The 114247-nt window shown below is 70.0% G+C and carries 104 protein-coding genes, 4 tRNA genes and 1 pseudogene (1 of these 109 cut by a window edge); 59 read left to right on the top strand and 50 right to left on the bottom strand.

The genetic code is table 11. The features are described from left to right. The 9 genes from paaZ to MHO01S_RS05525 form a co-directional block, all read left to right on the top strand. Nucleotides 1-2011: the 3' portion of a phenylacetic acid degradation bifunctional protein PaaZ gene (gene paaZ, locus MHO01S_RS05565; RefSeq protein WP_061781956.1), read on the top strand. The gene continues 50 nt to the left of window position 1, outside the view; the window shows 2011 of its 2061 coding nt (coding positions 51-2061); its start codon lies off the left edge, out of view; the stop codon is at nt 2009-2011. Further along, nucleotides 2008-2475 carry a hydroxyphenylacetyl-CoA thioesterase PaaI gene (gene paaI, locus MHO01S_RS05560; RefSeq protein ID WP_231735171.1) on the top strand — a complete coding sequence of 156 codons (468 nt, stop codon included), beginning with the start codon at nt 2008-2010 and terminating at the stop codon, nt 2473-2475. Before paaZ ends, paaI begins: the two co-directional genes overlap by 4 nt. Nucleotides 2476-2503: 28 nt before the next feature. Beyond that, the gene (gene paaA, locus MHO01S_RS05555) at nt 2504-3466 is read left to right on the top strand and encodes a 1,2-phenylacetyl-CoA epoxidase subunit PaaA (RefSeq protein ID WP_060960607.1); all 963 of its coding nucleotides are present in this window, start codon (nt 2504-2506) and stop codon (nt 3464-3466) included. Beyond that, nucleotides 3466-3771, top strand: a complete 306-nt coding sequence (paaB, locus tag MHO01S_RS05550) for a 1,2-phenylacetyl-CoA epoxidase subunit PaaB (RefSeq protein WP_060960606.1) — start codon at nt 3466-3468, stop codon at nt 3769-3771. Before paaA ends, paaB begins: the two co-directional genes overlap by 1 nt. After that, nucleotides 3768-4601 carry a 1,2-phenylacetyl-CoA epoxidase subunit PaaC gene (paaC, locus tag MHO01S_RS05545; RefSeq protein ID WP_060960605.1) on the top strand — a complete coding sequence of 278 codons (834 nt, stop codon included), beginning with the start codon at nt 3768-3770 and terminating at the stop codon, nt 4599-4601. Before paaB ends, paaC begins: the two co-directional genes overlap by 4 nt. Continuing rightward, entirely contained in the window at nt 4598-5095 is a 498-nt protein-coding gene (gene paaD / locus MHO01S_RS05540) for a 1,2-phenylacetyl-CoA epoxidase subunit PaaD (RefSeq protein ID WP_371836317.1), read from the top strand. Before paaC ends, paaD begins: the two co-directional genes overlap by 4 nt. Next, entirely contained in the window at nt 5079-6236 is a 1158-nt protein-coding gene (gene paaE, locus MHO01S_RS05535; RefSeq protein WP_061781955.1) for a 1,2-phenylacetyl-CoA epoxidase subunit PaaE, read from the top strand. Before paaD ends, paaE begins: the two co-directional genes overlap by 17 nt. 9 nt (nt 6237-6245) lie before the next feature. After that, a complete protein-coding gene (locus tag MHO01S_RS05530) occupies nt 6246-7043 on the top strand; it encodes an enoyl-CoA hydratase/isomerase family protein (protein ID WP_371836316.1) in 798 nt (265 codons plus the stop codon). Between the two features lie 65 nt (nt 7044-7108). After that, a complete protein-coding gene (locus MHO01S_RS05525; protein WP_060960602.1) occupies nt 7109-7999 on the top strand; it encodes an aldo/keto reductase in 891 nt (296 codons plus the stop codon). Between the two features lie 131 nt (nt 8000-8130). Here the strand turns inward: MHO01S_RS05525 and MHO01S_RS05520 are convergent, their stop codons facing one another. Genes MHO01S_RS05520 through MHO01S_RS05485 form a run of 8 tightly spaced genes read right to left on the bottom strand, consistent with a single transcriptional unit; the run spans nt 8131 to nt 14762 of the window. Next, nucleotides 8131-9426 (bottom strand): flavin-containing monooxygenase, encoded by a 1296-nt coding sequence (locus MHO01S_RS05520; RefSeq protein WP_060960601.1) that lies wholly within the window; start codon nt 9424-9426, stop codon nt 8131-8133. Next, the gene (locus MHO01S_RS05515) at nt 9423-10256 is read right to left on the bottom strand and encodes an aspartate/glutamate racemase family protein (RefSeq protein WP_061781954.1); all 834 of its coding nucleotides are present in this window, start codon (nt 10254-10256) and stop codon (nt 9423-9425) included. The genes MHO01S_RS05520 and MHO01S_RS05515 overlap by 4 nt, the downstream gene beginning before the upstream one ends. Next, entirely contained in the window at nt 10253-10900 is a 648-nt protein-coding gene (locus MHO01S_RS05510) for an amino acid ABC transporter permease (protein WP_060960599.1), read from the bottom strand. The genes MHO01S_RS05515 and MHO01S_RS05510 overlap by 4 nt, the downstream gene beginning before the upstream one ends. Then, nucleotides 10897-11559: an amino acid ABC transporter permease gene (locus MHO01S_RS05505; RefSeq protein WP_060960598.1), complete on the bottom strand. Its 663-nt coding sequence runs from the start codon at nt 11557-11559 to the stop codon at nt 10897-10899. Before MHO01S_RS05505 ends, MHO01S_RS05510 begins: the two co-directional genes overlap by 4 nt. A gap of 1 nt (nt 11560) precedes the next feature. Next, entirely contained in the window at nt 11561-12346 is a 786-nt protein-coding gene (locus tag MHO01S_RS05500; RefSeq protein ID WP_269801237.1) for an amino acid ABC transporter ATP-binding protein, read from the bottom strand. A 56-nt stretch (nt 12347-12402) separates the two neighbouring features. After that, a complete protein-coding gene (locus MHO01S_RS05495) occupies nt 12403-13275 on the bottom strand; it encodes a substrate-binding periplasmic protein (protein ID WP_060960597.1) in 873 nt (290 codons plus the stop codon). 57 nt (nt 13276-13332) lie between these two features. Next, a complete protein-coding gene (locus tag MHO01S_RS05490) occupies nt 13333-14046 on the bottom strand; it encodes an SDR family NAD(P)-dependent oxidoreductase (protein ID WP_061781953.1) in 714 nt (237 codons plus the stop codon). Continuing rightward, nucleotides 14043-14762 carry an SDR family NAD(P)-dependent oxidoreductase gene (locus MHO01S_RS05485; RefSeq protein WP_061781952.1) on the bottom strand — a complete coding sequence of 240 codons (720 nt, stop codon included), beginning with the start codon at nt 14760-14762 and terminating at the stop codon, nt 14043-14045. The genes MHO01S_RS05490 and MHO01S_RS05485 overlap by 4 nt, the downstream gene beginning before the upstream one ends. Before the next feature lie 120 nt (nt 14763-14882). Between MHO01S_RS05485 and MHO01S_RS05480 the strand changes: the two genes are divergently transcribed. The 8 genes from MHO01S_RS05480 (at nt 14883) to MHO01S_RS05445 (ending at nt 23671) form a co-directional block, all read left to right on the top strand. After that, complete coding sequence (locus MHO01S_RS05480) at nt 14883-15812, top strand: LysR family transcriptional regulator (RefSeq protein WP_060960594.1); 930 nt, start codon at nt 14883-14885, stop codon at nt 15810-15812. A 183-nt stretch (nt 15813-15995) separates the two neighbouring features. Continuing rightward, nucleotides 15996-17567, top strand: a complete 1572-nt coding sequence (locus MHO01S_RS05475; RefSeq protein WP_060960593.1) for an amino acid permease — start codon at nt 15996-15998, stop codon at nt 17565-17567. A gap of 30 nt (nt 17568-17597) precedes the next feature. Next, a complete protein-coding gene (locus MHO01S_RS05470; protein ID WP_061781951.1) occupies nt 17598-18227 on the top strand; it encodes a hypothetical protein in 630 nt (209 codons plus the stop codon). Nucleotides 18228-18319: 92 nt separating this feature from the next. Continuing rightward, nucleotides 18320-18928 carry a copper resistance CopC family protein gene (locus MHO01S_RS05465; RefSeq protein WP_060960648.1) on the top strand — a complete coding sequence of 203 codons (609 nt, stop codon included), beginning with the start codon at nt 18320-18322 and terminating at the stop codon, nt 18926-18928. Next, a complete protein-coding gene (locus MHO01S_RS05460) occupies nt 18925-19509 on the top strand; it encodes a copper chaperone PCu(A)C (RefSeq protein WP_231735169.1) in 585 nt (194 codons plus the stop codon). Before MHO01S_RS05465 ends, MHO01S_RS05460 begins: the two co-directional genes overlap by 4 nt. Beyond that, nucleotides 19509-20738, top strand: a complete 1230-nt coding sequence (locus MHO01S_RS05455; RefSeq protein ID WP_060960591.1) for a Dyp-type peroxidase — start codon at nt 19509-19511, stop codon at nt 20736-20738. Before MHO01S_RS05460 ends, MHO01S_RS05455 begins: the two co-directional genes overlap by 1 nt. A 148-nt stretch (nt 20739-20886) precedes the next feature. After that, on the top strand, nt 20887-21534 hold the full coding sequence (locus MHO01S_RS05450) for a LuxR C-terminal-related transcriptional regulator (protein WP_060960590.1): 648 nt from the start codon (nt 20887-20889) through the stop codon (nt 21532-21534). Further along, nucleotides 21527-23671 carry a DUF8320 family protein gene (locus MHO01S_RS05445; protein WP_061781950.1) on the top strand — a complete coding sequence of 715 codons (2145 nt, stop codon included), beginning with the start codon at nt 21527-21529 and terminating at the stop codon, nt 23669-23671. The genes MHO01S_RS05450 and MHO01S_RS05445 overlap by 8 nt, the downstream gene beginning before the upstream one ends. Here MHO01S_RS05445 and MHO01S_RS05440 read toward each other — a convergent pair. Further along, nucleotides 23638-25185: a carbohydrate-binding protein gene (locus MHO01S_RS05440; RefSeq protein ID WP_060960588.1), complete on the bottom strand. Its 1548-nt coding sequence runs from the start codon at nt 25183-25185 to the stop codon at nt 23638-23640. The genes MHO01S_RS05445 and MHO01S_RS05440 overlap by 34 nt on opposite strands. Next, nucleotides 25182-27410 carry a glycosyltransferase family 2 protein gene (locus MHO01S_RS05435; RefSeq protein WP_060960587.1) on the bottom strand — a complete coding sequence of 743 codons (2229 nt, stop codon included), beginning with the start codon at nt 27408-27410 and terminating at the stop codon, nt 25182-25184. The genes MHO01S_RS05440 and MHO01S_RS05435 overlap by 4 nt, the downstream gene beginning before the upstream one ends. Before the next feature lie 165 nt (nt 27411-27575). Between MHO01S_RS05435 and MHO01S_RS16450 the strand changes: the two genes are divergently transcribed. After that, nucleotides 27576-27722, top strand: coding sequence for a hypothetical protein (locus tag MHO01S_RS16450; RefSeq protein ID WP_157553740.1), 147 nt, complete (start codon nt 27576-27578; stop codon nt 27720-27722). Nucleotides 27723-27793: 71 nt separating this feature from the next. Here MHO01S_RS16450 and MHO01S_RS05430 read toward each other — a convergent pair whose 3' ends face one another. Next, nucleotides 27794-30214: a glycoside hydrolase family 2 TIM barrel-domain containing protein gene (locus tag MHO01S_RS05430; RefSeq protein ID WP_060960586.1), complete on the bottom strand. Its 2421-nt coding sequence runs from the start codon at nt 30212-30214 to the stop codon at nt 27794-27796. Between the two features lie 46 nt (nt 30215-30260). Continuing rightward, nucleotides 30261-31601, bottom strand: coding sequence for an MFS transporter (locus MHO01S_RS05425; protein ID WP_060960585.1), 1341 nt, complete (start codon nt 31599-31601; stop codon nt 30261-30263). A gap of 124 nt (nt 31602-31725) precedes the next feature. Between MHO01S_RS05425 and MHO01S_RS05420 the strand changes: the two genes are divergently transcribed. Beyond that, nucleotides 31726-32466: a TetR/AcrR family transcriptional regulator C-terminal domain-containing protein gene (locus MHO01S_RS05420; RefSeq protein ID WP_060960584.1), complete on the top strand. Its 741-nt coding sequence runs from the start codon at nt 31726-31728 to the stop codon at nt 32464-32466. Nucleotides 32467-32638: 172 nt separating this feature from the next. Beyond that, nucleotides 32639-33475, top strand: coding sequence for a M23 family metallopeptidase (locus MHO01S_RS16260; RefSeq protein WP_082734246.1), 837 nt, complete (start codon nt 32639-32641; stop codon nt 33473-33475). A 429-nt stretch (nt 33476-33904) separates the two neighbouring features. Here the strand turns inward: MHO01S_RS16260 and MHO01S_RS05410 are convergent, their stop codons facing one another. Beyond that, nucleotides 33905-35137: a Dyp-type peroxidase gene (locus MHO01S_RS05410; protein ID WP_231735168.1), complete on the bottom strand. Its 1233-nt coding sequence runs from the start codon at nt 35135-35137 to the stop codon at nt 33905-33907. A gap of 39 nt (nt 35138-35176) precedes the next feature. On the opposite strand from MHO01S_RS05410, the gene MHO01S_RS05405 reads away from it, so the two are divergent. From MHO01S_RS05405 to MHO01S_RS05390, 5 genes are read left to right on the top strand one after another with little or no spacing between them, the layout of a single operon-like run. Then, nucleotides 35177-35518, top strand: coding sequence for a nuclear transport factor 2-like protein (locus MHO01S_RS05405; RefSeq protein ID WP_060960582.1), 342 nt, complete (start codon nt 35177-35179; stop codon nt 35516-35518). Nucleotides 35519-35526: 8 nt separating this feature from the next. Further along, the gene (locus MHO01S_RS05400; protein ID WP_060960581.1) at nt 35527-35910 is read left to right on the top strand and encodes a nuclear transport factor 2 family protein; all 384 of its coding nucleotides are present in this window, start codon (nt 35527-35529) and stop codon (nt 35908-35910) included. Nucleotides 35911-35923: 13 nt separating this feature from the next. Next, a complete protein-coding gene (locus tag MHO01S_RS05395) occupies nt 35924-36199 on the top strand; it encodes a hypothetical protein (protein ID WP_060960580.1) in 276 nt (91 codons plus the stop codon). A 53-nt stretch (nt 36200-36252) separates the two neighbouring features. After that, the gene (locus MHO01S_RS16255; RefSeq protein ID WP_082734252.1) at nt 36253-36555 is read left to right on the top strand and encodes a UBP-type zinc finger domain-containing protein; all 303 of its coding nucleotides are present in this window, start codon (nt 36253-36255) and stop codon (nt 36553-36555) included. Beyond that, nucleotides 36552-37778, top strand: a complete 1227-nt coding sequence (locus MHO01S_RS05390) for an NAD(P)/FAD-dependent oxidoreductase (RefSeq protein ID WP_060960579.1) — start codon at nt 36552-36554, stop codon at nt 37776-37778. The genes MHO01S_RS16255 and MHO01S_RS05390 overlap by 4 nt, the downstream gene beginning before the upstream one ends. A 2-nt stretch (nt 37779-37780) precedes the next feature. Here MHO01S_RS05390 and MHO01S_RS05385 read toward each other — a convergent pair whose 3' ends face one another. After that, nucleotides 37781-38920, bottom strand: coding sequence for a PucR family transcriptional regulator (locus MHO01S_RS05385; RefSeq protein ID WP_060960578.1), 1140 nt, complete (start codon nt 38918-38920; stop codon nt 37781-37783). 188 nt (nt 38921-39108) lie between these two features. On the opposite strand from MHO01S_RS05385, the gene MHO01S_RS05380 reads away from it, so the two are divergent. Beyond that, entirely contained in the window at nt 39109-39465 is a 357-nt protein-coding gene (locus tag MHO01S_RS05380) for a UBP-type zinc finger domain-containing protein (RefSeq protein ID WP_060960577.1), read from the top strand. Between the two features lie 43 nt (nt 39466-39508). On the opposite strand, the gene MHO01S_RS05375 is transcribed toward MHO01S_RS05380, so the two are convergent. The 4 genes from MHO01S_RS05375 to MHO01S_RS05360 all read right to left on the bottom strand — a co-directional run bounded on the left by MHO01S_RS05375 (nt 39509) and on the right by MHO01S_RS05360 (nt 44196). Then, complete coding sequence (locus tag MHO01S_RS05375) at nt 39509-39808, bottom strand: Dabb family protein (RefSeq protein ID WP_060960576.1); 300 nt, start codon at nt 39806-39808, stop codon at nt 39509-39511. Then, entirely contained in the window at nt 39805-40329 is a 525-nt protein-coding gene (locus tag MHO01S_RS05370) for a YbhB/YbcL family Raf kinase inhibitor-like protein (RefSeq protein WP_060960575.1), read from the bottom strand. The genes MHO01S_RS05375 and MHO01S_RS05370 overlap by 4 nt, the downstream gene beginning before the upstream one ends. A 93-nt stretch (nt 40330-40422) precedes the next feature. Further along, the gene (locus tag MHO01S_RS05365; protein ID WP_167626513.1) at nt 40423-41238 is read right to left on the bottom strand and encodes a helix-turn-helix domain-containing protein; all 816 of its coding nucleotides are present in this window, start codon (nt 41236-41238) and stop codon (nt 40423-40425) included. A gap of 111 nt (nt 41239-41349) precedes the next feature. Continuing rightward, a complete protein-coding gene (locus tag MHO01S_RS05360; protein WP_167626512.1) occupies nt 41350-44196 on the bottom strand; it encodes an AAA family ATPase in 2847 nt (948 codons plus the stop codon). Between the two features lie 150 nt (nt 44197-44346). Here MHO01S_RS05360 and MHO01S_RS05355 point away from each other — a divergent pair, with 150 nt between their 5' ends. The 7 genes from MHO01S_RS05355 (at nt 44347) to MHO01S_RS05325 (ending at nt 50616) form a co-directional block, all read left to right on the top strand. After that, a complete protein-coding gene (locus MHO01S_RS05355; protein ID WP_060960572.1) occupies nt 44347-44910 on the top strand; it encodes a hypothetical protein in 564 nt (187 codons plus the stop codon). Between the two features lie 14 nt (nt 44911-44924). Further along, the gene (locus tag MHO01S_RS05350) at nt 44925-45083 is read left to right on the top strand and encodes a hypothetical protein (protein ID WP_060960571.1); all 159 of its coding nucleotides are present in this window, start codon (nt 44925-44927) and stop codon (nt 45081-45083) included. A gap of 68 nt (nt 45084-45151) precedes the next feature. Then, complete coding sequence (locus MHO01S_RS05345; protein WP_060960570.1) at nt 45152-46144, top strand: NAD(P)H-quinone oxidoreductase; 993 nt, start codon at nt 45152-45154, stop codon at nt 46142-46144. Continuing rightward, complete coding sequence (locus tag MHO01S_RS05340) at nt 46141-47805, top strand: MFS transporter (RefSeq protein WP_082734243.1); 1665 nt, start codon at nt 46141-46143, stop codon at nt 47803-47805. The genes MHO01S_RS05345 and MHO01S_RS05340 overlap by 4 nt, the downstream gene beginning before the upstream one ends. Next, entirely contained in the window at nt 47802-48251 is a 450-nt protein-coding gene (locus MHO01S_RS05335; RefSeq protein ID WP_060960568.1) for a lipocalin-like domain-containing protein, read from the top strand. The genes MHO01S_RS05340 and MHO01S_RS05335 overlap by 4 nt, the downstream gene beginning before the upstream one ends. A gap of 98 nt (nt 48252-48349) precedes the next feature. Further along, nucleotides 48350-49528, top strand: a complete 1179-nt coding sequence (locus tag MHO01S_RS05330; protein WP_167626510.1) for an MFS transporter — start codon at nt 48350-48352, stop codon at nt 49526-49528. Between the two features lie 47 nt (nt 49529-49575). Further along, nucleotides 49576-50616: an FUSC family protein gene (locus tag MHO01S_RS05325; protein ID WP_060960566.1), complete on the top strand. Its 1041-nt coding sequence runs from the start codon at nt 49576-49578 to the stop codon at nt 50614-50616. 79 nt (nt 50617-50695) lie between these two features. On the opposite strand, the gene MHO01S_RS05320 is transcribed toward MHO01S_RS05325, so the two are convergent. Next, nucleotides 50696-51907, bottom strand: a complete 1212-nt coding sequence (locus MHO01S_RS05320; protein WP_060960565.1) for a cupin domain-containing protein — start codon at nt 51905-51907, stop codon at nt 50696-50698. Nucleotides 51908-52061: 154 nt separating this feature from the next. Between MHO01S_RS05320 and MHO01S_RS05315 the strand changes: the two genes are divergently transcribed. After that, nucleotides 52062-52784 (top strand): YoaK family protein, encoded by a 723-nt coding sequence (locus MHO01S_RS05315; RefSeq protein WP_060960564.1) that lies wholly within the window; start codon nt 52062-52064, stop codon nt 52782-52784. A 405-nt stretch (nt 52785-53189) separates the two neighbouring features. Further along, on the top strand, nt 53190-54026 hold the full coding sequence (locus MHO01S_RS05310) for an alpha/beta fold hydrolase (protein WP_060960563.1): 837 nt from the start codon (nt 53190-53192) through the stop codon (nt 54024-54026). 307 nt (nt 54027-54333) lie between these two features. On the opposite strand, the gene MHO01S_RS05305 is transcribed toward MHO01S_RS05310, so the two are convergent. Next, nucleotides 54334-54424 (bottom strand) — tRNA-Ser (locus MHO01S_RS05305). Nucleotides 54425-54643: 219 nt separating this feature from the next. Here MHO01S_RS05305 and MHO01S_RS05300 point away from each other — a divergent pair. After that, nucleotides 54644-56041, top strand: coding sequence for an MFS transporter (locus MHO01S_RS05300; RefSeq protein ID WP_060960562.1), 1398 nt, complete (start codon nt 54644-54646; stop codon nt 56039-56041). Here MHO01S_RS05300 and MHO01S_RS05295 read toward each other — a convergent pair. Beyond that, nucleotides 56011-56712: a DUF899 domain-containing protein gene (locus tag MHO01S_RS05295; protein WP_060960561.1), complete on the bottom strand. Its 702-nt coding sequence runs from the start codon at nt 56710-56712 to the stop codon at nt 56011-56013. The genes MHO01S_RS05300 and MHO01S_RS05295 overlap by 31 nt on opposite strands. A gap of 114 nt (nt 56713-56826) precedes the next feature. Between MHO01S_RS05295 and MHO01S_RS05290 the strand changes: the two genes are divergently transcribed. Next, a complete protein-coding gene (locus MHO01S_RS05290) occupies nt 56827-57780 on the top strand; it encodes an L-lactate dehydrogenase (RefSeq protein WP_060960560.1) in 954 nt (317 codons plus the stop codon). 65 nt (nt 57781-57845) lie between these two features. Beyond that, the gene (gene radA, locus MHO01S_RS05285; RefSeq protein WP_060960559.1) at nt 57846-59201 is read left to right on the top strand and encodes a DNA repair protein RadA; all 1356 of its coding nucleotides are present in this window, start codon (nt 57846-57848) and stop codon (nt 59199-59201) included. A gap of 398 nt (nt 59202-59599) precedes the next feature. On the opposite strand, the gene MHO01S_RS05280 is transcribed toward radA, so the two are convergent. The 3 genes from MHO01S_RS05280 to MHO01S_RS05270 form a co-directional block, all read right to left on the bottom strand. Beyond that, the gene (locus MHO01S_RS05280; RefSeq protein WP_060960558.1) at nt 59600-60007 is read right to left on the bottom strand and encodes a hypothetical protein; all 408 of its coding nucleotides are present in this window, start codon (nt 60005-60007) and stop codon (nt 59600-59602) included. Between the two features lie 271 nt (nt 60008-60278). Beyond that, nucleotides 60279-60962 (bottom strand): hypothetical protein, encoded by a 684-nt coding sequence (locus MHO01S_RS05275; RefSeq protein WP_218016046.1) that lies wholly within the window; start codon nt 60960-60962, stop codon nt 60279-60281. Between the two features lie 52 nt (nt 60963-61014). After that, nucleotides 61015-61548, bottom strand: a complete 534-nt coding sequence (locus tag MHO01S_RS05270; RefSeq protein ID WP_060960557.1) for an amino-acid N-acetyltransferase — start codon at nt 61546-61548, stop codon at nt 61015-61017. 48 nt (nt 61549-61596) lie between these two features. On the opposite strand from MHO01S_RS05270, the gene MHO01S_RS05265 reads away from it, so the two are divergent. From MHO01S_RS05265 to MHO01S_RS05255, 3 genes are read left to right on the top strand one after another with little or no spacing between them, the layout of a single operon-like run. Continuing rightward, nucleotides 61597-64128 (top strand): circularly permuted type 2 ATP-grasp protein, encoded by a 2532-nt coding sequence (locus MHO01S_RS05265; protein WP_060960556.1) that lies wholly within the window; start codon nt 61597-61599, stop codon nt 64126-64128. Then, on the top strand, nt 64125-65024 hold the full coding sequence (locus MHO01S_RS05260; protein WP_060960555.1) for a transglutaminase family protein: 900 nt from the start codon (nt 64125-64127) through the stop codon (nt 65022-65024). Before MHO01S_RS05265 ends, MHO01S_RS05260 begins: the two co-directional genes overlap by 4 nt. A gap of 8 nt (nt 65025-65032) precedes the next feature. After that, nucleotides 65033-65764, top strand: a complete 732-nt coding sequence (locus MHO01S_RS05255) for a gamma-glutamyl-gamma-aminobutyrate hydrolase family protein (RefSeq protein WP_061781962.1) — start codon at nt 65033-65035, stop codon at nt 65762-65764. A gap of 320 nt (nt 65765-66084) precedes the next feature. Here MHO01S_RS05255 and MHO01S_RS05250 read toward each other — a convergent pair whose 3' ends face one another. From MHO01S_RS05250 to MHO01S_RS05235, 4 genes are all read right to left on the bottom strand, one after another. Next, a complete protein-coding gene (locus tag MHO01S_RS05250; protein WP_060960554.1) occupies nt 66085-68610 on the bottom strand; it encodes an ATP-dependent Clp protease ATP-binding subunit in 2526 nt (841 codons plus the stop codon). Nucleotides 68611-68808: 198 nt separating this feature from the next. Further along, nucleotides 68809-69519: a hypothetical protein gene (locus tag MHO01S_RS05245; protein ID WP_061781948.1), complete on the bottom strand. Its 711-nt coding sequence runs from the start codon at nt 69517-69519 to the stop codon at nt 68809-68811. 74 nt (nt 69520-69593) lie between these two features. Then, nucleotides 69594-71054 (bottom strand): cardiolipin synthase, encoded by a 1461-nt coding sequence (gene cls / locus MHO01S_RS05240; RefSeq protein ID WP_060960552.1) that lies wholly within the window; start codon nt 71052-71054, stop codon nt 69594-69596. Between the two features lie 50 nt (nt 71055-71104). Next, complete coding sequence (locus MHO01S_RS05235; protein ID WP_060960551.1) at nt 71105-71344, bottom strand: hypothetical protein; 240 nt, start codon at nt 71342-71344, stop codon at nt 71105-71107. 117 nt (nt 71345-71461) lie between these two features. Between MHO01S_RS05235 and MHO01S_RS05230 the strand changes: the two genes are divergently transcribed. Next, nucleotides 71462-72631, top strand: coding sequence for a DUF4192 family protein (locus MHO01S_RS05230; protein ID WP_060960550.1), 1170 nt, complete (start codon nt 71462-71464; stop codon nt 72629-72631). 3 nt (nt 72632-72634) lie between these two features. Here MHO01S_RS05230 and MHO01S_RS05225 read toward each other — a convergent pair whose 3' ends face one another. The 3 genes from MHO01S_RS05225 to dhaK are packed head-to-tail and all read right to left on the bottom strand — an operon-like array spanning nt 72635 to nt 75040. Next, on the bottom strand, nt 72635-73387 hold the full coding sequence (locus MHO01S_RS05225; protein ID WP_060960549.1) for an HPr family phosphocarrier protein: 753 nt from the start codon (nt 73385-73387) through the stop codon (nt 72635-72637). Further along, nucleotides 73384-74046 carry a dihydroxyacetone kinase subunit DhaL gene (dhaL, locus tag MHO01S_RS05220; RefSeq protein WP_060960548.1) on the bottom strand — a complete coding sequence of 221 codons (663 nt, stop codon included), beginning with the start codon at nt 74044-74046 and terminating at the stop codon, nt 73384-73386. The genes MHO01S_RS05225 and dhaL overlap by 4 nt, the downstream gene beginning before the upstream one ends. Before the next feature lies 1 nt (nt 74047). Further along, the gene (dhaK, locus tag MHO01S_RS05215; protein WP_060960547.1) at nt 74048-75040 is read right to left on the bottom strand and encodes a dihydroxyacetone kinase subunit DhaK; all 993 of its coding nucleotides are present in this window, start codon (nt 75038-75040) and stop codon (nt 74048-74050) included. A gap of 209 nt (nt 75041-75249) precedes the next feature. Between dhaK and MHO01S_RS05210 the strand changes: the two genes are divergently transcribed. Beyond that, a complete protein-coding gene (locus MHO01S_RS05210) occupies nt 75250-76014 on the top strand; it encodes an IclR family transcriptional regulator (protein ID WP_060960546.1) in 765 nt (254 codons plus the stop codon). Nucleotides 76015-76178: 164 nt separating this feature from the next. Here MHO01S_RS05210 and lysS read toward each other — a convergent pair whose 3' ends face one another. The 12 genes from lysS to tilS all read right to left on the bottom strand — a co-directional run bounded on the left by lysS (nt 76179) and on the right by tilS (nt 87762). Next, nucleotides 76179-77729, bottom strand: a complete 1551-nt coding sequence (gene lysS, locus MHO01S_RS05205) for a lysine--tRNA ligase (protein WP_060960545.1) — start codon at nt 77727-77729, stop codon at nt 76179-76181. Nucleotides 77730-77821: 92 nt separating this feature from the next. After that, entirely contained in the window at nt 77822-78511 is a 690-nt protein-coding gene (locus MHO01S_RS05200) for a DUF2520 domain-containing protein (protein ID WP_061781947.1), read from the bottom strand. Beyond that, nucleotides 78508-80244 carry a PH domain-containing protein gene (locus MHO01S_RS05195; protein ID WP_255266066.1) on the bottom strand — a complete coding sequence of 579 codons (1737 nt, stop codon included), beginning with the start codon at nt 80242-80244 and terminating at the stop codon, nt 78508-78510. The genes MHO01S_RS05200 and MHO01S_RS05195 overlap by 4 nt, the downstream gene beginning before the upstream one ends. Beyond that, nucleotides 80241-80741 (bottom strand): PH domain-containing protein, encoded by a 501-nt coding sequence (locus MHO01S_RS05190; RefSeq protein ID WP_060960644.1) that lies wholly within the window; start codon nt 80739-80741, stop codon nt 80241-80243. The genes MHO01S_RS05195 and MHO01S_RS05190 overlap by 4 nt, the downstream gene beginning before the upstream one ends. 346 nt (nt 80742-81087) lie before the next feature. Then, nucleotides 81088-81582, bottom strand: a complete 495-nt coding sequence (locus tag MHO01S_RS05185) for a DUF3180 domain-containing protein (RefSeq protein ID WP_060960543.1) — start codon at nt 81580-81582, stop codon at nt 81088-81090. Continuing rightward, nucleotides 81579-82172: a 2-amino-4-hydroxy-6-hydroxymethyldihydropteridine diphosphokinase gene (gene folK / locus MHO01S_RS05180; RefSeq protein ID WP_060960542.1), complete on the bottom strand. Its 594-nt coding sequence runs from the start codon at nt 82170-82172 to the stop codon at nt 81579-81581. Before folK ends, MHO01S_RS05185 begins: the two co-directional genes overlap by 4 nt. Next, the gene (folB, locus tag MHO01S_RS05175) at nt 82169-82543 is read right to left on the bottom strand and encodes a dihydroneopterin aldolase (protein ID WP_060960541.1); all 375 of its coding nucleotides are present in this window, start codon (nt 82541-82543) and stop codon (nt 82169-82171) included. Before folB ends, folK begins: the two co-directional genes overlap by 4 nt. Next, on the bottom strand, nt 82540-83367 hold the full coding sequence (folP, locus tag MHO01S_RS05170; protein ID WP_060960540.1) for a dihydropteroate synthase: 828 nt from the start codon (nt 83365-83367) through the stop codon (nt 82540-82542). Before folP ends, folB begins: the two co-directional genes overlap by 4 nt. Next, nucleotides 83364-83954 carry a GTP cyclohydrolase I gene (gene folE / locus MHO01S_RS05165; protein WP_060960539.1) on the bottom strand — a complete coding sequence of 197 codons (591 nt, stop codon included), beginning with the start codon at nt 83952-83954 and terminating at the stop codon, nt 83364-83366. Before folE ends, folP begins: the two co-directional genes overlap by 4 nt. A 9-nt stretch (nt 83955-83963) precedes the next feature. Further along, the gene (gene ftsH / locus MHO01S_RS05160) at nt 83964-85973 is read right to left on the bottom strand and encodes an ATP-dependent zinc metalloprotease FtsH (protein ID WP_060960538.1); all 2010 of its coding nucleotides are present in this window, start codon (nt 85971-85973) and stop codon (nt 83964-83966) included. A gap of 210 nt (nt 85974-86183) precedes the next feature. Then, a complete protein-coding gene (gene hpt / locus MHO01S_RS05155) occupies nt 86184-86735 on the bottom strand; it encodes a hypoxanthine phosphoribosyltransferase (protein ID WP_060960537.1) in 552 nt (183 codons plus the stop codon). A gap of 31 nt (nt 86736-86766) precedes the next feature. After that, nucleotides 86767-87762 (bottom strand): tRNA lysidine(34) synthetase TilS, encoded by a 996-nt coding sequence (gene tilS / locus MHO01S_RS05150; protein ID WP_061781946.1) that lies wholly within the window; start codon nt 87760-87762, stop codon nt 86767-86769. A 195-nt stretch (nt 87763-87957) separates the two neighbouring features. Between tilS and MHO01S_RS05145 the strand changes: the two genes are divergently transcribed. Further along, nucleotides 87958-88491, top strand: coding sequence for an inorganic diphosphatase (locus MHO01S_RS05145; protein ID WP_060960536.1), 534 nt, complete (start codon nt 87958-87960; stop codon nt 88489-88491). A 69-nt stretch (nt 88492-88560) separates the two neighbouring features. Here the strand turns inward: MHO01S_RS05145 and MHO01S_RS05140 are convergent, their stop codons facing one another. Continuing rightward, nucleotides 88561-89967, bottom strand: coding sequence for a peptidoglycan DD-metalloendopeptidase family protein (locus MHO01S_RS05140; protein WP_061781945.1), 1407 nt, complete (start codon nt 89965-89967; stop codon nt 88561-88563). A 284-nt stretch (nt 89968-90251) separates the two neighbouring features. Here MHO01S_RS05140 and MHO01S_RS05135 point away from each other — a divergent pair. The 3 genes from MHO01S_RS05135 (at nt 90252) to MHO01S_RS05125 (ending at nt 90580) form a co-directional block, all read left to right on the top strand. Beyond that, nucleotides 90252-90324: transfer RNA gene (locus tag MHO01S_RS05135), tRNA-Glu, on the top strand. 27 nt (nt 90325-90351) lie between these two features. Further along, nucleotides 90352-90425 (top strand) — tRNA-Asp (locus MHO01S_RS05130). Nucleotides 90426-90507: 82 nt separating this feature from the next. Further along, nucleotides 90508-90580, top strand: a tRNA-Phe gene (locus MHO01S_RS05125). Between the two features lie 248 nt (nt 90581-90828). On the opposite strand, the gene MHO01S_RS16250 is transcribed toward MHO01S_RS05125, so the two are convergent. Further along, the gene (locus MHO01S_RS16250) at nt 90829-91758 is read right to left on the bottom strand and encodes a type II toxin-antitoxin system death-on-curing family toxin (RefSeq protein WP_082734240.1); all 930 of its coding nucleotides are present in this window, start codon (nt 91756-91758) and stop codon (nt 90829-90831) included. A gap of 331 nt (nt 91759-92089) precedes the next feature. Between MHO01S_RS16250 and MHO01S_RS05115 the strand changes: the two genes are divergently transcribed. The 3 genes from MHO01S_RS05115 (at nt 92090) to MHO01S_RS05110 (ending at nt 94742) form a co-directional block, all read left to right on the top strand. Then, nucleotides 92090-93217 carry a DUF262 domain-containing protein gene (locus MHO01S_RS05115; protein WP_167626508.1) on the top strand — a complete coding sequence of 376 codons (1128 nt, stop codon included), beginning with the start codon at nt 92090-92092 and terminating at the stop codon, nt 93215-93217. Next, entirely contained in the window at nt 93217-93720 is a 504-nt protein-coding gene (locus MHO01S_RS16445; protein WP_157553738.1) for a HEPN domain-containing protein, read from the top strand. The genes MHO01S_RS05115 and MHO01S_RS16445 overlap by 1 nt, the downstream gene beginning before the upstream one ends. Nucleotides 93721-94142: 422 nt before the next feature. Further along, nucleotides 94143-94742, top strand: a complete 600-nt coding sequence (locus MHO01S_RS05110) for a class I SAM-dependent methyltransferase (protein WP_060960533.1) — start codon at nt 94143-94145, stop codon at nt 94740-94742. A gap of 8 nt (nt 94743-94750) precedes the next feature. On the opposite strand, the gene MHO01S_RS05105 is transcribed toward MHO01S_RS05110, so the two are convergent. Next, nucleotides 94751-95245 (bottom strand): GNAT family N-acetyltransferase, encoded by a 495-nt coding sequence (locus MHO01S_RS05105; RefSeq protein ID WP_060960532.1) that lies wholly within the window; start codon nt 95243-95245, stop codon nt 94751-94753. Between the two features lie 164 nt (nt 95246-95409). Here MHO01S_RS05105 and MHO01S_RS05100 point away from each other — a divergent pair, with 164 nt between their 5' ends. Further along, nucleotides 95410-95619 (top strand): hypothetical protein, encoded by a 210-nt coding sequence (locus tag MHO01S_RS05100; protein ID WP_060960531.1) that lies wholly within the window; start codon nt 95410-95412, stop codon nt 95617-95619. Between the two features lie 28 nt (nt 95620-95647). Here the strand turns inward: MHO01S_RS05100 and MHO01S_RS17015 are convergent. Beyond that, nucleotides 95648-96483: pseudogene (locus MHO01S_RS17015) on the bottom strand (right-handed parallel beta-helix repeat-containing protein); the annotation flags it as partial. A gap of 44 nt (nt 96484-96527) precedes the next feature. Here MHO01S_RS17015 and MHO01S_RS05085 point away from each other — a divergent pair. The 8 genes from MHO01S_RS05085 to MHO01S_RS05050 all read left to right on the top strand — a co-directional run bounded on the left by MHO01S_RS05085 (nt 96528) and on the right by MHO01S_RS05050 (nt 109703). Then, entirely contained in the window at nt 96528-97955 is a 1428-nt protein-coding gene (locus tag MHO01S_RS05085) for a carboxylesterase/lipase family protein (protein ID WP_061781944.1), read from the top strand. Between the two features lie 374 nt (nt 97956-98329). Further along, nucleotides 98330-99856, top strand: a complete 1527-nt coding sequence (locus MHO01S_RS05080; RefSeq protein WP_060960527.1) for a sugar transferase — start codon at nt 98330-98332, stop codon at nt 99854-99856. Continuing rightward, complete coding sequence (locus tag MHO01S_RS05075; protein ID WP_060960526.1) at nt 99856-101007, top strand: DUF1972 domain-containing protein; 1152 nt, start codon at nt 99856-99858, stop codon at nt 101005-101007. The genes MHO01S_RS05080 and MHO01S_RS05075 overlap by 1 nt, the downstream gene beginning before the upstream one ends. Continuing rightward, a complete protein-coding gene (locus tag MHO01S_RS05070) occupies nt 101004-102128 on the top strand; it encodes a Gfo/Idh/MocA family protein (protein WP_060960525.1) in 1125 nt (374 codons plus the stop codon). The genes MHO01S_RS05075 and MHO01S_RS05070 overlap by 4 nt, the downstream gene beginning before the upstream one ends. Beyond that, complete coding sequence (locus MHO01S_RS05065) at nt 102125-103024, top strand: hypothetical protein (RefSeq protein ID WP_219879390.1); 900 nt, start codon at nt 102125-102127, stop codon at nt 103022-103024. Before MHO01S_RS05070 ends, MHO01S_RS05065 begins: the two co-directional genes overlap by 4 nt. Nucleotide 103025: 1 nt before the next feature. Continuing rightward, the gene (locus MHO01S_RS05060; protein WP_061781943.1) at nt 103026-104267 is read left to right on the top strand and encodes a glycosyltransferase; all 1242 of its coding nucleotides are present in this window, start codon (nt 103026-103028) and stop codon (nt 104265-104267) included. Further along, nucleotides 104264-104938: a hypothetical protein gene (locus MHO01S_RS05055; RefSeq protein ID WP_061781942.1), complete on the top strand. Its 675-nt coding sequence runs from the start codon at nt 104264-104266 to the stop codon at nt 104936-104938. The genes MHO01S_RS05060 and MHO01S_RS05055 overlap by 4 nt, the downstream gene beginning before the upstream one ends. Before the next feature lie 52 nt (nt 104939-104990). After that, nucleotides 104991-109703 carry a LamG domain-containing protein gene (locus MHO01S_RS05050; RefSeq protein WP_061781941.1) on the top strand — a complete coding sequence of 1571 codons (4713 nt, stop codon included), beginning with the start codon at nt 104991-104993 and terminating at the stop codon, nt 109701-109703. A 102-nt stretch (nt 109704-109805) separates the two neighbouring features. Here MHO01S_RS05050 and MHO01S_RS16440 read toward each other — a convergent pair whose 3' ends face one another. From MHO01S_RS16440 to MHO01S_RS05035, 3 genes are all read right to left on the bottom strand, one after another. After that, nucleotides 109806-112409 (bottom strand): right-handed parallel beta-helix repeat-containing protein, encoded by a 2604-nt coding sequence (locus MHO01S_RS16440; RefSeq protein WP_061781940.1) that lies wholly within the window; start codon nt 112407-112409, stop codon nt 109806-109808. Nucleotides 112410-112540: 131 nt separating this feature from the next. Further along, nucleotides 112541-113254 (bottom strand): CDP-alcohol phosphatidyltransferase family protein, encoded by a 714-nt coding sequence (locus MHO01S_RS05040; RefSeq protein WP_060961114.1) that lies wholly within the window; start codon nt 113252-113254, stop codon nt 112541-112543. Further along, nucleotides 113251-114247 (bottom strand): PKD domain-containing protein (locus tag MHO01S_RS05035; RefSeq protein WP_157553736.1); only part of this gene is annotated, 997 nt, incomplete at its 5' end. The genes MHO01S_RS05040 and MHO01S_RS05035, both read right to left, overlap by 4 nt.

Here is a 114247-nt window from a genome sequence, read left to right as displayed (position 1 = left end):
CGACGACAGCGAGACGGCGACGGTGCGCGATTCCTCGACCGGCGCCGAGGTGTGCCGCGTCGGCACGGTCGGCATCGACCTGGCCGGGGCCGTCGCCCACGCCCGCAGCGTCGGACAGCGCACGCTCGGCGCCCTGACCTTCCACCAGCGCGCCCTCCTGCTGAAGCAGTTCGCGATCGCGCTGACGGCGCGCAAGGACGAGCTGTACGCACTCTCGGCGCGCGCGGGCGCCACGGCGCGCGACGCGGCGGCCGACGTCGACGGCGGCATCGGCGTGCTGTTCACCTACGGCTCCAAGGGCCGCCGCGAGCTGCCGAATGCGCGGGTGGTGCTCGACGGGCCCGTCGAGACGCTGTCGGCGGACGGCTCGTTCCTCGGCCGGCACGTGCTCACGCGCCTGCCCGGGGTCGCCGTGCAGATCAACGCGTTCAACTTCCCCGTGTGGGGCGCCCTGGAGAAGTTCGCCCCCGCGTTCCTCGCCGGCATGCCGACGATCGTGAAGCCCGCGACGCCGACCGCCTACCTCGCGGAGGCGTGGGTGCGCATCCTCGTCGCGTCCGGGCTCGTCCCCGACGGCACGCTGCAGCTGGTGAGCGGGCCGGTCCCCGGGCTGTTCGACCTGCTCGAGCTGGGCGACACCGTGAGCTTCACGGGCAGCGCCTCGACGGCCTCGCGCCTGCACGCGCAGGTGCGGCCGGGCGTGCGGTTCACGAGCGAGACCGACTCGATCAACGCCTCCGTGCTGGGGCCGGATGCCGCGCCCGGCACCCCCGAGTTCGACGCGTTCGTCCGCCAGCTCCTGGTCGAGCTCACGACCAAGGCCGGCCAGAAGTGCACGGCGATCCGCCGCGCGATCGTGCCGGCCGGCCGGGAGGACGCGCTCATCGACGCGCTGGCCGCGCGGATCGCCGAGCGCGTCGTCGTCGGCGACCCCCGCGGTCCGGGCGTGACCATGGGACCGCTCGTCTCGCGCGACCAGCGCGACGAGGTGCTGCGCCAGGTCGCGGCGCTGCGCGAGGCCGGCGGGCGCCTGGTCCTCGGCGACGTCGACGAGCCCGCGGTCGTGCACGCCGACGGGACCGTCGCCCCCGCCGCGGAGGGGGCGTTCGTCGTACCGATCGTGCTCGCGTTCGACGCCGCGGATGCCGGGGCCGCGGTGCACGAGGTGGAGGCGTTCGGACCGGTCACGAGCGTGATCGGCTACCGCGACCTCGACGAGGCGGGCGCGCTCGTCGCCCGCGGCGGCGGCTCTCTCGTCACGAGCGTCGCGACGCATGATCCCGCGGTCGCGGCCGCGCTGCTGACGCGCATCGCCGACGTCAACGGGCGTGTGCTCTTCCTCGACCGCGACGACGCCCGCACGTCCACGGGTCACGGGGCCCCCGTGCCGCATCTGGTGCACGGCGGGCCGGGTCGCGCCGGCGGAGGCGAGGAGCTCGGCGGCATCCGCGCCCTGCACCACTACCTGCAGCGCACGGCGGTGCAGGGCTCGCCGCGGATGCTGACCGCCGTGACGGGCGTGTGGCACGCCGGCGCCGAGGTCGACGTCTCGGACGTCCACCCGTTCCGCAAACCCCTCTCGCGGCTGCGCATCGGCGACCGGATCGCCTCGCCCTCGCGCGAGGTGACCCTCGACGACATCGAGGCGTTCGCGCACCTGACCGGAGACACCTTCTACGCCCACATGGACGAGGAGGCGGCCGCGGCGAACCCGTTCTTCCCGGGCCGGGTCGCCCACGGCTACCTGCTGGTGTCGTGGGCGGCCGGCCTGTTCGTCGATCCCGACCCGGGCCCCGTGCTGGCCAACTACGGGCTGGACGACCTGCGCCTGCTCACGCCGGTCTCGCCCGGCGACCGCATCCGCGTGACCCTCACGGCGAAGCAGATCACGCCGCGCGAGACCGACGACTACGGCGAGGTGCGCTGGGATGCGGTCATCCACAACCAGCGCGATGAGGTCGTCGCCGCCTACGACGTGTTGACGCTCGTGGCGAAGGAGTGGGCGGCGTGAGCGGCGCCGAGGAGATGATGCGGCGCGACGCGGCCTCCGCGATGCTCGGGATGATGGTCGAGCGCTCCGCTCCCGGCGACGCCGTCGTGTCGATGAGCGTCCGCCCCGACATGCTCAACGGCCATGCGATCACGCACGGGGGGATCGTGTTCGCCCTCGCCGACACCGCCTTCGCCATCGCGTGCAACGAGGACGAGCGGGTGACCGTGGCCGGGGGTGCGGACATCACGTTCCTGCACCCCACGACGGTGGGGCAGACGCTGACGGCGCACGCGGTGCGGCGGGCACGGACGGGCCGCACGGGGCTCTACGACGTCCGGGTGGTCGATGAGACCGGCACCACCGTCGCCGAGATGCGCGGGCGTTCGGTGACGACGCGGCGCCACCCGGCCGGCGACCCCGCGGCCGGCGACCCCGCGGACGGGGGCGATCTTGACTTACTGAACGATCGGTCTGTAAAGTGACACCATCGTCCAGCCGAAGGAGTCGACGATGACGGCACCGACCGAGGATGAGCTCCACGGCGAGTTCGATGCGCTCATCGCGGCCGATCAGCGCATCGAACCACGCGATTGGATGCCGGAGGCCTACCGCAGGACCCTCATCCGGCAGATCTCCCAGCACGCGCACTCCGAGATCATCGGCATGCAGCCCGAAGGGGCCTGGATCACGCGGGCCCCGAGCCTGAAGCGCAAGGCGATCCTGATGGCGAAGGTGCAGGACGAGGCCGGGCACGGGCTCTACCTCTACTCGGCGGCTCAGACGCTCGGCATCACTCGCGACGAGATGACCCGGCAGCTCATCGACGGACGCGCGAAGTACTCCTCGATCTTCAACTACCCCGCGCCGTCGTGGGCCGACATGGGCGCGATCGGGTGGCTCGTCGACGGTGCCGCGATCTGCAACCAGGTGCCGCTGTGCCGCGCGTCGTACGGACCGTACGGCCGCGCGATGGTGCGCATCTGCAAGGAGGAGTCGTTCCATCAGCGCCAGGGGTTCGAGATCCTCCTGAGCCTCATGCAGGGCACGCCCGCGCAACGCGCGATGGCGCAGGAGAGCGTCGACCGCTGGTACTGGCCGGCGCTGATGATGTTCGGACCACCCGACGACGCCTCCCCAAACTCCGCGCAGTCGATGGCGTGGAAGATCAAGCGGTTCAGCAACGACGAGCTGCGCCAACGCTTCGTCGGGATGCTCGTCCCACAGGCCGCGGCGCTGGGGGTGACCCTTCCCGACCCCGCCCTGCGCTTCGACGAGGAGCAGGGGCGCTGGATCATGAGCGAGATCGACTGGACCGAGTTCCACGAGGTGCTCGCGGGGCGCGGCCCCCTCAACGCCGAGCGCATCCGCCACCGGCGCGACGCGCACGAGGAGGGTGCGTGGGTGCGCGAAGCGGCCGCGGCCTACGCGGCCAAGAAGGCGGCGCGGACCGCCGCGACGGGCAGGGCCGCCTGATGCCGACGCCGGGCGGCTCCCCCGACGAGACGTGGCCGCTGTGGGAGGTCTTCGTCCGCGCGAGCCGCGGCCTGAGCCACGTGCATGTCGGATCGCTGCACGCGCCCGACGCCGAGCTGGCGGTGCGCAACGCCCGCGACCTGTACACGCGACGGGGCGAGGGCGTGTCGATCTGGGTGGTCCCCTCGGATGCCGTCACCACGAGCGATCCGGGAGCGAAGGGCGCCTTCTTCGAGTCCCCGGCGGGCAAGAACTACCGCCATGCCGCCTACTACACGGCATCCGAGGGGGTGCCGCACCTGTGACCCCGACATCCGACGACGGCCCGCACGGCACGGTCGAGGTCGACCGCGCCGCACTCGACGAGGAGTTGCGGGGCACTCGCCGCCGCGCCGCGACGGCCGACGTCGCAGAGTACGCGCTGCGACTGGGCGACGACGCGCTCGTGCTGGCCCAGCAGCTCTCGCGCTGGATCGCGCACGCCCCGGAGCTGGAGGAAGACGTCGCGCTGGCCAACATCGCACTCGACCTCCTGGGCCACGCGCGCTCGCTGCTGCGCTTCGCCGGCTCGTACGACGGCAGGTCGGAGGACGACCTCGCCTACTTCCGGGGTGAGCCCGAGTTCCGCAGCGCGTGGCTGTTCGAGCAGGACAACGGCGACTTCGCCCGCACGATCGCCCGCCAGCTGATCGCCTCGGTCTACCTGTTCGAGCTCTACACCGACCTGCAGGCGTCCGAGGAGCCGGCGCTGGCCGAGATCGCGGCCAAGGCCGTCAAAGAGGTGGACTACCACCGCGATCACGCCGCGCAGTGGACGCTCCGCCTCGCCGGCGGAACCGACACGTCGCGCCGCCGCCTGCTCCGCGGACTCACCGACGTGTGGCCCTACGTCGACGAGCTGTTCCGCGACGACGCGCTCATCGACCGCCTCGGCGGCATCGCCGTACGTCCGTCATCTCTGCGGGAACGCTTCGACGACGTGGTCGCGGGCGTGCTCGCCGAGGAGGAGATGAGCGTCCCCGGGGTTCCCCCCGCCGCCGGGGGCGGGCGCGACGGACGGCACTTCCCCACGCTGGGGTTCGTGCTGGCCGAGATGCAGGTGCTCGCCCGACAGCATCCGGGGGCGACGTGGTGACCGCGGCGGCGGTCGAGACGGCGCGCGCCGCGGTCGCCGCCGTCTGCGACCCGGAGATGCCCGTGCTCACCATCGACGACCTCGGCGTGCTCCGGGACGTCCGCGTCGACGAACGCGGGGTCGTCGTGACGATCACGCCCACCTACTCGGGCTGTCCGGCGATGGACGCGATCCGCGACGACATCGTGCGGGCGCTCGCGCACGCGGGATTCGACCGGGTGAGCGTCGAGACCGTGCTGTCGCCCGCGTGGACGACCGACTGGATGAGCGATGCCGCGCGGCGCAAGCTCGTCGCCGCGGGCATCGCACCGCCCTCCGGACGGGCCTCCCTCGCGCGGTCGGGCGGCCCCGTCCGCGTGCGCCTCGCGGTGCGCTGCCCGCGCTGCGGCTCCCTCGACACGCAGGAGGTGTCGCGGTTCGGTGCGACCTCGTGCACGGCGCTGTTCTCCTGCCGCGCCTGCCGGGAACCCTTCGACCATGTCAAGGCGCTCTGAGGGGGATCCGACCGTGCGCACCGACACCGCCGCGCCCGCCCGCCGCCGCGCCCGCTTCCACCGTCTGCGGGTGGCGGACGTGCGCGCGCTGACGGCGGATGCCGTGGAGGTCACGTTCGCGGTGCCCGACGAGCTCGCCGACGCGTTCGACTACGCCCCCGGGCAGTACGTGGCGCTGCGCACCGTGATCGACGGCGTCGAGGTGCGGCGCTCGTACTCGATCTGCCGGCCGCCGGTGCGCGGCGCCATCGCCGTGGGCATCAAGCGCGATCCCGGTGGGCGCTTCTCGACGTGGGCGCACACGGCGCTGCGGCCGGGCGACGAGATCGACGTGATGAGCCCGCAGGGCACGTTCGTGTCGGCGCGGGCCGATGCCGCCGCCGGCCACGTGGTCGGCATCGCGGCGGGCTCGGGGATCACACCGATCATGTCCCTCGCGGCATCCGTGCTGAGCGCCTCGACGACGTCGCGGTTCACGCTCGTGTACACCAACCGCTCGTCGACGGACGTGATGTTCGTCGACGAGCTGGCCGACCTCAAGGACCGCTATCCCGCGCGCATCGCCGTGCACCACGTGCTCTCGCGCGAACAGCGCGCCGCCCCGGTGCTGTCCGGACGCATCGACGAGGAGCGGCTGCGGCTCATCCTCACCGCGCTCATCCGCCCCGAGACGGTCGACGAGTGGTTCCTCTGCGGCCCGTTCGCGCTCGTGCAGCTCTGCCGCGACGTGCTCGCCGATCTGGGCGTCGACGCGGATCGCGTGCACTTCGAGCTCTTCACGACCGGGGAGGCCCCGGCGCCCGCCACGGCACCCGGCACGGCGGGCGGGCGACCGCGCGCTGCGCGGCCCGACGAGCGGGTGCACCGCATCGACCTCACGCTGGACGGCACCTCGACGCGCGTCGACAGCCCGGTCGACGCGCACGAGAGCATCCTGACGGCCGCGCTGCGGGTGCGCCCCGACGTGCCCTTCGCGTGCGCGGGCGGGGTCTGCGGCACCTGCCGTGCACGCCTCGTCTCGGGTTCCGTGCAGATGAGCGAGAACTATGCGCTGGAGCCCGAGGAGATCGAGCGCGGCTACGTGCTCACCTGCCAGTCCCACCCGACGACCGCACGCGTCGTCGTCGACTACGACGTGTGAGGGGAAGCCGTGATCGAGTACGCGTTCGAGCGCATCGAGACGGATGCCGGAGACACCGCCGATCTGGCGACGATCACGCTCCGCAACGCGGCGGTCCGCAACGCCGTCGACGAGGAGGCGCTGCGCGCCCTCGACGCCGCGTACCGGAGGGCGGAGGCGGACGGCGCCCGCGCCGTGCTGCTGCAGGGCGAGGGCCGGGCCTTCTGCGCGGGCCGGGACATCTCCCGCGTCGATCCGCGCACCGACGACGTGCCGGGCTACCTCGACGGCCTGCTGGCGCCCCTGCTGCGACGGATCGCGGACTTCCCGGCGCCCACCTTCGCGGCGGCCCAGGGCGCCTGCCTCGGCGTGGGCCTCGGCCTGCTGATCGCCACGGACGTCGTGTACGTGGCCGACGACGCCAAGATCGGGTCGCCCTTCGGCGCGCTCGGTGCGGCGCTGGACTCGGGGGGCCACGCGTTCTTCCTCGAACGGCTGGGGGCGCACCGCACCCTCGACCTCGTCTACACCGGCCGCCTCCTCAGCGGCGCCGAGGCGGTCGCGGGCGGTCTCTTCTCGCGGTCGATGCCTCTGGACGAGCTGACCGCTCGCACCCGCGAGGCGGCGATCGCCGCGGCATCCGGCCCCACCGCCGCCTTCGTCGCGAGCAAGCGGCTCCTGTGGCGGCTGCGCACCGAGCGGCTCGGCTTCTGGGATGCGCTCGACGCCGAGAGCAGCGTGCAAACGACCCTGTCGACGACCGAGGACTACCGCGAGGGCTTCGCCGCGTTCCAGCAGCGGCGCGCACCCGTGTTCCGCGGACGGTGAGCCGGTGTCGGCGACGTGCGGCAGAGTGTGGAGCGCACGTCTTCGGACCCCACCGGGAGGACCCCATGCAGCAGCGCACGATCGGACCGTTCACCGTCTCCGCCATCGGGCTGGGCGCCATGCCCGTCTCCATGAACAACGACAACGTCCTGCCCGATCGGGGCGACGCCGTGGCGACGGTGCACGCGGCACTGGATGCCGGGGTCACCTTCATCGACACGGCCGACATCTACGCGCCGTCCTGGGATCAGATGGGCCACAACGAGCGCATCGTCCGCGATGCGCTCGCCTCGTGGGACGGCGACACGAGCGGCATCCTCGTCGGCACGAAGGGCGGCATCACGCGCACGGCCGAGAAGGACTTCGGCCGCGACGGCTCGCTCGCCTACCTGCGCTCGGCGGTGCAGCGCTCCCTGGACAACCTCGGGGTCGACGTCATCGACCTCTACCAGTACCACCGCCCCGACCGCTGGATGGTCTACGGCGAGATCATGCAGAACCTGAAGGCACTGCAGGACGAGGGACTCGTCCGCGCGATCGGCATCTCCAACGCGAGCGTCGAGGAGATCGCGATCGCCCGGGAGGTTCTCGGCGAGGGCAACCTGACCAGCGTGCAGAACGAGTTCTCGCCGCGGCATCCGGGCAGCTTCGACGAGCTGCGGTACTGCGACGCGCACGGCATCGCCTTCCTGCCGTGGAGCCCGCTCGGCGGCACCGGCGGGGGCGGGCGTTCGGTGGGCGAGCGGTTCGGCGTCTTCCGGGAGATCGGCGAGGCCCACGGCGTCAGTCCTCAGCAGGTGGTGCTCGCGTGGGAGCTGTCGCTGAGCCCCGTCGTGGTGCCGATTCCGGGGGCGCGACGCGCGGCATCCATCATCGACTCGGCGCGCGCAGCCGACCTCGTGCTCGATGCGGACGAGCTCGCACGCTGCTCCGCCGCGGTGGGACTCGAGCTCTGACACCGCGTTTCGACTCGCTGCGCTCGCTCAACGACCGGGGCGAGCGGCGCCGCCGCACCCCCGGTCGTTGAGCGAGCGGCGCAGCCCACCCGGTCGTTGAGCGAGCGGCGCAGCCGCGAGTCGAAACGCCCTCACCCGGCGGCGCTGAGCTCCTCCTGCCGCGACAAGGCGAACGCCTCGAGCAGCCGCTCGGTGTCGGCCAGCTGCGCGAGCCAGGTGACGCGCACGATGTCGATCCGGTCGTCGGGCTCCTGCAGCCGGGAGAGGTACTCCGCGATGGGCGCGAAGCCGCCGGGCGCGGTCTCGTGCAGCTGCAGCATCCGGAGGGCGATCTTCGTCTGCTCGCCGTAGATCGGCAGCTGCGGACCCCGCGGCGCCGTCAGCCCGATGAAGTACAGCTTCTCGAGCCCCGCGGGCACGATGCCCCCCGCGAACCGCAGCGGCACCGACGAGCGGCGCTCGATCAGCGCCTCGTCCAGGAACGGCAGCGAGACGTGGAAGCCCGTCGCCCAGAGGATGGTGTCGTACTCCCCCGCGGTGCCGTCGGCGAAGTGCACCGTCGTGCCCTCGATGCGGTCGATGCCGGGACGGATGTGCACCCGGCCGTGCTGCACCCAGTACAGCAGCAGGTCGTTGACGACCGCGCGCCCCTCGGCGAGGGTCGCGGCGGCGGGAGCCGGCATGCCCGGGTAGTCCTTCGCCTCGCCGATCGAGACCTTGGCGAGCATGCGGGCGATGAAGTCCTGCTCCTCGGGCGAGAACTGCCCCATCCACGGGATCTCCTGGCGGGGCACGCCGAAGTACGACTTCGGCTGGAAGAACATGCCCTCGCGCATCACGATGTCGACCTCGAAGCGGTGCTGCGCCGCGTCGACCGCGAGGTCGCAGCCCGAGTTGCCCGCGCCGACGACCAGCACCCGGCGCCCCGTGATGTCGGACGTGTTGCGGTACGAGCCGGAGTGCACCTGGGTGCCGGTGAAGTCACGACCGACCGCCGGGACCTTCTGATCCCACAGGTGGCCGTTGGCGACGAACACGCCGTCGTAGTCGCGGGACTCCCCGGTCGACAGGGTGACGGTCCAGCCGGCCGACCCGACCGGCCCCTCCGTCGCGCGCGGCACGACCGCGACGACCTCGACGCCGAAGACGACCTTCTCGAACAGACCGTGCTCCTGCGCGTACGCGGCGAGGTAGTCGCGCACCTGGTCGCGCCGCGGGAAGTGCGGGTACTCCGCCGGCATGGGGAAGCCCTCGAAGCCGGTCATGTCGCGCGAGGTGATGAGGTGCAGGGCGTCGTAGTCGGTGTTCCAGTGGCCGCCGACCCGGTCGGACTTCTCGAAGCAGTCGACCTGGTAGCCGGCACGGGTGAGCTGGACGACGGCGGACATGCCGGCCGCGCCGGCTCCGATCACGCAGTAGCGGGTCATGCGGGGGTTCCTTCCTGGGAGGTGGATGCCGCGGCGTCGGGGACCAGCCGCCGGGACGTGTGGAGCAGCGCCGCGCGTCGGGCGCCGGCCGCGGACGGGTAGCCGCGATCGGTGGGACGGATGCCGGCGTCGGCGAGGTGGCAGAGCTGCAGGACGTGTTCGAGCGCGAGCCGGTTCGGGTCGATCACCGGCACGTCGGCCGCGGTGCTGACGGCGCGGTAGCCGTGCGCGTCGAAGATCGCCCCGAGGTAGCCGCATCCGACGACGACCGCATCGGCGCCCTCGTCGACGGCGACCCGGGCGGACGCGTCGAAGCGCTCGATGAGGTCGGTCGGATCGTCGACGGCGCGCAGCACGTCGAGGTGCGTGGACTCGGGCCGGTAGGCCCGCACGGGCGGCGCGGCGAAGACTCCCGCACCTCCCAGCCCGCGGATCTCGTCCGCGAAGACCGGGACGAGGCTGTCGGCGACGGTGACGACCGCGGCGCGGCGGGCGAGCGAGCCCATCGCGCGCACGCTCGCCTCGGCCAGGCCGGTGACGGGGACCGTGACGGCGGCGCGGACGACCGCGGTCGGCGCACCCCAGCATCCGATGACGAACGCGTCCGCGTCGCCCGCCTCTTCCAGTGTGGCGGCGCGGGCGAGCAGGACGGCGTCGCTGAGCAGACGGTTGGCGGGGGTGCGGATGCCGCCGGCGTCGGCGCCCGCGTGGACGAGGCGCGTGCGCACCCGCCCCGCGGCGAGCCGTGCGATCCGTTCGCCGAGGAAGTCCCACAGCCCGCCCAGGGCCGGATCGCCCACGGTGGCCTCGAGCCAGACGACGGATCTCATGCGTACCCCCGGTTGAGCCGACGCTCGACCCAGACCGACAGCCAGGTCGCCGGGACGGCGATGGCCGCGTAGATCAGCCCGGTCAGCGCGTAGACCCACAGGTACTGGAACGTGATCGTGCTGACCTGGTACGCCTGGCTCATCAGCTCGTTGACCGAGATGGAGTACGCCAGCGAGGTGCCCTGGAACGACATGATCGCCAGACCCATGAGGGCCGGGATCGAGGCGCGCATCCCCTGCGGCAGCACGACGCGCACGAACGTGGTCGTCCGCGACAGTCCGAGGGCCGCCGACGCCTCGCGCTGACCGGTCGGCACCGACTGGATGCCGGAGCGGATCATTTCGGACGAGTACGCCGCGGCGGTGAAGGTGAGACCGATCACCGCGGCCCAGAAGTTCTCGAACAGCACGCCGAGGGCGGGAAGGCCGAAGTAGACGATGTAGAGCACGACGAGCGCGGGGATGCCGCGGCCGACCTCCACGAGCACGAGGCACGGCCAGCGCACCCAGCCGCGCTGAGCGGACACCCCGAGGGCGAACAGCAGCCCGATGAGGTAGCCGAGCACGACGGAGAGGGCGGTCAGCTGCAGGCTGACGACGAGCCCCTGTCCGAGCCGGGGCAGGTAGACGGCGAGGTCGATCATGCGACGGCCTCCTTGCGCAGGCGGGTGTCGAGCCGGCGTGCGGTGACCGCGATCGGGATCGACACGACGAGGTACACGGCGGCGGCGAGGAAGAAGGGGACGATGCCGGCGACGGCCGGGTTCTGCCGGGCGAACATCGTGGCCTGGAAGACCATGTCGGCGACGCCGATCGTCGAGGCGATGGACGAGTCCTTGAGCAGCGACAGCAGGAAGGTCGCCATCGACGGCAGGGCGGTGCGGAACGCCTGGGGCGCCAGCACGCGGACGAAGGTCGTGACGCGTCCGAGTCCGAGGGCGGCGGCCGCCTCACCCTGGCCGCGGGCCACGGTGGCGAACGCGCCGCGGTAGATCTCGGCGAGGTAGGCGCTGGAGATGAGGCCGAGCCCCGTGACCGCCGCGGACAGCGAGTCGAAGCGGATCGTGCCCACCTGCACGCCGAAGTAGATGAGGAACAGCCACACGATCGGGGGCACGCCGCGCACGATGTCCACGACCAGTCGCAGCGCGAGTCGCAGCGGCAGGATGCGCGAGCGCAGGCCGAGCATGAGGGGGATGCCGAGCACGACCCCCACCGCGTAGGCGAGCGCCGTCACCAGCAGGGTCATGGGGAGGCCGGCGAGGACGAGGAGCATCGCCGCCGAGATGTCGACGCCACCCATGTCAGCGCTCCAGCACGGCGCTGAGGAAGCGCCGTGTGCGCTCTTCGCGGGGGTCGGCCATCACCTCGTGCGGCACGCCCTCCTCGATGATGCGTCCGTCGGCCATGACCACCAGGTGGTCGCCGACGTCGCGGGCGAACTGCATCTCGTGGGTGACGACGATCATCGTCATGCCCGACTCGGCGAGCTCGCGCATGACGGCCAGCACCTCGACGCCGACCTCGGGGTCCAGCGCGCTGGTCGGCTCGTCGAACAGCATCGCGCGCGGGTTCAGCGCCAGCGCGCGCACGATCGCGATGCGCTGCTGCTGACCGCCGGAGCACCGACCCGGATGCTGGTGCGCCTTGTCCTTGAGGCCGACGCGGTCCAGCAGCGTGAGCGCGCGCTGCTCCGCTTCCTCGCGGGAGCGGCCGAGGATGCGCTCCTGCGGGAAGGCGACGTTGCGCAGCACGCTCATGTGGGGGAACAGGTTGAAGGACTGGAACACCATGCCCACCTGGCGCCGCAGGGCGAGCAGGTCGCGGTCGGGGACGCGGCGGCCCGCGGTGATCGTCTGCGAGCCGACGGTGATGGTGCCGGCATCCGGGGTCTCGAGGAGGTTGACGCACCGCAGCAGGGTGCTCTTGCCGGAGCCCGACGGCCCGATCAGGGCGGTGACGCTGCCCGGGCTGACCGACATGGAGATGTCGTCGAGCACGAGGTGGTCGCCGAAGCTCTTCGACAGGTTCTCGATCGTCACTCCGGCGATCGCGAGCTCGTTGGCCTGCGTGATGAGGGGTCGGGACACGGCGGTTCCTAACGTTCGAGGTGGTGGGGGCGCCGGGCGCCCCCACCACGGCCGGCTCAGCGGATGGAGGTCGCCGCTTTGTCGGCGGGGACGATGAGGGAGTCGGGCAGGTCGTAGCTCGCGTTGAGCTCGGCGAGCGTGCCGTCGGCGCGGAAGCCGTCGATCAGCTCGCTGAACGCGTCGGCGAGCGCCGTGTTGTTCTTGTCGATGGGGAACGCGATCATCGGCTGCTCGGTGGTGATGGCCACGCGGTCGTCCTCCTGGGCCGGCTTCACGACGAAGCCCGTGTCCTTGTAGGCGACGGTCGCGACGGCGTACCCGTCGAGGGCCGCCTGGATCCGACCGTTGAGGAGATCCTGCTTCATCTCGGCGGTGCCCGGGTAGGTCTTGAACTTGTCGCCGAGGATGCCGGACATGTCGGCCTCCCACGAGAAGCCCGCGCCGGAGCCGACCGCGCCGACGCTCTCCAGGCCCGTGACGGTGTCGATGCCGTCCTTGGAGATGATGCCCATGGAGTCGTAGAAGGTGGGGCTGGTGAAGCCGACCTTCTCGGCGCGGGCCGCCGTGACGTACCAGCCGCCCGTGATCATGTCGGTCTTCTTCTGCTCGCTGATCATCGGGATGCCGTTGGCGTAGGTGATCGGCACGAACGCCAGGGCGAGGCACTCGGCCTCGGCGAGCTTGCGCACGACGTCGATCTCGAGGCCGGACGCGTCGGAGCCCTTGGTCTGCGTGTAGGGCAGGTTCTCCGGCACGCCCACTGTGAGGGTGCCCGGCGTGAAGGTCGTCAGCCCTTCGTGCGCGGGGGTGCAGTCGGAGGCGACGGTGGACGCGGGGGCGGCGGAGCCGGCGCAGCCGGTGAGCAGCACGGCGACGGAGGCGATGGACACGAGCGCGGTGGCGGCGCGGGCGCGGGTGGTGCGGGACATGGCTTCCTGCTTTCTGGGTAGTGCTCGAGTGGGTTTTCGGGTGTGGATTCGGGTGGGTCAGACGGCCGTCAGGCCGCCGTCGATCGTCAGGACGGATCCGGTGACGAAAGAAGAGGAGTCGGAGATGAGGTAGCGCACGAGCGGGGAGATCTCGTCGGGGCGCGCGCGTCGGCCGAGGGGGGCGCCGGAGGAGCTGCCCCCGGCGGGCTCGTCGTCGTTCATCGGGGTGTCGACGCCGCCCGGGCAGATCGCGTTGACGCGCACCAGCGGCGCGTACTCCACCGCGGCGACGCGCGTCAACGCGAGCACGGCGGCCTTCGACGCCGAGTAGGCGGCGTAGCCCGCGGTCCCCACCAGCGCCGCCGTCGACGACACGTTCACGATGGACCCGCCGGTGTGCATGAGCGGGGCGAGGGCGCGGATGCCGAGGAACGCGCCGAGCGCGTTGACCCGGTCGTGCAAGAGCCAGGTGGCCGCGTCGGTGTCGGCGATCGCCCCGTGCCGGAGGATGCCCGCGTTGTTGACGAGGCCGACCAGCGGGTCTTCGGTCTCGGCGAGCTGCGCGGCGAGCACGGCCCACCCTCCCTCATCGGCGACGTCGAGGGAGAAGTAGCGCGCGTCGGCGCCGCGGTCGCGCAGGGTCTGGGCGACGGCGCGACCGGCGTCGTCCATCCGGTCGGCCAGCACCAGCGCGTGGCCGGCCTCGGCCAGGGCGGCGGCGTGTGCCGCTCCCTGACCGCGCGCCGCGCCGGTGATGACCACGGTGCTCATCGCATCACGTCCGCACCCGACAGGACGATGGTCTCGCCGTCGAGGAACGCGCCGTACTCGGGCTGGGAGACGAGCCACACCCACGCCGCGATCTCCTCGGGCGTCGCGACGCGGCCGAGGGGGATCGACGCGGCGGCCGCCTCCATCCGGCCGGTCGCCGCGTTGCCGGGCGTCGCGACCCAGCCGGGTGCGATGCCGTTGACGCGGATGCCGTCGGGGGCGAGCTCGAGGGCGAGCGCCTTGGTCAGCATGACGACCGCCGCCTTCGAGGCGCCGTACAGGAGCTGACCGGGTGACACCGTGAACGCGTCGACCGACGCGAAGTTCACGACGGACGCGCCGCGCGACAGGCGGGGGCGTGCGGCGGCGATCACGTTCAGCACACCCAGGACGTTGATGTCGAAGATGCGCCGGTAGGTGGCCTCGTCGTAGCTCGCGAGCGTCGTCGGCGGGTAGACGCCGGCGATGTTGGCGACCACGTCGATACCGCGGCCGGGGGCGAGTACGGCGTCGACGGCGGCGGCCACGGCCTCCCGCGACCGGACGTCGGCGACGATCCGCAGCACGTCGCCGTCGACGGCGGCGGATTCCGCCGGCCAGGCGACATCCAGCGCGACCACCGTGTACCCGCGCTCGCGGAAGAGCTCGACGGTGCTCTGTCCCATTCCGCTGGCGGCCCCGGTGATGAGTGCAACCGGGGGTGTGGGGGTCTGCATGCGGGGATCTCCTCGGATAGTCGGGCCGTGTAAAACCCAGTGGACCACTGGCCGCCCACCAAGGACAATCCTCAAACCGTTATAGTCGCCATAGGACAAACCTCTACAAAGCGAGCGCCCATGGCCACCCCGACCGTACGACAGCTGCAGTATTTCCTCACCGCGGCGCGGCTCGGCACGTTCTCCGCGGCGGCCGCCGAACACCACATCGCGCAGCCGAGCCTGTCGGAGCAGATCTCGGTCCTCGAGGCCAACCTGGGGCTGCGGCTGTTCACCCGCACGACGCGGCGGCTCCTGCTCACCGACGTGGGCAAGCAGTTGGTCCCCCTCGCCGAGAAGACGCTCGCCGACGTCGACGAGATCGCCGACTTCGGGCGCCGAGTGGGCTCGCTCGAGGAGGGCACGGTGCTGTTCGGCACCTTCAACAGCGCCCACCTGTACCTCCTGACCGACCTGATCCGCGAGTTCCATTCGCGGCATCCGGCCGTGAAGGTCAAGGTCACCGGCTTGAACTCGTCCGAGGTCGCCGAGTCGGTGCGCAACGGCGACCTGGAGGCCGGGATCGTCCAGCTGCCGATCGACGACCGACAGCTGCGTCTGATCCCCGGCATCTTCGTGGACCACGTCGTCTACGTCTCGCGCAACCCCGAGCACACCCGTGCCCCGATCGACATCCGGACGCTCTCGACCCGGCCGCTGATCCTGTCCGAGGCGCGGTGGTCGCTCGACGATCCGCTGCGCGTGTCGCTTCTGGAGCGCGCGCAGGCCGCGGGCGTACGGCTCGACCCGATCATCGAGGTCGAGTTCCAGACGCACGCGCTGGAGCTCGCGGCGCAGGGCGTCGGCGACTCGCTCGTGTCGTACCACGTCGGCCGCTCGGTGATCGCCGAGCGTGGGCTCTACATGACGCCGCTGTCACCCGCCGTCGAGGAGCACTACGCGTTCGTGACCCGCCGCGCCGGCTCCATCTCGCCCGCGACGGCCGCGTTCATGGCGCTCGCCCGCCAGATCCTCGCCGGCCTGCAGGCGCCTCCGCCGACGGCCGGCTGACCCGGGCGTACGTCGTTTCGACTCGCTGCGCTCGCTCAACGCCCGGCCCGCCCCCCGGTCGTTGAGCGAGCGGCGCAGCCGCGAGGCGAAACGCCCCACCCACCCCCGACCATCGGCTGGTTTTTCACGACACGCGTGGCCACGCGTCACGGCACCGAAACGCACGGCATCCATGATTGCGGGATGACGCACAACGAGCCGACGTCCGGGCTGGACCCGGAGGACGCCCGCGAGAACGCGCGCGAGCTGACGGGCGATCGCACCGAAGCGGTGCAGGACTTCTCCAGCGAGGATGCGGGCTACCACAAGACCCTGCGCCCGCGACAGATCCAGATGATCGCGATCGGCGGCGCCATCGGCACCGGTCTGTTCATGGGCGCCGGCGGCCGTCTCGCCTCGAGCGGACCGTCGCTGATCCTGGTCTACGCGGTCTGCGGCTTCTTCGCGTTCCTCATCCTGCGCGCGCTCGGGGAGCTCGTGCTGCACCGCCCGTCGTCGGGGTCGTTCGTGTCCTACGCCCGCGAGTTCTACGGCGAGAAGCTCGCGTTCGGCGCCGGGTGGATGTACTTCCTCAACTGGGCGATGACCTCGATCGTCGACGTGACCGCGGCCGCCCTCTACGTCAAGTTCTGGGCGCAGTACTGGGAGCCGCTGCAGCAGATCCCGCAGTGGCTGATCGCCCTCGTGGCCCTGGTCGTCGTGCTGTCGCTGAACCTGGTGAGCGTCAAGCTCTTCGGCGAGATGGAGTTCTGGTTCGCCCTCATCAAGGTCGCGGCCCTCGTGATCTTCCTCATCGTCGGCACCTGCTTCCTGATCTTCGGCGGCGCGACGGATGTCGGGCCCACCGGCTTCAGCGTCATCTCGGACAACGGCGGTCTCTTCCCGATGGGTGTCGTCGCCCCCCTGCTGGCCATCTCGGGCGTGGTCTTCGCCTACGCGGCCATCGAACTCGTCGGCACGGCCGCCGGCGAGACGGAGAACCCCGAGAAGGTCATGCCGAAGGCGATCAACACGGTCGTCATCCGCATCGCCGTCTTCTACGTCGGATCAATCCTGCTGCTGTCGCTGCTGCTGCCGTTCGGCACTTACGAGGCCGGGCAGTCGCCGTTCGTCACCTTCTTCTCGCACATCGGCTCGCCGCAGACCGGCGCGATCGCCGGCTCGGTCATGAACTTCGTCGTCCTCACGGCGGCGCTGTCGAGCCTCAACGCGGGCCTGTACTCGACGGGCCGCATCCTGCGCTCGATGTCGGTCAACGGGTCGGCGCCGGCGTTCACCGCGGCGATGAGCCGCAACGGCGTGCCGTACGGCGGCATCCTGCTGACGGCCGTCATCACGCTCGCGGGCGTCGGCATCAACGCGCTCTGGCCGTCGCAGGCGTTCGAGATCGTGCTGGAGGTGTCGGCCCTCGGCATCATCGGCGGGTGGGCGACGATCATCCTCTGCCAGCTCAAGCTCGTGAAGTGGGCGAAGGAGGGCAGGCTCCAGCGGCCGTCGTTCCGCCTGTTCGGGGCGCCGTACACGTCGTACCTGACGCTGGCGTTCCTCTTCTTCGTGCTCGTGACGATGGGCTTCTCGGAGACGGGACGGTGGGTGCTCGCCTCGCTGATCGTGCTCATCCCGGCGCTGATCATCGGCTGGTTCGCCGCCCGCGGCAAGATCCAGGCGGCCGTCGCCGCGCGCGAGGGCTACACCGGCACCCATCCGGTCATCGCCGAGCGGCAGGCGACCGAAGCGGCCAAGCGGCGCCGCTGAGGTCGCGGCACGACCTGGCAGACTGGGTGCATGCGACGCTCCCGGACTCCGCGCGTCGCGCGGGGTGCCGTCGTCGCCTCCGTCGCGACGTTCACGGCGCTCGTGTCGCACGTCGTCGCCGGCGGGTCGGTTCCCGGACCGTTCGGGATCGTCGCCCCGTGGATGCTGGCGCTCATGGTGTCGACGCTCCTCGCCGGCCGGACGCTCTCCGCGGTGCGACTCGGGCTGAGCGTCGTGGCGAGCCAGCTGCTGTTCCACACCCTGTTCGTGATGGGCGCCCCCGTCTCGGGCGCCGCCTCGGCGATCTCGCACCACGATCACGGTGCGATGGCGATGTCCGCGGATGCCGTCACCACCACGTCTGCGAGCGCACTCGTGTCGGCGCTGTGCGCCGACCCGCTGATGTGGGCGCTGCACGCGGTGGCCGCGCTCGTCACGACCGCTGCGCTGTACCGCGGCGAGCGCACCGTCCGCGCCCTGCTGCAGCTGGCCCGTGACATCCGCGCCTGGGCCCGCCGCGCGGTCGCGCGGGCCCGTACCGTCATCGCCCGTCCCGTTCCCGCCGCCCGTGCGGCCGACGCGGTCGCCTGGAGGGTGCGCCCCGCCGCGCACGTCGTCGACGGTCGCCGCCGCGGACCCCCGCTCGCCCCCGCGCTCTGATCCCTGTCCCCGCCCGCGACGCGATGTCCGGGCGCGGATCCGCTGTGCGCTCGCACCTGCGTCGTGAGCGCGCGATCGATCGGTGGTCGTCCATGTCGTCTTCCCGTCTCCGCACCCGTCTTCGCACGCTGCTGCTCGCCGTGGCCCTCGCCGGCACGTCGGTGCTCGTCACCGCCCTGCCCGCGGCGGCCCACGATGAGCTGCTCGGCAGCACCCCGGCATCCGGCGAGGCACTCACCGACGCCCCGGCGGAGGTGACACTCACCTTCTCAGCCGAGGTGCTGACGATCGGCGCCGCCGTGATCGTCGCAGACGGAGCGGACCGCGACTGGGTCGCCGACGCCCCCGTCGTGCGCGACGGCACGGTGACGGTGAGCCTCGACCCGCAGCTGCCGACCGGCGGTTACGAGATCCGCTGGCGTGTCGTCTCGCAGGACGGGCATCCGATCAGCGGGATCATCCCGTTCACGGTCGGCGGCGCCGAGCCGTTGACGCGGACGCCGGCGGCCACGGCCCCGTCGACATCGACGGATGCCGGAACGGCCGCGGACGCACAGGACACCACCACACAGGATCAGGGCGCACGAGAGGACCAGGGGATCATCCGGATCCTGCTGGTCGGCGCGGGCGGGGCGATCATGGCCGTCGCCGCCTACGCCGCTTTCCACTTCCTCCGCCGAAAGAAAGGCACCTCCTCGTGAGCATCCACACCACCACCCGCACCCGCCTGAGCGTCGCCGCCCGCGCCGGCGCTCTCCTGAGCGTCGGCCTCCTGGCCTTCGCGGGCTGCGCCAGCACGAGCTCCTCCGCCGGATCGACGCCGTCCGCCTCCGCGACGACCGCCGACGCCGGCGCCGCCGTGACGATCTCCGACGCCTGGGTCAAGGCTGCCGACTCCGGCATGTCCGCCGCCTTCGGCACCCTCCGCAACGACTCGTCCGCGCCGATCACCCTCGTGTCGGCGACCTCCCCGGCCTCCTCCATGCTGCAGCTGCACGAGACCGTCTCCGACGCCTCGGGCGCGATGGTCATGAAGGAGAAGGACGGCGGTTTCGTGATTCCGGCCGGCGGTGAGCTCGTGCTGCAGCCGGGCGGCAACCACATCATGCTGATGGACCTGACCGCGCCGCTGAAGGCGGGTGAGGAGACCCGCTTCACGCTGACGTTCTCCGACGGTTCCACGGCGGCGTTCTCGGCCCCGGTCAAGGACTACTCCGGTGCCAACGAGACCTACCAGGGCGGCGAGATGGACATGAGCCCGAGCCCCACGCCGAGCAACTGATGGCCGCGCCCGACACGGGCGCGGGTCGATCGGCGTCGACCCGGCGGCAGTTCCTCCTCGGAGGAGCTGTCGCCGGCGTCGGCGCCGCCGCCGCCATCGGCATCGACCTCGCCCTCACCCCCTCTCCCGACGCGGCCGCGCCGGCCGCGGCATCCGTCCCGCTCAACGGCACCGAGATCGTGCCGTTCCACGGCGTCCACCAGGCGGGCGTCGACACCGACGCGCAGGCGCACGGGACGTTCGTCGCGCTCGACCTGCACGCCGACGTCGACCGCGACGACCTGCGCCGCCTCCTGCGCGTGCTGAGCGATGACGCCGAGCGGCTGACGCAGGGGCGGCCGGCCCTCGCCGACTCCGAACCGGAGCTGGCCGCGGCGCCCGCCCGCCTCACCGTGACGTTCGCGTTCGGACCCGGGCTCGTCTCCCGGGCGCAGGGAGCCGCGCCGAGCTGGCTGCGACCGCTGCCCGCGTTCGGCATCGATCGCCTCCGCGACGAGTTCAGCCACGGCGACCTGCTGCTGCAGATCGCCGGCGACGACCCGCTGACGGTCGCCCATGCGACGCGGATGCTGCTGAAGGACGCCCGCAGCTTCGCCGAGGTGCGCTGGACGCAGCAGGGATTCCGCCGCGCCTACGGCACGGTCGCGCCGGGCACGACCATGCGCAACCTCTTCGGCCAGGTCGACGGCACCGCGAACCCTCAGCCCGGAACCGGCCACTTCGACGAGGTCGTCTGGTCGGATGCGGGGTGGATGACCGGCGGGACGGGCATGGTCGTCCGCCGCATCCACATGGACCTCGACAAATGGGACAGGCTCGACCGCCCGGGACGCGAGGACTCCGTCGGGCGCACGCTGTCCAACGGCGCTCCGCTCACCGGTGCGGCCGAGCACGACGAGCCCGACTTCGATGCGAAGACCCCGGTCGGCTTCCCTGTGATCCCGGAGTTCTCGCACCTGCGCCGCTCGCGGCCCGATGATACGAGACAGCGGATCTTCCGTCGCGGCTACAACTACGACGAGCGTCCGGACGGCGGACAGGTGTCCGACTCGGGGCTGATCTTCGTGTCGTTCCAGGCCGACGTGGACGCCCAGTTCGTTCCCATCCAGCGGCGGCTGGACGAGCTCGACCTGCTCAACGAGTGGACGACGCCGATCGGCTCGGCGGTGTTCGCCGTCCCACCCGGGTGCCGGCCGGGCGGGTACATCGGGGAGACGCTGCTGGCGTGACGATGCGGGCCGACGACAGCCGGGCGGGCGCGCCGGTAATAATGCGGAGTCGACGGCGCGCACGGCGAATCCTGCCCCTATCCTGGAGCGGCGCGAGGTGCGGCACGTCCACCGCCGGGGGGCCGGCTCGAAGAGAGGTGTCCTGCGGATGGTGGATGCGGCATCCGTCGCCGTCGTCGACGACCACGAGCTCGTCGCGATGGCGGTGCAGAACCTCCTCGCCGCGACGCCCGAGGTCAGCTTCGTCGGTCACGCCCGCACCGTCGACGAGCTGGTGCGCCACCCGCGACGTGCCGAACTGGTGCTGCTCGATCTGAGCCTGCGCGACGGATCGCATCCGGCGGGCAACGTCGCGGCGCTGCGCCGCTGGGGCGCCCAGGTTCTCGTGCTGACCTCCGGCGAGGATCCGTACCTCGTGCGCGCCGCCTCACGCGCCGACATCCGCGGCGTCGTGAGGAAGTCCGCGCCGTCGGCAGGGCTGCTCACCGCGATCGTGTCGGCGTCGCGCGGCGAGCACGTCTCGACGGCGGAATGGGCCTCGGCGCTGGACACCGATCCTCTGCTCGAGGGCGCCCCGCTCACCGCGCGCGAGCGCGAGGTCCTGGCGCTGTACGCGTCGGGGCTGGGCGCGCGGGACGTCGCGACACGGCTGTTCATCTCCGAGAACACCGTCAACGATCACCTTCGCCGCATCCGCTCCGTCTACCATCAGCTGGGCCGCCCGGCGGCGACGAAGGTCGAGCTGTATCAGCGGGGCCTCGAAGACGGCTACGTGCCGGTACCGCGGCGTGAGTGACGCGGATGCCGCCGAGCGCGCCGCTCGGCGGGTGCTGCTGGCGACCAGCGGCGCGATGGTGGCGGCGGTCGGCACGTTCAACCTGACCGTCGTGGCCCGCGAACACCCCGTCCTTCCCCTCTGGTATCTGATCATCGTGGTCGCCGCCACGGCCATCACCATCGTCGGCGGGGCGCTCTCCCCCCTGCTGGGCACCCGGATGCTGCGCCGCACGGCCGGCGCCGCGACGATCCTGTTCTGGGCCGCAGTCATCCTGTTCGCCCCGGCGGCGGCGACGTCGGAGGTGGAGCGGATGCCGTGGGTGCTGACGGCATCCAGCGCCGCCACCGCCTGCGCGCTCGTCGCCTTCGGCCCGCGTGCGGGGTGGGCCACGCTGGCGATCGGGACTCTCGCGGGGGCGACGTACCGTCTCACGTTCGGAGGCTTCGATCTGGACGGAATCGTCAACGACTCGCACGCGCTGCTGACCGCGGCCGTGGTCTGCGTGCTCGGCGGCCATGTGCTGTCGGTCGGCGCCGGCCTGGACGCCGCCGCAGCGGAGCGCCGGGCCGCCGCGGCCCGCGAGTCGGCCGAGCGGGGTCGCCTGGCGGCGCGGACGCACGCAGCCGCCCTCGTCCACGACGAGGTGCTGGCGACGCTCGTGCTGGCCGCCTCCGAGCTGCCGGTTCCGCTCGATCGACTCGCCGTCCAGGCGCGGCGGGCGGCGGGGATGGTCACGTCGCTCGTCGACGACGGCGCGCGCGAGCCTCTCCCGCTGGATGCCGAGCTGGTCGTGGAGACCCGCCGGCAGGGTGCGGAGCTGACCTGCGACATCGAAGGTCCCCTCCTCCTCGACGACGGTGCGACCACGGCGATGCTGGGGGCGACGCGTCAGGCGCTGACGAACGCGGCCCGGCATGCACCGCTGGCGCGGCGGCAGGTCCATCTCCGTTCCCGCGACGACGACGTCCGCATCGACATCGTCGATGACGGCCCCGGCTTCGAGCTGGCCCGGATCGACGACGACCGCCTCGGCATCCGCCAGAGCATCGTCGCGCGCATGGAACGCGTTCCCGGCGGCGCCGCCGAGATCGTCTCCACACGAGGCGTCGGCACGCGCGTCACGCTGCGGTACGCGCCGCCCGCGCCGGGCGTCCAGATGGCGGCGGTCACCGACTCCGCGGCGCTGCGGCGCGGCGTGACCCGCATCGGGGTGGGCTACGTCGTGCTGCAGTCGTTGTGCGCGATGGCGGCGACGGTCGTGGCGCCGCACACGTGGGCGCTGCAGGTGGCGGCACTGGCGGCGATCCTGGTCACCGCCGAGCTGCTGCGCCGCTCCCTGCCCGCCGAGCCGTCATGGGGCCGGTCGATCGGCGTCGTCGGGCTCGTGGTCGGTGGCACACTCGGCACCGTCGCGGTCGCCCCGCTGACCTACGGCACCCTGTGGCCGGTGATGGCGCTGTCCTTCCTGCTCGTGCCGCTGGCTCTGCGAGGGCGCGGGGGCACGGCGCTCGTCGGCGCCGCCCTGGTCGTCGGTGTCCTGATCGCCGCGGGAGCCGCTCACGGCGTCGCCCCCGGCCAGATCCTCCAGCTGATCACCCGCCCTGGACTGGTCGTCGGCGTCGCCGTCCTGATGCTGCACGTCATCGCGCGCATGCAGCGGGGCATCGTCGTCCTGCACCATGAGGCCGTCGCCGCCGCGGAACGGCAGAGCTGGTCGATGTCGGCGCGTGCGGAGCTGCGCGAGCACGCCGACGATCTCGCCGCCTCCGTCGTGCCCCTGCTGAACCGCATCGCCGAAGGGCGGTCGCCCTCACCCGAGGAGCGGCGCGCCTATGCGGCGCAAGAGGGCCGACTGCGCGACGACCTGCGCGCCGGCGCGCTGGCGCGTGAGCCGCTGCGCAGCGCCGTCGCGGCCGCGCGCGCCCGCGGCGTCGACGTGGTCCTGCTCGACGACAGCGGCGCCGCCGCCGACGACGGGATCGATGCGGCCGTGGGGTGGATGGCCGAGAGCATCTCCGATGCGCGCCGGCACGTCGTCGGACGCCTGCATCCGGACGGACGTGCCGTGCGGGCGACCATCGCGATCGACGGCCGCCCGCACGTGTTCGATGCCGTCAGCGGTCACGACCCGTCGAGGAGCTTCCACGGCGAGTAGTCGTGATCGAGCACCGACCGATCGGGACGCTGTCCCTGCGACCACCAGCGCGCCTCGTACCCGCTGCCGTCGTACAGGACGCGATCGCCCTGGTTGTAGAGGCCGGTGGCGGACCATTCCGGGTAGGTGCCCTCCGGCAGCTGCGGCAGGGTGAACGGGCGGTCGCTCGAGAGCACGGGACCCACGTAGGTCCACGCGGATGCCGCGGCATCCAACGAGGGGTCATCGGGCTGGGGACCGTCTTCGTTCCACCACTTGGACACGTAGACCGAGCCCCGCCAGACCACGAACACCCCCGCCGAGTAGAACGACTGCGACGTCCACAGCGGGAAGGGGCTGGTGGCGGCGTCGTCGGGGACGATCGGACCGTCCTGCGGCGTGAGGGGCTCGCCCGACGGCGTGCCCGTGTGCCCGTCGGCGAGGATGCCGGCGAAGCTCACGCCGGCCTGATCGACGCCGCTGCACAGGGGCGAGACCCGATGCACGAGCGGGTAGTTCGATCCGCAGGTGCGGTCGCGGTTGAGGGACCACATCGACATCCTCGCGATGCCCTGCGCGGTGGCGTAGTCGGCGAGCGCCCGGGCGTCATCGAGCGTGAAGACCTCGCGCTCGATGTCGCTCTGACCGATCATCGGGGTCGCTCCCAGCAAGGCCCGCGCTCCGCCCGGCGGCAGGGTGCGCCCGTGGGCGTCCCACAGGTCGGTGACCTGCCGGGCGGTGGCGTCCAACGCGCTGATCGCGAGCGACGACGTGGAGGCGGCGTGATCGTCGGCGTTGAAGTCCATCGTCATGGCGTTGACGCCCGCGATCTCGACTCCCCCGTCGAGCATCGCCGAGACCTGCGCGGACCCCTGGGCGGTGAGACCGTCGGGCGCCACGGGCAGTGTGAGCCACAGCTGCAACGACGTGCCCTCCGCGCTCCGCTGCTTCTGCAGCTGTGCGATCGCCGCGGCACGTCGTGCCGTCGCCGCCGCGTCGTCGAGAGCATCCCCTTCGATGTCGAGGTCGACGGTGTCGATGCCGTACCGGTCGAGCACGGTGCGATACGCCGTCGCCAGGGCGTCGACCGTCGCACACGCGGAGGCCAGCTCGGTGTTGAGGGCGCCTCCGAACGACACCGCGAGCGGGCGCCCCTCGCGGTGCATCCGCTCGACGCGACGATCGAGCTGGAACCGCTGGGCGGCGTCGTCGAGCGTGTACGTGCGTCCCCACGTGGGCGTGCAGTCGTCGTCACCCGCGGCGACGACGAAGGCGAGGACCAGCCCCCCGGGGGCATCGTCCATCGTGCTGCGCGACAGCTCGTCGCCGGATTCGAGCGTCACGTCGTAGTACGGCGCGAACCAGCGGTGGGCGGCGTCGGCGCCGGCCACCGCCGGCGGCAACGTCGGAACGAGGGCGGCCGCGGTCGCGCCGAGTCCCAGCGTGACGACCACGGCCATGCTGAGGGCGAGGCGCCCGAACGAGAGCTGCCGTCCGGCGAAACGCGAACGCCGGGGCGCGTGCACCGGGCTCATGAGAGTGCTCCGATCGCGTCCAGCGGCCCGTCGTCGAGGACCGCAGCCCACCGCGGAGAGGAGGCGGCGGCGGGCGCGGCGGCATCCTTCTCCTCCACCCAGATCCAGTCCATCCACGCGAACCAGAGATCGGATGCCGTGGCACGCACGCCGATGAGACGCACGATCGCCCACAGCGTCGCGATCGTGGTGAACGCCGCGAAGACCGCGGTGCCCCATGCTCCCGCCATCCCGGCGCGCACGCCGACGGCGCCCGCCACGAGCACCAGTGCCAGGGGCGCCACGAGGAAGAAGGCCGGAACGCGGGTGCGCGACGACACTTTCGGCGTCCGCGCGAACTGCGCCTTGCGGCCGGTCAGGACCTGCAGCACCGACGCCGCACTGCCGGCGAGATTGACGGGCAGGAGCAGGAGGTTGAGTCCGTAGATGGCGACGACGTCACGCCGACGGTAGCCGAGCATGCGCAGATCCGACGCCATCTCGACGAAATAGGGCAACGCGATCAGCATGAGCAGGATGGTGACCAGCTGCCCGTCCATCGGGTAGAGAGTGAGCACCGCGAGCAGGCCCACCGTGACCCAGGAGATCGAACCGAGGTAGTTCAGTCGGAGCAGCCGCTCGGCGACCCGCATCGGCTCGCCGACGCGGCGACGGCGAGCGGCCAGGGCGCGCAGGGCGGGGATGATCAGCAGCCCGCCGTCCGCCCAGCGGCGACGCTGGATGACGAGGGAGCCGAAGTCGGGCGGTGTGGCGCTGTAGCTGAGGCGCTCCGGGTAGTTCATCAGCGTCCAGCCGTGCTCGGCGATGTCGATGCTCGACTCGGTGTCCTCGATGGCCGTCCGGTCGGAGATGTACCGCACGATGCGCGTGCCGTCTTCCACCGACTCGCGTCGCAGCGAGGCCAGGGCCTGCCAGCGCAGCACGGCGTTCGCGCCCACCCAGAACGTCGCCCCGAACGCCGTGAGACCTTGGTGCACGATGTGCTGCAGGTCGGTCGTCGCCCCGGCGATGCGTTCGAGCCGGGTCGGAGCCCCGCGGTAGGCGGAGTAGGGCGTCTGGGCGACCGCGACGCGCGCGTTCTCCGGCTGCTCGAGGGTGTGGACCAGCGTCGCGCAGTACCCGGGCAGCAGCATCGAGTCGGCGTCCAGGGTCAGCACGTAGTCGGGTTCGGCCACTTCGAGGGTGCTGCGCCCGGCGCCGGCATCCTCGAGGGCCCGCTGACCGCCCACCCATCGCTCCCGGTAGCGACCGCCGATCAGGCCGAGGTACGCGTTCAGGTTCATGGCCTTGTTGGACACGTGCGACAACGAGGCGTAGCGCCGCCGCTCGAAGGTGGAGGCGTCCACACCGAAGATCCGCACGAGGCGGCTGCCGAGCTGATGCGCACGCGCGAGCGTCAGCGGCGCCGCCCCGCTCTCCGCGGCTTCGAGCAGCGCCGCGGCCGTGGCCTCGAGATCGGATGCCAGGCGCCGCAGCACCTGCTCGACGAAGAAGACCTCGACGTGCGTCCGGGTCGGCGCCTCCTCGGCGCGTGCGTGCAGCCACTGCGCGCACGCCGCGTGCTCACGCATCACGAGCTCCGTCGCCGCGGCCGCGGAGAGTTCGCCCGCGCGGATGCGGGCGGCGGCGGCATCCACGCGCTCGAAGACCGGACGCAGTGCGGCATCCAGCTCTCCCGTCAGGGCGCGGCACCCCTCGAGCCCGGCGCGCGCCGCGTCGTCGGCGGGGTCGGGGTCGTCGTCCAGCAGCAGCACGACGTCGAGCCGCGGAAACTCCTGCAACGCGACGGACCAGAGCGCCATCCGCACGAGGTCGGGATCCTCGCGTCGAGAGGGCAGCAGAGCAGTCAGCAGGGGTTCGTGATCGAAGAAGTGCTCGTCGATCGTGATGCGGCGGGCGCGGCGATGATCCGCGAGCCGAGGAAGGGCGCCCGCCCGCGCGAGCAGATACATGCAGGCCGAGAACGTGAGCGCGGTCACGGAGACGAGGAACAGCGTCGTGGCCAGCAGCTGGGTGGAGTCGACGAGCGCACCGCCGCGAGAGAGAGTGACGATGACCGTCGTGAGGTAGAGCATCCACAGCACCACGCACGAGATCAGGGCGATCCGCGACCGCGCGATGCGGGCCGTGGAGGGCCGTGCGTGCTGCGCCGGCTGCGGTGTCGCGTCGCGATCGGTGCCGCGCTGGCGGCGGCGGGCTCGGGTGACGGCGGTGTCTGAAGTCATGGTCGACGTTCCTTCGACGGGGGACCGCGGCGTCGGGTCGCCGCGGCGACGTGCCCGACAAGTCCCAGGTCGGTCACGACAGGGCCATCGTGCCGGGCGGGGCGGTCTCGTAGCGGCCGTTTCAGCCACCGGAATCGGTGGTTCTCCGCGGGCATCGGGGTCGCCGTGGCACTGGTGATCCTGTTCGTGATCGGCGCCACGCTCGTGGATGCGGCGCAGACCTGTGCACGCCTCGGAGAGGGCGTGCACACCGTCGGCCCCGCGACATACACCTGCGGACCCGGCTCCTTCTACGTCCGCTACGGCGGCTGACCGGCAGCCGCCGACGACGAAGGCCCCGACATCCGCGTGATGTCGCGGGCGTCGGGACCTTCGTGGCCGACTCAGAGAATGACCTCGATCTGCGCGCCCTGCTCGGCCTCGGCTGTGAGCGTGATGGCTCCGCGACCGGTGCGACGTACGACCGCCAACGCGCGGCCGTCGAAGGTCGTGTGACGATCGGTGACGAAGCTCTCCTCCGTCTTCGGGTTCGCCGATCCGAAGCCCTGGAGGACGGCGGGACCCTCCAGGCGCACAGCGATCGACTGATCCTCGCCCGTGATGACCGTCCCACGACCGTCGGTGAGGGCGAGCATGACGAAGGAGAGGTCGTCGGCTCCGCTGTCGACCTCTGCATCCAGGCTCCGCGGCGTCCCGCCGGCGTGCAGCGCGTACCGCCCCACCTCGGCGCCGCCGAGGTACGACACCGCCTCGAGCGTCCCCGAACGGTAGACCGTTTCGAAGTCGGCGCGGAAGGCCTTCGTGACGCCGATCGGCTGGCGGCCGATCTCCTCGCCGTCCAACAGCAGCGCCACCTCGTCGCCACGACCATAGACCTCGACATGCACGGGCTGGTTCTCGAAGCCCGCCCACGTCCAACTCGACACCGAATCACTCCAGGCCCACGGAGTGGCGAAGGCCACGGTCTTGCCGTGGTGCTGCGGCCGCTGGACCGCGATGTAGGGGTCGGTGCGGAGCCCGAAGACGATCTCCCGGTAGAACGAAGCGGGGCGACGGTGACCGATGATGTCGATGTCGCCGCAGTAGGCGAGCAGCCACGGGTAGTCACGGGCGACGCTCTGCTGGGAGTTCTCCAGGTCCTCGACGTAGTCGATGCCGCCGATGCCGGCCTCGCCGATGTAGTCCCACCCGGTCCACGTGAAGTCGCCGATGACGCGCGCATCTGCCTCGACCAGCGCCCAGATCTCGTCGATCGCCGTCGGGAACGACTCGGTGCCGACAGTGATGCGCTCGGGGAAGCGGTCGCGGTCGAGCTCGTATCGCGCTTGCGAGTAGTTCATCCCTGCGACGTCGAGCACCGCCTGCGACTCCTCCGTGCGCACAGTGACCGGCTCGGAGACAGCGATGAGACCCATGTAGTCGCCGAGTTGCGCCATCATCGTGTTGACGCCGCCGGAGGCCTGGTCGTCGGAGGGAGCTTGGGCGCGCATCGCAGCGATGACGTCGTCCAGCGTTGCGACGAATCCGTTGATTCCGTTGGTGACCAGGCGCGTGGGATCGAGGGTCCGGATGTGCTCCGCGATCTTGCGGCTCTGCACGGCACCGAACGGGGTGCCGTTCTCGGGGATTTCGTTGCCGATCGAGTAGAAGATCACGCTGGGGTGGTTGATGTCCTTGGCCACCATCGACTCGACATCGCGCTCCCACCATTCGGGGAACTCGTAGGAGTAGTCTTCGTCGGTCTTGCTGACGGTCCAGGTGTCGAACGCCTCGTCCATGACGTACATGCCCAGGCGATCGCACGCGTCGAGCATCGCTCGGCTCAACGGGTTGTGCGAGCTGCGGATGGCGTTGAAGCCGGCCGCCTTCAACAGGCGCACGCGTCGTTCCTCGGCCGACGCGAAGGTGGCGGCCCCGAGAACGCCGTTGTCGTGGTGCACGCACGCACCGCGCAGCTTGACCGTCTTGCCGTTGACGCGCAGGCCATGCCGCGGGTCGACCTGGATCGTCCGTACCCCGAACCGGGTCTGGCGATCATCGACGACCCCCTCTCCTTCCCGCTCCAGCTCGACCGACACGTCGTAAAGGTGGGGTGTCTCGGCCGACCAGACCACGGGATCGCTCAGGAACACGCGCTGGCGCACCATCATCTGCTCGCCGGGCAACACGGTCACGGGGGTGTCCAACTCGCTCACCGCCGTGCCGGAGAACGACATCCGCAGGGACACGCGCCCGCGTGCGGTGCGGATACCGTCGTTGCGCACGAGCGTGGCGACCTCGACGACCGCCTCAGCCTCGCCCAGATGGGTCGTGCGCACGTGCGTGTGCGCTATGCGCATCCGCGACTGGGTCACCAGGTGCACCGGCCGATAGATGCCCGCTCCCGAGTACCAGCGCGCGTCCTTCCCGTTGCGGCACTCCACGACGATCTCGTTGTCGGCCCCGAAGGTGACGTACGGATCGATGCGCACCGAGAACTCGGCGTAGCCGCTCGGCCGCTGGCCCGCCAGCGTCCCGTTGACGAAGACGGCGGCGTTGCGGTACACGCCTTCGAAGACGAGGGTGAGCAGTGCGCCTTCGTCTTCGGCCGGCACGAACAGCGTCCGGCGGTACTGGTAGGCCCCGCCCGGAAAGTGCCCGCTGGTTGCTCCATGCGCGAGATCGTCGCGGCGCGTTTCGTGCAGCATGGCATCGTGCGGGATGACGACCGGCTGCCACTCGGTCACTCCCGCTCCACCGAGCTCGGAGAAGACGCTGGCCTTCGTGCGGTAGTCCCAGCTTTCGGCCAGGGTCTGGATCGGCATGCGGTGGTGCTCTCTCTCGTAGGAACGGGCGTGTGACGGGTCGGTGTCAGGGAACCGACCGGATGAAGCGCACCGAGATCGCCGACAACACGACGACGACGGCGGTGATGACGAAGAGGATGCTGTAGTTGCCGGTGAACGCGATGACCCCACCGGCGACCGCCGGGGCGATGACCTGGGGTCCGGAGTTGGCGATGTTGATCAGGCCGAGGTCACGCGCGGCATTCTGCGTGTTCGGCAGCACGCGGGTGATGAGCACCTGGTCGACGGCGGTGTACATGCCGAAGGCGGACCCGAGGATCCCCTGGGCGATGAAGAAGCCGGTGAGGGTCGGGACGAAGATGAACACGAGGCACGCCGGGACGAACAGCAGGCAGGCCAGTCCGACGAAGATGCGAACCCGGCCGAAGCGGTCCGAGAGCACACCGCCCACGATCGCGAAGATGAGTGTGAACAGTGCGGCGAGTCCAGCGACGGCGACGACCATCTGCGACGCGGCGTCCGTGCTCCCGTCGCCGACCCCGATGTAGTCGCGCAGCAGGTAGAGGTTGAACCCGCTGATGACGAAGTAGCCGAAGATCATCAAGAAGCGACCGGCGAAGGTCCACCAGAAATCGGGCGCAGTGCGCAGGCCGGGAAGGCGATTGATCGCTCGCTTCTGCTCACGGGAGAGTTCGAGGTTCTCGACCGGCGCGGGGACGTCCTTCGTCGTGAAGGCGAACAAGGTCGAGGTGACCACGAGCAACACGACGATGAGGAGGTATCCGACGAAGGCGGTCGGAGCCAGTCCGCCCAGCGTCACGCCGAAGACGGCGCCGACGACGCTGATCGTTCCGACGATCCCCGACATCGTCCCGCGACGGGCGAGCGGGACGCGCTCGGGGAGGACGGCAGTCAGCGCCGCCTGCAGGGCGCTCAGCGGAATCATGGCGAGAGCCCACAGGATGCCGGCCGCGATGAGGTTGTCACTCAACCCGAGCCCGATGAGCACGAGGCCCGAGGCGAGCCCGCCGCACAGGATCCAGAGGTTGCGACGCCCCAGGAACCGGGTGCGCGTCAGATCGGACAGGCGACCCATGACAGGCTGCGCGATCAACGGCACGAGCGAGGCGATGCTCAGCACGAGGCCGAGCGCGCCGGCGGCCTGGAGAGGGTCGGTCACGATCTCTGCGATCTGACGTCCCAGGAGGACGGAGATGACGGCGCCCCACACCGATCCGATACCGATCAGCGCGATCGGGTACGCCACCCACAGCCATCGGCTCATCGTCGTCGGAGCGCTCGCGTCGGCAGTCTCGACGACAGGCTCGGGTGCCGGCACGGCCGACCGCGCGGCGGCGAGTACGGCAGCGGCGTCGTCAGACGAATCGGGAGGGATGGTGGTCATGGTGGCTCCTCGGCACTGAGTAGTTCGCGGCCACAGCGCCGCAATTATCGAGCGTGAATGTTATTCACGCTCGTGAATAGTACAGTGGGTATTCACGACCGTCAAATCACGAGCCGGAGGCGCGATGTCTCGACGTCAGAACGCACCCTCGGGGTCAGCCGGACGAGGGCCCGGGCAGAGCGCCGGCATCGACGCTCAGCGCATCGTCGAGGTCGCGCGCGGCCTGGAGCCCCACTTGGTGACGGTGCAGGCGGTCGCGCGAGAGCTCGGCGTCGACCGCAGCGCCGTGCACTATCACGTCAAAGATCGCGAACGACTGCTCGAGCTCGTGGCGCGCGACGCCTTCGCCGCACACTTCTCGCAGTTCCGATTCCCCTCCGATCCGAGCTGGCAGGAGGGATGCCGCGCCTATGCGCGGGCGCTCCGCGACGCCCTGGTGTCGACGGGCAGTCTTGTGGCCTACTTCCGGTACGACCTCGAAGGCGGACTCGACCTCCTCCGACCGTCGGAGCTCCTGCTGGAGATGATGCTCGACGCCGGATTCGCGCCCGCGCACGTCGCTCAAGCGTCTTTGATGCTGGCGAACATCGCGATGTCGCTGGCCAAAGACATCATCTTCATCCAGACGAGTGACCACCACCCGCAGCCCGGCATCCTGCGCGCTGCCCTGCGCTCAGCACCCGAGGAGGAGTTTCACGCGTTGCGGGTGATCATGACCTCGAGTTCCGACCTCGACGACGACTCGTACGGCGAGCTGCAGTTCGATTTCGCCCTGGATGTCTTCATCAGCGGGCTGGAGCGGCTCCTCGCACACGACGACGAAGACCGAGCGCCGCACGATGAGGGTCACGGATCCGGGCATTGAGCCCCCACGCTGCCAGCGGCCCCCGGCGCTGCTGGCGCGGGCGCTTCGAAGGCACCCCATGGATCGACCGGCCCGCCGCCGGCGATGAGCTTCGCGGCATCCGCGGGGCTCACGCCGCGTTCATACTTTCGTCGTCTCGCCATCCGTGTGGCGCGACCAATAGCGTGAGGTCATGGAGTCTCCTCAAACGCCGGCGGCCGATGCCCGTGACGCGCCACAGCTGACTCGACGTCAGGTCGTCGGCGTCGCCGGAGCGGCCGCCGCGACCTACGTTGCCGGGTCAGTCGTTCTGGGCGCGGCCCCAGCAACAGCCGCGGGGACCTGGACGCGCGCCCAACACGATGCACTCCCGATCGCGTGGAATCATCCGTTCACGCAACGAGCAGAGACGCGCCTGGGCGTGGACGGTTACCCGGAGCCCAGCTATCCAGGTCATCGTGGCGTCGACTACTACGTCACGCCGCGCGCAGGCACGCCTGCGTGCGCGGTCGCAAGCGGAGTCGTGACCGGTGGGGGTTACGAGCCGAGCGGGCGCGGTCAGTTCGTGACCATCAACCACGGCTCCGGCGTCTTCGGCGACTACTGCCACTTCATCCAAGGCAGCACGAGTGTGTCGATCGGGCAGAACGTGAGCGGCGGCACGGTGGTCGGCCTCACCGGCTTCACCGGCTACCTTGATCCCCCTGAGCGCGAGAACTCGCATCTTCACCTGCGCCTGTACCTGAGCGACGGAACCAACCTGAATCCGATTTGGTTGGTCACGAACGCCCCGCTCGCCGGGGACAGCCCGACAGGCCCGCCGCAGAACCCCGGAGAGGACGAACTCATGTACAAACTCATCACGTTCGCAGAGAACCAGCAGGTCTGGATCGTCGGCATCAGCGGTAAGCGCAAGTACATCCCGAACACCTACCACCTGAGCCTGCTGCAGCGATTCCTGAAGGGTGACAGCCTGCTGGGCGCGGAACTCGACATCATCGCGGGGTATCAGGCAGCCGTCGCTCCCTGAGCGAACCTCGCGTCGACGCTCCTCCCGAGCGCAGCCCGCCCTGGCACCATCCTCCCCGGCACGCGCCGAGGCTGCGCTCGTTTGTCCCCCCTGACCAGGTGGTGGTCCGAGTAGAAGCAGCAGTCGACGAGTGGCCGACCGCTCATCGCGTCCTCGACGACGAGGGGAAGGCCGGGGCGGAGGCGCGAGGCGGATGCAGGGAAGGAAGAACCCCCGCGATCCCAGTGTATCCAGGGGATCTGCGGGGGTTCTCCGTGGCGGTGACGGTGGGATTTGAACCCAACGATCTGAGACTAGTTCGGGGCCCTTTGGGTGCGTTCGCCGCGTAATCACGCGGTTCGCGATCACTCACGGCGACGTTCACCGCGGTTGGACTGCGCTCGACTTTACCCAGTTCTTTCCCAAAGATCTAAGGCCCGTGCCACGCGCTCAACCGCCTCGCGCGCGCTTGGGGATCGCCGTCCTCGCTCTCGTCCGGGAGGGGAGATGAAGAGGCGAACGACGTTCTGCGACATGCGTCCACGCTACGACCGGGAGACGTGGGCGGCTGCGACGGTATGCGGATCTCAGGACGCGGCGGTCACGTCCGCTAGCCCGTCGAGCACGTAGGCGGGAGGCACGAAGAACGTGGAGCCGGTGATGGCGGTTGAGAAGTCGAGCAGCCGGTCGTGGAGTCCGGGGGGGGTCGCCGATGAACATCCGCTCGAGCATCTTCTCGATGACGGACAAGCGCCGTGAGTAGCCGATGAAGTAAGTGCCCATCTCGGTCGCCGGGCTCCCGAACGGCATGTTGTCGCGGAGGATGCCGTGCTCGACGCCTTCGTCGTCGACGATGGTCGCCAGCGTCTTGTGTGCCTTCTGACCTGACTCCGCATCGTCGAGTTCCACACCATCGAACTTTCGGCGACCGATGATGGCTTCCTGTTGTTCGGTGGTCAGTGCGTTCCACTTGTCCAGAGGGTGGGTGTACTTCTGCACGACGACGTAGCTGCCACCGACCCCCGCAGGGTCTTCCTCGCCCACAAGCGTGGAATCGGGAAGATCGGGGCCGGCCGGGTTGGCGGTGCCATCCACGAATCCGAGGAGGTCCCGGATGTCGAAATAGCGGAAACCCTCCGTCTCGTCGACAACGGTCACTGATTCCCCGAGCTCTTCGAGCAGGAGGCGTTCGAACTCGAAACAGAGGTCTCGGCGGTTCGAGCGGACGTGGAAGAGCAGGTCGCCTGGGGTGGAGGGTGCCTCATGCACCGCCCCGCGAACGGGCGGGAACGTGTGCAGCTCAGTGGGCTTGGGGCGGCCGGTGAGCTGTGTCCACACCTGCGCACCGATGCCGACCGTGACCGCGAGCGCCGCGTCGAGATCACGGAATCCGACGGTCTTCATCAATCCGGAAAGGTCGGACAGAGCTGAACGAACTGACGAGAAGGCGCCGGTGCTGTCCTTGATAGTGACCACGAGGAACACCGCGGACCCGGTCAGCGGGGCATCAACACTCTGGGGGCGATGGGCACACGTCCGGTTTCGCTCATGCTGTCTCCACACGCCGAGTGTACGAACTCGATGGCTCCTGCACACTGGCTCTGGCAGGGCCACCCACGGGCATCCTGTTCTCGACTTGCGTCGAAAAGCTGGCGGGCGCTCGCTCGCTAAGTTCAGGGGCATCCCGGAACGAGGACCCAGAAAACGCGAGGAGGGCCGGTGATGCTCGACCGATCCACACGGCTCGTCACGCCCGTCCCCGGGCTCGTGACTGAGGCTCTCGACGCCGCGAACGCCCATGATGTTCGAGCGTTCGTCGCCTGCTTCGAGCGGTCCGGGTCCCTGGATGCTTGGGGAATGCTCTTCGAAGGGCACCCCGGTATCGCCGAATGGGCCGAGAAGTGGGTGTCGGCGTATCTCGTCAGCTTCACTGACCTCCTCCACGTCTGGGACGGTGGCGCAATAGCCGTACACACCCAAGTTCGTGGTCAGGGCTACAACGGCCCTGCCACGTTGACCTTCTCGATGCGCGACCACCTGATTCACGCGCTCGACATCTCGTGAGGTAGGTCATGGAGCAGAACTGGGACGAGCAGATGACCGCCATCGAGATGTTGGAGCTGGAGTTGATAGTCCGCGGCTTCGTCACCATTCTCAACGACGGCAGCGACCTCGACATTCACGCCTTCCTTGCCGACGACGTCACCTACAAGCCATCCTCACGGCAGACGGTCACCGGTCGAAGCGCCGTCGTCGCGATGATCTCCGAAATCCGGAGCACGTTCAGCGATTGGCACAGCGAAGTCGTCAGCATGGCCGTCGTCGGACCTGTCGTTCTCGCAGAGCTCGCGATGCTCCTCACGCTCCCGTCGAAGGAACCACAGTGGGTGATGAGCTTCGCGAGCTTCCGCGTCGACAGTTTCCGAATCGCCGCTTGGCATCAGATTCACGCCTAGAAGGGGCAACACCATGGCCGAACTGACCGAACACCACCGCACGACGCTCTACCACCTGGACCAGCACCCCACCTCGCACAACCTCGAATGGAAAGACGTGCTGGCACTTCTACGCGAAGTCGGTGACGTGGAGGAGCGTCACAACGGGAAGGTGAAGGTCACCGTGGGTGAGCAGACGCTCATCCTCTCCGCGCCGCGAGGTAAGGACATCGACGAAGATCTCGCCGTTCTCCTGCGTCATGTCGTCCGCGAGGCTGGCTACTTCAACGACGGCGGAGCCGAACGGTGACGGACCTCCACCGCTACGTCCGGCCCGAGGTCGAGCCCAGCGGCCCAGGGTGCATGGACTGCGAAGCGACCGGTAGCTGGTGGTTCCACCTGCGACGCTGCGCATTCTGCGGCCACATTGGCTGCTGCGACGAGTCACCGAACCAGCACGCCACGAAGCACGCCACACAGTCGGGGCACCGAGTAATCCAGAGCTACGAGCCGGGCGAGGAATGGTTCTGGGACTACGGCACCGAGCAAGTCTTCACCGGCCCGCCCCTCGCACCACCGCGCAGTCACCCTCGCTCTCAGCCCACGCCGGGACCCGCGGGCCGCGTCCCCTCCAATTGGGAAAACCTCCTCAACGAGGGCTCGTGACCGGTCCTCTGCGCCTCATCGAGACACTCGACGGTCGCGACGGGTTTGCGCTGCGCGACTACCTGACGCGCAGTGAGGTGCCGTTCATCTCCACCGTCGTCGGGACGGGCGCGACGCGAGCAGAGGGGATCGACTTCACCGGTCGCCGTCTCCCGGTGGTGGTTTTCGCGGACGGAACCTCGCTCGAAGACCCCACCCCAGCTCAGGTCGCCGCACACCTGGGCTGGGTTCGTCCGCCGGCACAGTCCGCGTACGACCTCCTCATCTACGGCGCCGGCCCAGCGGGTCTGTCTGCCGCGGTCTATGGCGCCTCAGAGGGACTGAATGTCGCCGTCTTCGAACGGGATGCGGTGGGCGGACAGGCTGGCTCGAGCAGCCTCATCGAGAACTATCTCGGGTTCCCGCATGGCATCTCCGGCTCGCATCTCGCGGACCGGGCCAGGCAGCAGGCCGTAGCTTTCGGGGCCGAGCTCATCCTCATGAGCCAAGGAATCGACCGCACCTTCAAAGACCACGACGTGCGGGCGGTGCTCGCCGATGGATCCGAGATCCGCGCGTCCGCCGCGATCTGCGCGACCGGGGTGCGGTGGCGCAGGCTCGGACTTCCGCGCGAAGAGCGACTCGAAGGCTCCGGCGTCTACTACGGCGCCGGAACCAGCGAAGCATCCGCGTGCGTGGGCCGGCACGTCTACATCGTCGGCGGCGCCAATAGTGCTGGGCAGGCGGCGATGAACCTCTCAGCGCACGCCACCCACGTCACAGTGCTCGTACGCGCGGACTCCCTGTCGTCGACTATGTCGGCCTACTTGCTGAACCGATTGGCTGCTCAGCCGAACCTCACCGTCATGCTCAATAGCCGCGTCATCGCGCTCCACGGGGACGATGTGCTCGACAGCATCACCGTTGACCAGTCCGGCGTGGAAACGACTGTCGCAACTCGGCACCTGTTCGTCTGCATCGGTGGTGCACCGAACACCGACTGGGCGGAGACGACGAACGTCAGTCGGGACAGCCGCGGCTTCGTCGTCACGGGCATCGACCTCATGGCGGACCACCTCAAGACGTGGCCGCTCGCGCGAGCGCCGTACTACCTGGAGACCTCCGTGCCAGGCATCTTCGCGGCTGGTGATGTGCGCTCCAACTCGGTGAAACGCGTGGCGTCCGCGGTCGGCGAGGGCGCGATGGCCGTCTCCCTCGTGCATCGGTACCTCGCGGAGGCGTGAGCTCAGACTCCGGCGGCCGCCCACAGCCTGTCGAGCTTGAGAGCGAGGTGCAGGGTGCTCCGCTGCATCCCATCCGCTAGCGCGGCCTTCACCAGTTCGGGGAGGTTGTCCAGGCGGTAATAAAGGGTGGTGCGGTGAATATGCAACTGTTCGCATGCGACGCGCACATGGCCGGCCGCATCGAGGTACGCCTCGACCGTTTCGCGATTGGTGTCCCCGAGTGTGCAAAGGAGCTCCGCTGCCGGTGACGCCACCGAGAGCAGCCCCCGATGGCCTTTCACCGCCTGCAGCAGCGCCCAACCACCCAGGCCGTCGCCGCTGGTGACCTGAGCGAGCTCTGGGATCGACTGGCTAAGTTCAGCCGCCGTCAGCGCCGCATGCGCAGATCGCGCAAGATCCTCGTCCTCGGGTCTGAGCGTTGCTGTGCCGACGGTGTTCAACGCAACCTGCTGGCTCAGCGCCCACGACCGAATGAGGGCGTCGATGTCAGAACCCGCTTTGACGCGGCTGGTGATGATGAACACCGCGTCATCTCGTTCCCTCAGCACTTCGGCTCGAGCGGGGAGAGTCCGGCAGAGCGCCTGCGTCAGTCGCAGTCGCTCCAGCGGACCGACCACGCCGTCGTAGACGAGCGCGTGCACATCAGACTTGTCGCGGCGATCCACCCAGCGTTGCTTAGACGCGCGGCGAAGGCTGGCCCTTCTGATGCCGGGGTCCGCATCAAGGAGGTTGCGGAACACGGTACGCCGACCTTCTCCGCCCAGCGTGGTGCGGGCGCGTGCAGTGAGGAGCAACTCGGCGGCGATGTCTACGACCGCCAGCTCCGTCGAGTGAAGGTCCTGCTTTCGCGATGCGATGAGGGCCCACCCGGTGACGTCACCGTCCACGAGCAGTGGAACCGTGATCCAGGAGGCGTCGGACTCAGCACCGGAGGCCCCCCAGCCCCGGGGCTGAGAGCCGCGCGCTGTCTCGCGAAGCCAGTCCTGAACGATGTCGGTCGGGTTGGACACGGACCCGCGCTGGAGAAGCTCGTAGTCGTCGGCGCGGTAGCTGACGCCGACGACAGTGTTCTCCCGGTCTACGACCACCACAGACCGAGCGAGCTCAGATGCGAGCTGTTCGACGATTCGCTGGCTGTCCATGGTGGTCTCCTGTTCCTCGAAGGGTGCGCGATAGAGGAACGGTACGTCCGCGTCCGAGGAGTGCGCGTGGGCACGATGGGACTACCCACAGGCTGTCCTCGCTGTAACCAGGCAGCCCACATCGTGTGCTCAAGACATTGCGACGCCTGTCTGACTGGCCCGATGCCCGGGGTGCTTACCGTTGCCGGATGGACGACCAGATCGACCAGACAGTGCCGCCGACCGGGAATGGTTGCCTTGAGTGCCTCGGCGAGGGATCGTGGTGGCTTCACCTACGACGATGCGCTGCATGCGGGCATGTCGGGTGCTGCGATTCGTCGCTGAACATGCACGCCGCTCGCCACTTCCGCGACACTGGACACCGCTTTGTTCAGAGCTTCGAACCGGGCGAGGAGTGGTGGTGGGACTACCTCGAGGAGGTCGACCTCTCGGGCCCGCCGCTGTGCCCGCCTTCGCAGCATCCGGTCGCGCAAAGTGTCCCTGGGCCGAAGGGGCAGGTCCCCGCCGACTGGGAGACGCAGCTGCTGTCGAAGGAAGACCACTGAGCGATGAGGGCAGCGCGCGTTTCGCTCTGCCCCTCGATTCAGGTCAGTCGGCGGTCTGCCAGTCGATTCCAGCGCGGCCGGTCACCAGAGTGTGGATTTCGGCGACTGCGGCCTGGTGGAGCGGGTGGGTGACGAACGCCTCCAACCCAGGAACGTCATCGAAGGTCGCTAGGACCGCGAGGTCGTTGTTCGCTTCGGGGTACGCGATGTTCTCGACTACCGCGATGGTGCGGATCGAGTCGACCTTCCCCTCGAGGTCCATCAGCAGAGTCCGGACTCGCTCGATGGACGCGACGCGGTCCACGTCGGCCCGGAGTGGCCAGGACATCAGGTGATGGATCATGCGGGAGTCTCCGTCAGGCCCACGAGCTGCGCCCGCCCGATGATGTGCGGCCGGAGGCGAAGCCCGATGATGGCCGGGGTGACATCCGCAGCGCCCTCAAGAGTGGGCACGGACAACGCGCTCAGCGTGTACGTGTAGCGGTGGAATCCGGTGCCAGGAGGCGGGGCGGCACCGATGAAGACGTTTGTGCCGTACTCGTTGCGGTGCCGCACGGAGCCCGTGGGCAACAGTGCATCGTCTGTGCCCGCTCCAGCAGCGAGCGATGTCACATCCGCGGGGATGTTCGTGAGAGCCCAGTGCCAGAATCCGGAGCCGCTCGGGGCATCCGGGTCGAACACAGTGAGCACGTAGCTCTGCGTTCCCTCCGGCGCCCCGCTCCACTCGAGGGCTGGAGATCGGTCCTCGCCGCCCGCCGCGGCGCCGCGTGCCGAGGTGGGCAGGGCGCCGTGGTCTTGGAAGGCAGGGCTGGTGAGGGAGAACGTCGGTACGTCGGGCAGTTTCCAGTTCGGGTCGTTGGTCATGCCGTCAGATAACCGCTGCGAGGGAGCGAGAGTCTTGTGCGTTTGTCGCGGCGCGTTCGACTTTCGTCCAACCGTTCACGCAGCCGCCTCGCGCTATGCGGCGACACCGAGGGACAACGCGAGATCCCGGATGACGTTGTCCGTGAACGAGCCCGCTTCGGCCGTGTACAGCGTCACGGTGTGCCCATGGAAGTCCGGCAGTGTGAGGTTCTGAATGTCCACACACAGTTCACCGAGGCCCTCGACGCTTGCGCGGACTTCATAGTTCACAGGGACATTCACTTCATGCAGTTTCCACAAACGCGCGAAGTCAGGGTCCTCCGCGACGGACAGGAGTACCTCGTGGTGTCGGGCGGACTTCTCATCAGTGCGGTAGCGGAATGCTGCGACCGTTTCCCTCGCGGTTCGATCCCAGTCCTCCATCATCCGCCGCCTGTCGTCGGAGAAGGTGAGTTGGACCGCATTGACACCCGCTCTGATATCGCCTTGAGAGATAGCGACCATCAGGTCGTTCGCGGCAACAATGTCGAAGTTGCAGTCCATGATGTAGGCCGGGGTGAAGCGCCACCGCCGCAGCATCATGTCGAGCGCCTCGCGGGGGTACGGCGCGCTGGCAGACACCCGCGGCGCACCCATGCCAGCGAGACGATAGAGGTAATCGGTCGACACGATACTGAGCTTCAACGCCCGCGCGATGGCATCCAGCACCTGACGGGATGGACTGTCAACGCGTCCCTGTTCGAGCCTCATGTAGTACTCGCTGCTCATTCCCGCGAGCCTTGCAACCTCATCGCGACGAAGCCCAGATACGCGTCGGCCCCTCTCACGTGCCAGGCCCACGTCTTCCGGCTGGCACGTGTCGCGCCGTGCACGAAGAAAGTCCCCCAATGTGGTGCTGTACGTCACCATCTCCGACTCCCGCCCTGTCATCTTCGACAACGGTAGGAGAGCCGCCCACACCTTCACATCCCCCGCTCGCCTCCGAGACATCGCATGTTCGGAGAGATCACAGCGGAAGGGTCATGGGGACGGCTCCGGTCGCGATCGTGCGGCGAGCATCCGCTCCTTCACTTCACGGCGAGTGTTGACACCCCACTTGGAGAAGATATGCCGGATATGTGCAACCACGGTGTGCGGTGACAGGAGGAGGTCCTCCGCAATCTGCTGCGTGGTGCGGCCAGCAGCGATCCGCTCCGCGACTTGGTACTCCCGCTGCGTCAAGCCACTCCTCGTATCGTTCGGGTCAGACGCAACCAGGCGTGTCCTCACCCCGCGTTGCCGCAACGTGTGGCGGACGCGGTCAGCATCTCGCGCGGCGCCCAGCACTTCATAGATGGTGAGTGCTTCTCGCACCGGAGCTTCGTCGGCGGAATCGAGTTGACCGACCAACTCAAGCATTCGCGCAAGCACCAACGGGCGCTCGACCTGTCGCAGATGTTCGACAGCTTCGCGGAGATCAGCGTTGTCTCCGTCGCGAATGCCACGTGTCGCGGCGGCCACCGCCTGAACGAGATGGTTGGCAGGATGGCGCGCCGCACGCACCGCAGTGAAGTTCACAATCTTCGCCAGCGACTCTGCGTCGTCCACCGCGTGGCAGATGAGAGCGAGCGTGATGTGGTCTGCGAAGTCAGCAGGGGTGGTCATCGACGGACTTGGCTCTTCGATGGACGACCATGCCAGGTTTGCGAAGCCGTGGGCCTCTTCCGGGCGCCCTGCGTCAAGCGACTCGAGCGCCAGACTCCACCTACCCGTTCGCGTGAGGGTAGTTCCGGCGGCAAGTTCCCCCACGAGCGGGCGGGTCCGCTCTCGAAGGTGAATGTCACCGGTGTGCAGACCGACCCTATGGAGGACAACCCCGGCTGTCGCATTGGCAAAGTCGCCCAGGCCCAGCTGCGCAGCAAGATCTAACACCGCCTCCGCAAGCACTCGCGCATCCTCGAGCCTTCCGAGGTCATAGAGCGCTCGTGCCCGCACCATCATCCAGTACGCCTCAGCGGTGACGTGCCGTCCGGAGCGCGCCTCGGCCAGTCCCGTTTCGATAAGGCGCAGCGCTCCTTCGGCATCGCCCAGAGTGTTCCGCATGAACGCCAGCCACAATCCCTCGGGAAGCCACAGGTTTGGGCTGGCGCCGGCGTGGACGATGCGCTGCTCCGCGCGCCGTTGCAGACGTTCGGCCGCCTCGAACTGCCCCTGGTAGAAGAACAGCACCGACTCGCTCGCATCCAACGTTGCCAAAGCGAAGCCGTCGCGTTCGTCGTCCGCTGCCGCTCGCGCGAGATCGAGCTGGGCGCGCAGTCCGGTCGCATCGGCGATGTTGGCGTAGTTGAGGGCGCGAACGGCGAGAAGCTGCACGCGAGTCACGTCTGAGACACCGGGGATCGACAGCGCTTCAGTGGCCTCAGCAATGGCTGCGTCGAAGTCGAACTCGGTGAGCCGACGGGCGATGGCCAGACCCACCTGGGCCCTCGACTCGGCGGAGAGAGTAGGCATCAGCGCGCGACTGATCTCCATCGCCTGATGTACCGGTGCGCCCGTGAGGAGAAGGGGAACCAGAGCTGCGACTTTCTCGGTGTGACGAGAATGACCGCCTGCGAGGCCCGCGGCAAGCACGGCGAGCTCGGACGCTTCCTGGGCATCCGTATCAGCGAGTTGTGTCGCAGCAACGACCAGCAGTTCGATTGAGTCGTCATCTGCTGAGTCGGCGATGCTCGCGATGGTCCGTGCGAGGGCAGCAGGGCGTTCACCCGCTTTGAGACGACGGTCCAGCACCTCTCTGGCCATCACGCGTCGGAGGCTAGGTGGCAAGCTTTCCTGCGCCGCGAACTGCACGGTGTCGTGCCGGAAAGAGAGAGAGGTTCCGGTGTCAACGATGAATCCGAGGTCAATAAGCTCTTGGACCGCTGCCGACCCGTCAGCGGCCGTGCGGCCAAGGACACCGAGCACTCCAGCTGCGGGGAACTCGCGACCGTAAAGACTGCCGACCTGAGCCACCTGCAGCGCATCCTTGCTGACTCGGCTGAGGCGTTGCCGCGCTGAGGTGCCGAATCGGGCGGGCACAACGTCGCGCTGGAGATCGACTGCACCGCGGTCAACGCGCAGCAGACCTTCTTCCTGCATTCCTTGGAGAAGCTCGAGCAGGATCAGTGGATAACCCCCAGCACGTTCCATCGCCCGCGTGAGCGACGGGCCGGCCGCTAAGCCGAGTCGGTCACGGGCGACGGCACTGACTGCCTGCGCGTCGAGGGGCTGAACCTCGACGACTGTTGCGAGTGAGGCCGCGACCTCCATGAATCGTGCGTGGCTTGGACCGTAGTTGCCCGTGCGGCTGGCGAGCATCCAGTACACCGGGATGCCCTGAAGGTCGCTGAGGAGAGTGGTGATGACCGCTAGTGAACCTGCGTCCAGCCACTGCAGATCGTCAACGATTACCAGCAGTCGATCTTCAGCGGCCACGGTCTCCAGTCGGTCCGCTAGTAGGCGGGTGAGCCAGTACTGGGGCGCCGGCCCGTGCAGAAGGTTGAAGACTTCGTCGTCCGTGACGAGCTGCGGCGTTGTCCGCTGGGCCCCTTCCAGGAGCGCTCCCAGTCCAGAGGTGGTGGAGTCGGGTCCGGGTGCGACGACGAAGGTTGACCAGCCTCGATCCTCAGCCATATGAAGTGCAGCCTGGACGAGGCGTGTCTTCCCGATTCCAGGCTCACCGGATAGTGCCGTCACCGCCGTCTGACCGGTTTCGACCGCCGTGAAGGCGCGCGCAACCGTTTCCATCTCTTGGTCACGACCATGAAGAGGCGTGCGGAAGCGACTGGCCACAGTCACGGCGACTGCGTCGAGGCCTATTCGACGCGCCTGCTGGCTCTCGACAAGCACCTCCTGACCGTACACCGGGTGTCGATGCGGCTGACTAGCCCTGGCTTGCCCCCTCTCGAGGCAGGACATTCGTCAATAGTCGAGGCGGGAGAAGGGCCTCAGCGCTTTGACTCTGAGTCGCTGACATCCGGCCACCGAAAGGATCCACTCATGAGCGCAACTGTCCGCTCCGACCTGGTGCTCTCGCACGCAGTCATCACCGCAGACGTCACCGCCAACTTCGACGACATCGACATCGAGGCATGGCTGAAGAACCTGCCCACCCACGAATACCAGCGCTGTGCACCCGGTGACCACAAGGCCGCCGGCTACACGGTCGACGACGACGGCACCCCGATGTCCATCAACATCGAGATGATTGGCTCCGGCCTGGTCATCCAGCAGTACCGCTACGAGGTGGCCAGCCCGCACTACTGCAAGATGGTCTCCATCTCCGACGTGCTCTCGCCGGCGGGCTGGACGACGACGCAGGTGGTCTGGGAGCTCGGCATGGAGCAGCTCGAGGGCGACCAGCTGCGCTACGTGAACACAGTCACGTCGCACCCGACCGAGGACTTCCTCAAGTTCATCGCGGATAACGGCCAGACGTACGAGGAGGCCGCCGCGGCCCGCCAGAAGGCATCCGGTCAGCACTGTGAGATCGAGACGCCGCATTACGCCGCGAGCATCGTCGCGTATGCGAACGCGAACCCGCGTTCCGCGGCTGCCTCCTGAACGGGAACGCGAACATGCCCACCGACACTGCCCACGTCGAGCATCACACGGTCGACGACCACGAGCACGGAGAGTCGTGTGGTCACGAAGCCGTCGTGCATGACGACCACGTGGACTACGTCCACGACGGTCACCGGCACTCCGCGCACGGCGACCACTACGACGAGCACTGACCACGAAAGGCCGGGGGTGAGCATTTTGCCGCCCCCGGTCATTCGTCATTGATGACCAGGAGAAAGTCATGACATCAGCCGTCCGCTTCACGCACCCCGGAGCGCCTGACGTCATGCGCCTTGTCCCCGTCCCCCTCGCTGAGCCTGGGCCCGGCGAAGTCCGCATCACAGTGCACGCGGCGGGCGTGAACAACGCGGACCTTCTCGAACGGCGGGGTCAGTATCCCGTGCCACCTGACGCCCCGCCCGGTCTGGGTCTGGAGTGCGCCGGGATCATCTCCGCCGTCGGTGAAGGCGTCGACACGTGGCATTTCGGCGACCGGGTCTCCGCTCTGCTCGCCGGCGGAGGGTACTCGGAAGAAGTCGTCGTGCCCGCCGTTCAGGTGATGCCCGTGCCACGCGGCCTCACCATGGTCGAAGCAGCGGCACTACCCGAAGTGGCGTGCACGGTCTATTCGAACCTCGGCATGATCGTCGGGCTGCGCGAAGGGCAGAGCGTGCTCATCCACGGTGGAGCGGGCGGCATCGGCTCGTTCGCAGTGCAGTGGGCGAAGGCCATCGGCGCGCGCGTGCTCAGCACCGGCGGATCGGCCGACAAGACCGACGCCATCTTCAATCTGGGCGCTGATGTTGCTATCAACTACCGCACGCAGGACTTCGTGAGAGAGATCCTCTCGCACACCGATGGGCGGGGTGTAGACGCGATTCTGGACATCATCGGAGCTCCATACCTCGCGAGGAACATTGCGTGCCTCGCCCCCGACGGTCACCTCGTCACCATCGGCGGGTCCGCATCATCCACCCGCCTGGACCTGTGGGAGCTGATGTCGCGGCGCGCGAGCCTTTCCGCGACGCTCCTGCGCGCCCGACCCGCCGACCAGAAGTCCCGCATCACGGCGGGGGTCGTTCGCGATGTGTTCCCCCTCATCGAGGCGGGACGGGTCCGCGCGGTCGTGGACTCAGTCTTCCCGTTGGCTGAGGCGGCCGCCGCGCATCGGCGCCTCGAGTCCGGCGACGCCATCGGCACCGTTGTCCTCGAAACCGACGCCAACCGACGATGACCGCATCAAAGGTGGATGATGAGCAGCCGCCCGGCGCGGATTCCGGGCCTCTCCTAGACGGCGCCCCGGTGCACGTGTGGGCGCCGCTCACCGTCCCCATCTACCGGGCGCTCTGGCTCACCGCGCTCGTAAGCAACATCGGTACATGGATGCAGACGGTCGGCGCCCAATGGTTCCTCGTAGAGCAGCACACCTCGCCACTGCTCATCGCTCTCATCCAGACCGCCTCCGCCGCACCTGTCCTCCTCCTCGGCATCCCCGCCGGGGTGCTCGGCGAACTCCTCAACCGACGATGGCTGCTGATCTGGATGCAGGCGCTTCAAGTCATCATCAGCGGCGCGCTCGTCTGGCTCACCGTCACCGGCCAGCTCACCTCCTACTTGCTGCTGGGCATCACGCTTCTCCTCGGTGCCGCGACGGCGGTGCAACTGCCCGCCTATCAAGCACTCGCCACCGAGATCGTGCCGCGGCCGATGATCCCGATGGCCGCGTCGCTGAGCGCGATCTCCATCAACACCGCCCGGGCCATAGGACCTGCCATCGCGGGCGTCCTGCTGTCCGCGTACGGTGTGGGATTCGTCTTCGCGGTGAACGTCGCGTCCTACACAGCGTTCCTGTTCGTCCTCATCTTCTGGCGCAAGTACGTGCCCAGCCCCCACGAGCCCGAGCATTTCACCGACGCCGCTCGCGCCGGCGTCAGATATGTCTCCAACTCAGCTGTCGTCAAGAGGATCTACGTCCGTTTGGGACTCTTCGTCGTCCCCGGCAGTGTCCTCTACGCGCTCCTGCCGCTCATCGCGACGGACCGTCTCGACCTCGACTCGGTCGACTACGGGCTCCTTTTGGCGGGCCTCGGCGCCGGCTCCATCACCGCAGCCTTCCTGATGGCGTGGTTTCATCGCATGGGCGTGAACCGAACAGTCTTCGCCTGCTCAGTGCTGTTCGGACTGGCCACCGTCGGAGTCGCCGCATCTCCGAACATCTTCCTCACCCTGCCGCTCCTCGCTGTCGCGGGCGCTTCCTGGATCGGGGTCGTGGCGACCCTCAACGGGACCGTGCAGACGTTCCTGCCGGTCTGGGTACGCTCGCGCGGGCTGTCGATCTATCAGATGGTGCTCTACGGCTCCATGGCGGCGGGCGGCGTGATGAGCGGCGTGGTCGCTGGGTGGACGGGCGCGGTGGTCACCTGCGCCATCGCTGGCGCAGTCACCGTTGTCGCCGCGACCACCCAGCTCATCTGGCCGCTCGTTGACACCACGGACATGCGACGCACGTCAGTCGCGCTGCCGCTGATGACGGCGGAGGCTGACGCCCACATTAAGGGCGACCGCGCAACTCTGGTGACAGTGCGGTGGACGGTGGGCGAGGAGGACCGTGCGAAGTTCATCGCGCACTCCTCCCTCGTGGAGCGCAGTCGACGACGGACCGGCGCACGCACCTGGGGCCTGTACGAGGACAGGGAGGACGAGCAGGTTCTCGTCGAAGTCTTCGCCGTCGGCAGCTGGCAGGAGCACCTCCAACAGCACCGCACCCGCCTCACGCAGTACGACCAAGAGGTCCTGCACGCCGCAGACGCGCTCGCCCAGACCGTCGACGTCCAGCACCTCATGGAAATCGCGCACACCATCACGCCGCACAAGCGACAGGAGAAGAGGACATGACCCTCTCACTGACCGACCTCGTCGGCGCGTGGCGGCTTGTCAGCGTCATCGAAGTGTTCGAGGACGGAGAGCGACGCCCAGAGTTCGGACCGAACGCCGACGGCTACCTCTCCTACAGCCCCAACGGCATCGTCTCGGCGGTTTTGGGCAGCATGGACCGGCCCGCAAGTACGAGCTCCGATGCACAAGCAGCCAGCGACGCCGAACTGGTGAACATGGCGCGGCCTTTCATCGCCTACGCCGGGCCCTTCACCATCGAGCCGGACAGCGACACCGTCGTCCACCACGTCGACGTCGCGCTGTTCACCAACTGGCAGACCGGCGATCAGGTCCGCCATGTGATGGTCGAGAAGGATCAGCTCGTCATCAGCGCGTCCCCGCGAACCGGCGCGGACGGCCGAACGTTCCACAGCGAGCTCTCCTGGGGACGCATTCCGACCCCCTAGGCGCCGTCGTCCACGATCCCACCGCTGCTGTCACCGCAAGAAGGAGAGCCGTCATCGCTCAAAACACTGCCGCCGGCAAAGCCCACCCCGCGCATCGTGTGGGGACGACTTATGGTCTGGTCGCGACGACAGGCGTGCTCTTCATCTACTTCGCCGCGGCTGCCGCACCCTCACCGCTTCTCCCGTCGCTGCTGGAACAATGGAAGTTCGCACCCTGGCTGCTGACCTTTGCGTTCGCGATCTATGCACTCGCCATCCTTGTTGCGCTCCTGTTCGTGGGACGACTCTCGGACTTCGTCGGCCGCCGGCCGGTCATCCTCGCGGCGACTGTGGTCGAGCTCATTGCGATGCTTCTGTTCCTCTATGCCGACGACATCGGAACCTTTGTCGCGGCACGGACCGCGCAGGGACTGGCGACCGGCGCAGCAACAGGCGCGCTCTCCGCGGCCATCGCCGACTTCGCCGGCGAGAGGCGGGTGCGGCTGACGTCCACTCTTGGCAGCGTCGCACCACTCGCGGGTCTCGCATGTGGCGCGGTGTTCGTGGGCGCCGTCGCCGAATACGCCCCTGTCCCGAAGTCCACCGTCTTCGTTTCCTTCGTCATCCTGTGCGCCCTCGCCCTGCCCACAGTCGGTGTCATGCGCGAGTCCTCCACCCGTCGGCCGGGTGCGCGTCGCAGCCTCCTTCCTCGGGTCGCGGTTCCCGCGGCCGCGCGCACGGCATTCTGGCGGGCCGTGCCCATCGCATGTGCAGTGTGGATGGCGGGTGGCTTCTACCTGTCCGTCGTCGGTGAAGCAGCCCGCGAGATCTTCGGGCTGCACGACGAGTTCACCGACAGTGTGCTCATCGCGGGACTCTCCGGTGTCGGTGCACTGAGCGTCGCCCTGAGCCAGCGGCTCCGCGCGAAGACCGGATCGCTGACCGGCGCGCTTCTCATCGCCGTCGGAATGCTCTGCAACATCGTCGCCGTGCAGAGTTCGACCACCGCCCTGCTCATCGTGGGCACGGTCGTCAGCGGCGCAGGGTTCGGGATGGCTTTCGCGGGAGCGGTCGGGCTGGTCATCCCACACGCACGTGCTCATGAGCGGGCCGAAGTCTTCTCCGCGATCTACGTCGTGAACTATCTCGCATTCGGCGTACCTGCCATCGCCGCAGGATTCCTCATCGCGCCCCTCGGCTTGAGCACGGCTGTCATCATCTACGCGGCGGTCATCGTCGTGGTGGCTGCCATCGGAGTTCTCGTCCAGGGGCCGGGCTCGAGGCCGCGACACCGATGACGTCCGCGGATCCACACCCAGAATCAACGAGTCGGCATTCGCTGCACGTGACGCTCACAGATGTCGTGGCGTTCCACCCATCGCCGGGCTCCTGGGTAGCAGCCGTGCAGGCGGCGCTTGCGATGACGTTGCTCCCGACCGCGTTCCTGTTCGTGGGGCAGCTGCAGCTGGGGCTCCTCGCGACATTCGGGGCGCTCATCGTCTTGTACCTCTCTGACCGTAGCCGCCGAGAACGAGCCGTGAAACTCCCCATTGTCGCCGCCGCTTTCCTGGGTGCAGTGGTCGTGGGCCTGGTGGCTGGGACGAACCTCGTTGCCAGCCTGGTCGCCATCTGTGCTGTGGCGCTGGTCTGCTCGTGGCTGAGTCTGACCACGGGGGTTGGGCCGCCGGGCGCGATCTTCCCCGTTCTGAGCGCCGGCGCCGCAGCTCAGCTCGCATCCTCTCCGCAGCAGGGCGGAATGGGTCTGCCGCCGGGTGTCATCATCGGGATGGTGGCTCTGGGTGCCGCATGTGGATACGCGGTGGTGGTCGCTCCGCTTCTGACCGCATCAGGACGCCGCCGGGATGCGACGCGGCCTCAGAAGGCCGCGTGGTCGTACGCGATGACGCCGGAGTCGCAGCGCATCCTCCTGCGCCTTGTGGTGGCCGTCGTCATCTCCGCGACGGTCAGTTACTCCCTTGGCCTTCACCACGTCGCATGGGTTCTTCTCGCTGTGATTGGCATTCTCCAGAAGGACTCCGACCTCTATGCCGGTACCGTCCGTCTGACCCAACGTGTCGTCGGCACGACCGTGGGCGCGGGTATCGCGCTGCTCTTCCTCGTGTGGGCGCCGGAGGGCTTTCTCCTCATTGCGGTTGTCGGTGTGCTGGTCTTCGGGTTCGTGCTCTTCTTGCGGCGGAACCTCATGCTGGCTCTGATGCTCGTGACCCCCATGGCGCTGCTGTTGGTTTCCGGGGGCATGCCCGGTCAACTCGCCGCGTCTACGGGAACTCGCCTCATCGACACCCTTGTCGGGGCGGCAGTCGCCTTGGCGGTACTGCTTGCTGTAGCCGTGTACAGGCGTGCTCGCCGATCCGCGAAGGCATAGCCGCAACGCCTACCTGATAGGACGAAAACGCAGAGCGGCGTGGGTGCCCGAAACCCACGCCGCTCTCCTTGGCGGACCGTCAGCGCAGCGGCGTGATTCCCTGTGCGCCACGCGGGAAGGTCGCAAGGACGGTCGGGTCGATGTTGAGGTGAGCGGATACGAGCTGCGGCGGCACGTGCGACAGCCAGTTTGCGAGCGAGATCTCCTCGTACTTGTCGGTGCGGAACACCTCGAGAAACTGCAGCACGTCGTCGCCCGTGTTCTCGATGTAGTGCCCGAAGTTCTTGCGGACCACTCCGACATCACCGGCGCGAAAATCCGTCGTGTTCGCGTGTGGACCGGTGTTGAAGACGGTCATCCGGGCGGAGCCGCGCAGGTAGTACTGCCACTCGTCAGCGTTCGGGTGCCAGTGCAGCTCCCGCATCGAGCCCGGCTCCACGGTCACGAGCGCCGCAGCAACGGTGTTCGAGTACGCGTAGTTCGTCGAGTCGGCGATCTGGATGCTACCGCCCGTGTTCTGATACAGCGGCTTCGAGCGGGACAGTCGGAAGATGACCGGCTCCATGCCCCACTCGACACCCGCCGCGGCCTGATCCACTTCAAGCGCGGGCGGCTCCTCGCCCGGGAAGATCCAGAGGTTATGGAGGGGTATGTCGGAGAAGACCTCCTGCGCGACGCCGAAGTTCTTCGCGAGGACCTCGGGCGGGGTGTGCGCGAACCAGTCGGTCAGGAGCAGCGTGTTGGACTCGGACTGTTCGCCGTCGTCGAACGCAAGCACGAACTCCGCGCCATTGGGTCCGAGGCCCTGCAGCGAGTGCGGAGTGCCGGCGGGGAAGAACCAGAGGTCGCCCTCTTCGACGTCCTCGACGGCGGGAAGCCCCGACCGGCTGAGCGTCGTGACGCGGGCCTTGCCCCGCGTCATGACCGCCCACTCGGCGGTCTGGTGCCAGTGCAGCTCTCGAATGCCGCCGGGCTCGAGGTACATGTTGACGCCGGCGATCTCATCGGAGATGTGGAAGTCCTGCTTGGTGAGCTCCCGCGCCCACCCGCCCTTCTGCACCCGCCGAGGCGAGATGTTGAAGGAGGACCAGAAAAACGGCTGCGTGGAGATGTCGGTCGCTGGCGCGTGAATCTGGTTCGGGAACTGCGACTCGATGGCCTCGTTTTGGGGGCCGGTCATTTTCGTGCTCTGCGGCCGGGTGAGGGTGTTCACCTCCCCCTCTTGCGGCAGGTCGGGGTTGCCGAAGGTCGGCGTCTCGTGGTGCGGTGCGGCGGTGTCGTCCGAGTCCATGGGTGCTCCTTCATCGGTCTGGAACGGTCCTCGGAGTCTCATCCACGGATCCGGTGATGCGCTTCGACCAGGGACCGAAGAGATTCGACTCCCGTCTAAGCCGGGGGCTGGAGGCGGCGGCTTCCATGGACCACGCCCCGAACGGAGAGGTCTGATGTCGACACCCAGTACCCACCGCCGGTTCCCGCTCTTGGAGACCGCGCCGGCCGCCATCACGCTCGCTTTGGTCGCTGGCCTGCTCAACGCGTGGACCTTCGGCACAGTGGGCACGTTCGCCACCGTGCAGTCAGGAAATCTCGTCTCTATCGGCTACTTCCTCGTGGACTCCGACCATTCGAGGGCGTGGTCTGCGGCGGCATCCGTGCTCGCCTTCGCGCTTGGCGCGTTCCTCTGCAGTCTCTACGTGCTATGGCGAGGCAGGGAACGGCGGGCGTACTCGGCTGAGGTCCTGATCTTCGAGGTAGTGGTGCTCGGAGTTCTCGCCGCCGTGAGCTCACTCCCTGGCACCAACGCCTGGTGGATCGCGTGGGCCATCAGTTTCATCGCTGGCGTCCAGGGCAACGCCTTCCATCGTGAGACCGGCATGCTCTACGGCAACGTCGCGGTGACGTTCGTGCTCCAGATGGCCGCTAGCCTCACCGGGCGTGCCGTCGGACGCGGCATCGACGACGATGGGCAGCCGCACATCCGACCAGCCGGCGCCTACCTTCTCGTGCTCGTCGCATTCGCCGGTGGTGGTGGCCTTGGCTTCGCGCTGGACGCCGTGTGGGCGGGCTCCTCCATCGTCGCCGCGGTAGTCGCGCTCGTAGTGCTGTTCATCGCTGCAACCACCGTCCGCGGTCCTGTCGACCCCGCTCAGAACGCACCTACTCCGTAGTCAGGGGCTCGGCCTACACGATTCGTGCGCCACAGGGCCGCCGTTCACCACCATCTGCCTGCGCACGTCTGCAAAGGAGCAGAACCTGGCGACCGCTGAGATGCTCGCATACGTCCCGCGCACCCGCACCGACCCTCAACGCCCGGACACGCGCCGGCATCGTGTGGGCGCACGCCCGCGAGAGCGAGCCGAAAACGTCAGCTCGATGCCACCGCCACCGCCACCGCCACCGTTACGAGTATCACCATCCAGTCCGTGCGACGTGAGTCGCGACTGTCTGGACGGAAGTAGGAGAAGGCAGGGCGGCGCCCCGGCTTATCGTGAACGCGCTTGCGCTCCACGGAGAGGCGAGCAATCACCTGCAGCTGGACGCTGCGCCCCCACCACGAACCACGGAGATCAGCTATGCCCTTTGTGACCACGGACGACGGTACCGAGATCTATTTCAAGGACTGGGGCGACCGCGACGCCCAGCCCATCTTCTTCCACCACGGCTGGCCGCTTTCGGCGGACGACTGGGATGCCCAGATGCTCTTCTTCCTCTCGAAGGGCTACCGCGTCATCGCCAGCGACCGCCGCGGCCACGGACGCTCCTCGCAGACCAGCGTCGGCCACGACATGGATCACTACGCGAGCGACGTCAACGCGGTCGTCGAGCACCTCGACCTCCGCAACGCCGTCCACATCGGTCACTCGACCGGTGGCGGCCAGGTCGCCCGCTACGTCGCCAAGTACGGCGAGCCTCAGGGCCGCGTAGCCAAGGCGGTGCTCGTGTCTTCCGTTCCCCCGCTCATGGTGCAGACCGAATCGAACCCGGAGGGCACCCCCATCTCCGTCTTCGACGGCTTCCGCAGCGCACTCGCCGCCAACCGTGCGGAGTTCTTCCAGGCCGTCGCCTCCGGTCCGTTCTACGGCTTCAACCGTGAGGGTGCGACTGTCTCCGAGCCCGTCATCGCGAACTGGTGGCGTCAGGGCATGACCGGCAGCGCGCTCGCGCACTACGAGGGCATCAAGGCGTTCTCGGAGACCGACCAGACCGAGGACCTCAAGGCCATCTCCGTCCCGGTCCTGGTGCTCCAGGGCGACGACGACCAGGTCGTCCCGTACAAGGACGCTGCCATCAAGCAGGACGAGCTGCTCAGCAACTCGGAGCTGAAGATGTACCCCGGCTACCCGCACGGCATGCTCACCATCCACCCAGACGTCATCAATCCAGACATCCTCGCGTTCATCCAGAAGTAGCCCACCGGCTCTTCGCGCAAGGGCCCGTCCACGACCGTGGACGTGGACGGGCCCTCCGTCGTCAAGTCAGAACGCCGGGATTTCGAGGCGATTTCTCGGGGGCATGACCCGAAGACGCGTAGCGGTCGGCGTGCGCTCCCGGACCTGACTGTTTGACCAGCTGCGCCGGAAGGTCGACGAGAGTGCCTGCGGCACCACCGGCGTGATTCTTACGTGCCTTGTCGGCACGTTCGGCAACGTTCGGGAACACGTTCTTACCCACGCGGCCACCGAGGCAAAGAAAAACCCCCGATAAACGGGGGTTTTCTGGCGGTGACGGTGGGATTTGAACCCACGGTAGGGGGTTACCCTACACAACTTTTCGAGAGTTGCACCTTCGGCCGCTCGGACACGTCACCGCCGTATAGCTTACGACACTCCGCGGGGCGCCGCGAACCGAGGAGATGTCGGATGCCGAGGAGCCCGGCGACCGGAAAGCTCCTCAGATCGCGTCATCTCCTCGGAAACGAGGCGGTGGGTGTGGCCGGCGACGGCCGCGGCATCCCGAGCGGCCCTGTCCACCCCCTTCTCGATGTCCGTGCCGCGCCCTAGCGTGAGGACATGACCGAGCGGACACCGTGACAGACAAGCTGAGCCCCCCGCAGCGCCTGGTGCTGGCGATCGCGATCCTCGGCTCGTTCGTGGCGTTCCTCGACGGCACCATCGTCAACGTCGCCCTCCCGGCCATCGCGCGCGACCTGGGCGGCGGCCTGTCCACGCAGCAGTGGACCGTCGACGCGTATCTGGTCACCCTCGGCGCGCTCATCCTCGTCGCGGGCGCCGTCAGCGACGCGTTCGGTCGCATCCTCGTGCTGCGCATCGGCCTCATCGGCTTCGGCATCGCCTCGGTCGCCGTCGCCCTGTCCCCCTCCCCCGAGCTGCTCGTCGCGGCGCGCGCGGTGCAGGGCGCGGCGGGGGCGTTCCTCGTCCCGAGCTCTCTCGCCCTCATCACGGCCACGATGCACGAACCGCTGCGCTCCCGCGCGATCGGCATCTGGACGGCATCCACCACCGCGGCCATGATCGTGGGCCCCCTGGTCGGAGGGCTGATCGTCGACAACTCCTCGTGGCGATGGGCGTTCGGGATCAACCTCCTGCCCATCGCCGTCGCCCTGTGGCTGCTCACCCGACTCGCCCACCGCGACGAGCGCCGCGCCGGCGCCCACGTCGATGTGCTCGGGGCGATCATGTGCACCCTCGGCCTCGGCGCGGCGGTGTTCGCGCTCATCGAGCAGCCCCACCTCGGCTGGACCTCACCGGCGATCTGGATGCCGGGGCTCGCCGGGCTCGTCCTGCTCACCGGGTTCGTGTGGCGCCAGCGTCACGTTCCCGATCCGATCCTGCCCCTCGACCTCTTCCGCAGCCGCAACTTCTCCGCGGGAAACCTCTCGACTCTCTTCATCTATGCCGCCCTGTCGCTCAACGGCTTCGTGCTCGCGATCTATCTGCAGCAGGGCGCGGGTCTCAGCGCCACCCTCGCCGGACTCGCGAGCCTGCCGACGACACTGCTCATGATCGCCTTGAGCGCACGCATCGGCGCCCTCGTCGGCCGGTGGGGACCTCGGCTGTTCATGACCGCGGGCCCGCTGATCATGGCCGGCGGCGCCCTGCTCCTGCTCCTCGTCGCCGACGACTTCGACTACTGGTGGCAGGTGCTGCCGGGGATGATCGTGTTCGGTCTGGGACTCGCGCTCACGGTGTCGCCGCTGACGTCCACGATCCTCGGCGCGACCGACCCCGACCGCTCCGGCATCGCCTCGGCCGTCAACAACGCCGTCGCCCGCGTCGCGGGACTCCTCCCGATCGCCGCACTGGCGGCCATCACGGGCGGAACCCTCGATCTCGCGGGCTTCCACCGCGCGGCGATCACGACGGCCGCGCTCCTCGTCGTCGGCGGCCTCGTCGCGCTCGGCGGCATCCGCAACCCGTCCTCCGCCGGACGGGATCAGCCCGCGGCCGATCCTCCCGGCCCGTAGAGCGCCGCGATACCGGGAGAGCCGATACCGCCCTCGTACGTCGGATGCTGCGGCCACCCGTGCGGCGAATCCTCCCAGGCCTCCTGACGCCCGTACGGCAGCACGTCGACGAGCCCGTGGAGGTGCCCGAGCTGCTCCGTACCGCGACCGTCGGTGTGCCAGGTGCGGTAGACCGTGTCGCCGTCGCGCAGGAACACGTTGACGGCGAACCCCGCATCGGGCGGCGCCCCCATGTCGGCTCCGAACGGGCTGTGCGCCGTGGAGTACCAGTCCATGCGGTTGCCGACGCGCTCCCGGTAGGCGAGCGCCTCGTCGATCGGCCCCTGCGTCACGATGACGAACCGCGCGTCGTAGTCGTCGAGGAACTCGAGTCGCGTGAACTGGGCCGTCCAGCTCGTGCAGCCCGGACACTGCCACTGCTTCCCGTCCGCCCACATGTGGCTGTAGACGATCAGCTGCGGCTTGTCGCCGAAGACGTCCGCGAGTCGCACGGGGCCGTCGGGCCCTTCGAGCACGTAGTCCGGCAGCTCGACCATCGGCAGCCGGCGTCGCTGCGCGGCGATCGCGTCGAGCTCGCGGGTGGCGGCCTTCTCGCGTACGCGGAGGGCATCGAGTTCGCGTCGCCAGGTGTCGGCGTCGACGACAGGGGGCAGGGCCGGGGCATCCGTCATGCCGCCCATCGTCCGCCGCTCGACAGCCGCCCGCAAGGGCCGCGCCGGTCCCGGCACCCCACCGCCGACGCGGCCGCGGTGGCCTCGGCATCCCCCGCCTGTCAGACTGGGGCCATGAGCGTGATCGAGAACTCGAAACTCACCGTCGTCGGCGCCGGCGCGGTCGGATCGTCCGTCGCCTATGCGGCCCTCATCCGCGGCTCGGCCCGCCACGTCGCCCTGTACGACATCGCGGCGGAGAAGACCGAGGCCGAGGTGCTCGATCTGGCGCACGGCGCGCAGTTCACGGGGTCGAGCGACATCATCGGCGGCGCCGACATCTCGGTCGCCAAGGGTTCGCACGTCGTCGTCATCACCGCGGGCGCCAAGCAGAAGCCCGGCCAGACGCGTATCGAGCTGGCCGGCGTGAACGCCAACATCCTCAAGTCGATGATGCCGCAGCTGCTCGACGTCGCCCCCGACGCGACGTTCGTCATCGTCACGAACCCCTGCGACGTGCTGACCGTGCTCGCGCAGGAGACCACCGGGCTGCCCTACGAGCGCATCTTCGCCTCCGGCACCGTGCTCGACACCTCCCGCCTGCGCTGGAAGATCGCCCAGCGGGCGGGCGTGTCGATCTCGAGCGTGCACGCCTACATCGTGGGCGAGCACGGCGACACCGAGTTCCCGCTGTGGTCGCACGCCACGATCGGCACCGTCCCGATCCTCGACTGGCAGCCGCTCGACGGCCAGCCGAAGTTCACGGTCGAGGAGCTCGACCAGATCGCCGTCGACGTGCGGGATGCCGCGTACAAGGTCATCCAGGGCAAGGGCGCGACCAATTACGCCATCGGGCTGTCGAGTGCGCGCATCGTCGAGGCGATCCTCGACGATGAGCACGCGGTCATGCCCGTCTCGGCGGTGCTCGACGACTTCCACGGCGTCAGCGGGGTCGCCCTCTCGGTGCCCGCGGTCGTCTCGGCCGCCGGCGCGGTGCCGATCCGCGAGACGTCGTTCTCCGACCACGAGCTCGGACTGTTCCGCCGCTCGGCGGACGCCCTCCGCGAGGTCGCCGACTCGCTGCGCTGAGTCGCGGGTGCCGGCGGGGCAGCCGCCGCGCGTGCGCTGTCGGATGCCGCGACTAGCCTGAACGCATGGCATCCAAGCGCACCGCGACCACGAGCGCGTTCCGCTGCACGGAGTGCGGCTGGACGAGTGCCAAGTGGGTGGGGCGCTGCGGCGAGTGCCAGCAGTGGGGCACGGTCGTCGAGGCCGTGTCGTCCACGCCCGTCCACGCGGTGGCGCCGCTCGCGCCGACGCGCGCGGCACGCCCCATCACCTCGATCGACACGCGCGAGACACCCCGGCGCACGACGGGCATCGGCGAGTTCGACCGCGTGCTCGGCGGGGGGCTCGTGCCGGGGGCGGCGATCCTGCTGTCCGGCGAGCCGGGGGTCGGCAAGTCGACCCTGCTGCTCGAGGTCGCCGCGCAGACCGCGCGCGCAGGACGACGCGTGCTCTACGTCAGCGCGGAGGAGTCGCTCGGGCAGGTGCGGCTTCGCGCGGAGCGCACGGGCGCGCTGCACGACGAGCTCTACCTCGCCAGTGAGACCGATCTCGCCACGATCCTCGGTCACGTCGACGAGACCCGGCCCGAACTGCTCATCGTGGACTCGGTGCAGACCGTCGCCTCGAGTCTCGTCGACGGGGCGCCCGGACATCCGAGCCAGGTGCGAGAGGTCGCCTCGACGCTCATCCGCGTCGCCAAGGAGCGCGATCTCCCGGTCATCATCGTCGGACACGTCACCAAAGACGGTCAGGTCGCCGGGCCGCGCGTGCTCGAGCACCTCGTCGACGTCGTCTGCCACTTCGAAGGTGATCGGCAGACGGCGCTGCGGTTCGTCCGCGCCCTCAAGAACCGTTTCGGCGCGACCGACGAGGTCGGATGCTTCGAGCAGACCAGCCGCGGCATCGCCGAGGTACCCGACCCCAGCGCGCTCTTCCTCGGTCACGGCTCCCGCGAACCGGGGACCTGCGTCACGATCGCGATGGAGGGGCGGCGCGCCCTGCCCGTCGAGGTGCAGGCGCTGACCCTGCCCGGGTCGGGGCCGAACCCGCGGCGCATCGTGAGCGGCGTCGACGGCGCCCGCGTGGCGATGGTGCCCGCGGTGCTCGAGAAGCGGGCCGGCATCCGCGTGTCCGACCAGGACGTCTACGTCTCCACCGTCGGCGGGGTGCGGCTGGTCGAGCCCGCGGCCGACCTCGCCATCGCGCTGGCGGTGGCGAGCGCCGTCACCGGCCGGGCGACGCCGAAGGGCCTCGTCGCGATCGGCGAGCTGAGCCTCGCGGGCGAGGTCCGCGCCGTGACCGCCCACGAGCAGCGCCGGTCGGAGGCGAACCGGGTCGGGTATCGGTCGGTGATCGACACGGCATCCCGCGATCTGCGCGGAGCCCTGCGCGATCTGACGCAGCGGCATCCGGTCGAGCCGGGCGACCAGCCCGACTTCTGATCCTCCCCCTCCCCCCCCCGGTCGTTGAGCGAGGACGCGCAGCGACCGAGTCGAAACGCCGAACCACCGCGTTTCGACGCGCTCCGCTCGCTCAACGACCGGGGGCAGAACCACCGCACCCCCAACACCCGGTCGTTGAGCGAGGGCGCGCAGCGACCGAGTCGAAACGCCGAACCACCGCGTTTCGACGCGCTCCGCTCGCTCAACGACCGGGGCGGCACCACCGCACCCCCAACACCCGGTCGTTGAGCGAGGACGCGCAGCGACCGAGTCGAAACGCCGAACCACCGCGTTTCGACTCGCTCCGCTCGCTCAACGACCGGGGGGGGGACAGCTCCGCTCGCTCAACGACCGGGGGTCGCGAAGCCGCTCAACGACCAGAGGCGGCGAAGCCGCGGTCAGGCGCCCAGGTCGAGGGCCGCCAGAAGGTCGCCGGGCGCGGCCTGCATCGGATGCGGGCCGACGATGTCGAAGAAGACGGTCGTGATCTCCTCCCGGTGCGCGGCCAGGAACGCGCGCAGCCACGCGGGCGACTGCAGTGCGACCGCGGGCGGCAGCGCTTCGGGTTTGTTCGCGGCGTCGCTGAACAGGAGTAATGCGACATCGCCCGTGTTCGGGTCGCGGTACGTCCAGACCTCGCCGCTGTCGCGGGGGTCGTCGCGCTGGCCCGGCCGCATGAGCGGCGCCACGGTGGGACCGTGGCGCAGTGCGAAGGCGAGGGCGGCCATGTCCTGGGTCTGCAGGGCGTCGGCGAGCTGCGTGTTGCGGAACTCGAGCGGGGGCTTCGCGCGCTTCTTGCCGGCCATCCGTCCAGCATACGAGGGTGTCACCGGTCGCCAGAAAGGAGGGGCCCTCTCGATCCCCACATTGGGGGCTGGGGGGATCGAGAGGGCCTGAGCTCGTCGGGCGTTCGTGCCGGAGATGCCGGTCATTGGGGGTGACGCGGCGACCGTCGTTGGGGGCGACGGCGGCTCGCACCGAGAGCTGAGACAAGGGTAACCTCGCTCACTTCGGTGGCGGCACCGAGGAACGTGAGAAATCTCTCAGACTCAGAGATATATCAGTATCTAGATATCGTCAGCGCAGTTCGAACATCTTCGTGTCGGCGGCCTGGATGCCTCCGATGGACACTGACAGGTGGTAGTAGCCGGCCGCCGCCTGGGGTCGGGACGACCCGCACGTGTCGACGGACGACCGCGTGCGATCCCACTGCAGCGGACTGACGCTCGACACCGTCTGCCCGCCGGCGAGCTGCACGACCTGGTCGCTGGACTCCGACTGACAGTCGGTCGAGCGCCACCAGGTGTCGCTCCCGCTCGTGATCACGAACGACTGCGTCGCCGTGCCGACATTGATCAAGCAGGGCACCGCGGTCGTGTTGGAGAGCGTGATCGACAGCTTCGGCTGCTCGCCCGACGCGTAGACGTCCTGGTCGGTGACGGCCTGCACCGAGATGTCCGCCGTCGAGCAGGCCGCGACGGCCGGGGTGCTCGCCGAGGGGTCGGGCGCCGGTGCGGGCTCCTCGGATGTCGCGGCATCCGCGGGCGGAGTCTCCGGAGCCGGGGAGGTGACGAGCGCGCTGGGCGAGGCGCTCGGTGTCGCCGACGGGGATGCCGCCGGCTCTCCGCTCCCCCGCCACGGCTGCCAGAACGCCAGCACGACGGCGGCCACCACGGCGATCAGGATCAGCACGGCCACGAGCCGGCGCCGCCGGTACACGGCGGGGCTGGGTCGTCGTGTGCGACGCGTCGGGGTGCTCACCCTTCCAGGCTAGGCCGCGGCATCCCCCGCCCTCGACGTGGCGCGCGGGGGGTCAGAGGTTCTTCAGCATCCGCGTGTTGCCGAGCGTGTTCGGCTTGACGTGCGCGAGATCCAGGAATTCCGCGACACCCTCGTCGGGGCTGCGCAGCAGCTGCGAGTACACGTCGGGGTCGACGACCTGCTCGCCGATGGGGGCGAATCCGCGGCGGGTGAAGAAGTCCACCTCGAAGGTGAGGCAGAACAGTCGCGTGAGACCGAGCTCCCGAGCGCGCTGTTCGAGCTGCGTGACGATCGCGCCGCCGACGCCGTGGTGCAGCCACTCCTCCGCGACGATCAGGGTGCGGATCTCGCCGAGGTCCTCCCACATGACGTGCAGCGCACCGCACCCGATCAGCTCGTCGCCGATCTCCGCGACGACGAACTCCTGCACCGATTCGAAGAGGGTGACGATCTCCTTGCCGAGCAGGATGCGGCGCTGCACCCAGGGCTCCAGCAGGTCCAGGATGCCGCGGACGTCGGAGGTCCGAGCGGGGCGGACGACCGGTCGCGGCGGCCGGGCCGGGTCGGAGGGGGCGGGAAGGGTCACCGACCCACTGTATTGCCCCCTACGCTGGAGCCGGGAGGGGACTTCGCCGTGAGTGTGTTGCGCGACTATGCCGCGACGGTGTCGCAGCCGACGCTGCCCCTGTCGGCACCGCCGGAGACGTTCCGCTACGACGAGTTCGTCGATGCCGAGGGCGCCCTGCGCCCCGGCTGGAAGGCGCTGGCAGCCCACGCGCTCAGCCTCACCGCCGACGATCTCCACCGCGTCGACGGCGAGATCGTGCGCTTCCTCGCCGATGACGGCGTCTCGTATCTGCGCGGCGAGTCCGGCCCGCAGCCCTGGCAGCTGGATGCCGTGCCGTTCGTGCTCGACGCCGCCGGCTGGTCGCCGCTCGAGGTCGGCCTCGCCCAGCGCGCCGAGCTGCTGAACGCCGTGCTGGTGGATCTGTACGGCGAGCAGTCCCTCCTGCGGGAGGGCATCGTGCCGTCGGCCGTGGTGTTCGGCCACTCGGGTTTCACCCGTCCGCTGGCGCGGGCGAGCGCCGTCGACCCGCATCCGCTCCTGCTCGCCGCCACCGATCTGGGCCGTGACGGTCACGGCGACTGGCATGTGCTCGCCGACCGCGTGCAGGCACCGTCCGGGCTGGGATTCGCGGCGGAGAACCGCCGCGTCATCTCACAGGTGCTCCCCGACCTCTTCCAGGAGGGGAGTCTGCACCGCATCGACCCGTACTTCTCCGCCCTGCGGGCGGCGCTGCTGTCGTCGGTGGCGGACGAGGTCGAAGACCCCCGCGTCGTCATCCTCTCCCCGGGAACCCTGAGCGAGACCGCGTTCGACCAGGCCTTCCTCGCGACCGCCCTCGGCTTCCCGCTGGTGCAGGGCAACGACCTCGTCGTGCGGGACGGGTACGTGTGGATGAAGCCGGCGGGCTGGCCGCGCACGCGCCCGACCGACCGCATCGATGTCATCATCCGCCGAGTGGATGCCGCGTGGTGCGACCCCCTGGAGCTGCGCGGCGACTCGCGACTCGGTGTCGCCGGGCTGACGGAGGCCGTGCGCCGCGGCCGCGTGCGGCTCGTGAACGGGCTCGGTGCGGGCGTGCTCGAGAACCCGGGCCTGCTGCCGTATCTCCCGGCCGCGTGTGAGCACCTGCTCGGCGAGCAGCTGCGCATCCCCGCGGTGCCGACCGTGTGGTGCGGCGAGCCCCAGGCGCTCGACGCCGTGCTCGCGCGCCTGCGCGACGGCGACCCGGAACTGATCGTCCGGACCATCGACGAGCCGCGCAAGGTCTTCAGCGACCTGCCGGCCGACGAGCTCGCCCGACGCGTCGAGGCCGCTCCGCACCGCTTCGTCGGGCAGGATCTGCTCCCGCTGTCGCAGACGCCCGTCTGGGCGTCCGGCGCCGACGGCCAGGGCGCGCGCATCGGAGCGTTGCCGCTCACGCTGCGCGCGTTCGCGCTGCGGTACGGCTCGGCCTACCGTCCGCTGGTCGGCGGCCTCGCGACCGTCCGGGAGAGCCCCGACGGCCCGCTGCGGACGAAGGACGTCTGGGTGCTGAAGGCGGCGGAGGACGATCCCGACCAGAACCTGGCGGAGATCGCCCCCGGTCCGACGGCGCGCAGCATCCCGCCGCTCGCGCCCCGCGCCCACGCCGACATGTTCTGGATCGGCCGGTACGCCGAACGCACGGAAGACCTCCTGCGTCTGCTGCTCACCGCGCAGACCGAGCTCGACCAGCCGGGAGCCTACGCATCGGGCGCTCTCGCCGAGAGCCCGCGCGTCCTGCTCGACGTGCTGGGACGGCTCGCCGGCATGCGGTCGCTCGATCCCGAGGCGGAGTTCCGTTCCCTGCTCCTCGACGCGCGGCGCCCGGGATCGGCGGCCCACTCGATCGCCCGGTTGCGCGAGGCGATGGAGGGCGTGCGCGACCAGCTGTCGGGCGACACGTGGCGCGTGTTCGCGACGATCGATCGGGCGACGCGGGCCCTGCGGGGATCGGCCCACCCGCACCGGACGGCGGAGTCGGGCGGCCGGATGCTGTCGGCGATGCTGTCGCTGTACGGCATCACGGCGAACATGATCCGCGACACGGGCTGGCACATGATCGAGGCGGGTCGCTTCCTGGAGCGCGGTCTGCAGCTGTCGGAGCTGCTGTCGACGGCCCTCGCCGACCGGCACGGCCCGCGCGCGGCGCGCAGCGTGCTGGAGGCGGTGCTGCTGGCGGCCGAGAGCGTCGTGACGCATCGTCGACGCTACCGCGGCTCGATGCGCGCCGCCGACGTGCTCGATCTCCTGCTGCTGGACCACAGCAATCCCCGCTCCCTCGCCTTCGCCCTGGCCCGGCTGCGCGAGCATCTGGCCGCCATGCCGGCATCCACCGGCTCGACGCGCGCGGAGCGTCTGCTCGACCACCTCGAGACCGAGCTGACCGCCGCCGACGTCGGGGCGCTGGGCGCGATCGAGGGGGGCCGTCGCGAGGTGCTGGTCGACTTCCTCGCGGGCGTCACGGCGCAGCTCGAACAGCTCTCGGATGCCGTCACCCACCTGCACTTCGAGAGCGGCCCGCCGGCCGTGGCGATGACCGACCTGTCCCTGGTCGAACTGATGGAGAGCCGCGCATGATGCAGTACCGCGTGTGGCACCGCACGGCGTACGCCTACGGCAAGCCGGTGCAGGACAGCGTCGGGCAGTTCCACCTCGTTCCCCGCGAGCTGCCGTGGCAGCAGGTGTCGTCGGCGCGCGTCGAGGTCGACCCGGCGCCGGGAGACATCGCGCCCGATACCGATGCCTTCGGCAACTCCGCCACCTACTTCCACCTCACCGACCCGCACGATGAGCTCACCATCACGGCATCCAGCGATGTCACCGTGCATGAGCCCGCCTACGACGCCGATGCCCTCGCGCGGCCGTGGGAGGACGCCCGGCCCCTGCAGAACCCGCACCTGCCCGAGGCCTGGCGGGCCGTCGAGTACGCCCTCGAGTCGCCGCGGGTGCGGCACGAGGCCGAGGCCGCCGCCTACGGCGCCGCCTCGCTGACGCCCGGTCGTCCGATCGGCGAGGCCGCCACCGACCTCATGCGACGGATCTACCGCGACTTCGACTACGACAAGACGGCGACCACCGTCACCAGCACGGTCGGCGATGCGATGCGCGCCCGCGCGGGCGTCTGTCAGGACTTCGCGCACGTCGCGCTGGCATGCCTGCGGTCCCACGGCGTCGCGGCGCGCTACGTCTCCGGGTACCTCGCGACGCAGCCGCCGCCCGGCAAGGAGCGCGTGTTCGGTGCGGATGCCTCGCACGCCTGGCTGGCCGTGTGGCTGCCCGGCACCGACCAGTGGCTCGCGATCGATCCGACGAACGACCAGTGGGCGAACGACCGGTACGTCACGGTCGCGTGGGGCCGCGACTACGGTGACGTGTCGCCGGTGCGCGGCATCATCTTCACGAAGGCGAAGAACTCCACGCTGCGCGTCTCGGTCGACGTCGCGCCGCTCGCGGTCTCGGACGGCGCCGCGTGAGCTCGGCGATGGGAAGCGGACGACCGGTCATCGGACTGACCACCTACCTGGAGCGCGCCCAGCAGGGCGTGTGGGACGTTCGGGCCGCGTTCCTGCCGCACGTGTACCTCGACGCGGTCACCGCCGTCGGCGGCGCGGGCGTGCTGCTCACACCGCAGATCGAGCCGGATGCCGCGGCGGAGGCGATCCTCGACGGCCTCGACGGCCTCGTGCTCACCGGGGGTCTCGACGTCGACCCCGCGCTCTACGGGGCCGAACCGCACCCCGAGACCGACGAGCCGCGCCGCGACCGCGACGCGTGGGAGCTCGCGCTGCTGGCCGGGGCGCGTCGCCGCGGCATCCCGGTGTTCGGCATCTGCCGCGGGCTGCAGCTCGGCAACGTCGCCTTCGGCGGGACGCTGCACCAGCACCTGCCCGATGTCCTCGGCACGGATCGGTACCAGCTGGGCGGGGGCGTCTTCGCCCTCAACACCGCGACGGTCTCCGCGGGCTCCCGCCTAGCCGCCGTCGTCGGCGCCGGCGACATCGCGGTGCGCAGCTACCACCACCAGGGCATCGACCGGGTCGGCGACGGCCTGACCGTGACGGCGCGCAGCGACGACGGGCTGCCCCAGGCGATCGAGGCCGCCGACGGGTCGTGGTTCGTCGCGGTGCAGTGGCATCCGGAGGAGGATGCCGCCGACCGGCGCCTCTTCGCGGCCCTGGTCGCGGAAGCGCGCCGCTTCCGCGCCGGGCGTTAGGCGTTCGCCCCTGGCCCACCGCCGCCGCGGGAGCGGGCGGCGGTCCCGAACTCCTCCAGCGGCCCGGTCGCACCCCGAAAAGCGGTGCCCTCGACGCCTGAGACGGTCGGTGTGGAGGAGTTAGGGCCCGGGCTCCCACCCCCCGGCCCCGCCGCCGGTCGTTGAGCGAGGCGCGCAGCGCCGAGTCGAAACGCCCCCACCCCGCCCCCGGTCGTTGAGCGAGGCGCGCAGCGCCGAGTCGAAACGCCCACACCCCCGCCGCACACGCCGGAGGGGCGGATGCCGCAGCATCCGCCCCTCCGGGTGACGTTCGATCCGGGTCAGCCTCCGGCGACGATGTCCGGGGTGGCCTCGATGGCTCCCGCCGCGCCGACGCCGACCGCGACCTTCTCGCCGCGCGGGCCGTGCTCGAACAGGAACTTGCCGTTCTCGGCATCCACCTTGACGTGGTCGCCGGGGTTGAGCTCACCGTGCAGGATCCGCTCGGACAGCTGGTCCTCGACCTCGCGCTGCATGGCGCGGCGCAGCGGCCGGGCACCGAGCGTCGGGTCGAACCCGATCTCGATGAGGCGGTCCTTCGCGGCGTCCGACAGCTCGACCGTCATGTCGCGGTCGAGCAGACGCTCGCTCAGCCGCTTCGTGAACAGGCCCACGATCTGACGGAGCTCGTCCTTGTTGAGCTGCGGGAAGACGATGACGTCGTCGACGCGGTTGAGGAACTCGGGCTTGAAGTGGCGCTTCAGCTCCTCGTCGACCTTGCCCTTCATCCGCTCGTACGTCGTCTGCGCGTTGCCCTCGACCTGGAACCCGACCGGGCCGCCGGCGATCGCCGACGAACCGAGGTTGGTGGTCATGATGATGACCGTGTTCTTGAAGTCGACGACGCGGCCCTGACCGTCGGTCAGGCGACCCTCTTCGAGGATCTGCAGCAGCGAGTTGAAGATGTCGGGGTGCGCCTTCTCGATCTCGTCGAAGAGCACGACCGAGAACGGCTTGCGGCGCACCTTCTCGGTGAGCTGGCCGCCCTCTTCGAAGCCGACGAACCCCGGAGGGGCACCGAACAGCCGCGAGACGGTGTGCTTCTCACCGAACTCGCTCATGTCGAGCGAGATCAGCGCGCCCTCGTCGTCGAACAGGAACTCGGCGAGCGCCTTGGCGAGCTCGGTCTTCCCGACGCCCGTGGGGCCGGCGAAGATGAACGAGCCGCTGGGACGCTTCGGGTCCTTGAGCCCGGCACGCTGGCGGCGGATCGTGCGGCTGAGCGCGGCGATCGCCTCCTCCTGGCCGATGACCCGCTGGTGCAGCGCCTTCTCCATGAAGACGAGACGGCTGGTCTCCTCCTCGGTGAGCTTGAACACCGGGATGCCGGTGGCCTGCGCCAGCACCTCGGCGATCAGACCCTCGTCGACCACCGCGTGGCTGGCGACGTCGCCGCTGCGCCACTGCTTCTCGAGGCGCAGACGCTCGGCGAGCAGGGACTTCTCCTCGTCGCGGAGGGCCGCGGCCTTCTCGAAGTCCTGCTCCTCGCTGGCGGTCTCTTTGTCTTCGCGGACCTTGGCGATCTTCTCGTCGAACTCGCGCAGCTCCGGCGGGCTCGACAGGATCGACAGGCGCAGGCGGGCGCCGGCCTCGTCGATCAGGTCGATGGCCTTGTCGGGCAGGAAGCGGTCGCTGATGTAACGGTCGGCGAGGTTCGCCGCCGCGACGATCGCGCCGTCGGTGATCTGCACCTTGTGGTGCGCCTCGTAGCGGTCGCGCAGCCCCTTCAGGATGTTGATCGCGTGGGGCAGGCTCGGCTCGGCCACCTGGATCGGCTGGAACCGGCGCTCGAGCGCGGCATCCTTCTCGAAGTGCTTGCGGTACTCGTCGAGGGTCGTCGCACCGATCGTCTGCAGCTCGCCTCGGGCGAGCAGCGGCTTGAGGATCGAGGCGGCGTCGATAGCGCCCTCGGCGGCACCCGCACCCACGAGGGTGTGGATCTCGTCGATGAAGACGATGATGTCGCCGCGGGTGCGGATCTCCTTGGTGACCTTCTTCAGGCGCTCCTCGAAGTCGCCGCGGTAGCGGGAACCGGCGATGAGCGAGCCGAGGTCGAGCGAGTAGACCTGCTTGTCCTTCAGGGTCTCGGGCACGTCGTTCTTCACGATCGCCTGCGCGAGGCCCTCCACGACGGCGGTCTTGCCGACGCCGGGCTCACCGATGAGGACGGGGTTGTTCTTCGAGCGGCGCGAGAGGATCTGCATGACCCGCTCGATCTCCTTCTCACGTCCGATCACGGGGTCGAGCTTGTTGTCGCGCGCGGCCTGCGTGAGGTTGCGGCCGAACTGGTCGAGCACCGCCGAGCCGCCCTGGGCGGCCTGCTGGTTCTGCTCGCCGGCACCGGCGGCGACGCCCGCGGGCTCCTTGCCCTGGTAGCCGCTGAGCAGCTGGATGACCTGCTGGCGCACCTTGTTGAGGTCGGCGCCGAGCTTGACGAGCACCTGGGCGGCGACGCCCTCACCCTCGCGGATGAGGCCGAGCAGGATGTGCTCGGTGCCGATGTAGTTGTGGCCGAGCTGCAGCGCCTCGCGCAGGCTCAGCTCCAGCACCTTCTTCGCGCGCGGCGTGAAGGGGATGTGGCCGGTCGGCTGCTGCTGACCCTGGCCGATGATGTCCTGGACCTGCTCGCGGACGGCGTCCAGCGAGATCCCCAGGCTCTCGAGCGCCTTGGCGGCGACGCCCTCGCCCTCGTGGATGAGACCGAGCAGGATGTGCTCGGTGCCGATGTAGTTGTGGTTGAGCATCTTCGCCTCTTCTTGGGCGAGAACGACCACACGACGGGCACGGTCCGTGAATCTCTCGAACATTCGTCGACACTCCTCCGGCGCACGTCTTCTGGTGCGCTTACGTCGAGGGTAACGATCAGCGAATGCCGGTATGCCCGTGTTCGCCGTCGGCGCACCGCCGCGGCATCCGCTCGGCCCGCCGCCCGCACGAGCGAGGCGGGTCCGTCCGACGAAGGCCCCGCCGCCACCGAGCGGACCGAGACGATCCGCGGGCTCGGCTCAGCCTGCGATGGGGATGGTGACCGGGGTCGCGAACTGCGCGTCGCCGCCGGAGAGCGTCGCGGTCATGCCGGATGCCGCGGTCGCGCCGTCGACGTGCGCGAGGGCGACGCGCGGCGCCATGTCCATCGTGCAGGGCTGACCGTCCGGCAGGTCGGCGAAGGTCACCGCGATGTCGGTCTGGCCGGCGACGGCATCCTTCACGGTCGGCGCGCACGAGGACGAGCCCCACGTGAGGATGGCCAGCATCCCGTCGCCGACCCAGCCCGCCGAAGGCGCATAGTCGGCCACCTCGGGTCCGGCGTACGGGGACAGCACGGTCTCGCCGGGCGCTCCCCCGTCGAGGGACACCGTGAGGGCGATCTTCTGCGTGGCGTCCACACCGGCCGGCAGGGAGACGAGGCTCGCGCGGGGCGCGTAATCGGCGGTGCAGACGACATCGCCGGTGGGGTTGTCGAGGGTGACGGCGACGGAGCCGTCGGCCTGGAGGTCGACCGCGGAGGCCGTCGGCACACAGCTGGACGAGCCCTGGGTGACGACAGCCACGGCGCGGCCCCCGTCGAGCCAGCCGGCCGAGACCTCCAGCGCGCTCGCGTCGCCGCTCGCCGCGGGCGTCGCCGCGGGCGAGGTGGAGCCGGATGCGCAGCCGGCGAGCGCGAGCGCCCCCGAGATCGCGATGGCGGACAGGGCGAGCGCGCGTCGGGACGTCATGGCACCATCCTGGCGGAGCGTTCTGAACCCGTCCCGTGAGGGCGGTCACGACCGGATAACGACTGCCGCGCGCCTCACTGCAGGGCGGAGGTGAGGCGCGCGAGGTTGTCGAGCACCGTCGAGCGCAGCGGCTGCTTCATCCACTCGTCGAGCGTCAGTTCGCGGCTGAGCGCGCGGTACTCGTCCTCGACGGCGCGCAGCTGGCCGACGAAGTCCTCGCCGCGCACGAGCAGCGAGATCTCCAGGTTGAGGCCGAAGCTGCGCATGTCCATGTTGCTCGACCCGATGACGGCGACCTCGTCGTCGATCGACATCGACTTGGAGTGGAGGATGAACGGCTTCTCGTACATCCAGATCTTCACTCCCCCGCGCAGCAGGGCCTCGTAGTAGCTGCGCTGCGCGTGGTAGACCATCGCCTGGTCGCCCTCTTCCGAGACGAACAGCTCGACGTGGACGCCCCGCTGGCACGCCGTCTGGATCGCGAGCAGCAGTCCTTCGTCGGGCACGAAGTAGGGCGAGACGATGATGATCTTCTCGCGCGCGGCGAAGAGCAGCGTCATGAACAGCTTGAGGTTGTTCTGGAACTCGAATCCCGGGCCAGACGGGATGACCTGGCAGTCGAGGTCTCCGCCGCCGGTGCGCACGTCGAAGAGCTCGATCCCTTCGACGATCTCATCCGTCTCGCTGTACCAATCGCTCAGGAAGACGGCGTTGACGGATGCCACGACCGGCCCGTCCAGTCGCGCCATCATGTCGACCCAGTGCAGGCCGCGCTTGATGTTCTTGCGGAGGTTGTAGGTGGAGTCGGTGACGTTCTGCGAGCCCATGAAGGCGGTGTGCCCGTCGACGACGAGGAGCTTGCGGTGGTTGCGCAGATCGGGCCGCTGGTACTTGCCGCGCAGCGGCTGCACCGGCAGCATCAGGTGCCACGTCGCACCCATGGCGTCGAGCCGGCGACAGGTCTCGGCGTAGAAGGGCTTGCCCCGGTTGGCCCAGTGGTCCAGCAGCACCCGCACCACCACGCCCCGCTCGATGGCGTCCTCGAGGGCGTCGAAGAAGACCTCGGTGGTGGCGTCGCACTGCAGGATGTAGAACTCGACGTGCACGTAGCTCGTCGCCTCGCGGACGGCGGCGGCCATCTCCTCGATGCTCTCCTCGTATCCGGAGATGAGCGTCGCGTCGTTCTCACCCGAGAGCGGCATCGCCCCGAGGTTGCGGTTGAGCCGTACGAGCTGAGCGAACCAGAGCGGCGGGTCGGGGCGCAGCGTGCCGAGGTCGAGCCCGTGGCTGGTGGTGCGGATGTAGTCGTTGATCTGCTGCTGCTTCTTGCGGCGCTTGCGCGGCAGGCGCGGATTGCCGATCATCAAGAAGAGGAAGACGCCGATCAGCGGGATGAAGTAGATGGCGAGCAGCCACGCCATGGCCGCGGTCGGGCGACGGTTGCGCGGGACGATGATCACCGCGAGGATGCGGACCGTCACATCGGTCACGAAGACCAGGATCACCCAGGCGAGGGTCCATCCGGTCTGGTCCACGTCGCTCTCCCCGCTGTCGGACTCCGCCCAGCGTAGCGACTATCTCCGACTCAGGTCGTCGGCGGCGCGTCGGCGGTCGCGCCCGCCGGGGATGCCGCGACGCGCGCCTCCTCGCCCGCGCCGACGGGCGGCAATCCGCGCTTGGCGCGCTCTTCGTTCTCGACCTCGGTGTAGACGCGACGCTCGGTGCGATCCATCCGCAGGATCGAGCGCAGGACGAACACGAACAGCCCCAGCACGACGACGGTCGGCAGGAGCGACCACGCGACGGCGGTCCAGTACGAGTCCATGCCCTCCATCGTACGCGCGTGGTCGCCGTCTCCTCCCCAGCACCGACGTCCGCGGAGGTTGTCCACGGGTGACGTCCGCGCCGCCCTGCGACCTCGCCCGCCGATCAGACTCGCCGCATGTCCACGATCGTCCGGGCCGCCGACGCGGCACAGTTCCTGTCCGTCCTCCCGCACATGCTGGGGTGCACACCGCACGACAGCGTCGTCGTCGTTCCGCTGGCGCAGGGGCGGAGCCTCGGCGTCCTGCGCGTCGATCTTCCGTCCGAGGAGGCGGCCGCCGGCGCCGCGGCCAGCATCATCGGCATGGCCTGCCGCATCGCCGAGGTGGAGACCGTGATGATCGTCGTCTACACGGATGCCGAGATCAGCGCGGATGCCGCGGACGGGGCGGCGGCCGGCGGCGGCGCGCGATCCACGGGTGCGCTGCCGCACCGTCCGGTCGTCGATGCGCTCCTGAACCGCGCCGACGACTGCGGACTCCCGGTCGGCGATACGTTGATCGTCGCGGCGAACGGCTGGGGTTCGGCGCGGGCCGACGACCTGCCGCCCGGCGGTCACCCGCTGGCCGCCATCGCGCCGCGCGACGACCTGCCCGCGGAGACCGTCGACGGTCCGCTCGCCGCGGATCAGGCCGCGGGAGCGCGGCTGCCCCTCCCCGGCGCCACCCGGCGACGCGCCGTCGGGCAGGCGCTGCGCTCGCTCGACGCGGCCCTCGAGACCCTCTGCGGCATCCCTCGGGTGAGCGGATCCGCTCCCTCCCGCATCGACCCCGCCGCACTGCAGGCGGCGTGCGCGCTCGACGACCTGCCGGCCCTGTTCGAACGCGCACTGTCGTGGAACGCCGAGGATCTCGCACCGATGGATGCCGCGATGCTCGGCTGGTGCTTCGCACGTCCCGCGCTGCGCGATGTCGCGCTGGTCCAGTGGGCGAGCGACGTCGACGGCGGCGACGCGGCGATGGAGGCGCAACGGCGCTGGGAGGACGGCGAGGAGTACCCGAGCGACCTCGCGGAGGTGATGTGGGGCGACGGACCCCGCCCGGACCCCGTACGCCTCGACACGGCGCTGCGCCTGGCGCGGGCGGTGGCGGCGGTCATGCCGAAGAAGCGGCGCGCGGGGGCTCTTGCGGTGTGCGGCTGGATCGCGTGGGCCCGCGGCCGCTCGACGCACGCGGAGGCGTATATCCGGCAGGCGCTGCACGCTGAGCCGCGGCACGGGCTCGCGGAGATCGTCGGCTCTTTCGTCACCGCGGGCCATCTGCCCGACTGGGCGTTCCGTGCGCGGTAGTCGTCAGGCCGGCGCGGCAGCGAGCTCGCCGAACCCGTCGTCGACGAGTCGGCGGATGGCATCGACGGCCGCGGCGGCCTCCGCCCCGATCGCGGTGATGCGCACGGTGTCGCCCTCCGACGCCCCCAGGGTCAGCAGACCGATCAGGCTGGCGGCGGAAGCGGGGCCGGCACCCGTCGTGACATCGGCGATCGCGACGTCCGCATCGAACCCGCCGGCGGCTTTGACGACCATGGCCGCCGGCCGCGAGTGCAGCCCCATCGGGTTTCGCAGCAGCGCGTCGACGGAGGCATCCGGCGTCGACGCGCCGTCGGGGGCGACCGGGGTGAGGGCGCCGGGGTTGGACGCGCCGCGGGATGCCGGCGATCCCTGCGGCTGCTTGGCCGCGAGCGCGGCGGCGGCCTCGTGTGCCACGTCGTCGAGGCTGCCGCCGGTGGCCGCACGCACCATCCCTGCGGTGATGCCCTCCACGAAGGGACCGTCGCTGATGCGCACCGGCACCGTGCTCGTGCGCAGGTCGAGAGCCAGCTCGGAACTGATCACCGCGGAGCCGAGGTCGGTGATGATCACCACGCCGTCGGAGTCGGCCAACGCATCGACGGCGTCGGCGATGGCCGCAGCGTCCGTGCCGAATCCGCCGTCGGCGCCCGAGGCGACCCGCACCGGCGGGGCCGCACCGTGGACCATCTGCATCGCGAGGTCGACGGCGGCGTGCGCGAGGGGCTCGCTGTGCGAGACGATGACGAACCCGATCACGCCGCCTCCCCGGCGAGCGCGTCGGCGAACGCCCTCAGCAGCAGAGCGGTCGAGGCCGAGCCGGGGTCGATGTGACCGACGCTGCGCTCCCCGAGATACGAGGCGCGCCCCTTGCGTGCGACGAGCGGCTCGGTGTCGGCGCTGCCGCGCTCGGCGGCGTCGGCTGCTGCTCCCGCCGCCGCGGCCAGCGTCGCACCGCCGGCGAGAGCGCTGTCGAGCGCCTCCAGGGCGGGGCCGAACGCATCGATCATCGTCTTGTCGCCGGGCTGCGCGTGCCCGCGCGCCACGACGGCGGCGACACCTGCGGACAGGGCGTGAGCCCATTCGACTGCCGACAGCGACGTGCCGTCGGGCGCGTTCTTCCCCATGTCGAGGAACAGCGTTCCGTACAGCGACCCGCTCGCTCCGCCGACCTTGCTGACGAGGGTCATACCCACGGCCTTGAAGAACTCCGGCACCGTCTGCGGCGGCGTCGCATCCAGTTTCGCGACGATCGCCGTGAAGCCGCGATGCATGTTCGTGCCGTGGTCCGCGTCACCGATCGCCGAGTCGAGCGCGGTGAGCCGGTCGGCCTCGGCGTCCAGCCGGGCGGCGCCGAGACGCACCCACCGGTCGAGGATCTCGAGCGTCACCGCGTCGGTCGTCGCCGCATCCGTCATCTCAGCGCCCCCACCGCAGCGCGCTCGTCTCGACGGGAGCATCCCAGAGGCGCAGCACCTCGTCGTCGGCGCGCAGGAGGGTCAGCGAGCATCCCGCCATGTCGAGGCTCGTGACGTAATCGCCGACGAGGCTCCGCGCGACGGTGATGCCCTTGGCGGCCAGCGCGTCGGCGATGTCGGCGTAGATCACGTACAGCTCGATGAGAGGAGTGCCGCCCAGCCCGGTCAGCAGAGCGATCACGGGAGCCCCGGTGAAGTCCAGATCGCCGGCGATCGCCTCGACGAGCTCGCCCGCGATATCGCGCGCCGGCGCGAGGGGCACGCGGGTGCGCCCGGGTTCGCCGTGGATGCCGACACCCATCTCCATCTCGTCGTCGGGCAGATCGAAGCTGGGATGCCCGACGGCCGGGACCGTGCAGCTGGTGAGCGCCACCCCCATCGACCGCCCCTGCGACGCGACGTGCTCGGCGACCGCCTTCACCTCCGCAAGGCTCTTGCCCTCCGCGGCCGCGGCTCCGGCGATCTTCTCGACGAGCAGCGTCGTGCCGACGCCGCGACGCCCGGCCGTCCAGGTCGAGTCCTTGACGGCGACGTCGTCGGCGACGATGACGGATTCCGAGGCGATGCCCTCGTCGGCGGCCAGCTCGGCCGCCATCTCGAAGTTGAGCACGTCGCCCGTGTAGTTCTTGACGATGAACAGGACGCCGGCGCCGGAGTCGACGGCCTGCGCGGCGGCGAGCATCTGGTCGGGCGTCGGCGAGGTGAACACTTCGCCGGCACAGGCGGCATCCAGCATGCCCGCACCGACGAACCCGCTGTGCAGCGGTTCGTGACCCGAGCCGCCCCCCGAGATGAGGCCGACACGTCCCTCTCGCGGAGCGTTGCTGATCACGACGCGGTTGTCATGATCGACCGTGAGCTCGGGATGCGCGGCCGCGACGCCGCGCAGGGCGTCGGCCAGCACCGCTTCGGCCGAGTTGATGAGCTTCTTCATGCGCGGTTCTCCTCTTCGCTGAGTTCTTCGCTCGAGTTCTTGGCTCGGGTTCTTCACTGGCTTCTTCGCGGTGCGTCACGGGGCCGCGGCTGCGCCGTGGAGTTTTCGACATGATCGACTGCGATTCGTCTATGTCGAATATCTTCCCCATCTGCACCCCTGTCAAGAGGTAGTGTGACGTCCACCGTCCGCGCGCGAAAGGCCTCGGGATGATCCAGTCCATCGACCGCGCCGCGCGCATCCTCTCTCTGCTGCAGGGCGCGCGGCGTCTCGGCATCAGCGAGCTCGCCGCCGCGCTCGAGCTACCGCCGTCGACGGTGCACGGCCTCGTGAAGTCGCTGCAGGAGCACGGCCTGGTCGTGCAGGAGACGCGTGGCAGCCGCTACGCGCTCGGCCCGGCGCTGCTCACCCTGTCGAGCGTGTACCTCGACACCCTCGACGTGCGCGGTCGGTCGCTGCGCCGTATGCACGATCTGTCGCACCGCACCGGACTCGCCTCGCGCCTCGGGGTCGCGCACAACACCGACGTCCTCGTCATCCATCACGACCGGCGTCCCGACGGCACCGAGCAGATGCCCGAGACCGGCATCACCCTGCCCGCCCATGCGTCCGCGCTCGGGAAGGTCCTGCTCGCCTACGACGACGCGTTCCGCGCGGACGTTCTCACCCGCGATCTGGCGGACCTCACCGGCGACACCGTCACCGACGGCGACGCGCTGCGCGACCAGCTCGCCGGCGTGCGCGACCGGGCCCTCGCCACCGAGGACGAGGAGGCGGTGATCGGGGATGCGTCGATCGCGGTCCCGGTCGCCGGGGAGGACGGTGTCGTGGTCGCCGCGCTCGGGGTCGTGTTCCCCGCGCCCGCGTCCGCGCTGGATGCTCCGGTGCTCAAGGAGCTGCGCGACGCGGCGCAGGCGATCTCGCGCGATCTCGGTGCGCCCGGCTGGCCCCCGCGACCGGGGTCCGGGATCTGATCACCGCGTTTCGACTCGTCGCTGCGCTCCTCGCTCAACGACCGGGGCTCCGCCCCACCCCCACCCCCGGCCGTTGAGCGAGGCCGAAGGCCGAGTCGAAACGCTCCGCACCCACCCCCGGTCGTTGAGCGAGGCCGAAGGCCGAGTCGAAACGCCCCGCGCCCCTACTTCACCAGCGGGAACAGGATCGTCTCGCGGATGCCGAGGCCGGTGATCGCCATGAGCAGTCGGTCGATGCCCATGCCCATGCCGCCCGTCGGGGGCATGCCGTGCTCGAGCGCCCGCAGGAACTCCTCATCGACGCGCATGGCCTCGTCGTCGCCGCGGGCGGCGAGCTTCGCCTGCTCCACGAAGCGCTCCCGCTGGATGACGGGGTCGACCAGCTCGGAGTATCCGGTCGCCAGCTCGAAGCCGCGGACGTACAGGTCCCACTTCTCCACGACGCCCGGGATCGAGCGGTGCTCCCGCACGAGGGGCGAGGTGTCGAGCGGGAAGTCCATCACGAACGTGGGCCGCTCCAGGCCGCCCTTCACGAAGTGCTCCCACAGCTCCTCGACGTACTTGCCGTGGGTCGCGACCTTCTCGGGCACCTCGACGCCGACGGAGGCGGCGAGCGCCTTCAGCTCGTCGAGAGGGGTTTCGGGCGTGATCGAGATGCCCGCGGCATCCGACAGCGACTCGTACATGGAGATGCGGTCCCACTGCCCGCCGAGATCGAACGCGGTGCCGTCGGCCCAGGTGACCGTGGTCGAGCCCGCCACCGCGATCGCGGCGTTCTGGATGAGCTCCTGGGTGAGGTCGGCGATCCCGTTGTAGTCCGTGTACGACTGGTAGGCCTCGAGCATCGCGAACTCGGGGCTGTGGGTCGAGTCGGCACCCTCGTTGCGGAAGTTGCGGTTGATCTCGAACACGCGGTCGATGCCGCCGACCACGGCGCGCTTGAGGAAGAGCTCCGGGGCGATGCGCAGGTACAGCTCGGCGTCGAAGGCGTTGGAGTGGGTGACGAACGGCCGGGCGGCGGCGCCGCCGTGCTGCACCTGGAGCATGGGGGTCTCGACCTCGAGGAAGTCGTGGTCGGTGAAGGTCTGCCGCAGCGACGCATTCACCCGCGCCCGGGCGACCGCCGTCTCGCGCGCCTGGTCGCGCACGATGAGGTCGAGGAACCGCGAGCGCACCCGGCTCTCCTCCGACAACTCGGTGTAGAGGTTCGGCAGCGGCAGCAGCGCCTTGGCGGCGATGACCCAGTCGGACACCATGATCGACAGCTCGCCCCGCCGGCTGGAGATGACCTGACCCGTGACGGAGACGTGGTCGCCGAGATCGACGAGGTCCTTCCACGCCTGCAGCGACTCCTCGCCCACCTCGGCGAGCGACACCATCGCCTGGATGCGGCTGCCGTCGCCGGCCTGCAGCGACGCGAAGCACAGCTTGCCCGTGTTGCGGCTGAACACCACGCGGCCCGCGACGGCGGCGATGACGCCGGTCTCCGCGCCGGGCTCGAGGTCGGAGTACCGCGCGCGAAGGGCGGCGATGGTGTCGGTGACCGGAACGGTGACCGGGTAGGCGCCGCCCGCGGCATCCGCACGCTCGGCGAGCAGCCGCTCGCGCTTGGCGAGGCGCACCGCCTTCTGCTCGTGCACGTCGGCGAGATCGAGATCCCCGGCGTCGGGCGCGGCCTGGACGGGCGTGGACGCAGCGTTCGGCGTCTGAGTCATGGTGCGGGGCTCCTCGGAATCGACGTTCCAGTCTACCGAGAGCGCACTCCTCATCCCCCGGGAGGCCGCGGCTCCGGGAAGACCCGGCCGCGTCAGACGTCGATGACCGGCGAACCGTCCTGGAGGGCGCGGTCGACCGCCGAGTGGACGAGCATCGACAGGTACCGCCCGGGCTCCTCGATGCCCGCCGTCCGCAGCAGCGACGTCGCCTGCCGCACGACGGATGCCGAGAACTCGGTCGCCGTCGCGATCGCCTCGCCGTATGCCGCCCGGTCCGCTTCGGCGACGACGACGGGCTCGCATCCGAGCTCCACGGCGAGGGCCTGCGCGATCGGCAGCACGGCGGCCGGCGCGGTGACCGCCGCGAACGCGTCGTGCAGCAGCCGCAGGTCCATCGAGGTGCCGGTGAAGGTGACCGCCGGGTGCACGGCGAGCGGGATGGCGCCCCGGCGCGCGGCGGGAGCGAGCACGTCGGTGCCCCACACCGGGTCGGTGTGCAGGACGAGCTGGCCGATCTGCCAGCGCTCGAGCTCGGCGAGCCCCGACACGAGACCGGGGAGCTCATCGTGCGGCACCGCCAGCACGACCAGCTCGCTGCGGCGCACGATCTCGTCGGGATCCAGCACGGGAACGCCGGGCAGCACCGCTTCGACGCGGTCGCGGTCCGACCCCGCCGTGATCCCGACGAGTGCATGGCCGGCTCCGGCCAGCGCCGCACCGATGACCGGTCCGACCTTCCCTGCGCCGATGATCCCGACACCCAGCCTGCTCGCGCCTGTCACGCGTTCTCCCTCCGTTCCTCGCCCGCCGGTCCGACCGCCGCGGCGGCGCTGACGGGCAGGTCGCGCGCACCGGCGCCCGTCGCGGCATCGCGCGCACCGGCATCCTCGGCCCCGCCGGCATCGCCCGCTCCGGCATCCCCCACTCCAGCATCCCCCGCTGCGCCGTCACCCGGCTCGGCATCCCTCGGCGGCTCGGCGTCCCATCGATGGGAGCGGTCGGTGGCGGCGGCGGCGATGACGGCCGCCGCGATCCGCTGCCACAGCCCGTAGGCGTCATCGCGGTCGATGATGCCCACCGATCCCGCGACCTGTCCCGCGACCGTGTGTCCGGTGAGGTTCGCGACGCGGCGGGCACGATCGAGCGGACCCTGCGAGATGCCCACCGACTGCAGGCGCGCCAGCGGGAGGATGATCAGCGAGCGCCAGATCATGCCGCGGCGCAGCAGCAGCGCATCGGGCGTCAGCAGCACGCCGTTGCGCCGCCACGAGAGCGGCCGCAGCCACCAGGCGCGCCGCGGGGTCGTGACGTACGGATCGCCGGCGTGCGGGCCGAGGAGGCCGTGAACCACCAGTTCCTGCCACTGCGCGGCCGAGATGCCGGGAAGGAACAGGCGCAGCACCCGTTCGACGTCATCGCGGGTGCCGACGGGCAGCACGTCGGCGAACTGCTGGGACTGGGCATCGTTCGCGGAACGACCCGAGAGACGATTGACCCGGATGGCCCACCACCCGAAACCGCGCCACAGCAGCGGCTGACGGATCTCGAACGCGTGCACGCGACCCGGCGGCAGCGTCTCCGTGATCGTCGTGAACAGCCCGAACGTGATCCGCACCCCCGAGGGCGTGGGGGCGATCGAGTATCGCAGCGCGCGCGTGATCGTACGGAACCAGTACGCCCCGAAACCGAGGATCGCGGGCACCAGGGTGAACAGCACCCACGGCGTGCCCACGATGGCCCCCACCACGATCGCGGCCGCGAGCAGCAGCAGCCAGAGGGTCGATCCCGACAGCAGCCGGGAGGCGATGAGGCGTCCGGGCGGGATGTGCACGACGGATGCCGGTTCGGCGACGGGCTGCTCGGCGCCGTCGATCAGCCCGGTCAGTCCGGCGCTGACGGCCGCCACGGCGGCGCGGCCGCGACCTGCCGGGCCCCCGGCATCCGCGGCGCGTGCGAGCTGGCGACCCGACGCGAGGCGCAGGATGTCCGCCCGCACCGCCTCGGCGTTGGCGGTCGAGAGGTACTCGAGCTTGACATTCGCGTCGAGGCCGGCGCCGACGACTTCGAGCTTCGCGGCACCGAGCAGGCGTGCGACCATCGGGCGCGTCAGGTTGACCCCCTGCACCCGGTCGAGGGGCGCCCGCCGGTGTGTGCGGAAGAGGATGCCGCTGCGCACCTCGACGTCGTCGCCGGTGATGCGGAAGGTGTGGAAGCGCCACGACAGCCAGAACCCGCCCAGCAGCAGCAGGAGCACCCCGAGCACGGCGAGCAGCGCGAGGAGGACGAGGTTGTTGCTGACGACGTAGTCCACCGGGTCGGCCTCGTACCGTTCCCAGTCTTCGAGACCCGGGACCAGCCACCCGATGATGCGATCGCGGAGGTTGGTGATGACGATGCCGAGCACCACGAGGAGGAAGAGCCCTCCGCGCAGGACGGGCGTGAGCGGATGCAGCCGGTGCCACTCGCCGTCACTGAGGGGCGAGCGCACGTCGGCGACGGCGGCGGGATCGGTCACAGGCCGGTCCGCCGCGTCTCGGCCACCGCGATCAGGGTGTCGCGCAGGCGCTCGGCGGCGGGCTGCGCGAGCCCGGGGATCGTGACGCCGGTGGTCGCGGCGGCGGTGACGAGCTTGAGCTGGGCGATGCCGAACACGCGGTCCAGGGGCCCGTGGGTGATGTCGACGAGCTGCATGCGTCCGTAGGGGACCGCGACGAGACGCTGCCAGAGGATGCCGCGGCGGAAGACCAGGTCGTCCTCGCGGAGCTGATAGCCGTAGGCGCGGGCCTGGCGCGGCAGGATCACGAGCGTCCAGACCGTCACGACGACGACGATCGCCGCCGGGATCCAGACCCATGTCAGACGCAGGACGAGCGCACCCACCAGCGCCGCGGCGAGGACGAGCACGAGGAACGCGATCGTCGAGATCAGGCGGACCCAGACATAGTTGCGCGAGAGCTGGTGCCACGTGCCGTCGCCGAGCGGCAGCCGGTTCGCGCTGCGCGGCTCGAGGATGCGCTCGTACGTCCCCTCGTCGAGCGCCTCACCCGCGCCCCCGGTCGTTGAGCGAGCGGAGCGAGTCGAAACGCCCTGAGCCTCGCCCGCGCCCCCGGTCGTTGAGCGAGCGAGGCGAGTCGAAACGCCCTCACCCGCACCCTCACCCCCGGTCGTTGAGCGAGCGAAGCGAGTCGAAACGCCCTCACCCGCCCCGTCACCCGCGCCCTCACCCCCGGTCGTTGAGCGAGCGAAGCGAGTCGAAACGCCCTCACCCTCACCCTCACCGTCACCCCCGGTCGTTGAGCGAGCGAAGCGAGTCGAAACGCCCTCACCCCCGCCCGCGCCGTCGCCCACTGAAGGACCGTCAGTCGTGGTGGGAGAGACCGAAGCCGGGTTCGGGAGGTCCGGGGTGTTCGTCATCGTCGTCCTTCCGGATGGTGCAGAGGTGTTCGGCCACGAGGCCCGCCGCAACGAGCACGAGGCCTCCGACGATCGAGGCGATCACCGCTCCCGTCGAGCCTAACGAGGGCGCGACGGGACGGGTGAGCAGGAAGGCGAGCAGGCCGCCGGCGACCCCGGCGACCGCGGCTCCGACGAGCGTGGACGCCTTGGCGAGCATCGCGATGCGCACGGCGCGGAACGGGTCGACGGGTGTCGGGTTCGCCCCCGAGATCGCCCGCCGGATCGGCAGGGCGAACAGCACGAGCGCGATGCCCAGCAGCACGAGCAGGATCGGCAGCAGGAACGACGGCGTGAAGGTCGGGCGCCCCGTCGCGGTGAGCACCTGGTCGATGGCGAAGCCGAGGAACACGCCGATCGCGACCGCGGCGACGATCGTCCCCGCTCCCGTCCGCTTCACGCCGCACCGCCGTCCGCCGGCGCGGCTCCCGCATCGGGCCCGGATGCCGGCGCCTCCTCCAGCCGCGCGAGAAGCTCGTCCACCCGCCCGGCGCCCGGGAGCACGGCATCCGGGTCGACGTGCAGCCACGGCGCGAGCACGAACGTCCGCTCCGCCGCCCGCGGGTGGGGCAGGGTCAGCGCGGGGTCGGCGGAGCGCACGTCGCCGTAGGCGATGAGGTCGAGGTCGAGGGTGCGGCTCTGCCACCGCAGGTCGTCGACGCGCCGTGGGGGCCTCCCATGCGCCTCCTCGATGGCGTGGAGGTAGCCGAGCAGCACCGAGGGCGCGAGGCGCGTCGTGACGAGGGCGACGGCGTTGAGGTAGGCCGGGGCCTCGGCATCCGGTCCGTCGAGGGTCAGCGCGACGGTCTCGATCGGGGCCGAGGCCACGATCCGCGTCGTCAGCGGCAGGCGGGCGAGATCCTCGAGGGCGGCGGTCATGGTCGCCTCGCGGTCGCCGAGGTTGGTGCCGATCGCGACGACGGCGGCGGTCTCGTCGTGATCCCGGGGCGGGGACTCGTCGTGATAGCCCTGCGCGAGGCGGCGGTTCATGCGGACGCTCCTTCACGGACGCGGCGGATGGAGACGCTCACATCGTCGAACGGCACCGCGATGGGCGCCTGCGGTTTGTGGATGGTGACCTCGACGGCATCCACGCGGGCGTAGCCGAGCGCGCGGTCGGCCACGCGCTGCGCGACGGTCTCGAGGAGGTCGGCGGGATCGCCCGCGAGGACGGCGGCGACTTGGTCGGCGAGCTCGCCGTAGTGCACCGTGTCGGCGACGTCGTCGCTGCGTGCGGCGTCGGCGAGCGAGAGCTCCAGCACGACATCGGCGATGAAGACCTGTCCCTCACGGCGCTCGTGCTCGTAGACCCCGTGGTAGCCCGTCGCGCGGACTCCGGTCAGCGTGATGCGGTCGCTCATGCGTGTCCTCCGTCGCTCTCGCCGTTCCAGTTCGTCCAGACCGCGAGCGCATCGCGCGTGGCCGCCGCGTCGTGCACCCGCACGGCCCACGCGCCGCTCTGCGCCGCCAGCACGCTGGTGACCGCGGTCGCGAGGTCGCGCCGTTCGGCCGACACGTCCTCCTCGGGGGTGAGGGCGGCCAGCCCTTCGGCGAGGAACCGCTTCCGACTCGTGCCGACGAGCACCCGCGGACCGATCGCGACGACCCGCTCCAGTGCCCGCAGCGCCTCCCAGTTCTGCGCACCGCGCTTGCCGAAGCCGATGCCGGGATCGAGGATCACCCGGTCGGGAGAGATCCCCGCCGCGACGGCCGCGGCGAGGCGTGCCTCGAGCTCCGCGACGAGGTCGCGGCCGAGGTCGTCGTACCCCGCGTGGGCGTACATGTCGGCGGAGGGCCCGCGCCAGTGCTGCAGCACGACGTCGACGCCGGATGCCGCGACCGCGCTCAGCATGTCGGGATCGCTGAGACCGCCCGAGACGTCGTTGACGATGCGGGCACCGCGCTCGACGGCGGCGAGCGCGGTCGATGCGTTCATCGTGTCGATGCTGACCGTCGCGCCGTCCGCGACGAGAGCAGCGATCACCGGAAGCACGCGTGCCCGCTCCTCGGCGGGATCCACCCGTTCCGCACCCGGCCGGGTCGACTCCCCACCGACGTCGAGGAGGTCGGCGCCGGCCGCGCGCAGGGCCCGGCCGTGCGCGACGGCGGCGTCGGCGGACAGGAAGCGCCCGCCGTCGCTGAAGGAGTCGGGCGTCACATTGACGATGCCCATGATCGCCGTCATGTCGGCGTCCCGGTCACGAGCATCATGATCTCGGCACGGGCCGCCGGGTCGGCGAGGGCGCCGCGCGCGGCGATCGTGACCGTGGCGGCATCCGGCTGGCGGCCGCCGCGCATCGTGACGCACTCGTGGTGGGCACCGAGCACGACCAGCACCCCGCGGGCATCGAGCGCCGCCGCGATCGTGTCGGCGATCTGCTCGCCCAGTCGCTCCTGCACCTGCGGGCGCGCGGCGAGCACCTCCACGACCCGGGGCAGCGCCCCGAGCCCGACGACCTGCTCGCCCGGGAGATACGCGATGTGCGCGCGCCCGGCGAACGGCAGCAGGTGGTGCTCGCAGACCGAGCGGAAACGAATGTCGCGCAGCAGCACCGCCCCCGACGGCAGCGTGTCGGGTGCGGGACCCCGCGACACGCTGATGGTGTGGGCCAGCGGAGCACCGGCATCCTCGCCGACGCCGGCGAAGAAGTCGGCGTAGGCCTCGGCGACGCGCTGAGGGGTCGCCTTCAGCCCCGGGCGATCGGGGTCTTCCCCGATCGCGACGAGGATGTCGCGCACGGCGGCGGCGACGCGGTCTCGATCGACGGCCACGTCACGAGCCTAGGCGGTGGCGGGGCGCGCCTGCCCGCTCGGGCGACGCTGCGCCGCCGTGTGCGCGGCCGGCTGGTCCTCGGCGACGGATGCCGCGGCCAGCCCAGTCTCGTCCTGCCGGCGCGGCACGTCCACCGGCGGCAGCATCGAGACGGGACGGTCGTCGCTGGACAGCCACTGCGGGCGCGGCGGCAGCTTCCTGACGTCGGTGAAGATCTCGGCGAGCTCGAGGTGGTCGAGCGTCTCCTTCTCCAGCAGGGCGAGGGCCAGCTTGTCGAGGATGTCGCGGTTCGCGTTGATCACCTCGTACGCCTCGTTGTGCGCCTGCTCGATGAGCTCGCGCACCTGCTGGTCGACGCGCTCGGCGATGCGCTCGGAGAAGTCGCGACCGTGACCCATGTCGCGCCCCATGAACACCTCACCCGAGGACGAGCCCAGCTTGACCGGGCCGACGTCGGTGGTCATGCCGTACTCGGTGACCATCTTGCGGGCGATGCCCGTCGCCTTCTCGATGTCGTTGCTGGCGCCGGTGGTCGGGTCGTGGAAGACGATCTCCTCCGCGACACGGCCGCCCATCGCGTACGTCAGCTGGTCCTGCAGCTCGTTGCGGGTGACGGAGTACTTGTCCTCGAGCGGAAGCACCATCGTGTAGCCGAGGGCCTTGCCGCGCGGAAGGATGGTGACCTTCGTGACCGGGTCGGTGTTGTTCATCGCGGCGGCGGCGAGGGCGTGACCGCCCTCGTGGTACGCCGTGATGAGCTTCTCCTTGTCCTTCATGATGCGCGTGCGGCGCTGCGGACCGGCGATGACGCGGTCGATCGCCTCGTCGAGGGCTCGCATGTCGATGAGCTGCGCGTTGGAGCGCGCCGTCAGCAGGGCGGCCTCGTTGAGCACGTTCGCGAGATCGGCACCGGTGAAGCCGGGCGTCTTGCGGGCGATGACGGCGAGGTCGACCGACGGCGACAGCGGCTTGCCGCGGCCGTGCACCTCGAGGATGCGCTGACGGCCCTTGAGGTCGGGGGCGTCGACGCCGATCTGGCGGTCGAAGCGACCCGGACGCAGCAGGGCCGGGTCGAGGATGTCGGGACGGTTGGTCGCCGCGATCACGAGCACCGACGCCTTCGGGTCGAACCCGTCCATCTCGACGAGCATCTGGTTGAGCGTCTGCTCGCGCTCGTCGTGACCGCCGCCCATGCCGGCACCGCGGTGACGGCCGACGGCGTCGATCTCGTCGATGAAGATGATCGCGGGGGCGTTCTCCTTGGCTTGGTTGAACAGGTCGCGAACGCGGCTCGCACCCACTCCGACGAACATCTCCACGAAGTCGGAGCCCGAGATGGAGTAGAACGGCACGCCCGCCTCGCCTGCGACGGCGCGCGCGAGCAGGGTCTTTCCGGTTCCGGGAGGGCCGTACAGCAGCACGCCCTTCGGGATGCGGGCGCCGACCGCCTGGAACTTCGCGGGATCCTTCAGGAAGTCCTTGATCTCCTGCATCTCCTCGATGGCCTCGTCGGCACCGGCGACGTCGGCGAAGGTGACCGTCGGGGTCTCCTTCGTCACGAGTTTCGCGCGGGACTTGCCGAACTGCATCACCTTGCTGTTGCCGCCCTGGGCAGCGGAGAAGAAGAACCAGAAGAGCAGACCCAGCAGCAGGATCGGGATCAGCAGCGACAGGAGGCTCTCGAAGAAGGTCGTGCGCGGCACGACGTCGTTGTAACCGTCCTTCGGGGTCGCGGCATCCACCGCCGAGACGACCTCGTTCGCGCGCGCGCCCACGTAGTAGAACTGCACCTGCGTGGCGCCCTCGAACGGTGCGGACAGGGTCATGTCGACCCGCTGGTCGCCGTCGGTGTTCGTCACCTGGGTGACCGTGCCGCCCTTCAGGAGCGTCAGGCCCTCCTGCGTCGTGATCTGCTTGGCGCCGGTGAGCGTCGAGATCAGCGACATGCCGATCAGCAGCAGGGCGCCGATGAGCAACACGTAGACGAACGGGTTGCGGCTGAGCTTCTTGAAGTCCATGATCCGCTCAGGCTACCGCGCACCGACTATGGGGCGTCTGTGCATTCGCCACAGGCGAACCGGGAGGGACCCGGGCGCCGTCTGCGTTTCGACTCCTCGCTGCGCTCGTCGCTCAACGACCGGGACTTCCCCCCGGTCGTTGAGCGAGCGCAGCGAGTCGAAACGCCGCACCCCGGTCGTTGAGCGAGCGCAGCGAGTCGAAACGCCGCGTCAGCTGTAGACGTGCGGCGCGAGCACCGCGACGTCGCGCAGGTTGCGGAACCGCTCGTCGTAGTCCAGGCCGTAGCCGACCACGAACTCGGTGGGGATGTCGAAGCCGACGTAACGGCAGTCGATCTCGACCTTGGCCGCTTCGGGCTTGCGCAGCAGGGCGAGGATCTCGATCGAGGCGGCGCCGCGCGAGGCGAAGTTCTCCAGCAGCCAGCTCAGGGTGAGGCCCGAGTCGATGATGTCCTCGACGATCAGCACGTGCTTGCCGGTGAGGTCGGTGTCGAGGTCCTTGCGGATCTGGACGACACCGCTGGACTTCGTGCCCGCACCGTACGACGAGACGGCCATCCAGTCGATGACGATGTCGCGGCGGAGCTTGCGGGAGAAGTCCGCCATCACCATGACGGCACCCTTGAGCACTCCCACGAGGAGCAGCTCCTTGCCCTCGTAGTCGGCCTCGACGCGCTGGGCGAGCTCACCGAGCTTCTCGTGGATCTGTTCCTCGGTCACGAGGATGGTGGACAGCTGGTCAGCGATGTCGGCTGCGCGCATTCCTCGATTTTAGGCCCGTCGGCGGGCATTCTCAGTCCGCGACGAACTCCAGCCGGCTGCCACTGCGCCGGGCACGGCATCCGGGGAGGTCGATCGGCCCCTGACCGTGCCAGTCGGTGACGAGCCGCGCGACCTCGAGCGTCTGGGCCCGGGTGAGGCTCGCCCCGAACTCGCTCGCGACGACGTGCCGGATGATGCGGTGACGCAGGGCCGGCGGGTTCGCGGCGAGCGCGGGCACCGAGACCGCGATGCCGGCCTCGGCGTGCTCGACGATGTCCTCGATCGTCTCGTCGATCATGTCGGCGAAGGCCGCGGCATCCTCGCGGAGCTGGTCGCTCGTGCGGGCGAGGGCTTCCGCCACGCCGGGGCCGAGCTCGGCCTCGAGCACGGGCATGACGTCCTGGCGCACGCGCACGCGCAGGAACCGACGGTCGAGGTTGTGCGGGTCCTCCCACGGCGGCAGCCCCGCCGCGGCGCAGGCCGCGCGGGTGGTGGCGCGGCGCACCTCGAGCAGGGGACGCAGGATGCGGATGCCCTCCTCGACCCGGTCGGGCGACATTGCGCCGAGACTCGCGGCGCCGGAGCCGCGGGCGAGGCCGATGAGCACGGTCTCGGCCTGGTCGTCGAGAGTGTGGGCGAGCATGATCGCCTCGGCCCCGGCCTCCCTCGCGGCGGCGAGCAGGGCCGCGCGGCGGGCGTCGCGGGCGGCGGCCTCCGGCCCGCCGTCGGTGCCGACCTCGACCCGGACGACCCGCGCGGTGAGACCTCGCTCCTCCGCGACGGCCGCCGCACGCGCGGCGACGCGGTCGGACCCGGGCTGCAGGCCGTGGTCGATGACCGCCGCGGATGCCGCGATGTTCGCTTTCGGCGCCTCGAACGCGACGGCGTCGGCGAGTGCGAGCGAGTCGGCGCCGCCCGAGAGCCCCACGAGCACCGGCCCCGTCACGGTCGCGAGGGCGGTGCGCACGGCACGACGGATCTCGGCGACGGCGGGATCGAGGGTGGGGCGATGGTCCACGGCATCCACGGTAGCGAGTTGCCGCCCGCACAACTCCACCTCAATGGGGGTAGGGGCCTCCGACCGAACCGATACGGGCGACTGAGGCGGAGTTGTGAAGGTGACGGCTGCGCAACCGGCGCGCGGTGGCCCCCGGACTAGGCTGGATGCCGGCATCCACCAGACCCTCCGAACATCCACCAGATCCTCCGAAGGAGCACCAGTATGGGCGCATACGACGCCGTCATCGAGATTCCGCGCGGCAGCCGCGTGAAGTACGAGGTCGACCACGGAACGGGTCGGGTGTTCCTCGACCGCGTGCTGTTCACGCCGATGGGCTACCCCGCCAACTACGGCTTCTTCGAGGACACCCTCGGTGAGGACGGCGACCCGCTCGACGTGCTGCTGCTGCTCGACCGCGACCTGTACCCGGGTGTCATGGCGAAGGTCCGCCCCGTCGCGGTGCTGAAGATGCTCGACGAGGCCGGCGGTGACGACAAGGTCGTCGCCGTGCTCGCGAAGGACCCGCGCTGGAACCACATCCAGGACGTCGACGACCTCGACGAGTGGACCAAGGGCGAGATCGGCCACTTCTTCGAGCACTACAAGGACCTCGAGCCCGACAAGTGGGTCAAGGTCGACCAGTGGGCCGGCGCCGAAGAGGCCGAGCGCCTGGTGTCCGAGGCCTTCCAGCGCTTCCAGGACGAGGGCGCCCAGACGGCCACGCAGGGCGAGGGCCACGCCCCGAAGACGATCTGAGACCCGTCTCACACGCAGAAGAGCGGATGCCGATCGGCATCCGCTCTTCTGCGTGTTCGGCGCGAACCGTCAGTAGACGTTGATGCCGTGATCGAGGAGGACGGGCGCCGGGTCGATCCGCACGCCCTGCCAGTAGACCTCGAAGTGCAGGTGGCAGCCGGTGGAGGCTCCGGTGTTGCCGACGTAGGCGATCACGTCGCCGGCGTTGACCCACTGGCCGTAGTTGACGTTGTAGCCACCGTTGACGATGTGCGCGTAGCCGGTGACGACGCCGCCGCCGTTGTCGATCTTGATGTAGTTGCCCCAGTCGCCGGTGTACTGGGCCCAGACCACCGTTCCGGAGGCCGCCGCGTAGATCGGCGACCAGCAGGAGGTGGCGAAGTCGATGCCGCGGTGTCCGCCGCTGGTGCACGAGCCGTTGCCACACACCGAGCCGCGGTTTCCGAACCAGGAGCTGATGTAGCCGGATGCCGGGCGCACCCAGCCTCCGGTGCCGGCCGACCCACCGCTGCCGCTGCTTCCGCCGCTGCTGCTTCCGCCGCCGCCACCACCGCCACCGGCGTTCGCCGCGGCTTCGGCCTCGGCCTGCCGCCGACGCTCTTCGGCGAGGGCGGCCTGGCGGGCCTCCTCGGCCTTGCGCGCGGCCTCGACGCCGGCCTGGTAGTCGGCGACGGTCTTCGCGGTCTGGTCCTGGAGTGCCGCGAGCTGCGCCTGGAGCGTGCCGAGGTTCTTGTCCTGCTCGGCGAGGGCGGCCTGCGCCGCGGCGGCGGCATCCTGGGCCGCCTGCATCTTCTGCTCGGCTTCCTTCTGCAGACGATCGCGCTCGTCGCGCGCCACCTTCGCCTTGTCGCTCAGGCTCTGGGCGTTGTTGCGAGCGCTCACCGCGTCGGCGTAGACGCCGCGGTTGGCCTCGACGAGGCGGTCCATCGTGCCGAGCTTGGTGAGCAGGTCGTCGGCGCTGGCGGCGGAGCCGGAGAAGAAGAGCTCCATCGACGGATCGTCGCCGCCGGAGCGGTACTGCTGCGCCGCGAGGCGTCCGAGCTTCTTGGCGGTCTCGGTGGCTCGGGCCGATTCGGCGTCGGCCTGTGTCTGGAGCGCGTTCGCGTTGTCGGCGGCGGTCTCGAACGCGATCTGCGCCGCGACGTACTCGTTCGCGAGGCGTTCGGCTTCGGCCTGCTTCGCAGCGACGTCGGCCTGCAGTGCGGCGATGAGGTCCTGGATGCGGGAGACCTCGGCCGCCTTCGCGGCTTCGTTGTTCTTGGCGTTCTGGACGTCGTCCCACGAGGGGTAGTCGGCGGCGAACGCCGACGGGCTGAACCGCAGTCCGAGAGCGCTCACGGCGCCGAGGCTGAGAACGCCCAGGCCCGCCAGTCCGAGCGCCGTGCGGCGGCTCAGGGGGCCCCGGAGGGTCGTCAGTTCCTTCGCGGTCGGCGCGCACCCGCAGTCCTCCGCCGAAGCGGCCTTCTCGGTCTTCACCTCGAACCTCCGTCATTCACGCGCGTCGACCCCCGCCATCCTGCGATGGCAACACACGTCACACTAACAACATTCGTCACATTCGCCCAAGGGTTTCTTCGACGCCCCGAGGGGAGCGAATCCGGCCGCGACCAGCGGCGACGTGCCTGCGCGCGACGGATGCGGATGCCGCCATCCTCCCCCGCGGAGGGGGCGCGCCACGGCATCCCACGCCCTCGATTTCCGATTTGGGGAGGGATCTCGTATGCTTGAGCGTCGGTAAGAATGAGCCCTCGGGTTCGCTCGGCCCCATCGTTTAGCGGCCTAGGACGCCGCCCTTTCACGGCGGTAGCACGGGTTCGAATCCCGTTGGGGTCACTCTCCGACACACAACTGAATACGTATGGCCCTGTAGCGCAGTTGGTTAGCGTGCCGCCCTGTCACGGCGGAGGTCGCGGGTTCAAGTCCCGTCAGGGTCGCTCCGAGCGACGGGCCCTTTTCTTTCGAGATCGAGGGCCCTTCGCGTAGGACGCGGCAGGTTCTGTACAGCGCGTGCCGCGCGGCTCTGTAGCTCAGTTGGTAGAGCGCACGACTGAAAATCGTGAGGTCACGGGATCGACGCCCGTCGGAGCCACACGGACCGTCGTTACAACGGTCCCAGAAACCCTCGCCTAGCTTCTACATGGCGGGGGTTTTGCTTTGAGCTGTTGGGGGCAGTTTCCCACTTCGGAAGCACTGGATCCCCGAGCCCGCCGACGGCTCGGTCCCTGAGCGAGCGAAGCGAGTCGAGACAGCTGTGGCAGATGCCATACTGTGGGCCCCGTCGGAAGCCTGGGCCGGTCTGGGGCCGGTTGTGACCCGAAACCGATCGATCGAGGGGAGCTACGTCAGCGCAAGTCGGTCGAGCACCTGTCGGTAGGTGTTCACGAAGTGGTCAACGACAGCCTCGACATCGTCATCGTAGAAAGCGCCGGAATCGATCCCGTGGAGCTCGTCGAAGCGCAGTTGCCTGCGGACACGCTTGACGTCACGTACCCCCACGTTGAAGTTTGCCCTCGGATACCCCAGCCTTGCAGAGAACCGCCCCTCACGGGTCTGACGGTAGACCTTGATGTAGTTCCGACCCGGTGCGGCAAACTCGCACCCCTGCGATTCAAGTTGCGCGCGAAGTTCCTGGAACATCATCGACTTGTCTCCACGAACAAGCGGTCGGGTGCGCGACTCGAGCCAATCCGCGATACCCGCGACCTCCGAGTCCGATGAGCGCTCCTGACCGTCGGGAAGGATGAAGTCGTGCGCAGCGACTTGAGTCGCCATGTCGTAGAGGTCATCTTCCGAAGTGTCGACCAACAGCGTGCGGTTCTGTTGCAGGAACACGAGCATGGCTACCAGTGCTGTACGTTTGTTGCCGTTCTCGAACGGGTGATTCAGAGCAAGACCATAGAAGAGCGTCGCGGCCACTTGGGGCACGGAGGTGTACTTCTTGAACGAGCCCATCCCAGCAGTCTGGCGTGCGACTGCACTTGCCAACGCGTTCGGCCGTAGGGGATCGGTTGCCCCGAAATCGAGTGCTGCAATCTCACCCGTCGCAAGGCGACGACGGATCGTCATCAGCTCGTCATCAGTTAGGTACTCCACATCAGAACAGTATCGGCATCGCCGCGACCGATTCGATCGTAAAGCTGCGCTCGAGGAGTGAGATGCCCCGGATGCCACTCGCACTTCTCCACCTAGCTCCCTCCCGCGACGACTACCAGCGGCGCACGACCCCCAGCGGTCATCCGTTTCCGAGAATTTCGGCGTAGTCCTCATCAGTCAGCAGCTCAAGCGACATGTACGCGAACTCGGTCGCGTCGAAGCTGTTCGGCGCGATCTGTCAGTCATCGGCGAGCCCAGTTGTCTTGGACAGCGGCTCGTAGTGCCAGGCCTTGAGGATGCGGACCCGCTCGTCGTGATCGATCTCTCCCTCGGCCGCTCGCCTCACGATGCCCATCGCGGTCTGCATACGCGAGTCCCATCAGACCCAGGGCGCTTCAGTCACGGGTTCGATCGCGTCGAGCGACTGAACCCCGCGGTGGCTTTCACGAGGAGGGCGCTCCATAATCTCGTGGCCGACCAGGCGTGCCCCGGTATGCTCGGCCGCATGACAGATGATCAGGTCGTCAAAGGGCGACTTCCCGACGAGGACCTGCTCCTCACTCCCGAGGAGTTCGACGACCTCGAAACAGCTGAGACGACAGTTACCCCCATCAGCTACTCGGGACAGGATTTCGACGTCGACGGACTCGTACGACGGCTAAACAAGGGCGATATCGTCGTACCGAGCTTTGGCGTCGAGGATGAACTGTTGGAGACTGCGGGGTTTCAGCGCGGCTTCGTTTGGACTCGGAAGCAGATGGACCGCTTCATCGAATCCTTGCTTCTCGGCTACCCCATTCCTGGCCTTTTCCTCGTTCGCCAACAGACGGACAAGCGCTACCTCGTTTTGGATGGGCAACAGCGCCTCCGAACTCTCCAAGCGTTCAAGAAGGGCGTTCACGACGGCCGAGTTTTTGCGCTCGTGAACGTAGCGGAGGAGTTCAAGGACCTAACCTACGACAGCCTTCCCGACCCACTCCGGCGAACACTCGACGACGCATTCCTCCAGGCCACGGTTGTGAGCACAGACGGCTCAGCGGGCTCGCTCGAGGCGGTCTATCAAATCTTCGAGAGGTTGAACTCTGGCGGCACGCAGCTCACGCCGCATGAGATCCGAGTCGCGCTCTATGCGGGAGCCCTAATCGCCGAGCTGGAGAGGCTGAACAGTCTCGAGTCGTGGCGTCACCTATACACCCAGAGGAAGAATCCTCGACTCCGCGATCAGGAACTGATCCTGCGAGTGCTCGCGCTGTTCCTTGACCTCGAGTCTTACTCCCGTCCCCTCAAGGGGTTCCTCAACGACTTCGCAGGGGAACACCGAGCAATGGATGAGTCCGTCTCGGCGGCGTCAGTGCTGTTTCAGAAGGCTGCCGATCTACTCGCGGATGGTCCCGGCGCCGGCGCCCTTCGCAAGAAGTCCGGACAGGTTAACGCCGCACAGAGCGAGGCGGTCTTCGTGGGACTGATGCGCAGACTGCAGGGAGCAGACATTGACGCAGCGGCCGTTACCGCGGCTGTCTCGGAGCTGATGTCAAACGATGACTTTGACGCTGCGACAACTCGATCGACGGCGGACGAACTGGTCGTGCAGGCTCGAGTCCGTATCGCCAGCGAGATCTTCGGTCGGTATTGATGGCATGGCCTGGTTCTTGGCCGTCCCACGTCCTGAGCGGCTCGCGTTCGAAGCTGACCGAGTTGCGGGACGAGGTGAATGGCCTCGAGACGGGAGTCTCCACCGAGACAGAGCAGGCGATGACGCGATTCCTCGTGGTTCGATCCTGCGGCCATCTCGAATTCACGTTCGACGAATCCTTCTGCGCGTTCGCCGAGAGCAAGTCGAGTCCAGAAGTCGGCGCATATGTCCGCGGGCAGTTCTTCCGCGGCGCCAACCCCTCACCTGAGCGCATAAGCCAGACTCTACGTCGACTCGATGGGGCGCGCGCAGACAGATTCGAGAACAAGATCGAGGAAGACGACCAGCGATTGCGCCGAGAACTGGCGTTCCTAGTGGATCGCAGGAACAAGATCGCACATGGTCAGAGTGAAACGGTGCGCCGCAGAAAAGCCTTGGATCTCGCTGAAGTCGCGCTCGAGCTGAGCGATTGGATCGTCACCGAGCTAGATCCACGTGCATGACGCTGCGGGTATCCCCCGCGGGCCGACCCCGGGCCGGAAAGCCGGCTGAAACCACCCGCGACCAGCCATAGCCAACGAGCGCGACTTCCGCGGAATCACGCGGCAATCGAGCATCAACCGACACCCAAAGCCCATGTCGGACAACTGAATATCATGAGGTCACGGGATCGATCCCCGTCGGAGCCACGCGGACCGTCGTTACAACGGTCCCAGAAACCCTCGCCTGCTTCTATATGGCGGGGGGGGGGTTGATTTGGGCTGGTGAGGAGTGGGGTCCGCTCTTCCGGTCGTCGAGCGAGCGCAGCGAGCCGGAACGCCCCGGAGGGATGCCGATTCGCTCGTGCCTTCGTCGGCTGAGGACGGTCGGCCCCGAATTTCGGGCGCCGAGTGGACCACCGAGACCACATCGATAGCCTCTTCGGATGACCGATGTGCAAGCCGCGTACGCCGCACGCGCCGCCGAATACTCCGATGCTCTCGGATCCATGGATGCAGTGCATCCGAGCGACAGGCAACTCGTCGACACGTGGGCGAGCAAGGTCTCCGGCCGAGTTCTCGACGCAGGATCCGGACCGGGTCATTGGACCGACTACCTCCACCGTCGCGGTGTCGAAGTGCAGGGCATCGATATCGTCCCGGACTTCCTCGACAGAGCTCGAACGCGATACCCGTCGGCCAGGTTCGACACGGGGAGCATCGACGCGATCGACGAACCCGACGACGCCTTCGGCGGCATCCTGTCCTGGTTCTCGACGATTCATCACGAGCCGTCGCGGATCAGCATCCCGCTGCTCGAGTTCGCGCGAGTGCTGCGGCCCGGCGGCACTGTGCTGCTCGGCCACTTCGACGGCGCCGAGGTCGAGCCGTTCGATCATGCCGTCGTTCGCGCGTACCGCTGGCCCGCAGGCGAACTGATCACGGTGCTCGACGCCGCGGGATTCGACGTCATCGAGACGCACCGGCGAACCGAGCGAGGCCGCCGCGACGTCGGCGCCATCCTCTGCGAGCGTCGCGCGCGCTGAGGTGGTCGCTATCTCACCATGCGCGCATCCGTGATCAGCGGGGCGTGCGGATCGCGCTGCTCCGTCCCGTCGAAGTGGAAGCCGTTGCGCAGGTAGAACGCCGTCGCGCGGGGATTCTCCTTCGCGACCCACAGCATGGCGGGCGCGGTCCCGAGCGTCTCGTCCAAGAGCGCCTGCCCGACACCCGTCCCATACTGCGATGCCAGCACATAGATCGCGTAGAGCAGGCGGTCCCGAGGCGGCTCCTCGCCGTCCAGACCCTCGCCGGGGCCGACCCACGCGAACCCGACGATGTCTTCACCGACCTCGGCCACACGGATGACCATGCCATCCCGCCGCTCCGCCAGCACCTGACGCCACATCCGGTGCCGCCTGTCGACGTACTCCGCCGAGAAGTAGCCGTCGGGCAGCAGATGCGCGTAAGCCTCCTTCCACGTCGCGACGTGGAGCTCGGCGATGGCCGCCGCATCCGCGGGCTGGGGCTCTCGGATCACGAATGCCATGCACCGATCGTGTCACGAGCGGTCACTCCGGTCGCTCTGCTGCGAACCCGCCGCGACGGTTCCTGGGCTCGGCCCGAGCTATGACCACGGCGCGGGTGCGTGCCCCCTCCGAGACGGGCGGCGCCCGACTGATATCCTTCTTACCCCCACCCGGAAAGTGCCCCATGGCCGAACGCGTCGCCGAGCGGGTGGCCCGTCTGATGACGGAGCACCCCGACATCACGGTCCGCTTCACCTCGGCTGTCACCGCTGACAGCTACCTGTTCAGTATGAGCCGCAGCATCCCGGTGATCTTCATGAACCCCGTCCACGAACCGCTGGTCGAGAGCCTGCGGGCTGCGCAGCAGAATCGCGACAACGCGGCAACCGCCTGACGCCTCGGGCGTCGCCGGGGCCTCCCGGCTACACACCGACCTCGGGCGTGGGCCGCACGGCGTTCGCCGCGCAGTCGACGACGAGCTGGGCCGTCGTTCCCGCGTCGAGCACGGTGTTGCGCACCGAGCCCGGCTCGACGAGGACCGTGATGACGGCGAGATCCTGCGCGGTGCGCGCCGACAGCAGCGCGTCGACCTGTGCCGCGACGCAGTCGTCGCCAACGTCGGCGCCCCGATCGCGCGCAACCACGTGCGTGCTCGCGACGTAGTTGTCGGTCCCGGAGACGATCCGGATGATCACGGGCTTCGCGCCGACGGGACGGACGTCGCCCGCCGCGATGACCGTCGAGAAGTGGTTGGCGATGAGCGAGTTGCCGTCGCCCTCGACGCTCAGCAGACCGTACTCGTCGTCGCGGCCGCCACCCGCACCGAGGAACGGCGTCCAGGGCTCCTGGTCGCGGAGGAAGTGGTTCGCGGCGACCAGGTTCTCCGCACTCGCCCCGTCGAGCACGACCATGCCGGGAGCGAACGCGTGGAGGCGGTTGCCCGTCACGTTCGACCGCGTGACGCACCGCAGGTGCACGCTGCTGGCTCCGCGCGGGAAGACGTTGTTGGCCGAGACGAGCAGACCGCCGTGAAGTTGTCGTGGATCGAGAGCGCATCGGCGTGGTGGATGACCAGCGCGTGCTCGAGGTAGACGAAGCCCATGCCGTTGATGCGCACGGAGTCGTTGGCGGTGGCGGCGTAGATGCCCGTCTTGCCGTTGACGTAGGTGTTCTCCGGATGCCGCTCCGACCCGTCGGGCTCGAAGTGCAGGCCATCGATGCAGAATCCCGCGAACTCGATCGAGCTCAGCCGCGCCGACATCCCGCCGACGGTCCGCCGACGGGGGCGAATAGGGTGAGGCCATGGAGCAGCCCGTCGCCCCCGAGGTCACGACATCCACCGGCACCGTTCGCGGCAGCCGGACCGACGGGATCGGCCGCTTCCTCGGCATCCCGTACGCGGCGGCGCCCGTGGGCGGACGCCGCTTCCGCGCGCCCGCCCCGCCGACGGCCTGGCCGGGCGTGCGCGACGCGACGAAGTTCGGCGCGACGGCGCCGCAGGCGCCCTACGCAGGCGCGATCGGCGAGCTCCTCAGCTGCCCGGTGATCGAGGGCGACGACATCCTCACCGCCAACGTGTGGACCCCGGCGGATGCCGCGACATCCGCCGCCCCCGTCGTCCTCTGGATCCACGGCGGCGCCCTCGAGCGCGGCGCCGCGGCCGAGCCCACCTACGACGGGACCGGCTTCGCCCGCGACGGGGTCGTGTTCGTGTCGGTCAACTATCGCCTCGGCGTCGAGGGGTTCAGCGTGCTCGACGGGGCGCCGACGAACCTCGGACTGCTCGACGTGGCGCGGGCGCTGGAGTGGGTGCACGCCGAGATCGGCGCCTTCGGCGGCGACCCCGCCCGCATCACGCTGATGGGAGAGTCCGCCGGTGGGGCGCTGGTGGCCGCACTCCTGTCGCGCCCGGCATCGCGCGCCCTGGTCGCCGGCGCGATCATCCAGTCCGGGCCGCTCGACGCGGCACCCCTGCAGAAGGCGCGCCGCGCGTCGGATGCGATCGCGCGCCGCCTCGGCATCCCGGCGACGCGCGAGGCGTTCGCGGCCCGGACGACGGCCGAACTCCTGCGGGCGCGATCGCAGATCGCCGCCGGCTCGTCCCCGTTGCGAGGCGCACCCGGCTTCACGCTCGCGCTCGACCCGGAGACCCTTCCCGCATCGCCGGTCGACGCCCTGCCGAGCCTCGGGATACCGCTCCTGATCGGCACCAACACCGACGAATACCGCCTCTGGCTGACGCCCGACGCCATCGCCGACATCGGCGGCGTGAAGTCGTGGCTCGCCCGCCGCGCCCTGCGCACCCCCGAACGCGCCGCCCGGGCCGTGCGGGCCGCGAAGCCCGACGCGAGCGCCGGCGAGGTCCTCGGGCAGCTGCTCACCGACCGCCTCCTGCGCGGCCCCGCGACCCGCGTCGCACGGGCGCGGACCGCCCCGACCTACGTCTACGAGTTCGCCTGGGAGAGCCCGGTGCGAGACCTCCGCGCCGCGCACGCGTTGGAACTCGGCTTCGTCTTCGACACCCTGACGACCGACCAGGCCGTGAGGCTGGCGGGCGACGACGCACCCGCCGACCTCGCCCGCGACATGCACCGCGCGTGGGTGGCGTTCATCACGACGGGTGATCCCGGCTGGCCGGCTTTCGGCGCCGATCGGACGACGAAGGTCTGGGATGCCGCGCCTCGCGTGACCCCTCAGCGCCGCGCGGCCGTCGTCGACGCCCTGGGGTAGGGCGCTTCGACTCGGCGCTGCGCGCCTCGCTCGACGACCGGGGGCGGAGGGGCGCGGTAGGGCGCTTCGACTCGGCGCGGAGCGCCTCGCTCGACGACCGGGAGGTGGGCGGGAGGGCGCGGGCGGCGAGCGCGTCTGAACACCGGGGGAACGGGATCTGTCCACAGTCCGACGATTGACGGTGGCGCTCCGCACGATCGGCGGGGTAGAGTCGCTCCCGACGCACGCGTGACAGCCGGGGGGCTGGTCCGCAGGAGACGGGGGTCTTCGCGTCGTCTTACTGGGGATGGGGCGGATCACGATTCGCCCGTCGGTTTGCTGGGGGGCAAAATGCCGACTTTGCTGTTGCGTTCCGTCGTGGCGGTGGTCACGCGATGACCGCGATCCACGACGCCGCGAGCATCGCGCGAACGGGCTTCGCCGCACCGTTCACGACGATCACCTCGCGGGCATCGGCGACCGCCGGCCCGTCACGGGCGCTGGAGCGGCGTCACTCGTGGGAACGCCGCTACCGGTGGATCCTGCGCACGAGCGACGCCGCCGCGGTCGTGATCACCTGCGCGATCGCGACGGTCGTGTCGACAGGGGTCGCCGGCGGTCCGCTCGCCGCCGGCGACCCCGGCCTCGTCGGTCAGATCGCCCTCGTGACCGCGGCCGTGTGGCTGCTGATGCTGTCGCTGTTCGCCACGCGCGATGTGAAGCTGATCGGCTCGGGCGCCGTCGAGTACACCCGGCTGGTGCACGCGACCGGGTTCGCGTTCGGGCTGCTGGCGATGCTCGACGTCGCCCTCGACGTCGACGGCATCCGCTCTCAACTGTTCGTCGCGCTCCCGCTGGGCGTCAGCGTCCTGCTCGTGGAGCGCTGGCTGTGGCGCCGCTGGCTGATCCGCCGCCGCGCGACCGGGGCCTACACCTCGCGCGCCATGGTGGTCGGCGACCGCGCCGACGTCGAGTACGTCATCCGCACGATCGCCGACCCCGGGCTGGGCTATCAGGTCGTCGGGGCCTCGCTGCGCGGCGACGAGCTCGACAGTCTCCGCGTCGACGACGCCACCTACCCGGTCCTGCGCACGCACACCGTCGCGGAGGCGGCCGCCGCCCTCGACGCCGACACGATCATCGTCGCCAGCGGCGGTGATCGCGATCCCGACGACATCAAGCACCTCGCCTGGCAGTTGGAGAACACGGCGGCCGAGCTCGTCATCTCGAGCCGCCTGTCCGACGTCGCCGGACCCCGCATGTCGCTGCGCCCGATCGAGGGCCTGCCGCTCATCCACGTCGAGATCGCCTCGTTCGCCGGTCGCGCCTATCTCGCCAAGCGCGCGCTCGACATCGTCGTGTCCGCCACGGCCCTTCTGCTCTTCGCACCGGTCGCGGCGGTCATCGCCCTCGCGATCCGGCTCGACTCGCCCGGTCCGCTGCTCTTTCCCCAGGCACGGGTCGGACGGGACGGTCACGAGTTCCGGATGATCAAATTCCGCTCGATGACCGTGGATGCCGAGGAGCGGCGCGCCGCGCTGCTCGCGGCGAACGAGGGCGCGGGCCCGCTGTTCAAGATGCACGACGACCCTCGTGTCACCCGCGTGGGCCGGATCCTGCGGAAGTACTCGCTCGACGAGGTTCCCCAGTTCTGGAACGTGCTGGTCGGCGACATGAGCGTCGTGGGTCCGCGCCCTCCCCTCCCGAGCGAAGTCGCGACGTACGACGACGACGTCCTCCGCCGGCTCTACATCAAGCCGGGTATCACCGGCCCCTGGCAGGTGGGCGGACGCAGCGACCTGAGCTGGGAGGAGAGCGTGCGCCTCGACCTGCGCTACGTCGAGAACTGGACCGTCATGACCGACCTGGTGCTCATGTGGCGGACGGTGCGCGTCATGCTCCGCCCGGACGGGGCCTACTGATGACGCGCCGCACCGTCCGCATCCTCGGCACCCACGGGGTTCCGGCCGCCTACGGCGGGTTCGAGACCGCCGCCGAGCACGTGGGGCTGTACCTGCGCGACCACGGGTGGGACGTCGTCGTCTACTGCCAGGTCGACGGCGAGGGCGAGATCGCCTCCGACCGCTGGAACGGCATCGAACGCGTCCTCATCCCCGAGCCGCGCGACGGCTGGAAGGGCACCTCGCACTTCGACCTCGTGTCCATCCGCCACGCGACGCAGCACCACCGCGACGGCGACGTCTGGCTGACGTTCGGCTACAACACGGGCGTCCTCGACGTCATGCCGCGCCTTCGCGGCATCCCGAACGTGATCAACATGGACGGCATGGAGTGGACCCGCCGCCGGTGGGGCCTCGCGAAGCAGGGCATCCTGCTGGCCAACGAACGCCTCGCGGGTCTCGTGGGCGACGTCCTGATCGGCGACCACCCCGTCATCTCGGCCTATCTCGGACGCCACTTCGGCCGCCGTCGGGTGGAGACCATCACCTACGGCGCCCCTTCGGTGACGTCGGCACCGGTCGCGCCGGTGCGCGACCTGCACCTCGAGCCCGACGCCTACGGCATCGTGGTCTGCCGTCCCATCCCCGAGAACTCCGTCCTCGAGATCGTCACCGCGTGGTCGGCGCGACGCCGCGGGATGCCGCTGGTCGTGGTGGGCCCGTACACCGACACCGATCCGTATCACGTCGCCGTCCGCGCGGCGGCATCCGACGAGGTGCGCTTCCCCGGGGCGATCTTCGACAGCGGGCGCCTGCAGGCGCTGCGCTTCCACAGCGCGCTCTACCTGCACGGGCACACCGTCGGGGGCACGAACCCGTCCCTGGTCGAGGCGATGGGCGCCGGCAACGCCGTCGTGGCCCACGACAACAGGTACAACACGTGGGTCGCCGGCCCCGGGAACGCCTATTTCCGAGGCGCGGACGATCTCGGCGACCTGCTCGACGACCTGCTCGCCGACCCGCGACGCCGACGTCGCATGGGCGAGGCGAGCCGCGCGCGCCACCGCGAGGAGTTCACCTGGGACCACATCGGTGCCCAGTACGAGCAGTCGCTGCTCACGGCGCTCGCGCGCCACGGCCATGTCACTCGACGAACGGAGGTGCTGGTGTGATCGATGTCGCTGTCGTGGGCCTCGGCAAAATGGGGCTGTCTCACCTGTCCATGATCAAGGCGCACCCGGAGGTGAACCTCGTCGGCGTGTGCGACGCGACGGGGTACCTCCTCGACGTCCTCGCCAAGTACACGGGGGTGGCGACCTTCAAGGATCTCGGCAAGATGCTCGACACGGCGCAGCCCGACGCGATCATCGTGGCCACTCCCACCCACCTGCACGCGGGGATGATCCGCGAGGCGATCCGCCGCGGCATCCATGTGTTCTGCGAGAAGCCGCTCGTGATCGACCCCGACGAGGGCGCGGAGCTGACCGCGCTCGCCGAGGCGCGCGGGATCGTGACCCAGGTCGGGTACCACAACCGCTTCGTCGGGGCGTTCCGCGAGGTGCAGCGACTGCTGGAGCTCGGTGCGATCGGCACGGTGGAGACCGCGCTCGCGGAGGCGTACGGGCCGGTGGTGCTCAAACCCTCGGGTCACACGTGGCGCAGTCAACGGGCCACGGGCGGAGGATGCCTGTACGACTACGCCGCCCACCCGCTGAACCTGCTGACCTGGTATCTCGGCGAGCCGGAGTCCGTCAGCGGAAGCCAGCTCACCAGCATCTTCTCCGCCCAGATCGACGACGCCGTCGCCGCGACCCTCCACTACCCGCAGGGGACGGCGCAGATCATCGCGAACTGGTCCGACGAGTCGCAGCGCAAGATGACGACGAAGGTGACCCTCTGGGGCGAGCACGGGCGCATCTACGCCGACCGGCAGGAGATCCAGGTCTACCTGCGCGACACGGCCGAGATCCCCGAGGGCTATCGCGCCGGCTGGAACGTCCGCTACACGACCGACCTCACCGCCGCGCCCTGGTTCTACCTGCGCGGCGAGGAGTACAGCGCACAGCTCGACGCCTTCGTGTGGCGCGTGCGTGCGCACGCCGTGCACGGTCAGAACGACTTCGGCTCGGCCGCCGCCACCGATCGCGTCATCGCCATGATCAGCGAAGACGCGACCCGCGTCGACGCGAGGCTGACGACCCCCGGACACGTCGCCACCATCACACCCCTGCCCGCTCGACGCGGCAACCCGTTCGGAACGGCGCTGCGTGCGCTGCGAGGAGGAGCACGATGACTCTGATCACACCGTCGTCCACCCGGACCATGGATCGCCTGCTGTTCGGCGACAACCAGTTCTTCGGGGTGAACCACATGTCGGAGGAGAAGGCGCGCGCCCAGCAGATGCGCTTCCAGGACACCGACGCGATCATGTCGGTGCTGGATGCCGCGTACGACGAGGGCGTCCACACGTTCATGTGCACCACCCACGACCGCATCGGGGAGATCGCCGAGCGCGTGCGGACCCACCCCGACCGCTACGAGGGCATGAGCTTCTTCCCGTGCATGCCGTACGCGCACAAGTACGCGAACGCGATCACCGACGACGGCTTCCTCGGGGCCGTGCGGCGGTTCCTGCCGGAGGAGGGTCTGCTCGACAGCATCGCCCGCGGCGCGTCGTCGTTCGCCCGCAAGGACATCGAGGGCGTCGCGACGCTGCTCATCGACGCCGAGCTGAAGATGTTCGCGGGACTGTCCACCCCGGTGATCTGGCTGCAGAACGTGATCGTCGACCTGTTGTCGGGGCTGGGCTTCACGGACGCGTTCCGGATCTTCGCCGACCACGTCCGCACGCGCTACGGCGCCGAGCCAGGCTTCATCACGATGAACCTGCCGCGGGTGCTCGACGACCTCGACCGCGCCGGGGTGGAGAACCCGATCGTCTGCTCCAACATCAACAAGCTCGGCTTCCGCATGTCGGGCGGGGTGGAGAGCTATCTCGACGCGATGGAGCGACGGCCGTTCCGCGCCGTGGCGATGTCGGTCTTCGCGAGCGGGGCGATCTCTCCGCGCGAAGCCATCGAGTGGGTGACCGCGCTGCCCAACCTCGAGGCGATCGTGTTCGGCGCCTCCAGCCGCGCGAACATCGCGTCGACGGTGAGCCTCGTCGACGAGTACTGGCCCGAGCACTGACATGTCCGCCGCCGATCGCGCTCGCACCGTCCTCGTCGCCAACCCGTCCGCCGATCTGTACGGGTCGGACCGGATGATGCTCGAAGGGGTCCGCGGCCTCGTCGAGCTCGGGTGGCGCGTGGTCGTGACGAGCTCGGACGACGGCCCGCTCATCCCGCTCCTGCGCGCCGCCGGGGCCGACGTCCGCTTCCTCGATGCGCCCGTCATCCGCAAGAGCGCCCTGCGTCCGCGCGGTCTCGTGCGACTGCTTCGCGACGTCGTGGCGCACGGGCCGAGGATGCGGCGCCTCATCGCCGACGTCGGCGCCGATGTGGTGCTGGTGAACACCGTGACCATCCCGTTCTGGATCCTCGCCGCCCGCCGCGCGGGCGTGCCGAGCGTCGTCCACGTGCACGAAGCCGAGTCGACGCTTCCCGCAGCCGCGCGGGCGATCCTCACCCGCCCCCTGCGGTGGGCGTCGGGCGTGATCTTCAACTCTCAAACCAGTCGGCGCGTCGCCGGCTCGGCGTGGCTGGAGCGCCGCGATCGCGCGCGCGTCGTCCCCAACGGCGTCGCCGGACCGTCGGCACCGACCCCCGCCCGGATCCGCCTCGACGCACCGCTGCGCATCGTCTACGTCGGACGGCTCTCGCCGCGCAAGGGCGTCGACCTCGTCGTCGACGCGGTGGCGCGGCTGCAGGGGCTCGGGCTGGCGGCCGAGCTGGAGATCGTCGGCGATGTCTTCCCGGGCTACGAGTGGTACGAGCAGAGCCTGCGCGACCGCGTCGCCGAGCTCGCCATCGGCGAGCGGGTGCGATTCGCCGGCTTCCAGCGCTCGGTGTGGGACCGCCTCTCCGCCGCCGATGTCGCCGTCGTCCCCTCGCGCGGCGCGGAGTCGTTCGGCAACGTGCTCATCGAGGCCGCGCTGTGTGCCCGCCCCGTCGTGGCGGCCGACCACACCGGCCTGCGGGAGGCGTCCGCGGACCTCGCCTCGGCGCTCCTGGTGGCCACGGACGACGTCGACGCCCTCGCGGCGGGACTGCGGCGCGTGCACGACGAATGGGATGCGCTGCGGGAGGGCGCCTGGGGGGATGCCGAGCGCGTCCGGCTGCGCCACTCCCCCGATCGGTACCACCGCGCGCTGTCCGCGGCGCTTCTCGAACGCCTCCGCGAGGAGACGGGATCGGCCGCTGCGCCGGCGCCCGCGCCCTCCCCGCAGGCAGGATCACGAAGCCCGCGACTCACGGAGGAGCTGACACCATGACCACCGAGAGATCTGCGTCCGGGGCGCTGTCCCGCGGCATCGGCGCGACGCTGCTGGCGCTGATCGTCGCCGCCGGGGCGACGGGCTGCGCGGCCTCGTCCCGCGGCGATGCGGCATCCCCGCCCGCGGCGACGCCGGCCGCGGCGACGCCCACGACGACGCCCGGAACGGCCGCGACCGCATCGCCCGCCCCCGAGCCGCCGACGGCAGCCGCGGATGCGCCCGTCCCGAAAGCCGGCCGCGACGGCGCCCCCGCCGCTCCCGCGATCAGCGCGGCGGTCGCCTCGCCGGCCGAACAGGTGACCTACGGCGACGGCGTCGTGCTGAGGATCTCGTCCGTGACGTACGGGTCCGAGACCGCACAGGGACCGGGCGCCGCGACGGGCCGCGAGTTCGCGCGCATCTCGCTCGAGCTGACCAACGGGTCGGACGGCGAGATCGACGTGTCGTCCACCGTGGTCACGGTGCTCGACCCCTCCGGAGCCCGTCTCGTTCCCGTGTACACGACGGAGTCCGGCGCACGCGACTTCGCCGGCACGGTCGGGCCCGCAGCGATCACGACCGCCGTGTACGCCGTCGCGGCACCGGCCGATCACTCCACGCCGCTCACGATCGTCGTCGACTTCGACGCCGTCCACACCTCCGCGGTCTTCCGCGGGGCTCTCAGCTGATGTCCGTCCGTCTCGCCCGCCACCGCGTCCCGCACTCCGTCCGAGGAACATCATGATCCGCACCACTTCGCGCCGACCGCGGCTGGTCCGCCTTCTCGCCCCCGTCATCGCCCTGGCGACGATCGTCGCGGGCGCCGTCGTCGTCACCGCCGTGCCCGCCTACGCGGACGCGGCGCCTGCGGCGCCCGAGACCGCGACCGTCGACCTCCTGCCCACCTGGCAGATCAACGGCGTCGTCTGGAGTCAGGCCGTCGCCGGCAACACCGTGTACGTCACCGGCAGCTTCACCAAGGCCCGGCCCCCCGGGGTGGCCGCGGGAGGGGCGGGAGAGATCGATGCGAACAACGTGTTCGCGTTCGACATCACGACGGGCAACCCTGCCCCGAACTTCTCGCACTCCTTCGACGCGCAGGGGCTGGTCGTCCGGGCCGCGCCCGACGGCAAGACGGTCTACTTCGGCGGCGACTTCACGACCGTCGACGGGCAGGCACGGGCGCACGTGGCCGCCTTCGACGTCGCGACGGGAGCGCTCACCGGCTGGGCGCCCCGCACGGACGGGCAGGTGCGCGGCTTCGCCGTGATCGGCGACACGGTGTACGCCGGCGGCAACTTCCGTTCCAGCAATGGTCAGCCGCGCACCGAGCTCGCCGCCTGGAACGCGACGACGGCGGCGCTCACGCCGTGGGCGCCCACCGCCGCCGGCAACGGGTTCGTCTGGGACATGCTGACGAGCCCCGACAACTCCCGCATCATCGTCGCCGGATCGTTCACCCTCCTCAACGGCGCCGCCGCGTACGGCATGGGAGCCCTGGATGCCGCGACGGGCGCGGCCCTGCCGTGGGCGGCGGTCGACCGCATCCGCACCGCGGGGCTGAACGGTGCGATCTCCAGCCTCAGCACCGACGGCACGCAGGTCTACGGCACGGGCTACGCCTTCGGTGCCGGCGCCTCGTTCGAGGGCACCTTCGCCGCCGATCCCTACACGGGCGCCCTGAACTGGGTGAACGACTGCCTCGGCGACACCTACTCGAGCTTCCCGCAGGGGGGCGTGCTGTACGCCGTCGGTCACCGACACGACTGCAGCGTCGTCGGCGGGTTCCCCGACACCAACCCCCGGTCGCGGTGGATGAAGGCGACCGCCGAACCGACCTCACCGACCGGTGTCATCACGCGCAAGGACGCCTACGGATGGGACTTCACGGGTCTGCCGTACGCCGGCCTGCTGAACTGGTTCCCCGACCTGGAGTTCGGCTCCTACACCTCCGCCCGCCAAGCGGCCTGGAGCGTGACGGGCAACAGCGACTACGTGGTGCTCGCCGGCGAGTTCCCGAAGGTGGGCAGCACGGCCCAGCAGGGACTCGCCCGGTTCGGCAAGCGCACGGTGTCGCCGCACCTGAGCGGGCCCATCTACACCTCCGCGATGACACCGGCGCCGTACTCGAACGAGCGCGGCACGGTGCGCGTGCCCTTCGCGAGCGCCTGGGACCGCGACGGCGCCCCCATCACCTACGACGTCTTCCGCAGCCCGGCCACGAAGATCGCGACCTTCACCCGCACGGACAGCCGGTTCTGGTCGTTGCCGAGCCTCAGCATCACCGACACCGGACAGACGCCCGGCGCCCAGGTGCGCTACCAGGTGCGCGCGAAGGATGCCGACGGCAACGTGCAATGGAGCGCCTGGTCGCCCTGGACCACCGTCTCCGATGCGGCGACATCCGCCTATCGTTCGGCCGTGCGCAGCAGCGGCGCCTCGCACTACTGGCGTCTGGGCGAGGGCTCCGGCACGCGCCTGTACGACGACATCGGCGACATGCCCGGAACCACGACGAGCCTCACCCTCGGCACGCCGGGCGCACTCGCAGGCGACACCGACACCGCCGTGACGTCGACCGGCGGCAGCACGCCCCGGATGACGACGCAGGACGTCGTCCCCAGCGATGCCGCGGTCACCGTCGAAGCCTGGGTGAACACGACCAGCACCCGGGGTGGACGCATCGTCGGCTTCGGCGACTCCGCCACGGGCACGTCGTCGTCCGGCGGCACCGACCGCGTGCTGTACCTCGATGCCTCCGGGCGTGCGAACTTCGCGATCAACGACGGCAGCTACCGCACGATCTTCAGCCGCGCCGGGGTGAACGACGGCCAGTGGCACCACCTCGTGGGCACGGTCGACGGCTCCGGCATGCAGCTGTACGTCGACGGCATCCGCGCGGGCAGGTCGCAGGCCGCGACCTCACCGAAGAGCTACGCGGGCTACTGGCGCATCGGCGCCGACCAGACCGGCGGCTTCACCAACCGTCCGAACGACGCCGGCCTCGCCGGCAGCATCGACGACGTGGCCGTCTACCCGAAGGCCCTGCCGCAGAGCGACGTCCAGGCGCACTACCTCGCCAGCGGACGTTCCGCGAGCTGGAGCGCCGTCGCGACCGACGCCTACGGGGCGACGGTGTCGACCGACCGTCCCGACCTGTACTGGCGGCTCGACGAGCCCGCCGGCAGCACCACCCTGACGGATGCCGCCGCGGGAGGACCCACGGGCGCACTGACCGGAACGGTCACCCGCTCGGTGGCCGGCATCACGGGTTCCGGCACGGCCACCACGTTCAACGGGACCAACGCGGTCGGCATCGCCCAGGAGGCGTGGGACTCGCCGCTGGCCTACAGCGCAGAGCTGTGGTTCAAGACGACGAGCACGAAGGGCGGCAAGCTGATCGGGTTCGGCAACACGTCCTCCGGTCTGAGCAGCAGCTACGACCGTCACGTCGTGATGCAGTCGAACGGACGGGTCAACTTCGGCACGTACAACGGGACGCAGACCACGATCACCAGCACCAGCGCCTACAACGACGGCCAGTGGCACCACCTCGTCGCCTCGCAGGGCGCCAGCGGGATGAAGCTGTGGATCGATACGCAGCTCGTCGCGAGCTCACCCGTGGCCACCGGCCAGGCCTACCGCGGATTCTGGCGGATCGGCGGGGACAAGACGTGGGGGAACACCTCCAGCAACTACATCGCCGCGACCCTCGACGAGGTCGCCGTCTACCCCGGCGTCCTCAGTGAGGACCGCGTGCGCGCGCACTACGCCGCCGCCGGTCGGGTGCCGAGCGAGCGCGCGCCGGTCGCCGCCTTCACGCTGTCGTCGACATATCTCGGCATCGGCGTGGATGCCTCCGCCACGACGGATGCCGACGGCAACCTCGCCACCTACGCGTGGAACTTCGGCGACGGGACGTCGGCGGCCGGCCCGACGGCGACCCACACCTATGCCGCGGCCGGGACATACACGGTGACGCTGACGGCGACCGACGCGACCCTGCTGACCGGAGCACTGTCGAAAACGGTGACCGTCGCGCCGAATCAGGCGCCCACGGCATCCTTCACGCCGACGATGGACCACCTCGCCCTGACGGCCGACGCGAGCGCCTCCCGCGACACGGACGGCAGCGTCTCCTCCTACGCGTGGGACTTCGGCGACGGGTCCACCGCCACCGGGGCGACGGCGGCGCACACGTACGCCGCGCCCGGGGACTACACGGTGCGCCTCACCGTCACCGACAACGACGGGCTCACCGGGACGACGACCCGCACGGTCACCGCCAGCGCCCGCCCGAACCAGGCGCCGGTCGCCGCGTTCACCTCGACGACCGACTTCCTCGCGCTCACGGTGGACGCCACGGGCTCGTCCGATGCCGACGGCACGGTCGCCTCGTACGCCTGGGACTTCGGCGACGGGACGACCGGCCCGGGAGCGACCGCGACGCACACGTACGGCTCGGCCGGCACCTTCACGGTCGCGCTGACCGTGACCGACGACGCCGGCGCGACGGCCACGACCTCCCGCGCCGTCACGGTCGTGGCAAACCGCGCGCCGACCGCCGCGTTCACCACCACGGTCGCCGATCTGCGGGTGACCGCGGACGGCAGCGGCTCGGCCGACCCCGACGGGACGGTCGCCTCGTACGGCTGGGACTTCGGCGACGGGACCACCGGCTCGGGAGCGACCGCGACGCACGACTATGCGAGTGCCGGCACGTACACCGTCACCCTCACGGTCGCGGACGACCGCGGCGTCACCGCGACGCAGAGCGCAGCGGTGACCGTCACCGCTGCGCTCGTGTGGGCGCGCGACGACTTCGAACGCACCGCGACCGGCGGGTGGGGTGCGGCCGATGTCGGCGGGACGTGGGCGATCACGCCGGGGACCACGACCGCGACCTCGAAGTTCTCCGTCGCCGGCGGGGTCGGCAAGGTCACTCTGTCGCCCGGCAACTCCTACACCGCCGCGCTGACCTCGGCGGCACCGTCGACGGACACCGAGGAGCGGTTCACCGTGTCGTTCAACCAGCCCGCGACCGGAGGCGGCTCCTACTTCTCGGCCATCGGACGCCAGGTCGACGCCGCGAACGACTACCGCGCCAAGGTGCGCGTGGCCTCCACCGGCGCCGTCGCGGTGTGGCTGACCCGCACGGTCGGCGGAACGGAGACGGTGCTCACCAGCCTCACGATCCCGAACACGACGGTGACGGCGGGCGACGCGCTCAGCATCCGCTTCCAGGTGACCGGTGTCAACGCCACGACCCTGAAGGCCAAGGTCTGGCGCACCGCGTCGCCGGAGCCCGCCGCCTGGACGCTCACGTCCACCGACGCGACGGCCGTGCTGCAGGCGCCCGGCGTCGTCGGGATCAACAGCTACCTGTCCGCGAGCGCGACGGCGGCGCCGGTGGTCTACTCCTACGACAGTCTGTGGGCCGGCCCGGCGAAGTAGCAGCATCCGGGCGCGCACCCCGCCGCCCCGCACCCCGCCGCCCGTCGTCGCGGCGGCGGGGTGCCGCGGCCGCGTGCCGGGGGCGCCGGGCGCGGCCGCCGATCACGGCATCCGCGCCCCGACACCGTTCGGGGCGCCCGTCCACAGCGCCGCCGCACGCGCGGGTCGCGCCTGCGCGAGGCCGTTCACCGGCACGTCGCCGAGCAGGGCGCCGTTCGCCGCGGTCACGGGACGGCCGTCGATGGCGAGCGAATGGAGATCCTGTCCGGTGGCGACGCGGTAGGCGTCCAGCGAGGTGAACACGAACGGATTCACGTTCGCCGCACCGCGGGACCACACGACGAGCCACGCGGGCTGCGGGGCGCCGGCCGGTGAGGCCGTGTTCCGCTGGAACACGTTGCCGTCCGAGCGGATGTTCAGGTCGCTTGCGGCGTACCGGTGCGAGTAGTCCTCGACGCACAGCGTGCACGTGCCGGAGCTGCCGGCGATCACGTTGTTGCCGATCGAGATGTCACGGATCAGCCAGGGCATCGTGGGGTCCGGGAAGGGGCGTCGCGGGTCGTGGCCCGGCACCGCCGGGTCGGCGGCGTCACGCGGATCCTGCACGATGTTGACGGTGCGGTTGCCGCCGACGATCGTGTTGTTCCAGATCAGGACGTCCCCGGTGTTGTTGATCTTCAGCCCGTTGCCGCCGTTTCCGACCACGAGGTCATCCACGACGTCCACCTTCTGGGTGAGCTCGATGAACGCGCCGTGGCCGAGGTTGCCGATGAGGTCGCTGGAGGCCGCCGTCAGGTCGTAGACCGACTGATCGGTCCAGATCCCCGGACCGTCGTTGCGCAGGAACGCGGAGTCGGTGATGTCGACACCGCGCGACTTCGCGATCTTGATCCCGCCCGACACGGGGGCCTGGTTGAAGTGCTCGGCGTTGTTCTCGACGGCGAGCACGTCATCGACGCGCAGGCGGTCGGCGAGGTTCGCTCCGATCCCCATGAGGCCGTTTCGCGCCACCGTCACGCCGTGCAGGGTGGCATCGCTCGCCCCCACGAACACACCCGTGGTCGCGTTGTCGTACACGACGACGTTGTCGAGAACAGCCCGCGGCGCCTCGATCGTGACCGTGCCCATCATCCAGACCGAGGTGGCGTAGCGCCGGATGCCGATGTCGCGCACGATCGTGCCCTCGCCTCGCACCGACAGCGCCTTGGCCAGCACCGACGCGCGCACCTGATGCCCGTCCGGGGTGGATCCGATGTAGAGACGGCGCGCGGCGGCATCCACGTAGAACGTGCCCGGCGCGAGCGCCGCACGGCTGCCGACCTGCGCGAGGGCGGCACCGTCGATCCAGACCTGGTCGGGATGCGCGGCGAGCGGATGCGCGGAGTTGAGCCATTGCCAGCCGCTCGCGGTGCCGTCGGCGGCGCCGCGGGTGAAGGTCGGGCTCGAGTCGAAGTCGGAGGTCCAGCCGTCCACGTACCAGGCGCCGTCGGCGTTCTTCCACCCCGTGACGAGGCGGGATCCATCGAGCCACACCTGCTCTCCCGGCGCGGACTGGATCGTCACGCCCTTTCCGGCCGGGACCGTGACGCTCTCGTTGTAGGTGCCGCCGCGCACGACGATCACGGCACCGGCCGCCGCACGGTCGACGGCGCCCTGCACGGTCGAGAGGGGCGCCGCGGCCGTGCCCGAACCGCCCGCGCGAGCGCGTGAGTCGACGAAGATCGCGCCGGCGGGCGCGGGCGGCGCGACGGTGCCGAGGGGGGCGGCCCCGCGGACGCGGCGCGTGCCGGAGACGTCCCAGGCCGGTGCGCCATCCGTCGTCGCGGGGACGGAGGCGGGCGGCGCGCTCGTCGGCGTCGGGGCGGGAGTCGGCGTCGGCGTGGCGGTCTGGGTCGGCGTCGGCGTGGCGGTCGGGGTCGGCGCCGCGGTGGGGGTCGCGGGAGCGCCGGGCGTCGCGGCGGCTGCGGTCGTCGTCACGCGGTAGTCGTCGAAGACGATCGCCTGCGCGGGGGAGCTGCTGGAGAGGTAGGCTCCGACGCCCACGCCACCCGCGCCCACCTGGCGCGACGAGCTCGCGTCGATCGCCGACACCCGCGCGACGACGCCGGCGACGCTCACGCTGGCGTCGATCGCGACCCGCGCAGTTCCGCGCACGCTGGTCTGCACGGTGAGCGGTGAGCCCGCGCTGACGCGAGGGACCTGCGTCGTGCGGGCGAGCACCGTCTGCGTGCGGCCGTTCACCCGCAGCACCTCCAGCAGCGCCGCACCCTTCGCATCCACGACGACCTGCACGTGATACCGCCCGGCGGCGGTCGTGCGCGACTGCAGATTGAGATAGACGCCGCGGCCGAAGGCGGGCAGCTGCGGCACGGTGAAGACGACCGACTGCGACACGTCCTCCGCCGACACGGCGGCCGGCGATGCGGTCACCGACGTCCCCGGTACGCGCAGCGTGGCCTGGGCGGTCCCGCCCGAGACGGCGAACGCCCGCGCGTCGGAGAGCCGGTACGCGCCGCCGACCGGAGCGTCGCCCAGCCCTGCCGAGACCCGACGATCCATCGTGTCGGACACGACGAGCGCCGGGCCGGATGCCGCGGCGGGCTGCGACGCGGATGCCGCCGCGGGGACGGCCCCGAAGAGTATCGCGCTCGCGGCGACGATCGCCGTCAGCGCGCGGAAGGAGACGGCTGTCGCCGAAGAACGCATGAGGAGTCTCTTTCTCCCCAAGAGTCCGCCCGCGGCAGAAAACACCGGCGGGTCACACCGACCCTAACAACCCGCGGTGGACGGACCACGCACTATGAGACTCTTCTCACGCCGCCCCGCCGGTCGCGGGCTCACCCGAGCTGTCCCATGCGTCGGAACCACACCGGCAGCGCGGCCACCAGATAGAGCACGGCGGCGATCGCGAGCAGCGAGTACACGACGGCGAAGACCGGCGGCATCCCCCACAGCACGAACGAGAGGCACCACACGCCGTAGTCGACGGGGAGTCCGAGAACGGATCGCAGCGGCGACGAGCCGCCCGCCTCCGCCGCTTGCGGCACGCCCGAGCGTGCGCGCAGCAGGTCGTTCAGGATCATGGCGAAGAAGGTCACCGTCGCCACGATCGCGAACCCGAGCGGGACCAGCGTCCACGCGAGCGGCAGGCCGAAGAAGCGGAACGCGCCGATCGCCACCGCGACGTGGAGCGAGACGAGCTTCGCGGCATCCACGACGTGGTCGAGCCATTCCCCGGCGAGCGATCCTCCGCCCCGGAGGCGCGCGACCTGCCCGTCGGCGCTGTCCCACGCATACCCCGCGGCCAGCAGCAGCCAGACGCCGATGCCGAGGGCCGTCGACGGCGGGACCAGCGCCAGCAGCGCCACGCCCGTGAAGGTGAGGACCGCGCTGACCGCCGTCACCTGGTTCGGCGACAGCCCCCACGTGTACGCGCCGGCGGCGATCACCCGCCCGACGGGGCGGTTGACGTACAGCGAGTAGGCGGGCGCGCCCCGCCCCCGCCCCTTCTGCGCGGAGCCGAGCAGGGCGTAGGCGTGGGCGATCGTCACGGGGTCACGGCTTTCGCCTGGAAGTCGTCGAACCGCACCGCAGACGGGAGGGCCGTGAAGCCCGTGCCCGCGTACGTCGTGAAGCCGGGGAAGCCGGCCGTCTGCAGCGCGGCCGTCGTGTCGGTCGTGCTCAGCTGCCACGCCGCCGGCTCGGCCGTCCCGGCCGGCCAGATCTTGCTGCGCAGCGCCGTGGTTCCGGTGCCGTCGACCTGCACCCGGACGCTGTAGACCGTGCCGGCGCTCACGGTGAAGCCCGGGAGATCCAGCGACGCCAGCACGGTGCCGCCGCGCGCGAGCTGCGCCTGCACGGCGCCGCCGGGCGCGATCACCCACCGGGCCCGGTAGTCGTCGGAACCCACGACCCGGCCGAGCGCCGAGACGTACATCCGGGCGCCCGTCGGGACGGCGGAGAGCGAGAAGCCGAACGTCAGATCCGTGCTCGTCGAGGTGGCCGCGTTGAGCGTGGCGGAACGGGTCTGCCCGGCGGCCTGCGTCGTCAGCTTCGCCGCGCCGGCGTCGATCGCGACGTTGGCCGTCCCGGAGGTCTGTGTCCAGGTCCCCCCGGTGGTCGCCGCCCCGAGGACCGTCCCCGACGTGCGTTCGAAGGCATCCACCGCGAACGGGGCCGCGGCGGGCGCGGTCACGGTCACCGGGTTGGTCGTGGTGCCGGTGGCGCCCTTGTCGTCGGTGACCGTCAGCTTCACCGTGTACGTCCCGGCCGCCGCGTAGGCGTGCGACGCGGTCGCCCCCGTGCCGGTCGCCCCGTCACCGAAGTCCCACGCGAACGCCGTCACCGCGCCATCCGGATCGGACGAGCCCGAACCGTCCACCGCCACCGACAGCCCCGACGGCGTCGAGGTGAACGCCGCCGTCGGCGCCTGGTTCACCGGTCCGACGGGCGCGGTCACGGTCACCGGGTTGGTCGTGGTGCCGGTGGCGCCCTTGTCGTCGGTGACCGTCAGCTTCACCGTGTACGTCCCGGCCGCCGCGTAG

It is taken from the genome of Microbacterium hominis NBRC 15708 (assembly GCF_001592125.1).
Classification (GTDB): domain Bacteria; phylum Actinomycetota; class Actinomycetes; order Actinomycetales; family Microbacteriaceae; genus Microbacterium; species Microbacterium hominis.
The sequence above is the reverse complement of the archived record's forward strand: the minus strand, read 5'-3'. Positions and strand labels throughout refer to the sequence as shown.

Coding starts and splice junctions, on each gene's coding strand:
- paaA (WP_060960607.1), top strand. CDS start 2,504: ATGACGGCACCGACCGAGGATGAGCTCCACGGCGAGTTCGATGCGCTC.
- paaB (WP_060960606.1), top strand. CDS start 3,466: ATGCCGACGCCGGGCGGCTCCCCCGACGAGACGTGGCCGCTGTGGGAG.
- paaE (WP_061781955.1), top strand. CDS start 5,079: ATGTCAAGGCGCTCTGAGGGGGATCCGACCGTGCGCACCGACACCGCC.
- MHO01S_RS05525 (WP_060960602.1), top strand. CDS start 7,109: ATGCAGCAGCGCACGATCGGACCGTTCACCGTCTCCGCCATCGGGCTG.
- MHO01S_RS05520 (WP_060960601.1), bottom strand. CDS start 9,426: ATGACCCGCTACTGCGTGATCGGAGCCGGCGCGGCCGGCATGTCCGCC.
- MHO01S_RS05515 (WP_061781954.1), bottom strand. CDS start 10,256: ATGAGATCCGTCGTCTGGCTCGAGGCCACCGTGGGCGATCCGGCCCTG.
- MHO01S_RS05510 (WP_060960599.1), bottom strand. CDS start 10,900: ATGATCGACCTCGCCGTCTACCTGCCCCGGCTCGGACAGGGGCTCGTC.
- MHO01S_RS05505 (WP_060960598.1), bottom strand. CDS start 11,559: ATGGGTGGCGTCGACATCTCGGCGGCGATGCTCCTCGTCCTCGCCGGC.
- MHO01S_RS05495 (WP_060960597.1), bottom strand. CDS start 13,275: ATGTCCCGCACCACCCGCGCCCGCGCCGCCACCGCGCTCGTGTCCATC.
- MHO01S_RS05490 (WP_061781953.1), bottom strand. CDS start 14,046: ATGAGCACCGTGGTCATCACCGGCGCGGCGCGCGGTCAGGGAGCGGCA.
- MHO01S_RS05485 (WP_061781952.1), bottom strand. CDS start 14,762: ATGCAGACCCCCACACCCCCGGTTGCACTCATCACCGGGGCCGCCAGC.
- MHO01S_RS05480 (WP_060960594.1), top strand. CDS start 14,883: ATGGCCACCCCGACCGTACGACAGCTGCAGTATTTCCTCACCGCGGCG.
- MHO01S_RS05475 (WP_060960593.1), top strand. CDS start 15,996: ATGACGCACAACGAGCCGACGTCCGGGCTGGACCCGGAGGACGCCCGC.
- MHO01S_RS05470 (WP_061781951.1), top strand. CDS start 17,598: ATGCGACGCTCCCGGACTCCGCGCGTCGCGCGGGGTGCCGTCGTCGCC.
- MHO01S_RS05465 (WP_060960648.1), top strand. CDS start 18,320: ATGTCGTCTTCCCGTCTCCGCACCCGTCTTCGCACGCTGCTGCTCGCC.
- MHO01S_RS05455 (WP_060960591.1), top strand. CDS start 19,509: ATGGCCGCGCCCGACACGGGCGCGGGTCGATCGGCGTCGACCCGGCGG.
- MHO01S_RS05450 (WP_060960590.1), top strand. CDS start 20,887: ATGGTGGATGCGGCATCCGTCGCCGTCGTCGACGACCACGAGCTCGTC.
- MHO01S_RS05440 (WP_060960588.1), bottom strand. CDS start 25,185: ATGAGCCCGGTGCACGCGCCCCGGCGTTCGCGTTTCGCCGGACGGCAG.
- MHO01S_RS05435 (WP_060960587.1), bottom strand. CDS start 27,410: ATGACTTCAGACACCGCCGTCACCCGAGCCCGCCGCCGCCAGCGCGGC.
- MHO01S_RS05430 (WP_060960586.1), bottom strand. CDS start 30,214: ATGCCGATCCAGACCCTGGCCGAAAGCTGGGACTACCGCACGAAGGCC.
- MHO01S_RS05425 (WP_060960585.1), bottom strand. CDS start 31,601: ATGACCACCATCCCTCCCGATTCGTCTGACGACGCCGCTGCCGTACTC.
- MHO01S_RS05420 (WP_060960584.1), top strand. CDS start 31,726: ATGTCTCGACGTCAGAACGCACCCTCGGGGTCAGCCGGACGAGGGCCC.
- MHO01S_RS16260 (WP_082734246.1), top strand. CDS start 32,639: ATGGAGTCTCCTCAAACGCCGGCGGCCGATGCCCGTGACGCGCCACAG.
- MHO01S_RS05410 (WP_231735168.1), bottom strand. CDS start 35,137: ATGCCCCTGAACTTAGCGAGCGAGCGCCCGCCAGCTTTTCGACGCAAG.
- MHO01S_RS05405 (WP_060960582.1), top strand. CDS start 35,177: ATGCTCGACCGATCCACACGGCTCGTCACGCCCGTCCCCGGGCTCGTG.
- MHO01S_RS05400 (WP_060960581.1), top strand. CDS start 35,527: ATGGAGCAGAACTGGGACGAGCAGATGACCGCCATCGAGATGTTGGAG.
- MHO01S_RS05395 (WP_060960580.1), top strand. CDS start 35,924: ATGGCCGAACTGACCGAACACCACCGCACGACGCTCTACCACCTGGAC.
- MHO01S_RS16255 (WP_082734252.1), top strand. CDS start 36,253: ATGGACTGCGAAGCGACCGGTAGCTGGTGGTTCCACCTGCGACGCTGC.
- MHO01S_RS05385 (WP_060960578.1), bottom strand. CDS start 38,920: ATGGACAGCCAGCGAATCGTCGAACAGCTCGCATCTGAGCTCGCTCGG.
- MHO01S_RS05380 (WP_060960577.1), top strand. CDS start 39,109: ATGGACGACCAGATCGACCAGACAGTGCCGCCGACCGGGAATGGTTGC.
- MHO01S_RS05375 (WP_060960576.1), bottom strand. CDS start 39,808: ATGATCCATCACCTGATGTCCTGGCCACTCCGGGCCGACGTGGACCGC.
- MHO01S_RS05370 (WP_060960575.1), bottom strand. CDS start 40,329: ATGACCAACGACCCGAACTGGAAACTGCCCGACGTACCGACGTTCTCC.
- MHO01S_RS05365 (WP_167626513.1), bottom strand. CDS start 41,238: ATGGTGACGTACAGCACCACATTGGGGGACTTTCTTCGTGCACGGCGC.
- MHO01S_RS05355 (WP_060960572.1), top strand. CDS start 44,347: ATGAGCGCAACTGTCCGCTCCGACCTGGTGCTCTCGCACGCAGTCATC.
- MHO01S_RS05350 (WP_060960571.1), top strand. CDS start 44,925: ATGCCCACCGACACTGCCCACGTCGAGCATCACACGGTCGACGACCAC.
- MHO01S_RS05345 (WP_060960570.1), top strand. CDS start 45,152: ATGACATCAGCCGTCCGCTTCACGCACCCCGGAGCGCCTGACGTCATG.
- MHO01S_RS05340 (WP_082734243.1), top strand. CDS start 46,141: ATGACCGCATCAAAGGTGGATGATGAGCAGCCGCCCGGCGCGGATTCC.
- MHO01S_RS05335 (WP_060960568.1), top strand. CDS start 47,802: ATGACCCTCTCACTGACCGACCTCGTCGGCGCGTGGCGGCTTGTCAGC.
- MHO01S_RS05320 (WP_060960565.1), bottom strand. CDS start 51,907: ATGGACTCGGACGACACCGCCGCACCGCACCACGAGACGCCGACCTTC.
- MHO01S_RS05315 (WP_060960564.1), top strand. CDS start 52,062: ATGTCGACACCCAGTACCCACCGCCGGTTCCCGCTCTTGGAGACCGCG.
- MHO01S_RS05310 (WP_060960563.1), top strand. CDS start 53,190: ATGCCCTTTGTGACCACGGACGACGGTACCGAGATCTATTTCAAGGAC.
- MHO01S_RS05295 (WP_060960561.1), bottom strand. CDS start 56,712: ATGACGGATGCCCCGGCCCTGCCCCCTGTCGTCGACGCCGACACCTGG.
- MHO01S_RS05290 (WP_060960560.1), top strand. CDS start 56,827: ATGAGCGTGATCGAGAACTCGAAACTCACCGTCGTCGGCGCCGGCGCG.
- radA (WP_060960559.1), top strand. CDS start 57,846: ATGGCATCCAAGCGCACCGCGACCACGAGCGCGTTCCGCTGCACGGAG.
- MHO01S_RS05280 (WP_060960558.1), bottom strand. CDS start 60,007: ATGGCCGGCAAGAAGCGCGCGAAGCCCCCGCTCGAGTTCCGCAACACG.
- MHO01S_RS05260 (WP_060960555.1), top strand. CDS start 64,125: ATGATGCAGTACCGCGTGTGGCACCGCACGGCGTACGCCTACGGCAAG.
- MHO01S_RS05255 (WP_061781962.1), top strand. CDS start 65,033: ATGGGAAGCGGACGACCGGTCATCGGACTGACCACCTACCTGGAGCGC.
- MHO01S_RS05250 (WP_060960554.1), bottom strand. CDS start 68,610: ATGTTCGAGAGATTCACGGACCGTGCCCGTCGTGTGGTCGTTCTCGCC.
- MHO01S_RS05245 (WP_061781948.1), bottom strand. CDS start 69,519: ATGACGTCCCGACGCGCGCTCGCCCTGTCCGCCATCGCGATCTCGGGG.
- MHO01S_RS05235 (WP_060960551.1), bottom strand. CDS start 71,344: ATGGACTCGTACTGGACCGCCGTCGCGTGGTCGCTCCTGCCGACCGTC.
- MHO01S_RS05230 (WP_060960550.1), top strand. CDS start 71,462: ATGTCCACGATCGTCCGGGCCGCCGACGCGGCACAGTTCCTGTCCGTC.
- dhaL (WP_060960548.1), bottom strand. CDS start 74,046: ATGACGGATGCGGCGACGACCGACGCGGTGACGCTCGAGATCCTCGAC.
- dhaK (WP_060960547.1), bottom strand. CDS start 75,040: ATGAAGAAGCTCATCAACTCGGCCGAAGCGGTGCTGGCCGACGCCCTG.
- MHO01S_RS05210 (WP_060960546.1), top strand. CDS start 75,250: ATGATCCAGTCCATCGACCGCGCCGCGCGCATCCTCTCTCTGCTGCAG.
- lysS (WP_060960545.1), bottom strand. CDS start 77,729: ATGACTCAGACGCCGAACGCTGCGTCCACGCCCGTCCAGGCCGCGCCC.
- folK (WP_060960542.1), bottom strand. CDS start 82,172: ATGAACCGCCGCCTCGCGCAGGGCTATCACGACGAGTCCCCGCCCCGG.
- folB (WP_060960541.1), bottom strand. CDS start 82,543: ATGAGCGACCGCATCACGCTGACCGGAGTCCGCGCGACGGGCTACCAC.
- folP (WP_060960540.1), bottom strand. CDS start 83,367: ATGACGGCGATCATGGGCATCGTCAATGTGACGCCCGACTCCTTCAGC.
- ftsH (WP_060960538.1), bottom strand. CDS start 85,973: ATGGACTTCAAGAAGCTCAGCCGCAACCCGTTCGTCTACGTGTTGCTC.
- hpt (WP_060960537.1), bottom strand. CDS start 86,735: ATGCGCGCAGCCGACATCGCTGACCAGCTGTCCACCATCCTCGTGACC.
- MHO01S_RS05145 (WP_060960536.1), top strand. CDS start 87,958: ATGGGCGCATACGACGCCGTCATCGAGATTCCGCGCGGCAGCCGCGTG.
- MHO01S_RS16250 (WP_082734240.1), bottom strand. CDS start 91,758: ATGAGGACTACGCCGAAATTCTCGGAAACGGATGACCGCTGGGGGTCG.
- MHO01S_RS05115 (WP_167626508.1), top strand. CDS start 92,090: ATGACAGATGATCAGGTCGTCAAAGGGCGACTTCCCGACGAGGACCTG.
- MHO01S_RS16445 (WP_157553738.1), top strand. CDS start 93,217: ATGGCATGGCCTGGTTCTTGGCCGTCCCACGTCCTGAGCGGCTCGCGT.
- MHO01S_RS05110 (WP_060960533.1), top strand. CDS start 94,143: ATGACCGATGTGCAAGCCGCGTACGCCGCACGCGCCGCCGAATACTCC.
- MHO01S_RS05105 (WP_060960532.1), bottom strand. CDS start 95,245: ATGGCATTCGTGATCCGAGAGCCCCAGCCCGCGGATGCGGCGGCCATC.
- MHO01S_RS05100 (WP_060960531.1), top strand. CDS start 95,410: ATGGCCGAACGCGTCGCCGAGCGGGTGGCCCGTCTGATGACGGAGCAC.
- MHO01S_RS05085 (WP_061781944.1), top strand. CDS start 96,528: ATGGAGCAGCCCGTCGCCCCCGAGGTCACGACATCCACCGGCACCGTT.
- MHO01S_RS05080 (WP_060960527.1), top strand. CDS start 98,330: ATGACCGCGATCCACGACGCCGCGAGCATCGCGCGAACGGGCTTCGCC.
- MHO01S_RS05075 (WP_060960526.1), top strand. CDS start 99,856: ATGACGCGCCGCACCGTCCGCATCCTCGGCACCCACGGGGTTCCGGCC.
- MHO01S_RS05065 (WP_219879390.1), top strand. CDS start 102,125: ATGACTCTGATCACACCGTCGTCCACCCGGACCATGGATCGCCTGCTG.
- MHO01S_RS05060 (WP_061781943.1), top strand. CDS start 103,026: ATGTCCGCCGCCGATCGCGCTCGCACCGTCCTCGTCGCCAACCCGTCC.
- MHO01S_RS05055 (WP_061781942.1), top strand. CDS start 104,264: ATGACCACCGAGAGATCTGCGTCCGGGGCGCTGTCCCGCGGCATCGGC.
- MHO01S_RS05050 (WP_061781941.1), top strand. CDS start 104,991: ATGATCCGCACCACTTCGCGCCGACCGCGGCTGGTCCGCCTTCTCGCC.
- MHO01S_RS16440 (WP_061781940.1), bottom strand. CDS start 112,409: ATGCGTTCTTCGGCGACAGCCGTCTCCTTCCGCGCGCTGACGGCGATC.